Raw genomic sequence first — 115,343 nt, 5'->3', positions numbered from 1 at the left:
AATCTTCCGCTTCAGATAAATGATGCGAAGTATAGATTATAGTAGTTCCGTTTTGGTTGAGGTATTTTAGGTAATCAATAATAGCATTTTTAGATTGCACATCGACACCAACAGTTGGCTCATCCAGAAATATAATTTTAGGATTGTGTAATATCCCTGCAATTAAATTGATTCTTCTTTTCATTCCTCCCGAAAAGGTTTCGATACGTTTATCGGCAAATTTTAGTAAACCCAAAAGGTCTAAAGTTTCGATTACTTTGTCTTTTAAATCCTGACCTTTTAAGCCGTACATACTCCCGAAATAATGCAAATTTTCTCGTGCGGTTAGGGTAGGATATAAGGCATATTCCTGAGGAACAACGCCAATAAATTTTTTTATTTTGGTAGCATTAGTTCCATATGTCATTCCGTTAATTGTAAAAGAACCCGAAGTAGGCTTGACTAAACCACAGAGCATAGAAATTAATGTGGTTTTCCCAGCTCCATTTGGGCCTAATAAACCAAAAATCTGACCTTCGTTTATAGTAAGCGTTAAATCGTTCAAAGAATACATTTCTGCATTTTTGTACTTTTTAGAAAGGGATGTTATTTGAATAATGGGTTGCAAAATATATTAGCTAATTGCTTTTTTTAATTTCTTAAAGAACACTTCTTCTCTATTGGCAATGTCCAAAAGTTGGTCGGCAATAGTATTGTAAGCATCATTTTTGGCACTTCGGTTTTTGTAGATTCTTGAAGCTTCTACAGCAAAATCTCTCCATAAATCTCCAATTTGGGTCATTTCTTTCGAAAGGATTTTTAAATCTTCATTGTTTAAAATAACGGCAGCTTCTTGTAAAAAAGCAGCATATATAAAACGGAAACCTCCGCCGCCAGTTCCTATTTCTTCTTGCATTCGTACCATTTGAGCCAGATAATGATTGGCTTTTTTGGTTCCGTGTTTAAGAGGCCATTTGCGTATTTTTCCCGAAACTAGTTTTATTCCTTTAACACCAATAATAGGCATTGGCGCAAGCATATCGCGACAAGTATTTTTTATTCCTTTGATAATCGCACTTTTTAAATCAACGTTCTCAGGAATATGAATCGGATAATACATTTGACCTTTTGGAGCAAAAGCACCTTTGGCAAAACGGACTTTGTCTAAGTCGACATGTGTAAGCGTGGTAACGGTTTCCATTACAGGGTCGCTAATAAGATAATCGGTATCGGTTTTTCCGTAAACCACTAAGTTATGAGCATTGAAATGAAAGCGATATTCGTCTGGAAAATAAGTTAGGTTGTAAACACCGACTTGTAATCCTGTTGGGATATTATTTTTTAGATTTTCATCTAAAGCTTGGCTTGCTTTGGAAATGGATGAAAACTTTTGTCTTTTTATTTTTAAATGTAATCTATTGGCAACTCTCCTAAAAATTTGTCCTGGCAAGGTTCTGTAACTTATTGCAGGTGCATAATTAACTTTTATAAAAGGCAGGTACACAAAAAAAAGCCCTGAGCCAATACCAAAAACCATAGGTTCACTTAAATTTAAACCGCTGTTTTTTAGCAAATTTGAAGCTACTCCATTTTCGCAATGCGCCGATTGATGATGTGTAAAAGTAGTTTGCATTAATCTGTTTTAAAATTTTTTAATTCGGATACTGTGATTGAAAAAGCATCAGCATATTTTTGTAAAATGCGGTCATTTAGTTTTGCAAAGATAGCGGGTTTAAAATGCCTTTTTACGCGCCATTTCCACAGACCAACATAATTAGAAAGGATTAACAAATCCATTCGGTTCAATTCCATAAAATAGCAAATAGGACTTAGTTCTCCGTTTTTGACTTGCAATTTTGCATCGGCGATGCGTTCGTTTATTTCATCGATAGAATTAGAAAGTGCAATAGTTTTAGGTTCCCAACCTGTACTTAGAGCTGTAGTATAATTACCGTTTTCGTCGGTTGCATATACAAGCTCTTTCATATTGTTTTTGGTTAAATTCCCTTGGTCTTGTGGTACTTTTTCTTTTTCCATATTGTCTTTAAACTATGATATTCCGAACATAAAAGCAGCTGTTATAAAAGCAAGAATTGTTAAAATGCCCAAATTTGCAAAAGCTGGTTTTTTTCTTTTTTTGATAAATAAATAGATCATTTCAGCAAATAGACCAATACAATACATTTGGATAATTAGGAATCCAAAAATGAATAATCCTAAACCACCATCAACATGTCGGTGCATATCTCCGTCACAATGTTTATGAGGATCATATGTAAAACTCCAAATAAGGAAAAGACTTCCTAGCAATAATGCTAAAATTGCTATTCGTATTAAAACATGAAACAATATCTTTTTTAAATCCATGTTTAAATTATTGCATGATTGGATTTGTCTTTTGAATGAACAAATTAATTTCACATTCCAAAAGTTGTGTTTCTTCATGAAAGCTTTCGCAACTCATCGTACATAATGTATAATCGTCTCCAGCAAATTTAGAAACTAAAGTTGCTCGTGTAATTATGCTCGTGTTCACTTTTGGCAATTCGTATATTTTAAGATTTTTAAGCGTACTGATAAAACCAATAACGCTTACATTTTCTTCTTTGTCAGGATTAGCAAAATATTTTTGTGCTACAATAGAAGAGCAGGTTTGCGCCACATTCTCAATTAATCCGGCTTCGATAAAAATATTCTTGTCGACAAAAATATTATCTTCTTTAATTAAAAAAATGGTTTCTACACTTTGAGCATCTATCGTAAGAATCAAATCTACCATAAGCATTGGCTCACGGTGCGGGAGATAATTTCGGATGTCTACTAGAGTGTCCATTTGTTATATTATTTAGCCAAAACGGTTTTCATTTGTCCGTTGGCAATTTCTTCGTTGTTTAAGGTCGTAACAATATCTACCAATGTTATTCCGGCAAATTCTTGTATAATAGTAATCGTCGATTGTATCTCGTCGTTAACATTAGGCAATTTCTTTATATCAATTTGCTTTATAGAACCTATATATCCTGTCGGTGCTTTTTCTTGTTTTAAGAAAAAAACATATCCTGTATGTAAAGCCACAGATTGCGCCATATGTTCTATTAATCCAGCTTCTAAAAAAATTCCGTTTTCTGAGAAAATATTTTCACTTTGAATTTTTAAGCCAGCAACCAAAGAACTTTCATCAAATGAAAACATTTTGTCTACCATTACAAAAGGGAACTTTTGAGGTAATAAATTTTCGACTGCTTCTTTATCTAGAATAGGTTTTGTCATGATTTAGCAAACCGTTAAATACGCATACGCAAATGAGAATCGTCCGCTTTCGGGAACTGATAAAAGAATGCGGTCGCCTACTTTTAATTTTCCTGAGTTCATTAATTCTTCAACAGCAAGATAAATGGATGCCGAACCTACGTTTCCAACATTAGCAAGATTCATAAACCATTTTTCATCGGCTATTCCTACATTGTTTTCTTCTAGGTTTTTCTTTAAACCTTCAACAAAAAAATGAGAAGAAACGTGAGGGATAAAATAATCAATCTGGTCTGCAGTAACGGCATTTTTTGCCATTGCTTCACTCATGCTTTTTGCGCCCTTAGCCAAGATAAATTCATCTAATAATTTTACATCTTGTTTGATAGAAAATACAGATTCGTTTAACCATTCTTCTGGAGAGTAATCACTCCAGGGTTTTATCTCGCCAGATTCTAATTTGTCTCCTCCAGCATACATACAAGTCTCTAATTCATAAGCATACGAAAAAGCTTCCATCCATTCTATTTTTAAGGAAATAGGTCCTCTTGGTTTATTTTCTAATAAAAAAGCACCAGAACCATCGGATAACATCCATCTTAAAAAATCCTTTTTAAAAGCGATTATAGGAAGTTCTTCCAGATTCTTTAAATTAGAAACTTCTGGATTATATTTTTGAGATAAGAACCATGACGAAACTTTCTCGGATCCTGTACAAACGGCATTTTTTGAATTTCCTGATTTAATAGAAAGGAAACCATATTTTAGCGAATTCATTCCTGCGCAGCAAACTCCTGATGAAGAGTTTAACTCAACCGATTTGTTCTTTAGTAATCCATGAACCATAGCTGCATGGGATGGTAAAAAAAGATCTGGTGTTGAGGTTCCGCAAGAAAGGACTTCCATATCTTGTGGAGTAAAATCGTTATCAAATAATTTTACGATAGCATTATGCGTTAGCTCCGCATTATTATGCGTGCTTTTTCCTTCTTTGTCTATTGCATAATACCTACTTACAATCTTGTTATTGCGCAAAATAATACGTCTCGCTTTGGAAACGGCATCGTTGATAAGGCCCAAATAGCTTTCCATTTCATCATTTGTGACAGCTTCATTTGGCAAATATTTTGCGGCTTTTGTAATATATACTTCAAACATAATATGGGTGCTAAACTCCTTGGTAATATTGAGTTTCTTTTTTTATTTTGTTTATTTTAATAGGATATGTAATAACGTGCAATATATACACTATTGGGGATATTAACCAAATCGCGAGGAATAAATAAACATTAAATACCTTAAGGAGTACCTTTCTGTTTTTATCATTTCTGGAGATTAATCCTGACCATTTGGTAAAAATTTTATTAGCAGTTTTATCTACGGTTACCAAATAAGAACTAATACGAACGGCTGAATTTGCGATTAGTTTAGGTTGTAGGTCTTTTAAATTATTTTCTTTTAGATTTGAAGCAATAATATCTCCAAATTTTGAGGATTCCTGAATGTCTTTTTCAGATACTCCTGGTAAAGGGAAAATACCCAAATACTTTTTTTTAACTCCAGAAAACATCCATTCTACAATAGTAATCACACTTATTAAATTGCCAACGCGATCTACTAAAGCTACGTTTCCAACCAAATTTGCATTGGCTTCTTTTAGTAAAACTTTAATTTTTTCCTGCGCCATAATCCACATATTTCTTGAACCACTTATGGTTACAACAGGAGTATTATTTAAGATTTTATGTGCTTCGGGACTTTTTAAAAAGGAGTTAATAGGGATAGAAGGGGATAAATACCAAACTTGATAGTTTAATAAAACTAAGTCGAATTTTGTATTTAATATTTCTTCTGGAACTGGTTTTAACGCCGTTGGAATTTGCCTAAATGACTCAGGAAAAGCATCAAAAAAAGAATCTTTATCCCAAGGAAAAGGAAAAGGTTTTTCTAATTGTATCTCATGAAACGTTACTTTAAACTCGTCTGAATTCAAGAAAGGTTTCGCTATATTCCGAGCGATACTTTCGAGTTGTCCAGATTGAGAGTAATAAATAAAAAGAACATTTTTCATTTTGGTTGTGGCTTTTGGTTATGGCAAAAGTAATTAATTTTATGAAACGAATTTTCTGATTTTATCGGTTCGCTTTGTGTGAATCCAATCTGGCCAAGTCGATTCATCTTCGGCATCATAAATACGAATTTCTTGATTTTTATCTTCAATAAGTAATTCGTCGGATGTGCAATTAAGAATCAAAGCGGCGGCAGCAACTCCTGAATAGGTTGCCCCTGCAACACCATGTGATAGTGTACACGCTCCACATAAAAATAAATTTTCGATCTCGGTTTTGTTTTTATAGGAGAATGGACCAACTTGATTTAATGTTTTTTCGGTTCCATATACATTGCCTTTGGTCGAATTGATATAAAACTCATTTGTTTTTGGTGTTCCTAATTCGGCTTGAACAATATTTTGTTTTGCATTTGGAATGATTTTCTCGAGATTGTTCATCAGTTTATCAATCACTTTTTCTTTGAAAACTTTATATTTTTCATTGTGATAATCTTCTAATCCGTTAAAATCCTTTAAGTTGTCATAATTTACATAAGTAACGATTTCAAAATTGTGATATCTTCCGTTAAAACTTGCTGGATCTTTAAGAGTTGTGCAACTTATAAAAACGGCTGGAAATGAATCGCCAGAATCAATGTTGTTACTCATTAGGTTTTCAAAATTTTCATCGTCGTTTTCATCTTTCATCATCCATATATTTCCCGAATCAATATTAAATTGGGTAACATCCATATCTAATGTCAGGAATAAAATTAATGAGGTTACGGAGTATTTAGTTTTCTGTAGTTTCTTAATAAGTGATTTACTTAAATGTTCTTTACCTATTAAGTTTAAATAAGTAATAGATGGATCAGCATTAGAAATAATATTTTTAGCAAAAATGGTTTCTCCGTTTTCGAGTTCAACTCCTATTGCTTTTTTATTCTCAATAATTATTCTTTTGACATTTTGCTTTATGCGAACTTCTCCACCATGTTTTTTTACTCCATTTGTCATTGCTTTTACAATTCCTCCACCTCCGCCCATGGGATAAAAACCTCCATCAAAATAATGTCCCATCACGGAACAATGTACAGGGAAACAGGCTCTATTTGGCGAAAGCCCATGATCACCACATTGTATATTAAGGACAGCTTTGAGCATTGGGTCTTTTATATGCCAGCCAATTACTTTTTTTAAAGGGAATAAGGCAAACTTGCCAAAATGTTTGGTTCGGAAGGGAACTGTTATTTTCTGCCACAAACCTTTTAGTTTTGGCATTAGTTGCAATTCAAAATTTACTTTCTCGACTAAGGAAAGATATTCGGTTATGTTTTTTTCTTCTTTAGGAAAATGTGATGAAAGTGTTTTTTTGAGGTTGTCGATTCCTGCGGGTAAATCAAAAGTTTGGTTTCCGATCAGGCAATGTTCGTATGCTTTTTTATTCATTCGGAAAAACACCATATCATTGGCAATTCCTAAACCGCGGTAAAGTTCATTGGTAGATGCTCCTTTATCTATAAGACCTACATAATGTACGCCAGGACTAAAACGTTGTCCCTTTAATGTAAAGCTATGACTCCAGCCACCTGGAACATAATGTTGCTCAAGGATTAAGACTTTTTGCCCAGCTCTTGCTAAACAAATTCCTGTTGCTAAGCCGCCAACTCCTGAACCAATTATGATAGTATCAAGCTCTTTCATACTTTATTTTAAGATTTGCTAAAGTATAAAAGAATTCTTACTATATGTGCGGTGGCTTGTTTTATTTTGTGTTTTTTAATTGATTCCAAAAATCAAAATAATTGAACCATTGTAGGGGATACTTTTCAAGCATGGATTCAACGTTTTCTATGTAAGCACGTAATAACCCTTTTTCGTCACGATGTTTTACAGCAGCTTCACGAGCATATAAGTGATAATGCAAGTTTGGTTCTTTCATTACATACACAAAAACTACGGGAACTTTTAATCGGGAAGCAATTAAAAATGGTCCTGCCGGGAAATTAGCTTCTTGTCCTAATAGTTTGTCTGATAATGATTTTGTTCCTTCAAAATAACGATCTCCTGTAAAACAGATAAGTTCGTTTCTGCCCAGAGCAGCATTGATTTCGAAAATATGGGACAAATCGTCTTTTATGATAATAAACTTGACAGTTGGTTTTTGGGTAACACTTTCTAAATATTTTTTTATATCCGAATGTTCCAAGTCGGTAGTAACCAAATTGATTTGAAAATTGATATCGATTTCTCCGAAGAAATGTTCTGCAATTTCAAAATTTCCAATGTGAGCACTAATTAAAACACCACCTTTTTGTTCGGCAAGTAGTTTTTTTAGTGTTTCGATTCCATCAAATTCATAGGTAAACTGTTCTCTCATTCCAGCAGAAATGGAGACTTTATCTATTATGGTTTGTCCAAAAGTATAGTAACTTTTGAAAACCATTTTTTTGGATTTAAAATAGGAGTAGCCTAGTCTTTTATTAAAGTAATAAAAAATCGCACGATTGCTTTTTTTTAGAAAAAGGAAATAATAAGACGCAACAAAGTACAGGAGAAAGTAGGCAGATTTAACACCCGCTTTTTGTATTAAAAAAACGAATATTCTATATCCTAAAACAGTTCCTTTTGATTTGCCATCCCATTTGCTCATTAAGCAGTTTTGGCTTTTAGTTTGGTTTCGATAAGGTCATAAAAGTTTTGAAAAGTAGCAATGCCAACGAAATCAACTTCAACTAATTTTACGCCAAAATTTGATTCAATAGATACTACTAAGTCTACATAATCTAAACTATCTAGTCCTAAAGTATCTTTTAAATTAGCGTTCGGTTCAATGTCATCATTATCAACTTCAAATTCATCAACCAAAAAACCATTAATCTTTTCTATTATCTCTTGCTTATTCATTATTCTATTTAAACTTTTTAACTACGAGTGCAGAATTTGTTCCTCCAAATCCGAAGGAATTGGACAAAAATATATCAATTTTTCTATTTAACGTAGTTTTAACTAAATTTAATTTAGCTGCGGCTTCGTCTGGGTTTTCTAAATTGATGTTTGGAGCTATAAAATCATTTTGCATCATTAGTATAGAATAAATGACTTCGCTTGCACCTGCCATCCAGCATTCATGCCCTGTCATTGATTTTGTGGAACTTACATAAGGATTGCTTTTTCCAAAGATTTCAAAGATTGCTTTGGCCTCATTTTCATCTCCAACAGGAGTAGAAGTAGCATGTGCATTTATGTAGTCAATGTCCGACGCATTTAATTTTGCATCATCAAGTGCTCTTTGCATTGCTATGGCTGGACCTTCGACATTTGGAGTCGAAATATGTCCTCCATTTGATGAAAATCCGTAACCGCCAACTTCGGCAATTATAGTTGCACCACGTTTTATCGCAGATTCATAACTTTCTAAGATTAAAGTTGCTCCTCCGCCACTAGGCACTAAGCCATCACGACCAGAATCAAAAGGTCTTGATGCTTTGGTAGGATCATCATCTTCGGAAGCAAAAACACCTAAACCATCAAAACTGCTCATTGCATATTTGTTGATTTCTTGTGCTCCACCACAAATTACAATATCTTGAAATCCGCTTTTTATTAAAAAATAAGCCAAACCTATGGCGTGAGATCCACTTGCACAAGCGGCGCTTATGGTTAAATTAATACCTCTTAACTTAAAAATTGTCGAAAGGTTCATTGTAACAGTAGAGTTCATGGATTTAAAAATTGCTCCAGAACCAATTAAGGCTGTATCTTTTTTTTCTCGAACAATGTCGGTTGCATCTATAATAGCTTTAGATACGCTATCATTACCGTACATAATACCAACTTCGTTATTGTCGAAAAAAGAATCATCTATTCCAGCATTTTTCAATGCTTCGATGGTAGCCATATAAGCATATTCGGTTTCTTCACCAATGCTCATACGTTGTCTTCGGGTTAGTAGACTTTTTAAATCTGGTTTTGGAACCATACCAGTTAAGGCCGATTGAAAACCAAATTCTTTTCTCTCTGCATCAAATTGTATTCCTGATTTTCCATTGTACAAGGATTCTTTTACTTCGTTTAATGAAGTTCCGATACATGAGTAAATTCCCATTCCTGTAATTACAACTCTCCTATTCATCTTCTTTTTTATAGTAATTTTTTAAGAATATATTCCGCCGTTTATGTTTATAACTTCACCAGTTATATAACTTGATTTATTTGAAATCAAAAAGCTTACCAAATTTGCCACTTCTTCAGCTTCGCCAAAACGATTAATAGGAATTAATTTTAATAATTCTTTTTCGTCTAACTGGCTCGTCATATCAGTTTTTATAAATCCTGGTGCAACGGCATTTATGGTAATATTTCTTTTGGCTACTTCTTGAGCCAATGCTTTGGTAGCAGCTACAATTGCGCCTTTTGCAGCAGAATAATTGGTTTGACCAGGCGTACCTTTTACTCCCGAAACTGAAACCATATTTACAATGCGTCCGTATTTATTGCGGAGCATTTTTTGAATAAAAAATTGTGTGACATTAAAAAAACCACCTACACTTGTGTTCATAACTCCATTCCAGTCTTCTTGTGACATCCACATAAACAAACCATCTTTTGTAATTCCGGCGTTGTTTACAATTGCCTCAACGATGGCTTCAGGATTTGCATCCTGCCATTTGGTTAATACATTTTGAACTTCTTCAAAATTAGAAACATCAAATTGTATAATCTCAGCAGTTGCGCCTAATTTTTTTACTTCTTCAAGTGTTTGTTCGGCAGCAATTTTGTTTGAATGATAGTTAATCAGAATGTGGTACTCTGTATCTACAGCTAATTTTTTACAAATAGCACTCCCAATTCCTCGTGAACCACCAGTTACTAATGCACATTTCATATATGTAAATTTTGTTTTTTATAGGTCATATATGGTATCGCCTTTTTATTTATTGGTCTTGTTGACACAATTTTTATTAGTCGCAATTTCATATATGTAAATTTTGTTTTTTATAGTCGATTTATGTTATCGCTTTTTTTTACTTACTGGTTTTGTAACCGGTTTTGTTTTAGTTTCTGACTTTGTTTCCGTTTTTGGCTTATCAGAGGCGATTTCACTTATAGTATTTTTTTCTTTTGTTTGCGAAAATAGTTCAGCGTTTTCAAACCATTGGTTGCCTAATACAGTTCCGTCTGGTTTAAGAAATCCCCATTTTCCTTCATTTTTTACTCTTGCTAAGCCATCTATAAATCCTTTGTCTTGTTGTACAAATAGAGCAATGACAAATCCGTTTGCCGTTATGGTATATTGAGTTGGGATTACTAATTTTCCTGATTCATTAATAAATCCCCAGTTTTTTTCTTTTACAGGAGCTAATCCGTTTGTACTAAAAACTTCGGCATCACTATAAGTTGGCGGAATAACAAAATCTGCTTTAGGGTTAATATATCCCCATTTAGATCCAATACAAACCGGAGCTAGATTTTTAGAAAAGGCTTTTGCTTTATCATATATTGGCAGAATTGCCCAACTTCCTTTTAAGTCAATGAATCCGATTTTTCCATCTTTTCTGGCATAAGTCAAATCTTGAGATTCGAAATCCCAAATTTTATCAGCACCTTCTACCGGAATAAATTTCCCACCAGATACTAATCCAAAAATTTTGTCTTTTCTGGCCCAAGCCGTGTTTTTATTATAATTACCAATTTCGGCATAAGCAGGTTCTATAACCTCTTTTCCAGCAGTATTTATAATTCCCCAATTTTTATTGTTTTCTACTCTTGCAAAACCATTTTCAAAAGGTTTGATAACATCATATTTTGGTTCTAAAACAACTGCCATTTTTGAATTGATTAATCCAATTTTGTTTCCTTGTTTTATAAAAGCAACACCATCTCCAAAATCATATAATTTATCCGAAGGTGGTGCAATTTGTACCTCTCCTTTGGTATTGATGTAAACCCATTTTTTATCTTTAGATACGATACAAATACCACTATTAAAATCTTTGGCGTTATCAAAAGTAGCTGGAATTGCCCAAGCTCCTTTAGTATCGATAAACCCCCATTTTCCATTATCTTCTACAGCAGCTAAGCCTTCAGAAAAACTTCTTGCAGTTTTGTACTGAGGTTCAATACGAAATGTTCCATCTTTAGTAAGATATCCAATTTTTCCGTTTTTCTTAACTAATGCCAGTTCTTGACTATTAACAAATTGAATGCTGCACAGCAATAAAAAAATAAGTGTTTTTTTCATGATTTTAAGATTCAAGATTAATAATGTAAAATAAAATATTAATTATTTATCAGGTAGTCTTTTACTTTCTGAACAAAAGGATACATAACCTGATCTTCTTTAAATTTAGGTATAATTGTTCTAATATCGTCATATATTTTTTTGGTCACAGACGAGATTTGATCTTTTTGTTCTAAGTAATCAATTGCCTGAACAATAGTAATCAGTTCTATAGCCAAAACTTCAAATGAATTTTCTATCACTTTTGCAGTAATAACAGCAGCATTTGTTCCCATGCTTACAATGTCTTGATTGTCATTGTTGTTTGGTATACTGTGTACATACATTGGGTTAGACAACATTTGGTTTTCGGCAGTTGTTGAGGTTGCAGTAAACTGAACGCCTTGCATTCCGAAATTAAATCCTAATGTTCCAAGATTCACAAATGGAGGAAGGATTTCGTTTATTTTAGAATTTAATAAATAATTCAATTGACGTTCTGCAAGCATGGTAAGTTTGGTAATAACAATCTTTAACTTGTCCATTTCTAGTGAAATGTAATCGCCATGAAAATTACCTCCATGATATACATGTTTGTTTTTTACATCTATAATAGGATTATCATTTGCCGAGTTAAACTCATCTTCTAGAATAGAACCAACATTATTGATAGTTTCTAAGATTGGACCTAGAATTTGTGGTACACATCTTAAAGAATAATACTCCTGTACTTTCTCTTTAAAGATTTCTTCGGTATTTTCTCCAGTATATAAGTGATCTTCTCTTTTACGGATTAAGGTACTGTCCGAGAGATTTTCTCTCATTCTTGCAGCTACTTCTCGTTGTCCTTTATGACGTTTTGTTTGGTTTAATTCTTCCGAAAAATGGTCGTCATAAGCCTGTACAATTTCATTAATTGCGCATGAAAACTTTAATGACCAATCTAATAATTTATTGGCGTGATGTACATTTACTACACCTATTCCTGTCATTACAGAGGTTCCGTTTATAAGCGCAAGACCTTCTCTTATTTCTACCTGAATAGGAGTTAGGTTCTCAATTTCAAAAACCTCTTTTGTAGGTCTTCTTTCGCCTTTGTAAAAAACTTCGCCTTCACCTATTAATGTTAATGCCAAGTGAGATAACTGAACCAAATCTCCACTTGCTCCAACTCCTCCATGTTCAAAAATTAATGGAGTAATATCTTTATTTATAAATTCTTTCATTAAATGAATTACTGAAGGATGTACTCCGGAATTCCCTAAAGAAAGTGTGTTTAATCGAGCTAGAATTGCTGCTTTTACACAAGCTGCATTTAATGGTTTTCCTGTTCCTGAAGAATGGCTTCTTATTAAATTGTATTGTAATTGAATTCGGTCTTCGTCTTTGATACGGTATTGAGCCATTGGTCCAAAACCAGTATTTACACCATAGATGACCTTGTTGCCAGAGAATTTTTTTAAGAAATCAAAGCTTTCATTTACCCGGTCTAAGACAGTTTTACTAATGTCTATTTTACTATTTCCAAAGATTATGGATTCAAATTCTTTTAAACTTAAATATTCGCCAATTGTGTTCATTTAACCCTTTTTGATTATGCTAAATTAATTTTATTTATTAAAATAAATGTAGTTATTTTGATGATGGCAAATGTAAGGCAATAATTAATAACAATTCGTATATGTTAAAGGAGTTTGTAGATGTTTTAATAATAGGAGCGGGACCCTCTGGATGCGTATCAGCAGCTTATTTACGTAAGAATAATTGTAAGATAAAGGTTGTTGAGAAAACTAAATTTCCTAGAATTGTCGTTGGTGAGAGTTTAATACCACGTGTAATGGATCATTTTGCCGAAGCAGAATTATTTGATAGTCTCAATGCAATGAACTTTGAGAAAAAGTTAGGAGCGAGATTTATAAGAGGGAATGAAATTTGTGTTTTTGATTTTTCTAATAAATTTTCTGAAGGTTGGGATTGGACCTGGCAAGTTCCCAGAGCCGATTTTGACAATACGATGGCTCAGGAATTAATTCGAAAAGGAATTGATTTAGAATTTGAGTCGGAAGTTATAGAAGTTTCTTTTGAAGGAAGCAATTCAAAAACAATTGTGAAAGATGTAAATGGAAATTTAAAAGAGATTCACGCCAAATTTATTATTGATTCTAGTGGTTACGGTAGAGTTTTACCAAGACTTTTAGATTTGGACAAGCCATCGGCTTTAGATCCGCATTCTTCTATTTTTACGCATGTAAAAGATATTAACAGACCAGAAGGTGTAGAGGGAACAATGATTTCTTTTGATGTTCTTGAAACTGAAGTTTGGTTATGGGTAATTCCTTTCTCTAACGGAAATACAAGTTTAGGAGTGGTAGGCCCTACAGATTTTATTAATTCCCTTTCTGAGAATAAAGACAATGCCGAAGCATTAAAAAATGCTATTCAGCTTTCAGATTATTATATTAAAAGATTTCAGGGAACAGAGTTTTTATTTGAACCAATAAAGTTAGAAAACTATTCGCGTTCGGTAAAGAAAATGTATGGTGATGGATTTGCTTTGACAGGAAATAGTACTGAATTTTTAGATCCTGTATTTTCATCGGGAGTTGCTTTTGCTACCGAATCGGGTATGCTTGCTGCAAAACTTTATTTGAAACAATCTCAAGGTATCGCTGTAGATTGGGAAGTAGAATTTACCGAATATATGAAACGTGGAATTAATGTTTTTACCACTTACGTGAAAGAATGGTACACAGGAAATTTACAAACGTTATTCTTTCATCAGCCAGAGAACCCAGATGTAAAACGTAAAATCTGTGCTGTGCTTGCTGGATATGTTTGGGATGAAGAAAATCCATTTGTGAAGAAACACGATAATGTAATTAAAAATATGGCTTACCTCTTAAATATGGAAAGCAAGAAAAAACAAAACCCTAGTGAAAACTAGGGTTTTTGTTTTTTTTGAATCTTATTTGTATGCTTTTTTCAGAATCATTTTAGAAAGAGATTTTGCTGTTTTGGCATAACCTTCTCCAATTCTTGTTTCATTATTAAAATTATTTCCCCATTGATCTCCTGGGGCTTCTTCGCTTTTTATTTCTAACAATACATTTGATTTATTAGCTGTTTCTACAAATTTTAAATTAGTCGTAACTTTTGCAGGTTGTTTCATAATTCCTGCGTCCCAGCCCGGATAAATCCATACTGTTTGTACGATTAAAGTATATGGGGTATTTAAGCCTTCCTGAAAGTTTACGTCTTTACCAGCTTTAGATAATACAATGTTTCCTATTTCTAAAAATTTTGGAGTCCAGATTTGTTCTTTGGCAACGACCCATCTTTTGTACCAAAGATTTCCGTTCCCTTTTGCTTTTTTGTCTAAATCGACTTTGTGTTCTTCAACATATTGTGCTTCTGGTTTATTTTCTTTCATCATAGTAAAGTTGCTATAATCAAATTCGGTATTAATTTCTTTTTGGTCTTTCAAGAATTTAAAATCTCCAGATACAACTTTCATGTCTTGTGCAGACATTGCGAAAGAGAGAAATAAAAAGGCAACTATTAGTTTTTTCATTTTTTGTTTATGCTTAAACGGTTGGTTTATTAATTTTTTTAGTGCTCAAATGTAATTAAAGGTTATTTGTAAAGTGTTATTTGTCTTGTTAATTTTTAAAGTTCGCTTTTTAAAAGAACTTATTCTATTTAATAAAGAAAGGATACCATTTACAGTATCCTTTCTTTATTAATTAAGCTGTATCGTATTACCAGAACTTCACATATAGAGAGGCAATAATCAATAAAGTAATTACTATTAATACAGTTGTTTGTGGTTTTAATTTAAACATTGTAGTGTCTAGCTCAAATGCTTTCGGGTTTACTTTTGGACCTGCAAAACTTATAAGAATCATTGCAAGTGTAGTAAAGCAGAAAGATAATCCCATACAAATATGGAACGGAATCTCGTAAGCTCCTTTTCCGTTTGGATAAGCAGTATATAACAATGTATCGTTACCAAATAATATTGGAGCATATTCATTGAATAAAATAGATAATACAAATCCTAAAATCACACCTACAATAGCTGCAGCTCCAGTGGTTCTTTTCCAGAACATACCAAGAATAAACATGGCAAAAACTCCAGGGCTTATAAACCCAGTGTATTTTTGGATGTAGGTAAAACCTCCAACACCGCCAATTCCTAAAATATCATTCCAAGTAAATAAAACAGCCAAAAGCATTGCAGCAAAAACAGCAATTCGACCGATGTTTACTTGTTGTTTTTCACCAGCTTCTTTTTGGATATATTTTTTATGAATGTCTAGCGTATAAATAGTCGAAATACTATTTACCTTACCAGCCAATGAAGCTACAATTGCCGCGGTTAAAGCAGCTACCGAAAGTCCTTTTAATCCTGTTGGCAAGAAAGTTAATACCGCAGAGTACGCTCCATCTTTTCCGCCAACAAGTTGAGGTAAATGTCCGTTTTGATATAAAACATAAGCGGCGATACCAGGTAACATAACAATTAGAGGCATTAATAGTTTTAGGAAACCAGCAAATAATATACCCGTACGAGCAGTTTGCAAATCGGCACCCAAGGCTCTTTGAGTAATGTATTGGTTACAACCCCAATAGTTAAGGTTGATAATCCAGATACCAGCTACGTAAGACAATATACCAGGGAAAGTTAAGTACTTATCTATTTCTAGTTGAGAAGAAGTTGCAGTTGGTTTTGGGATAATCATTTTAAAATGTTCTGGAGCTTCTCGCATCAAAACTTTAAAACCGGCAATTGCATTTTGACCCACGCCAAAATATTGTCCCACAGTTGTTAAAGCAATATAAGAAGTTACTAATCCGCCTATGATTAATACGGCAACCTGAATAACATCTGTGTAAGCAACAACTTTCATCCCTCCTAATGAAATTATCAAAGCAAAAAGTGCCAATCCTATCATAATAACATGAAGGTATTCACCTCCAGCCAATCCGTTGATAGCTACAGCTCCTAAGTATAAAATAGAAGTAAGGTTTACAAAAACATACAGAAACAACCAAAAAACAGCCATAATCAAAGCTGTTGATTCATTATAACGTGTTTTTAAAAACTGAGGCATGGTATAAATCTTGTTTTTAAGATAAACAGGAATAAACCATACGGCCACAATTATTAAAGTAATAGCAGCAACCCATTCGTAAGCCGCAACTGCAATTCCTAAAAAGAAACCTTCGCCGCTCATTCCGATAAACTGTTCGGCCGAAATATTAGATGCGATTAACGAAGCCCCGATTGCCCACCAAGTCAGGTTTCCTTCGGCAAGGAAATAAGCTTTGGCGTCTTTTTCGTCTTTTTTACGTTTGCGATATATAGTATAACCGTAGGTAGATACTACAATAAAGTAGATTATAAAAACCGCATAATCTGCGATGGCAAGGTTTTGGTTCATGGTTAATTGTGTTTAAGGAGGTAATTAATATAAAGTATTTCGTGGTTATAGTTATTGGTTTTTTTAAATACACTGAAATTTATAGACAGTTTTATGATGGTATTTATCTTCTTTTCTTAGTATCGAATTAGGAAATCGGGATTGATTAGGCGCATCGGGATAGTTTTGAGTTTCAAAACAAATACCGCTTAAAGCATGATAAGTAACGTCTTCTTTTCCTTTTATTTCGGTGGAGCAATTACCACCTACAAAAACATGTACACTTGGTTGATCTGTATAAACCGTCATTCGCAATCTGCTTGTTGGGCTATAAAGTGCAGCGGCAATATCATTTTTAGTTTCTATTATAAATGAATCATCAATAATAGAAGGGCAGTTTGCAGGAGTTCTAAAATCGAAAGGATGGTTTAAAAGATTTAAGATATTTCCTGTTGGGATATTCTCAGAGGATGTTTCTAATATTTTATCCGAGTTTACAATCATTTCTTGGTCAGTAACGCTAGAACCATGTCCGTTAAGATTAAAATAACTGTGATTCGTTAAGTTTATAATGGTATCCTGTGTCGTAGTAGCATTATATTCTAATTGTAGCTCATTGTCATCAGTTAGCGTATAGGTTAGGCTTACAGACAAATCTCCGGGATAATTTTCTTCATTTGCAGAACTTAAAAGAGTCATTGTTATTGATGGGTTTTCCCCTTCGGTAATTGCTTCAACTTCCCACTTTTTTTGAGCAAAGCCTATATTTCCGCCATGTATAGCATGATTGTTATTGTTTTTGTTTAAAAGATAAGTCTTATCATTTAAGGTAAAAGTTCCGTTGTTTATTCTGCCGGCATAGCGTCCTATTGTAGCACCAAAATAGGGAGCGCCAGATAAAGAGTATGATTCTAAATATTTATCTAAGGTATCAAAGCCTAAAACCGCATCTATAAGTTCTCCATTTTCTAGCGGTACGATTAATGAAGTAATCGTTGCACCATAATCGATAATAGTGGCTTGCATGCCATTTTTATTGGTTAATTTATAGGAATGAATAGCTTCGTTGTCAGGTAATATACCAAAGAATTCTTTTGTGTTTATATCTGTAAAATGTGATTTGTGTTTTATTTTCATTATTTTTTTGTGAAAAATGAAATTCAAAAATATGTATATTATTAATGTAATCCATACCAGCACCTACCAGTTTTTTGTATATTGCATGAAAATATTATCTTTTATGAATATAATTTCTATCCAGAATAATCTAGGTATTCCTAAATACAAACAGATTATAGCTTCAATCGAGAGTAGTATTAATAAGAAAAACTTAAAGAAAGGCGATAGATTGCCATCAGTAAATAAAGTGTGTTTGGCTTTTTCTTTATCAAGAGATACTGTTTTGCAGGCTTATGATGAATTAAAAAAAAGAGGGATTATTTATGCCATACCAGGAAAGGGGTATTATATTAAAAGTGTCGAAATCACAATCAAAGAGCGCGTTTTTTTACTTTTTGATGAGCTTAATAATTTTAAAGAAGATATCTATATTTCCTTTTTAAGAAATATTGGAGAAGAAGTACAAGTTGATATCTTTTTTTATTATTTCAATACAAAGGTTTTTAAGAAACTAATAAATGATAATAACGGAGCATACACTAAATATATAATTATGCCAACCGATTTGGCAGATGCAGCTTCCTGTATAAATACCCTACCAGTAAATGAGGTTTATATTTTGGATCAGACGAGTGAAGCTTTAAAAGCATATCCTTCAGTTTGTCAGAATTTCCCAAAAGATATTTATGATGCATTAGTTAAGGGAAAACCTAAGCTGGATAAGTACAACAAATTAATTATGATTTTTCCAGGATTTAGAGAACCTTTAGGAATGAAAATTGGGTTTCTAAATTTTTGTAATGATTTTTTATTTGAGAATGAAGTGATTACTGAGTTTAGAGAAAGAGAAATTAAAGTAGGAGAAGTGTATATTATCCCTAATGACAGAGATTTGGTTCGGGTTATCGAAAAAGCAAAGCGTCAGGATCTAAAACTTGGTCACGATTTCGGAATTATCTCTTACAATGAAACACCATTAAAAAAAGTGGTAGAAAATGGGATAACAACTATTTCGACAAATTTTGAAGAAATGGGAAAAATTATGGCAAAGATGGTTTTGTCTGGAAAGAAGCAAAACATCGAAAATAAATCGTCACTTATAATGCGTAACTCATTATAATCGGAAACTCAGAAGTTGCATTTTTTAACTAATAAAAAAGTATGGGATTTAAACATTTATTTAAAGCAGAAGCCAAATGGTCATCAAATAAAAATGAGAAAGGTTTCGTTTCTAAAAATCATGAGATAATAATTGAAGGAAAGCCTGTTTTGAGTGTTTCTGCGGCAAAAGCTTTTAAAGGAGATGCAGAGTTATATAATCCTGAAGACATGTTGTTAAGTAGTCTGGTTTCGTGCCACATGATGTCATATCTTTATGTATGCGGTCAAAACGGAATTGAAGTTTTGAGTTATTCTGATAATGCTGAAGCAACTCTTGAAGTAGAATTTGATGGAAGCGGACGCTTTACTGAAGTTCGATTAAATCCAAAAGTTACTATCGCTAATCCTGATAAAATTCAATTAGCATTAGAACTGCACAAAAAAGCAAATCAGTTATGCTTTATAGCTAATTCTTGTAATTTCCCAATCTTGCATAATGCTAGTTGTGAAGTGGGATAATAAAAAAGAAAACTTAGTGATTCTTTGTGTTTTTTTCTTTGGAAAACTTTGGGAAATAATATCTAGGGGATATAAAATAAAAATCCGTCAAGTAGAAACTACAAGACGGATTTAATATTTTGAAAAGAAATAAGATTACTCTACTTCAGTAACTCTCATGGTGTTTACCATTCCTTTATCTTTAATAGGCATTGCTGCTAGGTTGATTAAGTAATCTCCTTTTACAACATATCCTTTATCTTTTACGATTTGATTTACATCAGTTACAGTATCATCAGTACTTACATCTTTGTCATAGTAGAATGATTTAACTCCCCATAAAAGACTTAATTGAGTTAAGATTCTTTTGTTAGAAGTAAATACTAAAATGTGAGCAGATGGTCTCCAAGCCGAAATTTGGAAAGCAGTATAACCACTATTTGTTAATGTGCAAATTGCTTTAGCTTTAATAACGTTAGCCATAAGTGCAGCTTGCTGACAAATTGTTTTAGTAATAAAACGTTTTGTTTTTATTTGTGGTGTGTTTTGTGGAACATGAATTAGCGGAGAGTCTTCAACAGCTTCGATAATTTGTGTCATTTTTTGGATAACCTGAACAGGATAGTTTCCTGCAGCAGTTTCTCCAGATAGCATTACAGCATCAGCACCATCCATAACAGAGTTTGCAACGTCGTTTACTTCCGCACGAGTTGGAGTTAAACTAGTAATCATAGTTTCCATCATTTGTGTTGCCACAATTACAGGAATACGAGCAGTTTTTGCTCTGCGGATTAATTCTTTTTGAACCAATGGTACTTCGTGAGCAGGAAGTTCAACTCCTAAATCTCCACGAGCAACCATTAAAGCGTCGCAATAAGCAACGATTTTATCCATATTCTCTAATGCCTCTGGCATTTCGATTTTAGCTACAATCGGAATTTTATAATCAGAATGTTTATCAATTAACTCTTGTAAGTCTTGTAAGTCACGTGGTGTTTTTACAAAAGAAAGAGCTAACCAGTCTACTTTTTGCTCAATAGCAAAAATTGCATCAGCAATATCTTTTTCTGTCAATGCAGGTAAAGATATTTTAGTATTAGGAAGGTTTACACCTTTTTTAGATTTTAATTCACCACCTTGAATAACTACAGCGGTAACTTCTGTTTTTTTATCAGTTGTAAGGATCTCAAAGATAAGTTTTCCATCATCTAATAAAATACGCTCTCCAGGATTTACATCATTTGGAAAGTTTTGGTACTTCATGAAAACTTTTTTTGCAGTACCTATAATATCTTCAGCAGTAGTAAAAGTGATTACATCACCATCGTTTACTACAACTCCTTCTTCCATTACTCCTACACGAAGTTTAGGTCCTTGTAAATCTCCGAGTATTGCCGTGGTATAACCAAACTCTTCGTTAAGTCCTCTAATAATGTTGATTTTCTCTTTTACTCCTTCGTAATCTGCATGCGAAAAATTAACTCTAAACACATTAACACCTGCTTCGATCATGTCCTTGATGATCTCTCTAGTTCCACATGCAGGCCCAAGTGTGGCTACAATTTTGGTTTTTTTGTTTGTAAGCATTTCTATTAAAAAATTAAATTGTTTTTTGATTTTATTTTATTTGTATCAACTATATAAACCGTTGAGATGGTATCAATGGTATTTAATATTTGTTGTATTTTTAATATATCGAAAGCTTCCTCACTCTTTTCAATTTTTAAAAAATAATCAACTTTTTTAAACTCAGGTAGTAGATATACTTTTGTGGCGACCTCCATCGAAGTATCTGAAAATAAATCCTGACTGTCATTTGGTGTATTCTGAATGACTTCATTCTTATTTTGAATTAAATCCCAATAAAGTTCTTTTTCTTCATCGTAATAATCAAATCGTGAAAAATGAGTCTCACCTTCTTTCACATTAATTTGGATTTCATTTTTACTTTTACTCAAAAGAACCGGGAAGTTTTGATTGATAAAATAAGCCAGTCGATAATCTTCCATAGAAGTATGTATGGCAATCAAATTATAATCAATTTCATCAAATTCGCCTAATTCTAATTTATGAATAGCCATTTCCTGAAAAAATAAGTTGTAAATATACTATTTCTATTGCTGGTTCAATAGTTAAGATTGGTATGTTTTTGTTAATTTATAAACGAAAACGATGTAGTTTTAAGAAAACTAGTTTTATTTCTTGTCCATTTTTTCTTGAAATGCAAAATACGCACGTTGTGATGCTTTTTCTTCTGCTTTCTTTTTGGAAGTTGCTCGCGCTCTTGCGACTACTTTATCGTCAATACTTAATTTAACGCCAAATAAACGTTCTCCACCAATGCCATTATCCTCAAAAATATCATAATGGAATATCTTTTTTTCTTTCTGACACCATTCAATAACTAAGCTTTTATAGCTTATAACTTTTCCCTCAAGTCGGGTAATATCTACGTACGGACCGATTACGCTGCTTTGGATAAATTTTTCACAAAAAGAATACCCTCTGTCAAGATAAATGGCTCCAATAAGCGATTCGAAAATGTTACCATGAATGTTTTCTCCAAAGTGTTGTAAAGGCACTTTGCTTTCTATAAAACGAGCCAGATTAAGATCTTTTCCAAGTTCGTTCAAATGTTCTCTACTTACGATTTTAGAACGCATCTTGGTAAGGTAGCCTTCGTCTCCAGCAGGAGCTTTATTAAAGAGATGTGCTGCAATTACAGCACTTAGCATTGCATCTCCAAGAAATTCTAAACGTTCGTAGTTAATAGGATTTCCGTTTTCGTCCAGTCGATTAGAAGAGCGATGAGTAAAGGCTTTCTTATAAAATTGAAGCGAAATAGGTGGAAATCCAAGGATTTTTTGAATAGAATCAAAAAAAATCCCGTCTTCTTGAGAACGGGATTTTGAAAATATTTTTTTGAAAATACTCATAAGAAAATTAGTCAACTAATTTTTTAAATAAAACACAAGCATTGTGACCTCCAAAACCAAAAGTGTTACTCATAGCAACATTTACTTCTCTTTTTTGAGGTTTGTTTAGTGTTAAATTTAATGAAGGATCTATTTTTTCATCAGCAACCGTATGATTGATTGTTGGAGGAACAATACCGTGTTGCATAGCAAGTATAGAAGCAATAGCTTCGATAGCACCAGCAGCACCAAGTAAGTGTCCAGTCATAGATTTTGTAGAGTTGATATTGATGTTTTTGGCATGATCACCAAAAACAGCACTAATCGCTTTTAATTCAGCAACATCTCCAAGTGGAGTAGATGTACCGTGCGTATTAATATGATCAACATCTTCAGGTTTCATACCAGCATCACGTAATGTGTTTTTCATTACAGCAATAACACCAAGTCCTTCCGGATGAGGTGCTGTTAAGTGGTACGCATCAGATGACATTCCGCCACCGCCAATTTCGCAATATATTTTTGCTCCACGTGCTTTAGCGTGTTCGTAATCTTCAAGTACTAATGCACCAGCTCCTTCACCTAAAACAAAACCATCACGAGTAGCATCAAAAGGTCTTGAAGCAGTCTCAGGACTATCATTTCTGGTTGATAAAGCATGCATAGAGTTAAAACCTCCCATTCCTGCAATTGTAATAGCAGCTTCAGATCCACCAGAGATGATGATATCACACATTCCTAAACGAATGTAGTTAAAAGCATCAATAAGTGCATTGGCAGAAGAAGCACAAGCAGAAACAGTTGTATAATTTGGTCCCATATAACCATTTCTCATAGAAATGTGTGCAGGGGCAATATCAGCAATCATTTTAGGAATAAAAAACGGATTGAATTTTGGTGTTCCGTCTCCTTTAGCGTAGTAAATAACTTCTTCTTGAAAAGTTTCTAAACCACCAATTCCAGCTCCCCAGATAACTCCAACTCTTTCTTTGTCGACGTTGTCATCAGTAAGACCAGCATCTTTTATAGCTTCGTCACTTGCGGCAACAGCATATTGAGCAAATTTATCTAGTCTACGAGATTCTTTACGATCCATAAAATCTTCGATGTTGAAGTTTTTTACTTCACAAGCAAATTTCGTTTTATGTTTCTCTGTATCGTAATACGTTATTGGGGCAGCACCGCTTACTCCATTAATAAGCGCGTTCCAATAATCCTGGATGTTATTCCCAATAGGGGTAAGTGCGCCTAATCCTGTTACAACAACTCGCCTTAATACCATAAATAATGTGTTTTATTAGCTTTAAACAAATAAAACCCACGCTTTCTTGATTGTATTATATTACAAAAGAGCCATGGGTATTACAATATAAATATATTTTTTTGATTGAAAATCAACCCAAAATTTAAATTTTTATAAAAAATAATAACACCCGATTTCTAAAAATTCCAATTTTTTGAAATTTCAAATTCCAATCTTGGAATTTGATTTTTGATTTTTGTAATTTTTAAGAGTCGGGTGGGAATTTATTATTTTTTAGCTTCTTCGATATAAGAAATAGCTTGACCTACAGTAGCAATGTTTTCTGCTTGATCGTCTGGAATTTGGATATCAAATTCTTTTTCGAATTCCATAATAAGCTCAACAGTGTCTAATGAGTCAGCTCCTAAATCATTAGTGAAGCTTGCTTCTGTTACAACTTCGTTTTCGTCAACACCTAATTTGTCTACGATAATCGCTTTTACTCTTGATGCAATGTCTGACATAATCTTTAATTTTAGAATTTAATTTGTTGGCAAAAATAAAAAACTTTATTTTAAAACCACGATTTAGTTAATAAATGTAACACTAATTTATAAAATTAATTTCAACAAAGGGGTTCGAATGTTATTTATTTTGGTTTTTTATTCCGTTTTTTGCAAAAAATAAATCAATTCGAGTATGAAAAAAATTATTGTTTTTGCTTCAGGTTCAGGGAGTAACGCCGAAAACATAATAAAATATTTCGCTGAAACACAAATTGCAAATGTGGTTTCTGTGTTTACCAATAACGCTAATGCGAAAGTAATTGAAAGAGCCAAAAACTACCAAGTTGAGGCCCAAATTTTCACCAAAACCGAATTAATTGACGGTAATGTACTACAAAAAGTAAAATTAATTGATCCAGATTTGATTGTTTTGGCTGGATTCTTACTTCAATTCCCAAAAAACATTATCGAGGCATATCCTAATAAAATAATTAACATTCATCCTGCATTATTACCTAATTATGGAGGGAAAGGAATGTATGGAATGCACATTCACAGAGCAATAGTCGAAAATAAGGAAAAAGAGACAGGAATAAGCATTCATTATGTAAATGAGAATTATGATGAAGGAGCGATTATCTTTCAGGAAAAAGTAGCTTTGACTGATACAGATACAGCAGAAGATGTGGCTGCTAAAATCCATGAATTAGAGCAAAAACACTTTCCAGAAGTTATTTATAGATTGTTAAATATTTAGATTTGCTTAGATTTTTAGACTTGCTTAGACTTCTTAGATTGTTGAGTTGTCGATTTTATTCTGGGTTTTAAAAGGAATAAAAGAATGAAATTGTTTATGTTTCGCTTGAGATAAAACGAACAAGTCTAAGAGCGAAGCGACTCTAAAAATCTAAGAAGTCTAAAAGCGAAGCAAGTCTAAAAATCTAATATCTAAGAAGTCTAAAAAAAATGAATCAACACGAAGTACATATATATACAGATGGCGCGGCTAAGGGGAATCCTGGTAATGGGGGATATGGAGTAGTTATGGAATTGGTTGGAACACCACATAAAAAGGAATATTATGAAGGATTCCGTCTTACTACAAATAACAGGATGGAACTTTTGGCAGTAATAGTAGGTTTAGAAAAGCTTAAAAAACCAAATATGAAAGTTCTTGTTATTTCAGATTCAAAATATGTGGTTGATTCTGTTTTAAAAAAATGGGTTTTTGGTTGGGAAAAGAAAAAATTTGTTGGAAGAAAAAATCCTGACTTATGGAAACGTTTTTTGGTTATTTATAGAAAACACCAAGTTGATTTTAAATGGATAAAAGGGCATAATAATCATCCTCAAAATGAGCGTTGCGATGAATTGGCAGTTATGGCTTCCATGCAAAAGCAACTTTCTATAGATGCTTATTATGAAAATATAGGATCAAAAGAAGCATAAAAAAAACGTGTCAGGGAAACATTTTCCTGACACGTTTTTTTTAAGTAATTGTATTGTTTTATTCTCTGTCTAAATCTTTAGATTTATTGAAACCTACAAGTAATCCAATTCCTGCCATGGTAAAAATTGTAGATGGATAAACTGCACCATCTTGCAAAGAAGTGTACGTTGTAATTAGCAAGGCAATGAAAATTCCAATTCCGCTTCCTATTAATAAAAAGGCAAAATTTAAAATAAGGACTTTCCATATTGGTGTACTATTGTTTTTTCCTTTCATGAAAATACTGGCATCGACACCTTTTTCTATGAGAGCTAATCGTTCTCTGTTTCTGGTTGAATAAATAAGATAGACAATTCCGAATATCATTAAGAAAAGGCTAATTGGCACTAAAATTTGTGGTCCCATAATTTTTATAATTTAATTGATTGATATTCCATATGACGAGATAAGTTTAACTGAGGTTACAGATTTTGTCAAAAAAAATATTTTAACTTAGTTGTAACCTTAATGAGTTTGTTGTCGTCATATGGAATATGGATAAAGTAAATGATCAGTATTATATCAATCAGGTTCTTTTAGGAGAAACTAATATGTTTGCAGTATTAGTTGATCGTTATAAAGACATGATCTTTACTATGGCTATAAAGATGGTAAAAAATAGAGAAATAGCCGAGGAAGTTTCTCAGGATACCTTTATTAAGATTTTTAATTCCTTGAATAAGTTTAAGGGGGATTCTAAGTTTTCGACCTGGATTTATAAAATAGCTTATAACACATGTTTAGATTATTTGAAAAAGAATAAGAAAGACGAAAACCACGTTGTTATTGATGAACTTAAAGGATATTTGATTAAAACTACTGATAATGCTTTAAGTATTTTGGAAAATCAAGAACGGAAGCAAGATATCCAGAATTGTTTAAATTTGTTACCAAGTGAAGAAAGTTTTCTATTGACACTTTTCTATTTTGACGATCAGAATTTAAATGAAATAGCTAAAATCATGGATATTAGTGTCAGTAATGTCAAAGTGAAGTTATTCCGGAGTAGAAAAAAATTAGCAGTTATTTTAAAAGAGCAATTAGAACCTGAAATATTAGATTATTATGAAAGAGAGCGATGAATATTACGAAAATTTAGTAGACAAAGTTATGGCAGAAAGTGCTTTGCAAAAGCCTTCAGCTGATTTTACTTCAAAGATCATGTCTCAAATTTTAATTGCAGAGAAAAGTAAAGCCATTGTGTATAAACCACTAATTTCAAAATCTGTTTGGTTTGTGATTCTGGTATGCTTAATTGCTTTTGTCGGGTATGTGATTTTTGGTGGGAACGAAACGAAACAAAATGATTTGGTTGTAAGTGATTTGCTTTATTCTAAAATTGATAATATGACTCCTTTGTTTCAGTTTTCAAAAAACACATCTTATGCAGTTTTAATTGTAGCTTTAATGGCCTTGATTCAGATACCAGTATTGAAGAATTATTACGATAAAAGATATAGATTCTAAATCGCGTTTTTTAAGTTTTTCTGATTTATTTATTCTTATAAATGTAAGAAATAATCCAGTATTTGTAAGGTGTAAGTGTTTGGTTTTTAGTGTATTTGGTTGATTTATTGGGTTTCGTTTTTTATGAAAATTTTGATACAATCAATCGTTGCAACTCTGAAACTTATAAAGTATCTTTGCACCTTAATTCGAAATTCATAAAATGAATAAATTACTGATTGTCGGAACAGTTGCTTTCGATGCTATTGAAACCCCTTTTGGGAAAACAGATAAAATATTAGGTGGTGCAGCGACATATATTGGTTTGTCGGCATCGTTTTTCAACCTACAATCGGCTATTGTTTCTGTAGTTGGAGATGATTTTCCTCAAGAACATTTAGATTTATTAACTTCAAGAAATATTGATATTTCTGGACTTGAAATCGTAAAAGGTGGGAAAACTTTCTTTTGGAGCGGACTTTACCATAACGATTTGAACTCAAGAGATACATTAGCAACAGAGCTTAATGTATTGGCAGATTTTCAGCCTAAAGTTCCGCAAAGCTTCAAAGATGCTGATGTTGTAATGTTAGGTAATTTACATCCTCTTGTACAAAGCAGTGTTTTAGATCAAATGGAATCAAAACCAAAATTAGTAGTTTTGGATACGATGAACTTTTGGATGGATTGCGCTTTACCAGAATTACTAGACGTTATAAAACGTGTTGATGTAATTACAATTAATGATGAAGAAGCAAGACAACTTTCTGGTGAATATTCATTAGTTAAAGCGGCGGCAAAGATTCATACTCTTGGACCAAAATATGTGGTAATCAAGAAAGGAGAACACGGAGCATTATTATTTCATGATAAAGAAGTGTTTTTTGCACCAGCATTACCTTTAGAAGATGTTTTCGATCCAACTGGAGCTGGAGATACTTTTGCAGGAGGTTTTGCAGGGTTTATTGCACAGAGTGAAAATGTTTCATTTAAGAACATGAAAAATGCAGTAATTTATGGATCAAATTTAGCTTCATTTTGTGTAGAGAAATTTGGGACAGAAAGAATGGTTGCCTTAGATAAAAACGAAGTAGTTGCGAGATTAAAACAATTTAAGTCGCTAACTCAGTTTGACATAGAACTATAAAGAATTAAAGCCTCGTTCACGGGGCTTTTTTGATTTTGTTATTACAAAGAATAGTACAAACTACAACAACAACACACAAACACAAATACAATGAGCGACGCTTTAAAACACGAATGTGGTATAGCTTTGGTTAGACTTCTTAAACCGCTTGAATATTACAAAGAAAAATACGGAACAGCTTTTTATGGGGTACAAAAAATGTACCTTATGATGGAGAAACAGCATAACCGTGGACAAGATGGTGCTGGTTTTTCAAGCATCAAATTAGATGTTGAACCAGGACAACGATACATAAGTAGAGTTCGTTCTAATCACGCACAACCAATACAAGATGTTTTTAAACAAATAAATGAGCGTATTAATGAAGAGATGACTTTGCATCCTGAATACGCAAATGATGTTGCAAAACAAAAAGAAAATATTCCATATATAGGAGAGTTATTTTTAGGACACGTTCGTTACGGAACTTTTGGTAAAAATAGTATCGAAAGTGTACATCCATTTTTACGTCAGAGTAACTGGATGCATCGTAATCTTATTTTGGCGGGTAACTTTAACATGACAAATGTTAAAGAACTTTTCGAAAATTTAGTAGAGCTTGGACAACATCCTAAAGAAATGGCGGATACAGTTACAGTGATGGAGAAAATTGGTCACTTTCTTGATAAAGAAGTAATGTCTTTATATCAGGATTGTAAACAAGAAGGATATTCTAAAAGAGAAGCTTCTCCAGTAATTGCAGACCGATTGGATATTGGAAAAATATTAATGCGTTCAGCTAAAAATTTAGATGGAGGATATGCAATGGCTGGTTTATTAGGTCATGGTGATGCTTTTGTTTTTAGAGATCCAGCTGGAATTCGTCCTGCTTATTTTTACCAAGATGATGAAGTAGTAGTTGTAGCTTCAGAAAGACCAGTTATTCAAACAGTTTTTAATGTTCCTTTTGAAAGCGTTCAGGAAATTGAACCAGGAAATGCATTAATCATTAAGAAAAGTGGTAAAGTTTCTATGGAAGAAATTTTAACACCAACAGTTAAAAAAGCATGTTCGTTTGAAAGAATCTACTTTTCAAGAGGTAGCGATGCTGAAATATATCAAGAACGTAAAAACTTAGGTAGATTAATTTTGCCTGCAGTTTTAAATGCAATTGATAGTGATACAGATAATACTGTTTTCTCTTATATCCCGAATACAGCTGAAACCTCTTTTTATGGTTTGGTTGAAGCAGCGCAGGATTTCTTAAATCAGAGAAAAAACAATTATATAATAGCTAATAGAAATACGCTTACTGCCGAAACGTTGCAAGAATTACTTGCTGTAAAAATACGTACAGAAAAAGTGGCTATTAAAGATGCTAAATTAAGAACCTTTATTACAGAAGATAGTAGCCGTGATGATCTTGTGGCTCACGTATATGATGTAACATATGGTGTAATAAAACCAACGGATAATTTAGTGATTATCGATGATAGTATTGTTCGTGGAACTACGCTTAAAATGAGTATCATAAAAATGATGGATCGTTTAAATCCTAAACGAATTGTTATAGTATCATCGGCTCCACAAATTCGTTTCCCTGATTGTTATGGAATCGACATGGCAAAACTAGAAGGATTGGTAGCTTTTAGAGCAGCATTAGAATTATTAAAAGAGCGTAATCTATATCATATTGTAGATGAAGTATATACTAAATGTAAAGCACAAGAAAATTATTTGGATAGTGATGTTGTAAATTATGTTACAGCAATTTACGATCCATTTGAACCACAAGAGGTTTCAGATAAAATTGCTGAAATGCTAAGTTCACCAGAAATAAAAGCCGAAGTAAAAATTATTTTCCAAACCGTAGAGGATTTGCATATTGCTTGTCCTAAAAATCTAGGAGACTGGTATTTTACAGGAGATTATCCTACTCCGGGAGGAAATAGAGTGGTAAACCGCGCTTTCATGAATTTTTACGAAGGAAAAGACGCCAGAGCGTATTAAAAAGCATAACAAAAGGTTAAAAAGTGCATTTCATCGGTTTTTTTTGCCGTTTATCTTGATTGTTTGGTAAAAATGCACTGCTAACATACTTTTGAAAGACCATAACATTAGTAGGTTAAGTTTATGGTAGATTTGGGGCAAAAAGGGTGGAAGCAATTCCACCTTTTTTATTGGAATCAAGTCAAGGAGAAGGACTTAAAAAAGTCTTCTAATGATGAAATAAGTCTAATCATCGATTTTATTTGTAGTTCAACAGGAATATTTGGTATAGCTACAATGTCGACATACATTTGAAGAACCATAACATTAGTAGGTTAAGTTTATGGTAGATTTGGGGCAAAAAAGGTGGAAGAGATTCCACCTTTTTTATTTTATATTAAGTAGAGAAAAGAATAAAGAACATAGAAAAAAGATTGCAGACAAAGAGAATTTAAAAAATTAAACATAAAAAAAGACGGACAACATTTAAGTCATCCGTCTTTTTTCTTTACTCTTTGCTCTATTTTCGACTATTTATCTAAAGCAAATCTTCTAGCAACTTCAGTCCAGTTAATTACACTGAAAAAAGCTTCGATATAATCAGGTCTTCTGTTTTGGTAATTTAAATAGTAAGCATGCTCCCAAACATCCATTCCTAAAATTGGAGTTCCTTCGCAACCTACTTCTGGCATTAATGGATTGTCTTGGTTTGGTGTTCCACAAACGTCTAACTTTCCTCCTTTAAGCACACATAACCAAGCCCATCCAGAACCGAATTGTGTTGCACCAGCTTTAGCAAACTTAGCTTTAAACTCTTCAAAAGTTCCAAAAGAAGCTTCGATAGCTGCTAATAAATCTCCTGTAGGTAATCCGCCTCCGTTTGGTGACATTACTGTCCAGAATAAATTGTGATTGTAGTATCCACCACCGTTGTTACGAACTGCAGCGTTTTTTTTATCTAAATTGATTAGGATGTTCTCGATTGTTTTTCCTTCTAAATCTGTTCCTGCAATTGCTGCATTAAGATTTGTTGTGTAAGCATTGTGATGTTTTGTATGGTGGATTTCCATTGTACGAGCATCAATATGTGGTTCTAATGCGTCATACGCATAAGGTAATTGTGGTAATTCGAAAGCCATAATATTATTGTTTTACGATTTATAATTAAATTTAATCCAAATTTATACATTTAAGTTTGGAATAGAAAATACTATTTGACTATAATCAAATTAAATTAATTGATAATCTGATTTTTTGGCACTTATGTTTTCGGGGTTTCTTACTTCCCGTTATAAGTTGTCATTGTATTTTCGAGTCCAGCAGTTCCGAAGGATTTGATTATTTCAGATGCTATTTCAAGACGTTCAGGTAGTTTTGCTTTTTCGGTTTCATCCCATTCACCTAATACATAATCTACTTGTTGACCTTTTTTAAACTCGTCGCTTATCCCAAATCTAAAACGGGTATATTGTTGCGTGTTTAAAACCAGGTTAATATTCTTGAGTCCGTTATGACCACCATCACTTCCTTTTGGTTTAATGCGAATTGTTCCGAATGAAAGGTTAAGGTCATCGGTAATTACCATAATATTTTCTAACGGAATATTTTCTTTATCCATCCAATACTTTACAGCTTTCCCGCTTAGGTTCATGTAAGTATTTGGTTTTAAAAGCAAAAATGTTCTTCCTTTAAATTTATATTCGGCAAGTGAACCTAGTTTTACTGTTTCGAAAGAGATGCTTTCTTTTCGTGCTAAAAAGTCGACTATTTTAAAGCCTATATTATGTCTTGTATTTACGTATTCTGCGCCAATGTTGCCTAATCCTACGATTAAAAATTTCTTCATATAATCTGATTTCTCTTCTGTTTTTGTTGATGAAAACAGGTTTGTTATCCATTTTATCATTTTACAAAAGTAAGCTTAATTAGATAATGGGGCAATTGGATAATTAGAAAATATGATAATTAGATAGCTTCCTTTTTTGTGGGTTTGTAGCACAAAGAGTGCTAAAGGGAAGGGGTGCAGATTTAAACGAATGATTTTAACCACAAAGTGTGTTAAAATTAACGCAGAGGTCGCAAGAGGAAAAAGGGAATGTAGATTTTGGTGTTTTTAGTCAGAACCTCAGGATCTTCGCGTTTTTTTAACATTTGAAAAATCAAGCGTAATTGTTAGCCCTGATAGTAGCGGCATCCTTTTATTTTCTTTTAAAATAAAAGATATAGCGAATAGCAGGAGGTCTAGGTTGTTTGAAATCGAGAAATTTCTGCTCCTGAAAAATAAAAAGCAAAAAAAAACACCAGTTTTGCAACTGATGTTTTTTTTGTAATAGTTTGAAAAAAAATTATTTTTTCTTTCCTTTTGCTGGAGCTTTTGCAGCTTTTGCAGCTTCTTGAGCAGCTTTCATAGCAGCACGAGAAATTCTTACTTGACAAACAACTGTGTTGTCTGGGTGCATAATTTTGTATTCTGGTGCACCAACTTTAGTAACGTATAATTTGTTACCCATTTCAAGTGGAGTAATGTCTGCTTCAACAAAATCCGGAAGGTTTTTAGGTAATGCTTTTACTTTAAGTTTACGAGTGTTTAAACGTAAAACACCTCCACCAAGAACACCTTTAGATGTACCAACAACTTTTACTGGAACTTCCATAGTGATTTCTTTGTCATCAAATAATTGAAAGAAGTCAATGTGTAAGATTTTGTCAGATACTGGGTGAACTTGAATGTCTTGTAAAATTGCATTGAATGATTTTCCTTTTCCAAGCTCAATCACAACTGTGTGTGCGTTTGGAGTGTAAACCAAGTTTTTAAATGCCATAACTTCTGCTGAGAAATGAACTGCCTGATTTCCTCCGTATAATACGCAAGGAACCAATCCAGCATTACGTAAGGCTTTAGTTGACACTTTACCCACGCTTTCTCTTTCTGATCCTTTAATTGTAATCGATTTCATTGTAAAAAAAATATAGTTATTAATAAATATTCAAATTGTTATAAGCTTTAGGCGCCAGGCTTTAAGCTTTTTTTTTGTAATCGTGAAACAGCTTACGGCTTAAAGCCTAAAGCATATTGCATTTTTACATTATAAATTTTCCACTAATGGAATTGTTGTGGTGCACCATGTGCATAACTTCGGCAAAAAGAGGTGCACAACTCAACACTCTTATTTTCTTTGATTCCTTTTTTAGCGGGATTGAATCTGTTACGATTAACTCGCTTAATTTAGAATTCTCTATTTTCTCATAGGCATCCCCAGAAAGAATAGCATGTGTACAAATAGCTCTAACGCTCAATGCTCCTTTTTCGATCATTAAATCGGCTGCTTTTGCTAATGTACCACCGGTATCGATCATGTCGTCTACCAATATTACGTTTCTGCCTTTTACTTCACCAATTAATTCCATGGTGTCGATAATATTGGCAACTTTTCTTTGTTTGTAACAAATCACTACATCTGATTCTAAAAATTTAGAATAAGCATAAGCTCTTTTTGAACCTCCCATATCTGGAGAAGCGATTGTTAAATTTTCCAAACCTAAACTTTCTACGTATGGTAAAAAGATTGTTGAAGCAAAAAGATGATCTACTGGTTTTTCGAAGAATCCTTGAATTTGATCTGCATGCAAATCCATCGTCATAATTCTTGTTGCTCCTGCAGCATCTAATAGATTGGCTACTAATTTAGCTCCAATCGGTACTCTTGGTTTGTCTTTTCTATCTTGTCTAGCCCAACCAAAATATGGTATTACAGCTGTAATATGTCTGGCTGATGCACGTTTTGCTGCATCAATCATAAGTAACAATTCCATCAAATTATCTGCAGTTGGAAATGTCGAACAAACAATAAATACACGTAACCCTCTGATAGACTCTTCATATGATGGCTGAAATTCACCATCGCTATAAGTTGACATTGTAACCTTACCTAACGGTATCCCGTATTGTTTTGCAATTTTTTCGGCAAGATAAACACTTTTTGAACACGCAAAAATTTTAGCTTCTGGTTCTAGGTGCGACATTATAATTTGTTGTTTTGTAGTTAGTTGTGTGTGCGTCGTTTTAACGAGGTGCAAATTTATAAAATTTATTGAACACTGAAAGGAAAATTTTAAGTATTTTGTTAGAAAATGTAAAATATTTTTATAAATTTGCACCGTGTTAAAGGAACAAGAGTTTATTATAACGATAAAAACTGTTCTATTGCGTTAAAATAATTGATTTATTAATTATTTTTTCGTCTGCTAAGCCCGGATGGCGGAATTGGTAGACGCGCTGGTCTCAAACACCTGTGGGAAACCGTGCCGGTTCGACTCCGGCTCCGGGTACAAAAACCTCTTCGAAAGAAGAGGTTTTTTTGGTCTTAGACAGTTTTTGTTAAAACTAATTTCATCTTTTTCGAGTTTTTTAAAGTCCATATTGTAGATTTAATTTGCCCTGTTTAAATACAATTTTATTTTAAATAAGTTCTTTGTCAGAGATATACAAAACTTTTTAACTTTGTATTTGCATAATATAACTAGTTATTAAAATGGAAAAAATCGAGCACATTAATTATATCAAATCACCCATTGAGGATGTTTATAAAGCATTAACAACACAAGCTGGTCTTGGTGCTGTCTGGACAGAAGAATTAATTGTTAAGCCAGAATTGGGTTTTATCAATGAGTTTGATTTTGGAGATAACGATAACACAAAAATGAAGGTGTTAGAATTGGTTCAAAACCAAAGAATACTATGGGAATGTGTAGCGTCAGATCCGGAGTGGGTCGGGACAAAGATTTCATTTGACATAACTGAAAAAAATGGAGTAACATCGGTTGTTCTTAAACATTTTGATTGGCGCGAACTGACCGAATTTTACCAATGGTGTAATTATAATTGGGCGATGTTTTTGTTAAGTCTAAAAAGTTATTGCGAAGATGGTGAAGGAACTCCTTATCAGAAAAGGAAGTTTTAGAATTTATATTATTACCGATTTTTATTTTCAGCAGTTTTAATGTCTTTATATATAGCTAATATTTCTGGATAACTCCAATAGAAAGAGGTATTGATAGAGTATCTGGCGTTGTCTTCATCGATGAATTCTAAATAATAGACATACGGTCTTCTGTTTGCTTGTTCTTTCAAACTAATATCGATATTCTTAATCACGAGTGTTTTCTCCCAAGTTGTATTATATCTTAAGCCTTTAAGGATTATGCTTTTGTTGTTTATTTGAATTTCATTTATAAAAATAATTGCTCTTTTATATGCTTTTATGAAGCTATACAATGCTAGAAAAAAGAATAAACATGAAATTAATAATGGTATAAGAATAGGGTAATATACTTTGTTATAATTAAACATTTCAGATCCGAAGATGCGGATAAATATTCCGGAAACAATTAATAAACCTAGACTTATTAGTGTGATAAAAAAATCTAGTCGTTCTATAAAATGTATATGTTTGTTTCTCATGAGGAATATTGAGTTAATTGTATCGGCTAATAATTATCTGGGGAAACGAAATTTGTTATAAAAAAAATGCCCTCGATTAAGAGAGCATTTTATATATCTATAAAATAGTGTTAAGCAACTTTTTTGATTAAATCAAACATCGGGCAACGACTACAACGCTTGTTTTCGCTTTTTTTGTATTTTTCGCAACAACTCGACTTGCAATTTTCAGCACGTTTAATTTTATCAAGGATATCTTTTTTCTTCTTTTTCTTTTTATCCTTTTTTTTGTCCTTGTCTTTAACCTTATCTTTCTTGCCCAATTTTCCTGTGAATTAAAAAACTGATGCAAATATAAGTTATTTTTATATATTCTAAATAAACTTTAACTATTTTGGATTAATTGTGATAGAACTTGTAACAGTTAGTTGCTTGATGTCACGGTCGAATAAGTATAAACCACCTTTATCATCGCCAATTAAGTTAATTTTATCTAAGATAGATTTTGCAGTAGCTTCTTCTTCAATTTGTTCAGAAACGTACCATTGTAAGAAGTTATGAGTAGCATAATCTTTCTCAGAGAAAGTAATATGCACTAATTCGTTGATAGATTCCGAAACAAATAATTCATGTTTGTATAATTCTTCAAACATTTCTTTAAAAGTAGCGTAACTAGTCTTAGGAGCTTTAAGATCTGTAATTGTTGTTGCTCCTCCACGCTCGTTAACATAACGAACTAGTTTTAGCATATGTGCACGCTCTTCGTCAGATTGTGTATACATGAATTCAGCAATTCCTTCCAGTCCGTGAGCTTCTGCCCAACAAGCCATAGATAAGTAAGTTTGAGAAGATTCTGCTTCTATGCGAATTTGCTTGTTTAGCGCTGTTTCTATATTTTTTGATAACATAATCGTGAGTTTTTTGTAAAGTTAAAAAAAATTAAGCAATCCAAGGAAACCTTAATCTTTATTAGAAACAATTCAGATTCAGACTAAATACAACATCGTTTCGTTATTGCTCATAATGAGTCTTATAGAACTATAGTAAGATAGAGAGTGGATCATGATTAAATAAAATTCTTGTGGCATAAAAAAAGCCCTAAAAGATTTGTCTTTTAGGGCTTGAGAGTTTATTAAAAAGAATTTATTTTACTTGGAAAGTAACTCTTCTTGCCAATCTTCTAGCTTCTTCTGAGTTTTTCTCAATAGATGTATCAGCACCTTTACCAACTACATTTAATCTTGAAGATGAAATACCAGCTTTTTCGAAAATAGTTTTTACGTTATTAGCTCTTAAGTTTGATAATTTATCGTTATAATCTGATTTACCAACTTGATCAGCATAACCAATAATATCAAGAGTAGTTGATGGGTTTTTTCTTAAATAAGTTAAAACAACATCAATAGCTGCAGTAGAATTCTCTATTGGAGTCGATTTGTTAAAATCAAAATAAACACTGTAGTATTTATCGTTGATCATTTCTTTAACAAGATCTTTTTCAGGTGCTATTGGAGCAATTACTGCTTTTTCTACAATTACTTGTTTCTCAGGAATTTTATTTACTTGAGTTTGAAGATCAGCTAATTTGCTTTCTAATGCAGAAACATCAGCATCTTGAGCAAGTACAACCCAGTCAGCATGTTTCTCGTTTTTACCTAAGTAAATGTTTAAACCTACTGTACCAGTAAAAAGAAGTCCTGAAAAACCTCTCATACTTCTGTTTTTTGTACCATCAAATGTAGCATCTTGCTCAGCCATAAGAAAAGTAGTGAAATCACCTGTTAAAGCAACTCTGTTAGATAATTTAATCTGACCAGTAATACCAGCCATAAAATTACCTACCCAGTCTTGATCAGTTAATTTGTCGTTTTCAAATCGACCTACGCCAGCACCTACGTGTCCTAATAAACCAATTGTATTAGTCCATGATTCAAAATTCATGATCCTACCTAAGTTTGCAACACCTTGTAAACCGAATCTGTAATATTTAGAACTAAAGTCTAGAGAGTGTTTACCATCTTCAAAACTGTTATATCCCAAATCAGCTTTTAAACCAAATTTGTTATTAAACATGTATCGAGCTCCTAAATCAACTGTAAACGGACTTATTGTAGAAGTTGAATAACCTGAAGTAAATGGACGTTGTGGTTTGTTAAAACCACCATCAAATTCTATAGACCATTTATTGTAATTATTTTCAGTTGTTTTTTCTGTTTTTGTCTGTGCATGTAAGTTCGATGCACCTATTGCAAAAGCCAGAATGATTGTAATTTTTTTCATTTTAATTTGGAATTTTAAATTTGTCCAAACAAACAAAATTATCAGAAAATTCCGTAGCCCAAAGAAGGTATAAAAGTAATAAGATAAGACAAAAACGAGAATCTGTAATTAAATAAAAAAGTCATCTATATAGCTGACTTTTAGATGTTATGGTGATTTTATTCGATTATGTGTTCATTGATTCTTGAAAATAATCTATAAACAGTCCTACATGTAAGGCATCCATTAAGCCATGATGTACATGAATAGACATAGAAATAGTTCTTTTTCCGGTTTCAGAAATCATCATTTTTCCAAAGGAAACTTTTGGGCAACTATCTGGAAAAGTATAACTTCTGGCATGAGATAGAGAAGTGAAATTGATCCAGGGAATAGCCGAAAAATGAATGAGATTATCCTCACTAAATGTTCGGGTAAAAAGCCCCGTTGTATTTTGTATACGCTCGATTTCAGTTAAGGCAATTTGCTCAAAGATTTTAAAATCAGGATTATACTCAATTAAAGAAAATCCAAAAGTACCATCTTCACGACCAATTGTGGCTGAACCATTAATGCTATCGTGTATATAAACCTGATCTTCAACAATACGATACTTAAAAGGTTCAATAGTATTTATAGCAACTAATGTTTTATGCAGATAATAAATAAAAAAAGAAGAATTTAATTTATTCGCATTCGTATAAGCAATCGTACAATCAATCTCGACTGTTACTCCAAAAAAGGGCTCATCCATTTGCTTGAAAAACAGAAAATGTTCTTTTCTGTTCCAAGTTTCCAGATCCAAAAGGGTTTTCATTATATTAATTTATTTACTACGTCGGTTATTTTTTCAAAAGCGAAGAAGTTTTCGTGTTCTACTTTATGACTAATCTTCTCGTGTTCCCAAGTTGTATGAAACGGAATATGTACGGCATATCCTCCAATTCCTAAAACAGGTAAAACATCTGATTTTAATGAATTTCCAATCATTAAGAATTCATCAGCTTTAATATCCAAACGCTTTAATAGTTTTTCATAATCAATTTCTTGCTTGTCCGACATTACTTCGATATGGTGAAAATAGTGACCCAAACCAGAACGATGTAATTTACTATGTTGATCTTTTAAGTCACCTTTTGTAGCAACAACAAGTTTGTACTTGCCATGAAGCGCTTTTAGAGTTTCTTCAACACCATCTAGCAAATCGATTGGTTTCTCGAGCAATTCTTTTCCGTACTCAATGATTTTTCCAATAACCTCGATAGAAATCGTATTATTCGAAATTTGTATCGCGGCTTCAATCATCGAAAGAATATATCCTTTAATTCCGTAACCATATAAAGATAAATTCTGAATTTCGGTTTTAAATAATTCCTGTGATAAACCTTGATGCGAAAGATAATCTTCCATCAACACACAAAATTTTTGTTCCGTTTCCTGAAAATAAGGTTCGTTTACAAATAAAGTATCATCGGCATCAAATGCGATTACTTTAAGTTTTGATATTTTGTCTTTATGTAACATTTAAAATTTTGTTTAAAGGTTGAAGTTTTCTTCGTTTAAATTCTTTTGCCACAGATTAAATGGATTAAAAAATAATCTGCTCAATCTGCCAAATCTGCGTGAAACTTTTCTGTTAAAAATTAAAAATCCGTTTTTATTCGTGTTTTCGCTTTAGCGAATCTGCGACATCCGCGTTCTATTTTTTTGCCACAGATTAAATGGATTTTAAAAAACTAAAAAATAATCTGCTCAATCTGCCAAATCTGCGAGAAACTTTATCGTTAAAAATTAAAAATCCGTTTTTTATTCGTGTTTTCGCTTTAGCGAATCTGTTTAATCCGCGTTCTACTTTCGCATCCCAATTCTAATTCTTAGAAAGCAGTTTCTTAATTGAAATAGTTTTATCGTAAAATGTAATCCGAATTCCGAATAACAAAATAATTCCACCGAAAATCATCTGTAAAGTTATTTTTTCTTCTAAGAATAACCAAGCCAATATCGAAGTTAGTACCGCCTGACTTAATAAACTTAGAGAAACTCTTGTAGCTCGCATATGTTGAGTAGCATAACTTATAGAAAGCCAAGCGCACAACTGACAAATTACAGCCTGAAGCACTAATACAAACCATCCGGTATTCGAGAATCCAGTAAAAGGTTCGTTTAAAGCATAACAAAGAATCCCCAAATAAAGACTTGAAGTCAATAAACTAATAGTCATAAACGATAAAACATCAACTTCTGTAAGGACATTTTTGCTCACCAAAAGATAAATCGAATATAAAATCCCTGATAAAACAGCTAACAGAAAAGCCTGATCAAAATTCAATTCCAGGAAAAAACTAAAACCAACTAAAGTAATCATTCCAAATAATGCTACAACAGTTCCAATCCAGAAATTAGTTGCAGGTCTTACTTTCAAAAAGAAAAAAGAACCAATCCCAACCCAAAGCGGGGACAAATTTGTTAGCAACGAAGCTTGTGTTGCACTTGAATCCTGAATGGCAATATTCCAAACAGCAACATCAGACGAGAATAATACGCCACAAAGTGCAGCTAAAAGCACGAATTTTGTTTTTGGAAGTTTAAAATTTTTTGTGAGAAGCACATAAGGTAAAAGCAATATTATAGCAAACGTCATGCGATAAAAAGCCGAAATTAATCCAGGTGCTAGTTTCAATTTAACCAATATAGGGAAAATAGATATGCAGAGTATTCCACAGATTAAGGCTAATTTTGGTTTTGTGATTTTCATTTTTAAAGTTTTTCAAGCTTAGTACAATATACTTAATTAAGCTTTTAAATTATGCCTTACGGGAAGTCTTTTTTTGGCAAAAATACAGCAAATTAAAATTATTTGCGATGTGTTTAAAAGTAAAAAACGCGTGAATCAATTAAGAAATTCACGCGGTTAGTATTCGAAATTAAAAAGTAAGAACAGAGATAGATTTTAGTCTACAAATTTTCTTATAATATATTCTTTAGTCTTATTATCATAATAGCCCAAATAATAAGAATCAGTTTTAAATAATGTTTGTGAGGATACATCATTATTGTCATCAAAAAAAGTTCGAATCTTATCAAATGCTAACGGTTGTAAATCTCCTTTTATGTGATTTCCTTCATTATCGAATAGACCTTCAACTTTAACTACTTTTTTGTTAGAATAGGAATTAAAGCTTTCCATTGTCGGGCTAAAAAACACAGCTCCAGCTATTGCACCAATAAGTCCAAATTGATTCATTACCGCTTGACCGCCAGATTGCTGTCCTGCAGAGACGCCTCCAAATGTTATCAAAGTGCTTTCTCCGATATGGTAACAAGAAATAGCAGTGTTTAAATTGTTTATTTTTCGTATAAATTGAGAGCTGTTATCCAGAGTTCTTTTTCCTCCAAAAGCTCCACCTTCCTGATAAATTTCAGAATTTTTAAAGTCGATCGGATTAGCTGCATTGGCGAAGTATTCTTTTATTATATTATCGTCTAAATCTTTTATTGTAAAATAAAACAATTCAGAAGAGGTTTTTACCTGATATAGTTTATTGTCAAAAAAGAATGAGTTAGAATTCAGAAAATAGCGCTCATTCACACCTATTGAATGTTTTTTCACCATTCTTTCAGTAGCAATAAAACGATCTAAATCAATACGAATAACTTGAGTATAGTCGATATTAGCATCAAGAGTTATTACGATTTGTTTATTATCAAAATAGCATTTTCTCTTTTTTGCAGCATCGGTTAAAGAAGTTGGATTTTTAACATTGATATTTTGCAATGTAAAAGGAATTTCAAAAGGAAGCAGGTTTTCTTCAAAAACGCCATATAAATCTGTTCTGGTATAACCATATCTAAAAAAACGAAAACCATCTAAATTGATTATTTGCTCTTTATGATTACCATCTTTGTCAAAAATATGAAGCTTGAAATTATTGCTTTTTTTGATAACGCTTAAAATATAGAAATTTTCATTTCCACTAAATTTTTGCAAAATCTTTTCATTTTTAAAAAGAAGGGTATATTGTTGCGTTATTATTTTTCGACTATTAAAGTCATACAATTGAGTAAAAATATCTTCATAATCGTTTGATGCCCAAAATAATCTTGTATTATCATTACTAATATTGTTACCAATCATATTAGAGTACATCTTAGTGTTTGGTCTTTCAGTAGAAATACTGTCTATAATTTGCATTTTTTCGTTAAGACGAATAGCTTTTACCTTTACTTTATCACTAACAAATAATGTAACTTCTTTTTTATCATCATTTATAGTCTGAAAAACATCACGGTTCTTTTTTAAATCAACAATTGTAGAGCTTACGATTTCTTGCGAGAAAGAAGCCAAACTATTTAAAAACAAATAGGTAAGGAGTAATTTTTTAAGCATTTTTAATTTATTGGAGGTTTGATTTTTGTCTGGCTAATATCTTGTTTTTCTCTTAAATATAATTAGGTAAGAAAAGTTTTTTTTAAGTAAAAAACGCGTGAATCAATTAAGAAATTCACGCGTTTTATTATTTTAATCTCAGACATTAACCATTTTATTACAAGCTTTTTCTATTTGTTTATCCGAAAAAGGCTCAAGTGATTTGGCGAGCATCCGACTAGTTTTTATGCAACCAATCATTTTAGTTCTGATATCGAGATTATTCCCAATTTCAGATTCTAGAATCATATCGAATATTTCAGTTAAATATTCGGGTTGCTTTCTAAATTCACCTTCAAGCCAAAGGGCCGAAAGGAAGTTTGCCACGGATGGCATTACATCATCATGTGATAGTTTTTGATTTTCTTTTGTCATAATCGAAAATATTAAACGCACGAAACCCTCGCTTTAGATGTGACAAAATACCCGTAAGGATAGATTTCCCATTGTTTCCACAGGGACATCATGGCGAGGGAATCGCTTATGTTAACTTTTAATAAAGTTTCAGGATTGCTCCTTAAGGTATTTTGTCAAGACAAACTTACAATTATAAATTCATAGAGCAGTAAAAAAATATAAGAATATACTTTCTTTTTTTACATTCTCACATCTGACATTTCCCAAAAAACTAATTTATCGTTTCTCCATTTGCAGCCTCGGCATCAGGATTTACAAAAACCAATTTTCCTTCAGCATTTGTAGTCATTAAGATCATACCTTGACTTTCAACGCCACGTAAAGCTCTTGGAGCTAAGTTTGCTAACACAGTTACACGTTTTCCAACTATTTCTTCTGGCGAAAAACTCTCAGCAATTCCCGAAACAATCGTACGAACATCAATTCCAGTATCAACTTTCAGAATCAAAAGTTTATTAGCTTTCGGCATCTTTTCAGCTTCAAGGATAGTTCCTACGCGTAAATCCATTTTGGCAAAATCCTCAAACTGAATCAAATCTTTCTGAGGCTCAGGTTGCTTGTTTTCAGCAAGATTAGCAGTTTTTGTAGCTTCTAGTTTATCTATTTGTTTCTGGATTTCTTCATCTTCAATTTTAGCAAAAAGTAATTCAGCTTCACCAATCTGGTGTCCAGCAGGAATTAAATCCGAAGTTTCAGCGATGTCACTCCATTTTAGTTTGCCTTCATTCTTTAATATTCTCGATAATTTAGTAGCAGTAAAAGGCAAGAACGGTTCAGATAAAATGCTCAAGGCAGCAGCAATTTGTAATGCTACATACATCTGAGTTTTTACACGTTCCGGATTGTCTTTCATAACTTTCCACGGCTCCTCATCGGCAAGATATTTATTTCCTAAACGAGCAACATTCATTAACTCACCCAATGCTTCACGGAATCTGTAACGTTCTACCGAGCTAGAAATAACAGCAGGATATGCTTTTAATTCAGTTAGAGTAGCTTCGTCAATCTCCGTTAATTCATTTGGAGTAGGAATAAAACCGTCGTAATATTTATTAGTTAAAACCACAACACGATTAATAAAGTTACCAAAAACGGCAACCAATTCGTTGTTGTTTCTAGCCTGAAAATCCTTCCAGGTAAAATCATTATCTTTAGTTTCCGGAGCATTAGCTGTCAGTGCATAACGCAAAACATCTTGCTTCTCAGGAAAATCTTCTAAATATTCATGTAACCAAACCGCCCAGTTCTTAGAAGTCGAAAGTTTATTTCCTTCCAAATTCAAAAACTCATTTGCAGGAACGTTGTCTGGCAAAATATAACTTCCTTCAGCTTTAAGCATCGCAGGGAAAATAATACAGTGAAAAACAATATTGTCTTTCCCGATAAAATGTACCAGTTTCGTATCTTCATCCTTCCAGTACGGTTCCCAATCTTTACCTTCGCGTGCAGCCCATTCTTTAGTAGATGAGATGTAACCGATAGGAGCATCAAACCAAACATATAATTTTTTTCCTTCGGCACCTTCCACAGGAACATCAATTCCCCAATCAAGGTCACGCGTTACAGCACGAGGCTCAAGTCCACCATCAACCCATGATTTTACCTGACCATAAACATTAGGTTTCCAGTCATTTTTATGTCCAACCAAAATCCATTCCGTCAGGAAATCAGTATATCTGTCTAGAGGTAAAAACCAGTGTTTAGTCGATTTTAAAATTGGAGTTTCACCAGTAATAGTCGATTTCGGATTGATCAAATCAGTAGCATTAAGCGTCGATCCACATTTTTCACATTGATCACCATAAGCTTCCTCATTGCCACATTTAGGACAAGTCCCAACAACAAAACGATCAGCAAGAAACTGATTCGCTTTAGCATCATATAATTGTTCCGTTACTTCTTCAATAAAATCACCTTTATCATACAACGTTCTAAAAAATTCCGAAGCCGTATCGTGATGAATTTTAGCCGAAGTTCTAGAATAATTATCAAAAGAAATTCCGAAATCGATAAAAGATTTACGGATAATTCCGTCATATTTGTTAATAACCTCTTGCGGAGTAATACCTTCCTTCTTAGCTTTCATAGAAATCGCCACACCGTGCTCATCGCTTCCGCAAATAAAAGCCACATCTTTCCCCTGCATACGTAAGTAGCGAGAATAAATGTCCGATGGCACGTAAACGCCCGCCAAATGGCCAATGTGTATCGGTCCGTTCGTATAAGGTAAAGCAGCAGTAATGGTATATCTCTTAGGATTTTGTAACATAAAATTGATTTTTATTTTTCTGATAAAGCCGTAATATAAGCCGACTTTAGGTTTTATTATGATAAATTCTGTGCAAAAATAAGCAATAGAATTGAGTCCCGACGCTTCGGGATATTCTTTTTTATCAGGAGCTATTTCGAGCTATCCACTTTATCTTTACTTGCCTAAAGAAGGCAAGCAAAGGATGCCGTTCCTATCTGGGCTAGAAAACACCAAGTTTTGTATATTATAAGGATAAAGACGAAGTGTAGCAGAGTCACAAAGTAACCAAAAAACAAAAGTACTAAGTCGCAAACTTGTCAGACTGAGCGGAGCCGAAGTCTCATAAAAACCTTTGCGAATCTCTGTGGAGCCTTTGCGCAACTTTGTGTAATAGCTTTTCCGCAAAGAACCTCACGAAGAATTATTTAAAAAATCTTTGTGAATCTTTGTGTAGCCTTTGTGTGACTTCGTGTAATAGCTTACCTCATAAAGTAGAATTAATTTAAACTAAGCCTTCAATCCATAAAAACCACAATCTAATGCAAATCGTTCGGAATATATTTTGCAATCTTTGATGCAAAAAAAAGAAAAGAACATTATGAGCAAGACTAAACTAATAATTAATAAAAACGGATCTATCAAGATAGAAGGTGATTTCGAAATATTGGATTCAGAAGGAACAGTTTACGGATTACAAGGAAGAGCTGCATTAGGGCTTTGTCGTTGTGGATTATCTGTCAACAAACCTTTTTGTGACGGTTCACACCGTAACAACTTCGAGCACGATTCTAAAGCATTCGATTTGCCACCAATGAAAACGAATTAAGAATTCTATTTCTCAAAAACCTAAGAAGAAGCCCTCTCATAATTATGAGAGGGCTTCTTCTTTTTATGTACCTATATATAAGGAGTGCTTTTACCTTATATATAGGAGAGGGTTTATGCTATAATATAGAAGTATGTTTTTCAGGAGCTATTTCCTGCTCCCGAAGCTTTGGGATGCTCCAGTGTTGTCCTTTTTAAAGGAAAAAGGCCAAGGATTTTCCCCGATGCTTCGTGGCTATCAGGAATAGGAAGCTCAAAATCTGCTAAATCAGCTAAATCTGCGAGAAACAAGAATGCGAGAAACCCCAAGAAATCCAGCAAAACCAAAGGGAAAACGAGTCAAATGCCCTAAAGTACCCAAAGCAGATAGAAAACAACAAAAAATAACAGCCCGTAAGGGGTGTGTTATCAGAGTATTAAGAAAAGAATAAAAAATAAACAAAAAATACTCCATAAAAAGTATTGATTATCTATATAAAGGTGGTAGTTTTGCACCCGCAACAACGACAAACGTTCCTTTAAATACTGGCAAGCAAGACGAATCGAATTAGAAATAAAATTCTAAAAAAAAGATTTCGAAAAGCTTGTGAGAATGGAAAACGGATGTTACATTTGCACCCCGCTAAATAACGGAAAGTTCCTTGAAAGATTGATAAGAAAGAAGAAAACGGAGATGAAAATTTTCCAAAAAAAACTTCACAAATTTCTTGCCAGTTAGAAAAGACTTTTCTACTTTTGCACCCGCTTTGAGAAATAAGCGACATTAAAAAGAAGAACACGTTCCTAGACATATTGAATTGACAGCCGTTTTAAGAGAGATCTTAAAACAACAAAATAAGAGTAATAGAATCGAGAGATTTGAATAAAACCGATAGAATCATTAGTCGAATATAATATTAAAATATACGATGAAGAGTTTGATCCTGGCTCAGGATGAACGCTAGCGGCAGGCTTAACACATGCAAGTCGAGGGGTATACTTCTTCGGAAGTAGAGACCGGCGCACGGGTGCGTAACGCGTATGCAATCTACCTTTTACAGAGGGATAGCCCAGAGAAATTTGGATTAATACCTCATAGTATAATAGCTCGGCATCGAGCAATTATTAAAGTCACAACGGTAAAAGATGAGCATGCGTCCCATTAGCTAGTTGGTAAGGTAACGGCTTACCAAGGCTACGATGGGTAGGGGTCCTGAGAGGGAGATCCCCCACACTGGTACTGAGACACGGACCAGACTCCTACGGGAGGCAGCAGTGAGGAATATTGGACAATGGGCGCAAGCCTGATCCAGCCATGCCGCGTGCAGGATGACGGTCCTATGGATTGTAAACTGCTTTTGTACAGGAAGAAACAGTTCTACGTGTAGAACCTTGACGGTACTGTAAGAATAAGGATCGGCTAACTCCGTGCCAGCAGCCGCGGTAATACGGAGGATCCAAGCGTTATCCGGAATCATTGGGTTTAAAGGGTCCGTAGGCGGTTTAATAAGTCAGTGGTGAAAGCCCATCGCTCAACGGTGGAACGGCCATTGATACTGTTAAACTTGAATTATTAGGAAGTAACTAGAATATGTAGTGTAGCGGTGAAATGCTTAGAGATTACATGGAATACCAATTGCGAAGGCAGGTTACTACTAATTGATTGACGCTGATGGACGAAAGCGTGGGTAGCGAACAGGATTAGATACCCTGGTAGTCCACGCCGTAAACGATGGATACTAGCTGTTGGGCGCAAGTTCAGTGGCTAAGCGAAAGTGATAAGTATCCCACCTGGGGAGTACGTTCGCAAGAATGAAACTCAAAGGAATTGACGGGGGCCCGCACAAGCGGTGGAGCATGTGGTTTAATTCGATGATACGCGAGGAACCTTACCAAGGCTTAAATGTAGATTGACCGATTTGGAAACAGATCTTTCGCAAGACAATTTACAAGGTGCTGCATGGTTGTCGTCAGCTCGTGCCGTGAGGTGTCAGGTTAAGTCCTATAACGAGCGCAACCCCTGTTGTTAGTTGCCAGCGAGTCATGTCGGGAACTCTAACAAGACTGCCAGTGCAAACTGTGAGGAAGGTGGGGATGACGTCAAATCATCACGGCCCTTACGCCTTGGGCTACACACGTGCTACAATGGCCGGTACAGAGAGCAGCCACTGGGCGACCAGGAGCGAATCTATAAAACCGGTCACAGTTCGGATCGGAGTCTGCAACTCGACTCCGTGAAGCTGGAATCGCTAGTAATCGGATATCAGCCATGATCCGGTGAATACGTTCCCGGGCCTTGTACACACCGCCCGTCAAGCCATGGAAGCTGGGGGTGCCTGAAGTCGGTGACCGCAAGGAGCTGCCTAGGGTAAAACTGGTAACTAGGGCTAAGTCGTAACAAGGTAGCCGTACCGGAAGGTGCGGCTGGAACACCTCCTTTCTAGAGCCCTATATGTTAGCACTTGTGCACGTTAGGGAAAGAAGACGAAATGACCTATAGGTTAAATTGAAGATTATATTACTCTGCTGTTAGTTCAAATAATACAATTAAGTAAAACAGAGTCTCGTAGCTCAGCTGGTTAGAGTACTACACTGATAATGTAGGGGTCGGCAGTTCGAGTCTGCCCGGGACTACTTTTTAAAAAGTAATTGACAATTAATAATTGACAATTTCTAATTAGAAAGACTGTAAACTTAAAAAAAAGGAAATTCTAGAAGTTGGAATTCACCAAAAGAAATTAGATAAGAATTAAGAAGTCTAAAATCTGAATTCTACAATCTAAGATTGAAAAATGGGGGATTAGCTCAGCTGGCTAGAGCGCCTGCCTTGCACGCAGGAGGTCAACGGTTCGACTCCGTTATTCTCCACAAAAAGCTATAAGCCGTAGGCTATAAGCTTAATGCCTAAAGCGTAAAGCCTAAAGCATAATAAAGTTCATTGACATATTGAGATAAGAAAATAATAAAAAGTAGAAAGCATTTTTTATTGAAAGTAGTGATACAGACGATAAAGAAAACGGTCTTGATTTATCAAGACTGGTACAATAAGCAAAATAAGGGCGTATGGGGGATGCCTTGGCTCTCAGAGGCGATGAAAGGCGTGATAAGCTGCGAAAAGTTACGGGGATCGGCACACACGAATTGATCCGTAAATACCTGAATGGGGCAACCCACTATGTTGAAGACATAGTACACCGATAGGTGGGCAAACCCGCTGAACTGAAACATCTAAGTAGGCGGAGGAGAAGAAAACAAAAGTGATTCCGTAAGTAGTGGCGAGCGAACGCGGATTAGCCCAAACCAATGTTGTTACGGCAATGTTGGGGTTGTAGGACCACGACATTTCTTGCACAAAGAATTAGAATCTACTGGAAAGTAGAACCATAGAGGGTGATAGTCCCGTATAGGTAATGAGTGTAAAGGATAGTGGTATCCTGAGTAGGGCGGGGCACGTGAAACCCTGTCTGAATTTGGCGGGACCATCCGCTAAGGCTAAATACTCCTGAGAGACCGATAGTGAACCAGTACCGTGAGGGAAAGGTGAAAAGAACCGTGAATAACGGAGTGAAATAGATCCTGAAACCATACGCTTACAAGCGGTCGGAGCCCTTTCGTGGGGTGACGGCGTGCCTTTTGCATAATGAGCCTACGAGTTAACGTTGCTGGCAAGGATAAGTGGTTAAGCCACGGATCCGTAGCGAAAGCGAGTCTGAATAGGGCGCTTTAGTCAGTAGTGTTAGACGCGAAACCGTGTGATCTACCCATGGGCAGGTTGAAGCTGTGGTAACACACAGTGGAGGACCGAACCGGTTGACGTTGAAAAGTCTTCGGATGACCTGTGGGTAGGGGTGAAAGGCCAATCAAACTCGGAAATAGCTCGTACTCCCCGAAATGCATTTAGGTGCAGCGTTGTGCATAAAGTTATATAGAGGTAGAGCTACTGATTGGATGCGGGGGCTTCACCGCCTACCAATTCCTGACAAACTCCGAATGCTATATAATGTTTCACAACAGTGAGGGCTTGGGTGCTAAGGTCCAAGTCCGAGAGGGAAAGAACCCAGACCATCAGCTAAGGTCCCCAAATATATGTTAAGTTGAAAGAACGAGGTTTGTCTGCCCAGACAGCTAGGATGTTGGCTTGGAAGCAGCCATTCATTTAAAGAGTGCGTAACAGCTCACTAGTCGAGCGGACGAGCATGGATAATAATCGGGCATAAACATATTACCGAAGCTATGGATTTTGACTTAGGTCAAAGTGGTAGGGGAGCATTCTAACAGGGTTGAAGGTGTGTCGTAAGGCATGCTGGACTGGTTAGAAAAGAAAATGTAGGCATAAGTAACGATAATGCGGGCGAGAAACCCGCACACCGAAAGACTAAGGTTTCCACAGCTATGCTAATCAGCTGTGGGTTAGTCGGGACCTAAGGCGAACCCGAAAGGGACAGTCGATGGACCACGGGTTAATATTCCCGTACTACTTATTACTGTGATGGGGTGACGGAGTGATGAAAGCGCCGCGAACTGACGGAATAGTTCGTTGAAGTACCTACCTATAAGCTGCGCAGGCAAATCCACGCGGCTTGGGGAAATACGATAGTACTCGGAGACTTCGGTCAAAGAGATAGTGCGCCTAAGGGCTTCCAAGAAAAACCTCTAAACTTCAGGTAATAAGTACCCGTACCGCAAACCGACACAGGTAGTCGAGGAGAGAATCCTAAGGTGCTCGAGAGATTCATGGCTAAGGAATTAGGCAAAATAGACCTGTAACTTCGGGAGAAAGGTCGCCAGCAGCAATGCTGGCCGCAGTGAAGAGGTCCAGGCGACTGTTTATCAAAAACACAGGGCTCTGCAAAATCGTAAGATGAAGTATAGGGCCTGACACCTGCCCGGTGCTGGAAGGTTAAGAGGAGATGTTATCTTCGGAGAAGCATTGAATTGAAGCCCCAGTAAACGGCGGCCGTAACTATAACGGTCCTAAGGTAGCGAAATTCCTTGTCGGGTAAGTTCCGACCTGCACGAATGGTGTAACGATCTGGACACTGTCTCAGCCATGAGCTCGGTGAAATTGTAGTAGCGGTGAAGATGCCGCTTACCCGCAGTGGGACGAAAAGACCCTGTGCACCTTTACTATAGCTTAGTATTGACCTTGGATAAATGATGTGTAGGATAGGTTGGAGACTGTGAAGTGGCGTCGCTAGGCGTTGTGGAGTCATTGTTGAAATACAACCCTTTGTTTATCTGAGGCCTAACCCCGCGATTGCGGGGGACATTGCTTGGTGGGTAGTTTGACTGGGGTGGTCGCCTCCAAAAGAGTAACGGAGGCTTCTAAAGGTTCCCTCAGTACGCTTGGTAACCGTGCGTAGAGTGCAATGGCATAAGGGAGCTTGACTGAGAGACATACAGGTCGATCAGGTACGAAAGTAGAGCATAGTGATCCGGTGGTTCCGCATGGAAGGGCCATCGCTCAAAGGATAAAAGGTACGCCGGGGATAACAGGCTGATCTCCCCCAAGAGCTCATATCGACGGGGGGGTTTGGCACCTCGATGTCGGCTCGTCACATCCTGGGGCTGGAGAAGGTCCCAAGGGTTGGGCTGTTCGCCCATTAAAGTGGCACGCGAGCTGGGTTCAGAACGTCGTGAGACAGTTCGGTCTCTATCTACTGTGGGCGCAAGAAATTTGAGTGGATCTGATTCTAGTACGAGAGGACCGAATTGGACAAACCTCTAGTGTATCTGTTGTTCCGCCAGGAGCACCGCAGAGTAGCTACGTTTGGAAGGGATAAGCGCTGAAAGCATATAAGCGCGAAACCCACCACAAGATGAGATTTCTTTTAAGGATCGTGGGAGATGACCACGTTGATAGGCTATAGATGTAAAGGCAGTAATGTCATAGTCGAGTAGTACTAATAATCCGTAAGCTTATGTACGCTTTTCCCCACGCCTCGGCGTGGGGGAGAAACTTTCTAAAAAATACTTTTTTCTTTATCTCAGTGTGTTAAGATATTGTTTTTAATTATGAATTATCAATTGTTAATTATTAATTAAAAAAGTTACCTCAAGTAACAACGACCTTAAGGTGGTTATTGCGGCGGGGCTCACCTCTTCCCATCCCGAACAGAGTAGTTAAGCCCGCCTGCGCAGATGGTACTGCAGTTATGTGGGAGAGTATGTCGTCGCCTTTCTTTAGAATCCTCATCAAGTAATTGATGAGGATTTTTTTTGTGCTTAACTTTTTGGGATTTGTAGAGCTGAGAGTGATTAGGTAAAAAAATACCGCAAAGAGCGCAAAGGATTACACAAAGGTTCGCAAAGTTTAATCAATAGCTTTGTGGACCTTTGTGTTTTTTCTATTTCCTTCCTCTGCGGTTAAAAAGGATCAATTAGTAGCTCGACAATCTAAAAAAGCTTTGTGTTAGTGTCTTGTGAAAACCCTTCGTTCCTCAGGGTGACAAGACTGTGGTTGTTTTAATAGCAAAATAAGCGCAAAGGCTTGCATAAAGGTTCGCAAAGTTTAATAAATAGCTTTGTGAACCTTTGCTTTTTTTCTATTTCCTTACTCTGCGGTTAAAATCTGATAAAAGAGCTTAGTGTCTGGCAATTTCTGATAAACTATTTTAAGTTTTACAAGTAAAAAATTTTTGCGAGACTCTGTGTAAACTTTGTGAAGCTTTGCGGTATAATTTTAGCGCGTTTATGGAGAATAAAATTTAAATCTTCCCCTTAATTTTATTAATCTAAGTGTTGTAGTAATGAAATTGGTTCTAATAGATATAAATTTAGAGTATACATGATTTATTTTGCTGCTAACTCGTGCTTGCTATTTTTTCTATAAAAATAAGTTGAGATGTATACAATTAATAGATATGGTGAGTAAATTAGAAAAAACATAAAAGCTTTAAGCGGCCAACCAATTCCTAGCGTATTTTTTTCTAGTTCTTTTACTTTATCTAAATTTTCAAGGGCTACGTTTTTAAATCTTTCAATATCGTTCATAGCATCAAAATCAAATCCATAATAAGAAAGCAGAATCTCATTTGAAAAGCTTCCCCACCATCCTACAATTAAAACGAGAATAAAAGTTGTTATGATGCTGGTGATTAAGTATATGATGAATATGTTTTTAGTATTTCGTTTATATATTTTATTTAATATAAGAATTGGTAAAACGATTAAAGTTATTATTGATATAAATGTTATTGTTTTTATTATAATCTCCATGAAGTGGCTATGTTGGTAGTTGTAGGAAAGAATTAAAAAGAAATCTAATCTGGTTTGATTTTATCTAAATATAAAGTTCGCCACGCATTGTTATAGCTGAAGATCCACCAACTAAAATATCACTTTGTCTACTCATTACTTCTATTATTGAGGATTGATTTAATTTTACGCCTTGTAGAATCTTATATTCTTTGTTTGGTTGTGTATACTTGTTTTTTGTCAAAAAACCGATTAGAGGGCCTGCAGCAGTTCCAGTAGCAGCATCTTCTTCTATTCCGATTATTGGATTGAAAAATCTGGCTTCAACAATATTATCTTGATCTTCACCAGTAATAGTAAAACAATAAAAACCTTCAAATTGATGTTCTTTTGAAATTTCGATTAAAAGTTTGTTGTCAGGAGTACAGCCGTTGAGTAATTGGCTATTTCTAATCGGAACCATTACGTGCGAAACTTCTGTTTGAACCACAGTTGGAACGAGCATATTAACTTCTAAATCTTCTATTTTTAAACCTAGTGCTATTGCTATTTTATAAGTAGGGACTTGGTGTTTTATAATAGCTTGTTTTTGATGCATTTGTACAATAGGATATTGTGTGACTGAATCAAAACTTGCTGTTACTCGTATCGGGGCATTTTTCATGATTACAAAACGATTGTTTTCATCTTGTTCATCAAATATTGGTATTTTTTTTAGTAATGCGCCACAAACTGCACCTAATAAATTGTGTCCAGCTCCGTCTATCTCAAAGCCTATTGGAGTAAAAGAACGAACATTAAGAGCCTTTTGTACTTTAGAATAATAAACAAATGAAGTCTCGGAATAACCAAATTCCTTTGCAATATTTTGATAAACTTCTAAATCTAAATTTCCATCAGTAAAAACGACAGACAAAGGGTTTCCTTTGTAACTTGTATTAGAGAATACATCTAAAACATAGTATTCTAATGCTATTCTTCCCATCATTATTTATATTTTTAAATGCTTATTTCTTTGATATGTTCGCTTGTTAAAAATACAATTATAATAATTTATATCTAGTAGATTTATTCGTCTAATTCTTTCCAGCAAATGTCTATTTCTCGTTGAACTTGTTTTTCGAGTTTAGGAAGTTCATTTGTAACCCAAAACTGGCTTTCTCTAGTCAAATAATATTTGTCTTCGTTAAGTTTAAATTTCATGGTTTCTGTAATCATCGAAATCATTTCATGGACTTCTGATGTTCCATTTGCAAAATTTGGACCGACTAAATATTTTAAAATATCCTTTTCATATTTCGGTTTGTAGTATAAAATATGAGTAACTATAGGAAAATAGAAGTAAAAATAACTATAAGTATTTGAGTGATATTGGATTTTATTAAATTCGGAGATTAAAACATCAGATTGTAAATCGGGAGTTTCAGAATTTAATTCTTTTAATAATTCAAAAGTTTTTTCAGCACTTGGAGTTAAATTCCCCATTTTTTTAAGATATGAGAATGCTTTTTCAAATTCTGAGTTTTGATTGTTTATCCAATTAAAAGCGTTCAATTTAGTATTTGATTTAATGTTATGTGGTTTGAAATATGTACTAATTTAAAACAGAATACTGTAAAGTTTATATGAGATTTTGACAGTCCAGATCTATTGTTTAATTCTTATTTTTAAATTACTGAAGTTGTTGATTTTTTCAAATTCAGTCATGAAAGAATTTACTTCTAGGATACTATCATTTTCTGCTTTCAATTTAAGTAAGTTAAATTCTTCTCCGCTTATTTCTCTAAAATAAGCTTGTGTTTCCATATTAGAAGCGTTTAATGGATAATTTTCGGGTATTTCTTGTGCTGTTAACTTTCTTAATATTTTAGTGTAGATTTTATTTGATAGTTCAGTTTTAGAGATAGAAATTTCAATTATTAGTTGACTGTTTCTATTTAGATAATTCTGAATTCTTTCGTAAAATTCACTTTCACAATTTTTATTGGAGTCGAATAGATTTAATTTACGAAGAAGTTGAATCTTAAAATCACCAACATTTTCATAGTCTACTAATTTGATTTTTCGAGTGTTCATTTAAATCAACATTATATAATTTTTTTAGAACAGATATAATTCTTGTATTCTGATTGAAAGTATTTAAGATGTTATCTTGTTTTGCTAGCTTACTTCTCGTAAAGTTTAAACTCTTTGATGTCATGATATCCAAAAACTGCTATTTCAGGATGCTCATTTATTAAATTTCTTATTTTATCTAAACTGTTTAATCTTAAATCATTGTTGTCTGCCCTCATTTTGGCTAACTGATTTACGGGATGCTCACTATCATTAAGTTCTAGTCTCATGTAATATGCGTCTGCAATGTAAAACATCCATTTGTTGTCTGTTTTTATTACTACACCACAATGTCCTGAAGTATGTCCGAAAAGTGGAACAAGAAAAATTTCTGTTTCGGTATTTGTAATGACTTTTCTAGCTTCAAATCCGAACCATTTGAAGTCGGATTTTCCATAAGTTTTAATCGTTGGATTATGTGCTAATGGTGTTTTTAAGTATCTTGGATTTCCTGAATTGAAGTTTTCATATTCTTCGATTCCTACGTGAACTGTTGCATTAGGAAAATCGGCAAGGCCTCCTATGTGGTCGTTATCGAGATGGGAAATAACGCAATCAGTAACTTTTTCAGGGTTAAGTCCTAATTTCTCGATTTGCCTTATGGCGGTTTGATTTTCGTTAAAGCTATAGCCAACAATATCTATAAGTTGTTGGCCGATTCTTTCTAATGGTTTTTGGATGTCTAAAAGCCCAATGCCAGTATCAATTAAAATGAGTTTATCATTCTCTTCAATCAATAGGCAATGTCCACAGACATTATCGTTAACTGGTGAAACAATTTTAACACAGTTTAAATGATGTATTTTTGGCATGCGGTTTTAATATGAAGCGTTAACTGTTTTTATAATTAAAACGCCTACTCCCTCAGTATCTCCATAAAGACTAATTGCTTTTTGTCTGTCAACAGTTGTAATCTTTAGAATTTGATTTTTTGAAAATGTAAGTTTCTTTTTTTCTAAGTCTTGATAAGTATATGTTACTCCATCTACAATAAGCATTGGCTCATTTGTAATAACTTTATTAGTAGCCATTTGTATAATAGTATCTGAAAGATAGAGTCTTTCTGTTCCTTTATCTTGTAGTTCATATCGACTTTGAGAATACATTGAGAAGGATAAAAGTGAAATAGCTGCAATAAAAATTTTTTTCATAGGTATAATATTTTAATAGAATTTGGGCGATGAATAATTTTAATTCAATGCTAAAATAGTGTTTTTTGTTACATAATAATATTGTGAATTTATATTTCTTATGAAAATGGGTTTGCGTTAGGGATAGCAGCGGATAGCCCACAGCCTGACGGAGGAAGTGCGAGGACTTGTAGTGAATAGCCCGACCCGGAGGGAAACGCCCAGTAAATTATTCCCATTCAGTTTCATATCTTTGTAAGCGGAATTAAATAAGCATAGAAATCATGGCAAAAGGACCTGAAAAAAATACAAAAAACAAGGCTTTGCATACCAAATTGCTAAACCGGAAAAAGACTAAACTTCAGGAGGAGAAAAAAGCAAAAGCATTACGTTTGAAAGCTTTGGTTACAAAAATGAATGAAAAAATGGGTAAGGACGGATTAGATGGGATATAAATCAGATTGTATTTCTTTTCTGGTTTAATTTAACTGAAATTTGCAAAACAAAATCTAAACATAAAACAAGATGGAATTCGGTAGAATAATAGTTTCTGAAACGGCAATGAATAGTGAGAATCTTCAAGATATAATTCACTCTAATATTTCGGTAATTAACTTAATGCGTGAGGAAGGTATTGATGATGACTTGATTCATGAGGATGCTTTGATGAGTTATTATTTAGATTATTACACTTCGCAATGTACGGAAGGTAATTTTGCTCAATTTGTATATAATTCGAGTTGGAACGCCGAGTTAAATGAGTTAATCGAAGAAGGTTTGGCTTTACTTGGTGCCGAAAAACACTTGGAATTATTCCAACAACAAAGCAAAAAAGTAAAATTAATGAGCAGCGTAAAACTTAATAAATTCCTTAAAGGAAAATTAGAAGGTGTAAACCCAATAAGAGATTTGCTGAACAATGATACTTTTTATGAAATAGAAGAAAACCTGGTTACGTTGAACGCTAATTTTTTAAAATCACATCCTGATTTAGAAGTTCTTTCGGTAGATGATATGTTTGCTACTTTGGAGGAATTTGTGGGTCATGAAATTAAAAGGGCTTAAAAGAAGGTTCTTAGGTTCAGAGTAGCAAAGGTTCAAAGGTTGGGTTTGTGTGAAATGGAGTTTGTGAGAAGAGAGACAGAAGATTTAAGATGCAAGAAGAAAGAGGGACTAGAGAACAATGATATTGTAAAGTTATCAGAATTATATTTGGTAACTATTTGATACTTAAACTCTACTCAGGAGGGCAAAGTATTGTATTTATTTCTATTTAATTAAACTTTTGGGAGTCTTTGTGTAGCCTTTGTGCAACTTTGTGATCCTTTGACTCCGCTCAGGAGGACAACAGTTTCTGGAAGAATATTTTTTTATAAGTAAGAAATTACCTTTCGCTATAAACTTTGTCCCATTCTTAGCAAACATTTCCTTAAATTTGCTTCCTTAATATATAAATATACAATAGTTACAAAATTTAAGCTATGTTACAAATCGCATTTATTAGAGAAAATCAGGAAAAAGTAATCACAGCTTTGGCAAAACGAAATATCGATGCCAAAAGCGCTGTAGAAGAAGTGGTGCAACTAGATGAAAAACGTCGTGCAACTCAAGTTGAGTTGGATAACATTTTGTCTGAATCTAATAAATTATCCAAAGATATTGGCGAATTGATGAAAGCGGGTGAAAAATCTAAAGCCGCAATCTTAAAAGAGAAAACAGTTGTATTAAAAGAAAAAAGTAAAGAGTTAGCAGACAAAGCTGATGTTTTGGCTCAGGATTTAACTCAAAAACTATACGCATTGCCAAACCTTCCAGCTGATATTGTACCAGCAGGGAAAACTCCAGAAGACAATTTGAATGTTTTTGAAGAGGGGGAAATTCCAGTTTTGCATGAAGGTGCACAACCACATTGGGATTTGGTAAAAAAATATGATATTATCGATTTTGAGCTTGGTGTAAAAATAGCTGGTGCTGGATTTCCTGTTTATAAAGGAAAAGGTGCTAGATTACAACGTGCTTTAATCAATTATTTTTTAGATAAAAATACTGCCGCAGGATATAATGAAGTGCAAGTTCCGCATTTAGTAAACGAAGCTTCAGGATATGGAACAGGACAGTTGCCAGACAAAGAGGGACAAATGTATCATTCGACTATTGACGATTTATACTTAATCCCAACTGCCGAAGTTCCTGTTACAAATTTATTCCGTGATGTTATTTTGAGCGAAAGCGAATTGCCTGTTTTACATACAGCATATACGCCTTGTTTCCGTCGTGAGGCAGGTTCTTATGGAGCTCACGTGCGAGGATTAAACCGTTTGCACCAATTTGACAAAGTAGAAATTGTACGTGTTGAGCATCCGGATAATTCATATAAGGCGCTTGACGGAATGGTGGAGCATGTGAAAACTATTTTGCAAGAATTAAAATTACCATACAGAATTTTACGTTTGTGTGGTGGTGATATGGGTTTTACAGCAGCATTGACATATGACTTTGAAGTTTTCTCTACAGCACAAGATCGTTGGTTAGAGATTAGTTCAGTTTCTAACTTCGAAACTTTTCAAGCGAACCGTTTGAAATTACGTTTTAAAGATAAAGACGGAAAAAATCAATTGGCTCATACATTAAACGGAAGCTCATTGGCTTTGCCAAGAGTACTTGCGGGAATTCTTGAAAATTACCAAACACCAGAGGGAATCGTAATTCCAGAAGTATTACGACCATACTGTGGGTTTGATATTATAGACTAATCTTTTTAGTAAACAGTATTCGGTTGCAGTTTTCAGTCCAGTTTGGAAACTGAAAACTGTTACTGAGACTGAATACTAAAACTGTAACTAAAAACCGAAGATGAAAAAGCTCTTTCTATTTATTACTTTATCATTCTCGCTATTTACATTTGCTCAAAATGAACAATTAGCGCAATATTATTACGATAAAGGTGATTTTGAAAAAGCAAAAATCAGCTATCAGGAATTGTTGGATACTAATCCTTCGAACACACAATATTTTTATCGAACTATTGATTGTTATCAACAACTACAACAGTTTGATGTAGCCGAAAAAATTATCCAAAATCGATTTAATAAGTACAAACAAGGTACTATTTTAATTGAACTGGGATATAATTTTCAATTACAAAAAAATGATGCTAAAGCCAAAAACTTCTACGATCAGGCTTTAGATAAAGTTTCTACAAATCCTAATGAGGTATTTGGGATTGCTAATTCTTTTGAGAAAAAAGTGTTATTGGAATATGCTTTAAAAGCGTATCAAATGGCATCCAAAATTCAGCCTAGCTTTAATTTTAATTTTCAGATTGGTTTACTCTACGGACAGATGGGTAAGACTGATATGATGATTGAAACTTTGTTGACAGAGTCTAATGAAAATCAACAAAACACTCCGTTAATTCAGAGTCAGTTATCAAGGTTTATGGCAGATGCTGCCGATACAAGTTTCAATGACGCATTACGAAAAGCACTTATTTTAAGAACTCAAAAAGACCAAGATGTTTTTTGGAATCATTATTTGAGTTGGTTTTATGTGCAACAAAAAGAGTTTGCGAAAGCATTTATTCAGGAAAAAGCCATTTACAAGCGTGATCCCGAATCACTTTCGAGTATTGTTAATTTGGCTCAGTTTGCGATTGATGATGAAGATCCCGAAGCTGCTCAGGAGATTTTAGCTTTTGTTCTGGAGAATACAAAAGATTTAAGTTTGCTTGTACAGGCAAATACCTATTTGTATAAAATAAAAATTGACAAAGCAACCGAAAAAGAATATCCGGCAATTAATACAGGACTCCAAGAATTGCTAACAACTTACGGCATAAGTCCTTTTACCTTATCTTTGCAATTAATTCAAGCACATTTTTTGGCTTTTGATTTAAAAAAATCGGAAGAAGCAAAAACGATTGTTAAGAATGCACTCGAATTACAACTGAATGATTATCAAAAAGCAGAGGCTAAAATGGAATTAGCAGATGTTTTGCTTTTTGAAGAAAAATTTAATCAGGCGTTATTGTATTATTCACAAATAGAATTGGATCTTAAAAACGATGTTATGGCACATGAAGCGAGTTTAAAAGCTGCCAAAACGAGTTATTTTAAAACTGATTTTGTATGGGCTTTAAAACAGTTTAAAGAGTTAAAATCGGCTAATACACAGTTGATTGCAAATGATGCTTTGGAGTATTTTTTATTGATAAATGATAATACAGTTGCCGATTCTACACAAACGGCTTTGAAGCAATTTGCAAAGGGAGACTATCTTATATATCAAAATAGAAATCAAGATGCGATAGCTCAATTTCAAAATATATTAAAAACTTTTAAAGGACAAGAAATAGAAGCCGTAACTTTGCTGCGATTAGGACAAATTTACGAAGACTTAGGCGATTATAATTCGGCTTTAAGTCAATACCAATTGATTATCGATCAACATAGTGACGGAATCTATATTGATGAAGCATTGTTCTTTTCGGCAGAAATTTACAATAAGAAATTACAGGATTTTGAAAAGGCAAAAGTCTTATATGAGAAAGTAATTTTTAACCATCAGGATAGTATTTATTTTGTAGATGCCAGAAAGAGATACAGGGAATTGCGAGGCGATACCAATTTATAGCTAGGTTTAATTGGTTATTCGTTTAACCGATTAACCGAAAAAACGATTAAACAGATAAAAATGATTATTTACAACATCACCACAAACATACATGAAAGTGTGCATAACCAATGGTTAAATTGGATGCAACAAAAACATATTCCTGAAATTTTAGCAACAGGAAAATTTTCATCTGCAAGAATTGTAAAAGTTTTAGTAGATGAAGAAATGGGCGGGATTACTTATTCTGTTCAATATGTTACTGATAGTAAGGAAACGTTAGAGAAATATTACCTTGAAGACGAACCAGCTTTCAGTCAGGAAGCATTACGATTATTTGCAGATAAAATGCTTTCTTTTAGAACAGAATTAGAGTTTATCTCGGAGCATTAAATAGATTATTTGATATTTTGGGGAGTCTAACAATCTGAAAATATAAAATGGAAATTAAATTTCAAACTAAGGAACAGAGCAATAAACAACAACAAGAGGATTTCTTGAAGTTGTCTAAAACGGAAAGGGTATATAGCTTTTTTCGTTTGATGGAACATGTGAGCAAGTTTCCTGTTAAGAATAAAGAAGATAAGAATAAGATAATTTTCTGATTGTTATAAAATCAAAGTAGGATGCTAAGATTGTGGGATCAAAACATTTTTAAGATGGAATGTTTTATCTTTAGAAGACTTGATTACAAGTAAAATTAAAGCGAATAGAGCTAAGGATTTACTAGATATTCAACAACTTCGGGAAATTAATAAAAAATAGATTATTTGATATTTGAGTGGATTGATATTTCAAAAAACTCAATAATCTAACAATCTGATAATCTAAAATAAATGGAAAAAGTAAAAGCCAAAAAACATCTCGGACAGCATTTCCTTAAGGATGAAAGCATCGCTAAGGCAATAGCAGATACGTTAAGTTTAAAAGGATATGACGAGGTTCTGGAAATTGGACCAGGAATGGGTGTGTTAACCAAATACTTGTTAGAAAAACCAATCAATACCTATGTTATCGAAATTGATACTGAATCGGTAACTTATCTAGATGAGAACTATCCAAAATTAAAAGATAAAATTATTTCAAAGGATTTTTTGAAGTATGATATAAATGAAGTTTTTGAGAAAAAACAATTTGCTATAATTGGGAATTTCCCATATAATATTTCTACTCAGATTGTTTTTAAAACATTAGAATATCGTGATCAGATTCCAGAATTTTCTGGAATGTTTCAAAGAGAAGTAGCACAACGTATTTGTGAAAAGAAAGGGTCTAAAGCTTATGGGATACTATCGGTTTTGGCACAGGCTTTTTATGATACCGAATACTTGTTTACGGTAGATGAGAATGTATTTATTCCGCCCCCCAAAGTAAAATCGGGAGTTATGAAAATGACCCGAAAAGAAGATTACAGTTTGCCTTGCAGCGAAAAGTTATTCTTTACAGTAGTGAAAACAGCTTTCCAGCAACGTAGGAAAACGTTACGTAACAGTTTGAAAACATTAAATTTATCAGACAAGTTAAGAGAAGACACTATCTTTGATTTACGCCCGGAACAACTAAACGTGGCAGAATTTATAGCATTAACTCAGAAAATAGAAGCCGATGGAGTTTAAAATCAGCAAAGGTCTAATACAAGAATTAGAAACACTCATTCAGAGTAAAAACGACAAGCAATTGGAAGTTTTATTGAATGATATTCACCATGCTGATATTGCCGAAATCCTGGATGAACTGGATTTTGATAAAGCAACTTACATATTTAAAGTATTAGATAGCGAAAAAACCGCTGAGATTCTTCTGGAATTGGAAGATGATTTGCGTGAGAATATATTAAGCAGGCTTTCGCCAAAAGAGATTGCCGAGGAGCTTGACGAATTAGAAACAAATGATGCTGCTGATATTATTGGTGAATTATCGAAAGATAGAAAAGCCGAAGTAATATCTGAACTTCAAGACGTAGAACACGCTAAAGGCATTGTTGATTTATTACGTTACGCCGAAAATACCGCAGGGGGAATCATGCACAAAGAGTTGGTAAAAGTCAATGAAAATTGGAACGTACTTACTTGTGTGAAAGAAATGCGAATTCAGGCAGAAAATATTTCAAGAGTACATTCTATTTATGTAGTCGATGATGAAGATAGATTAAAGGGGCGTTTGTCGCTTAAGGATTTATTAACCACTTCTACACGAACTCCTGTTAGTGAGGTTTACATTAAGAAATTACATTATGTAGATGTAGAAACTCCCGATGTTGAAGTAGGGCGTATCATGGAAAAATATGATCTGGAAGCAATTCCGGTTGTAGATGAACTGGGACGTTTGGTAGGTCGCATTACGATTGATGATGTTATCGATGTCATAAGAGATGAAATAGAAAAAAGAGATACCGAGGACATTCAGAAATTTGGGGGTTTGGAAGCTCTTGAATTACCGTATGTAGAAACTACCCTTTTTGAAATGGTTAAAAAAAGAGCTACCTGGTTGGTGGTTCTGTTTATTGGAGAAATGTTTACTGCATCTGCAATGGGCTTTTTTGAAGGAGAAATAGAAAAAGCTGTTGTCTTGGCTTTATTTGTTCCGCTTATTATTTCTAGTGGAGGTAATTCGGGATCACAAGCGGCAACACTAATTATTCGTGCAATGGCCTTAAAAGAGTTAACACTAAAAGACTGGTGGTATGTAATGAAAAAAGAAATTGCATCAGGTTTTTTATTGGGTTCTATATTAGGAATTGTTGGTTTTATAAGAATCATGATATGGCAAAAAACAGGATTGTATGAATATGGAATCCATTGGTTCTTTGTTGCACTAACGGTTTCTTTTTCTTTATTATTTATTGTATTGTGGGGAACACTATCGGGGTCTATGATACCATTTATGCTAAAGAAACTTAAGCTAGATCCAGCAACTTCATCTGCACCATTTGTAGCAACATTAGTTGATGTAACAGGATTAGTTATTTACTTTACAATTGCATCTATATTATTAAAAGGCAAGTTGTTATAAAAATATAAGCATGAATTTAAATATACTTAACCACTATATTTCATGCTCTTAGAGTCTTTTTAAGATTCAAATCTATTAAACCAAAACAACCAAAAAACTATAAATTACAACCAGAATGAAAGTACACATAATAGGAGGAGGAAACCTTGGGGTTTCTATAGCCTTAGGGATTGCAAAATTCTCAAAGAATAATCAAGTTACAATTACCAGAAGAAATACAGCTAGTATCTTGTATTTGCAAGAATTAGGAATTACAGTTTCATCAGATAATAAACATAATATACAAGAAGCAGATCTTGTTATCCTGACTATAAAACCATATCAGGTTGATACGGTTTTGACAGAAATCCTTCCTGTGATTTCTAATAAAACAATTGCTTCGGCAGTAAGTGGTCTTGCTATTGATGTGCTTCAAAACAAAACCAATCAGGAGCATCATGTAGTACGAATTATGCCTAATATTGCAGCGCAATTTGGAGAATCGGCTACGTGTATTTCATTTACCGAAAAAGATAGAGCACAAGCGTTACCAGTTGTAACTTTATTTGAAGATTTAGGTACAGCACCAATTATTGACGAAAAATTAATGGATGCGGCAACTGTTTTAGGTGCTTGCGGTACAGCGTATGCATTGCGATATATTCGTGCTTCGATGCAAGCAGGAATAGAAATAGGATTTGATTCTCAAACTGCATTAGCAATAGCGGCGCAAACTGTAAAGGGAGCGGCCAAAATGTTACTAGAGGAAAAAGTACATCCTGAACAATTAATCGATCGCGTAACAACACCACAAGGCTGTACAATTGTTGGATTGAATGAAATGGAACATAATGGTTTTAGTTCATCTCTAATTAAAGGAATCAAAACTTCTTTAAAGCAAATTAAAGGATAGTTTTAAAAATAGTGTTTTTATAAAAAAAGGACTTTCAGTTTTAACCGAAAGTCCTTTTTTGTTTTTAAGTATTCTTAATACGTTTCTTTAAAGTCAATTTTAGCCAGATGAATCCCAGTAATCCTGCAATAAATGAAGCAAGCAAAATTGCTATTTTGGAAAAATTAATGACTTCTGGATCTTTAAAAGCAAGTAGGGTTATAAATATGGACATTGTAAATCCAATTCCGCCCAGCATTCCTGCACCTATAACGTAAGACCATTTAAGTTCTTTAGGTAACGTACAAATTCCTAATGCAACACCTAAGAAAGCAAATAGAGTTATTCCTAAAGGTTTCCCAACAACTAATCCTAAAATAATTCCTAGTGTATTAGGATGACTTAAACCTTCGTGCCAGTCAGAGTTTATAGCAATGCACGTATTTGCCAATGCAAACAAAGGCAAGATAAAAAACGCAACTGGTTTATGTAAAAAGTGCTGTAGTTTATAAGAAGAAGTTTTCTTGCCGCCATCTCCAAACGGAATTACAAAAGCAAGTAAAACACCTGTTATTGTAGCGTGAACTCCAGAATTTAGCATAAAATACCACATGATAACTCCACCAATCAGATAAACATAGAGATTGTGAACTTTCATTCGATTAAAAATAAATAACACACCTAAAACAGCAAAAGCCAAAGCTAAATATAGGAACGATATAGTTGTAGTATAGAATAACGCAATAACCACAATAGCACCCAAATCATCGATTACGGCAAGAGCAGTAAGGAATACTTTTAGTGAAGATGGAACTTTGTTTCCTAAAAGAGATAGAATTCCAATTGCAAAAGCAATGTCGGTTGCCATCGGGATTCCAGCTCCGTTTTGTGTAGCAGTTCCAAAATTCAGTAATAAAAATATTCCCGCAGGAATAAGCATTCCGCCCAAAGCACCAAAAATTGGTAATGAAGCATTTTTTATACTAGTTAATTCTCCTTGATAAATTTCGCGTTCTAATTCTAATCCTATCAAAAGAAAGAAGATAGTCATCAAACCATCATTTATCCAATGTGTAATAGAATGATGTCCGATATTGGTTTCCCAAAAAGCAATATAATCGTTTTGGAAAATAGAGTTTGCTAAAAAAAGAGAAAGAATAGTTACGAAAAGTAAAATCAGACCTCCTGATTTTTCACTTTGAAAAAAGGCCTTAAATGTTTTTGTTAATTTCATTTTTATATTGTTATTTCAGTGCGAGTTCTACAGCTTTTTGCGCATGAATTGCTGCTGTATTAAATAATTTGGTTGCTGTGTATTCGTTGGTAATTAGTAGTTCAATTTCGGTACATCCTAATATAATTCCTTCGGCGCCTTGGCTTATTAAATCGGTTATTATATCTAAAAAAATAGTTCTTGAATCGGTATTTATTATTCCTTTTACCAATTCTTCATATATTATTCGATGAATTTCGACTCTTTGCTCTGGGTTAGGAATAATAGTTTCTATTTTATATTTGTCGAGTAAGCGACCTTTAAAAAAATCTTGCTCCATTGTAAATGAAGTTCCTAACAATCCTATTTTTCTAAAATTTTCTGCATTAATCTTCTCAGCAGTTGCGTCGACAATATGAATTAAAGGAATTGATACGCTTTTTTCTATTTCATCAGATAATTTATGCATTGTGTTTGTGCATAATATGATAAAATCAGCTCCTGCTTTTTCTAGTTGTTGAGCCGCGTCTGACATTAATATTCCTAATTTATTCCATTCACCATCTTTTTGCAAAGTTGCAATTTCATTAAAATCTACTGAGTACATTACGGATTTACAGGAATGAACACCACCAAGTTTTTCTTGAACACTCCTATTTATTATTTGATAATATAAAGAAGAACTTTCCCATGACATGCCACCAATCAATCCAATTGTTTTCATAAAATCGTTTTATGCGAATTTACACATTTCTTAGCGAATTCTTTTGGTTAAAACCAAAACCCGTATTTTTTTTGTTACTTTGTTTATCTAATTTAAGTCTTAATTTCATGCCAATTAAAGTTTTACATATCGATAGCAATCACCCAATTCTTTGGGAACAATTACAGGAAGCTGGATTTGAAAACCATGCCGATTTTACTTCTACCAAAGAAGAAATTGAAGCAAAAATTCAGGATTATCAGGGAATTGTAATCAGAAGTCGTTTTAAAATCGACAAACAATTTATAGATAAAGCAACAAATTTAAAATTTATAGCACGTGTTGGGGCGGGATTAGAAAGCATAGATTGTGATTATGCTCTCTCTAAAGATATCGAACTAATTGCTGCTCCCGAGGGAAACTGTAATGCAGTTGCAGAGCATACATTAGGAATGATTCTGTCTCTTTTTAATAAACTAAATCTTGCCGATAGCGAAATACGTTCGGGACAATGGAACCGAGAAAGTAATCGTGGTTATGAACTTGACGGAAAAACGGTAGGGATTATAGGTTATGGTAATATGGGTAAAGCATTTGCAAAAAAACTTAGAGGTTTTGAGGTAGAAGTTTTATGTTATGATATTCAGGATAATGTTGGAGATAAGAATGCTAAACAGGTTTCATTAAAAGAGCTTCAAGAAAAAACCGATGTATTGAGTTTACATATTCCGTGGACTCCAGAAACAGATAAAATGGTTGATACAGCATTTATTAATGCATTCAAAAAGCCATTATGGATAATTAACACCTCAAGAGGTAAGAACATTGTTACCGCCGATTTAGTTACTGCAATGCAATCAGGGAAAGTGCTTGGAGCTGGTTTGGATGTTTTAGAATATGAAAAATTATCTTTTGAAACACTTTTTCAGGACAAAGATACTCCCGAGGCTTTTCAGTATTTATTAGATGGTCGAAAAGTAATTTTAACACCGCATATTGCAGGTTGGACATTCGAAAGTCATGAGCGTTTAGCCCAAGTAATCGTTGATAAAATTAAAGCAGTTTGTTTGTAAGTAAAAAATTTTAAGACGGATTTGTGAATTTTCTCAATAAAATTTCTATTTTTATTCATTATAAATTATTTAACTAATAAAAATGGAAAATTCAAAATCTGAAGAGTGGAACAACCCACAAATTGTAAAACCAGAAAATAAAAAAGTACTTGCCGGAGTTCTAGCAATTTTGTTAGGAGGATTAGGTATTCATAAATTTATTTTAGGGTATACTCAAGAAGGTATTATTCAGTTAGTTATCGGAGTGGTAACTTGCGGAGTTGGAGGAATAATAGGTCTTGTAGAAGGAATTATTTACTTAACTAAAACTGACGAAGAGTTTTATCAAACCTACCAAGTAGGTAAGAAAGGCTGGTTTTAAGATATAAAATCTCGATTTTTCGAGATTTTTTTTTGGCTTTCATTTAATTAATTTTAAAAACAATAGTGTTAAAATTAATTAAAAGAAGTTATTTCTTATAATTTTTTATATTTGCAAAAAATGGAGTATCCGAAAATCCATAAATAGAGTAGGGACCAATCAAAACCAAAATTTAATAATGGATACACAAAAAGTTGATATGTTTATGATGATGAATGCAAAATATTTTGAAGGGCATCATTTAAACGCAATCAGAGAAAAACTTTTAAGTTTAGACGAAAGCCAATGGCAAAGATTACAATTAACTCAATTTAAAGATCCAACAACAGCTTTGTTGATTTCTATTTTTGCTGGTGCATACGGAATTGACCGTTTTTATATTGGCGATACAGGAATGGGAGTAGGTAAATTACTTACTTGTGGAGGTTTTATGATTTGGGCTATTGTAGATTGGTTTTTAATCCAAGGAGCTACCAAAGAAAAAAATGCAATGGCATTTAACAATACATTTTTGTAAAACATGACAAAAAACAAGCTTTATGCGTTAACTTTAATTGCTTGTTTTTTAGGGTATAGTTGGTTGTTCTTTTTTGATTTTGTATCACATTTAAATTCAGATCATGATCTTACGGTCTGTCTTTTTAAAAGAATAACCACTATTCCTTGTCCTTCTTGTGGAACTACACGAGCAGTCGACAGTTTTTTTAAAGGAAATATACTCACTTCTTTATACCTAAATCCATTCGGAATTATTGTAGCAGGAATAATGCTTATTGCTCCAGGCTGGATTGCGTTTGATTACTTCACAAAAAGACAATCTTTTTACGATTTCTACATTAAAACAGAAACAATAATTAGGACAAAAAAAGTTGCAATACTGTTGATTATTTTAGTAATTATCAATTGGATTTGGAATATAAACAAACAAATATGACCGCATTAAATAAGTTTAATTACAAACCTTATGATAGTGAGTTAGAAAGAGCATCAAATAGTTATTTGATGTCACTTGTTGCTGTGCTAGGAGGTTTGCCGTTGCCAATTATGAATTTATTGGCATCCGTTTTTTTTTATTTAGGAAACAGAAAAAGTACAGCTTTTGTTAAATGGCATTGTACACAAGCATTATTGGCACAACTAGGTATGTTTTTCTTTAATACCGTAGGTTTTTGGTGGACTATCTCGATTGTTTTCAAAGAAGGTCAGTTTACCAATACATATATAGCGTATATGTTAACGATAATAGGTTTTAATCTAGTGGAGTTCATATTTACCTTATATCTGGCAAGTCAGACAAGAAAAGGAAATCATATCGAAATATACTTTTTTGCCGATATTACTAATTTAATTTGCAAGACCAATGAAAACACTATTTAGAGGACTAACCATCGTAGGAGCTTTTTTTGGTATATGGTTTTTATTAGCACAAATAGATTATATCACTTTCTTTAAAATTGACAAAGCCAAAAGCGCTACCGAAAAAGGAGTTGGCGATATGATTTGGGATCAAATTAAAAAGACAGAAGATATAATCGTAAATGATTCTATTACTAAAACATTAGATAAATTGCTAGATCCATTATGTAAAGAAAATGGAATAGTGCGCGATAGTCTTAAAGTTCATATTATTCAAAAAGACGAGGTAAATGCATTTGCTTTGCCAGACGGACATTTGGTAATATATTCAGGTTTAATCGAAGCTTCAAAAAATGAACAAGCATTAATAGGTGTATTAGGACATGAAATTGCTCATATAGAGAATGACCATGTCATGAAAAAGCTATCCAAAGAAATTGGTTTTTCTGTTCTTATGTCTATTACAACAGGAAACAATGGGAGCGTAATAAAAGAAGTAATGCATACATTATCTTCTACAGCTTATGATCGTTCACTCGAGAAAGAGGCAGATATTACTAGTGTAGAATATATGCTTAAGGCAAAAGTTGACCCAGCACCATTTGCAGATTTCCTTTATGATATGTCATTTGATAAAAGTTTTGGAGGAGCTTTATCCTGGATAAGCACACATCCAGAATCTGAGGCTAGAGCCAAATATATTTTGGAATATATAAAAGGTAAAAAACTAGAGAAGAAAACGATATTGTCTCAAAAAGAATGGGATGGTTTCAAAAAAGCGGTAAACGATTATGAAAATTAATAGCTGCTATTAGTTTTATTTAATCAAACAAAAGTAGTTTACATAAAATAAAAAATCCCGTTTCATCGAAACGGGATTTTTGTTTTTATATGAGTAGAGAAATTAATCGTCTTTCTCTGCAAGTTTTCTTTCTAATTCTATCTGAAATTCTTCAATAACCGGTTTCATTGTACTTTCCGGAATGTCAGCGATACGAATGTACATTAAACCATCAATAGCATTATTAAATAAAGGATCAACATTAAAAGCTACAACACGTGCATTTTGCTTGATGTATTTTTTAATCAACACAGGCAAACGTAAATTTCCTGGTTCTAACTCGTCGATGATTTTATCAAACTTGTTTAAGTCAGATTCAGCTTCATCAAAAATAAAGTCCTTATCAGCATCTTTTAGTTTTACCTTGTATGCTTTTTTCGGGTGAATGTATTGCGCAATATAAGGATCGTAATAATTAGATTTCATAAACTCAATCATCAATGATTTAGAAAAATCAGAGAATTGATTACTAATACTTACACCACCAAGCAAATATTTATGCTCAGGATAACGCAACGTTGTATGAATGATTCCTTTCCATAATAAGAAAAGAGGCATTGGTTTTTGTTGGTATTCCTTAATAATAAATGCACGACCCATCTCGATAGATTTATGCATCATATCATGAAGTTCAGGCTCGAATCTAAAAAGGTCATTTAGGTAAAAACCGTCCATTCCGTATTTAGGATAAATCTCAGAACCTAATCCCATACGGTAAGCACCAGATATTTTTTTTGCATCATCATCCCATAAAAACATATGGTGATAATATTGGTCGTATTGATCAATATCGATAGGCTCATTTGTTCCTTCACCAACCTCACGGAAGGTAATTTCGCGTAAGCGGCCAATTTCATGTAATATATTCGGAATGTTTTTCGCTTCAGCAAAAAACACTTCGTAGTTTTTACTTTGTAATAATCTGCAATCTGTGTTTCTTAAAATTTCAACCTCTGCATTTATCTTGTTTCCATTTGCAGGAGTAACAATTTCCTTAGGACTTTTAGTAATCTTTAAGTTTGCAGTATCTAGCAATTTATGTTCCTTCTCAAAAGGATTTGCCAGCATATAAGTTTTCTTTCTTAAAAACTCCGAGTATTCTTCAAAAGATTCAAGTTCGTTTTGTTCGTTAACCGAAATAGGTTTTCCGATACGTACCTTAATAACACGATCCTTTTGAGTAAGTAATTCCGATGGTAATTTTGCTGTACGCAAAGTATCATCTATTTTAGAAAGCCAATAGAACAATTTACTGTTTTTGGCATGAAAATAAATAGGAACAACAGGCACTTTGGCTTTTCTGATTAATTTAATCGCGCCTTCTTCCCAAGGTTTATCCACCACTAATTTCCCGTCTTTATAAGTCGAAACCTCACCAGCAGGAAAAATCCCTAAAGGTTTTCCGTCACTTAAATGACGAAACGTTTCTTTTATTCCAACCACGCTTGATTTTGCATCCTTATGATTCTCAAAAGGATTTACAGGCATGATATATTTTTTTAACGGAACAATACGGTGTAACAGGAAGTTAGCAATAATCTTAAAATTAGGCTCTCTTTCAAGCATTAACTTTAACAATAAAATGCCATCAATACCACCAAGCGGATGGTTTGAAATAGTAATATAAGCACCGTCTTTAGGTAATCGTTTTAAATCTTCTTCCGGGATTTCGAATTTTATTTGTAAATCATCCAAAACTCCATTCAAAAAAGGGAGATCTTCTAAATGTTTATTCCTATCGTAAATCTTGTTCAAGGTCGATATTTTTAGTACCTTCATAAGGACCCAGCCAGAAAAAGTACCTAACACCCCGTACTTGTCAACATTTATTGCCTTGGCAACTTCTTTCGCGGTAACTAAACCCATGTACAATTTGTTTTTTAGAGCAGGAAACAAAGATAACAAAAAACTCTACTTTTCCTTAATTCTTATTCAAACTTTCCGCTTTTTTATTACATTTGAAATACATAAAACAAATTGTAATGAAAATTATTTCTTATAACGTAAACGGAATTCGTGCTGCAATTTCAAAAGGATTTATCGATTGGTTACAACATGCAAATCCGGATGTTATTTGTCTTCAGGAGATTAAAGCGACAGAAGATCAAATTCCGGTAGAAGATATTACCAAAGCAGGTTACCCATATCAGTATTATTATCCAGCTACAAAAAAAGGATATAGCGGTGTTGCTATCCTTTCAAAAACAAAACCAAATAACGTTGTGTACGGAACTGGAATTCAGCACATGGATTTTGAAGGAAGAAATCTTCGAGCAGATTTCGACACTTGCTCTGTAATGAGTTTATACCTTCCGTCAGGAACCAATATTCAGCGATTGGATCATAAATTCATGTTTATGGACGATTTTCAGACCTATATTAATGAGCTTAAAAAAACAACCCCAAATCTTATTATTTGCGGTGATTACAACATTTGCCACGAAGCGATAGATATCCATGATCCTGTTCGTAACAAAACAGTTTCAGGGTTTTTACCTGCCGAACGCGCTTGGTTAGATGGATTCATGAAAACAGGATTTATAGATAGCTTCCGTCACTTTAACAAAGAACCACACAATTATTCATGGTGGAGTTACCGCGCAGGAGCAAGAGGGAACAACAAAGGTTGGAGAATCGATTATAATTTAGTTAGCGATAGCTTACAACACAAACTAAAACGTGCCGTTATATTACCAGACGCAGTACATTCTGACCATTGCCCGGTTTTAGTCGAAATCGAAGATTAATGGTATCATTATTGTTAGATACACACAAGATTTAAGCAAACTCCAGCAAAGTATTTTTTTTAGGAGCTATTTATTTCGTCAGTTCGCTTCGCTCGTGTCCTGCTTTCCGCTATAAATGAAATTCACTGAACACATATGTGAAATATGAACTTAGTGAAGTAATCTTTATGTTTTTAAAGGAAAAACATAAAGGATTTTCGCTATAATCAGGGCTAGAATCGTGCTAATACCAATAATTAAAAAAGAATAAGAAAATCTCAAATAATAAACACCACAAAAAAAATGATTAAAAAAGCTTCAATCGGATTATTGATACTTGCGCTTACAACATCGTGTGTATCCAAAAAAATATACAACGATCTGGAAACGAAATTTGCCGATTTAAAAAAAGAAAATCGTTCAATCTCCGATGAAAATGCCGAATTGCTAAAAGCAAAAAATCAATTAGAGTTAGACCGTGACGGATTAAATAAAAATCTTGCTACAACTAAAGCTGAACTAGAAAAGCAAAAAGCTGATTATGCAGCTGCACAAAACAAATTAAAAGTTTTGCAAGACTCTTATGATGCATTAGAAAAAAACAGTAATGAAGCTTTAAAAAGTAACATGAATAAAAACCGTGAGTTACTAGAACAACTAGAAGCCAAAGGAAAAGCATTAGCAGCAGAACAAGCACGTTTAGACAAAACAGCAAAACGTTTAGACGAACTAGAATCTATGATAGCGGCTAAAGAAGCTGCTATGAAAAAGCTAAAGGAAACCCTATCAAAAGCACTAAACGGATTTGAAGGAAAAGGATTGACAGTAGAACAAAAGAACGGAAAAGTATATGTTTCTATGGAAAACAAATTACTTTTTAATTCAGGAAGTTGGTCAGTAGGAACAGAAGGTAAAAAAGCAGTTGTAGAACTAGGGAAAGTACTAGGAGACAATCCAGATCTTTCAGTATTGATCGAAGGACATACAGATGATGATCCATATGTAGGTTCAGGAGTAATTACAAACAACTGGGATTTATCGACCAAAAGAGCAACAGCAATTGTAGCAATCTTGAGCGAAAACAGTAAAATCAACAAACAAAAATTAACTGCTGCAGGTCGTGGAGAATTCTCTCCATTGGCAAGCAATGCAACTCCAGAAGGAAAAGCTAAAAACCGTAGAATCGAAATCATCCTAACACCAAGATTAGATGAAATCGCCGAAATGTTAAATAGCATTAATTAAGTTACTAAGGAACTGAGGTTCTAAGGCACAAAGAAACAAAGGTTCAGGGTTTATACTCTGGACCTTTTTTGTTTTCTGGTTATACTACAAGGTCTTTTTTTACCTTTTATAGCGTATTTACTCAATTTTATTTTCAATCAATGGCGAGGAAATTAACCGCAAAGAGCGGAAAGAGTTACGCAAGGTTCGCAAAGTTTTAGAATCCATTTAATCATTTTAATCTGTGGCAAGAAATAAAACGAACACTTTTATATTTTATCAAATAGATTAGAGCTTAGTCAATGACTTTTAGTTTTTTTGTAACTTTGTCATTCTAAATACAATAATCATGGGACTTCCGGAATTAAAAGATAAAATAAGACTTCAACTAGATTTAGCCGATGAACGAGTGCTTCGTATTGTCTCTTCTGTTTTTGATAATTATTTAAACGAAATCGTTTCTTATGATTCAAAAGGAAATCCATTAGAGTTATCCGAATATCATAATAAAGTTGAAGAAGGATTGGACGATGTAAAATATGGTCGAATAATTTCACAAGAAAACTTGAATAAAGAAATGATAAGTTTATGGTGATTTGCACGCGGTTTAAATCATTTAAATCTGTGGTAAAAACAAAAACAAGCTTTCTTCCGAATAAATCTATAACATAAAAAGGTTTAGAGTTTTTTAACTTTGAACCTTTTTCTTTTGAAATATTGCTTTGTACCTTTGAAGCTCATTAGTAATAAACGTAGTCCCAATCCCAAAATTTGGGGACAGTATAGCAACTCAATATCTTAGCACCTTAAAAAATGAAATACACAACAATTCCCAATACTGATATTAAAGTAAGTAAAATAAATCTTGGCACGATGACTTTTGGTCAACAAAACACTGAAGCCGAAGGACACGCTCAAATGGATTATGCGCTAGAACAAGGCGTTAATTTTTTTGATACTGCCGAGATGTATTCTATTCCAGCAAGTAAAGAAACTTACGGAAGTACAGAAAAGATTATAGGAACCTGGTTTAAAAAATCAGGAAAAAGAGAAGATGTGGTTTTGGCAACCAAAATCGCTGGACCAAATGATAATTTTGGCTATATGCGTGAGAAAATAGATTTCTCGCCAGCAAGTTTAAAATATGCATTAGACCAAAGTTTACAAAGATTACAAACCGATTACGTAGACATATACCAACTGCATTGGCCAGAGCGTAAAACAAATTGTTTTGGACAACGCGGACTTAAAATTCAGGACGACGCTTGGGAAGATAATATCCATGAAGTTCTACAAACTATGGAAGGTTTTATAAAAGAAGGAAAGATTAAACATGTAGGACTTTCTAATGAAAATCCTTGGGGAATTATGCGTTTTCTGGAAGAAAACAAATACAATAATTTACCAAGAGTTAAAACAATTCAAAATCCATATTCATTATTAAATCGTCTTTTCGAGAATGCTTCTGTTGAGGTTTGCATGCGAGAGAATGTAGGCTTATTAGCGTATTCGCCAATGGCTTTTGGAGTATTATCAGGTAAATTTTTATCTGGTGAGAAACATCCAAACTCAAGACTTAATTTGTTTCCACAATATACAAGATATAGCAGTGAGCAAAGTACCAAAGCAGCACGCATGTATCAGGAAATTGCTAATAAGCATGGTTTAAATTTTGCACAAATGTCATTGGCTTTTGTTAATCAGCAACCATTTGTAACAAGTACTATTATCGGAGCAACTACAATGGAGCAATTAAAAGAAAATATAGATTCTATTAACCTTACATTATCAGACGAAGTTATTGCCGAAATAAATGCGGTTCACGCTGTAATTCCTGATCCAGCACCGTAGTTTAGTTTTTAGTTTCAGTCTCAGTTTTCAGTTACTACAAACCTTTCTAGCATAGATTGTCTATAAAGGAACGCGGATAACACAGATTTACAAAAGTAAAGACGCGATCCCGAAGCGTCGGGACGGATTTTTTAAAAAGACTATAAATAAAATCTGTTTTTATCTGCGTTTTCGCCTTAGCGAATCCGTTTTATCAGCGTTCCATATTAAGCATTACTGGAGATATTAAAATAAAAATCCCGATACACGTTTAATTGTATCGGGATTTTATTTTGAAAGAGATTTATAAATTTAATACCTGATCTTTAGGATATCTTACTTTATAGCTAATTCGGAATTTCTTGATTTCATTAGGTTTCATTTGTAATTGCCAAGTCAAGATTCCAGTTTCGGAATTTACTTTTGCACCATCATTTTGTAATAATTCAACTTCGATTTCTTTATTCGTAGTCAAAGGATATTGGTCTTTTAATAAAAGTTCAATAGCTTCTTTCTTGTTGTTTCTTACAGTGATATCGTAAGTAAAAGTCTGTTCTTTTTTAGAAGATAAAAACTTAGTTCCCGATTTGTCGGCTACTTTTTCACGTTTTATAGATACCTTTTTGTCACGGCCCATACTTAAATTTAAAGTATCGCTGGTTTGGTTTGGTTCGATAAAAGTTTTACCTACATACATCCCTTCAAAAATGATATTGGCTTCACCTCTTAACAAATTGTATTTGCTATAATCGGCAATTTCAGCAAGAAGGAAAGCTTCGCTTTCTACTCTTGGTGCAGCGTAATATTTATATGATGAAGGTAATTTTATTTCTTTTAGAGATACGCTATGAACTTTTCCGTTAGATAAAATATCATAAGGAATATCAATATCAAAAGAAACATTAAGTTGATTCTCTTCGACAGTCGTGTAATCTGAAACAGATGATTTCTTCATTGCAACTGGTGCTACAACTACAGTTTCCATTAATGCATTGTCTTCTGCAACTCTTCCTTGCAGTTGATTCATTACACTTTTTTGTTGGTAAGCATATGGTTGACTAATATTATTATTTCTCAAAAACCAAGAACTTAGTATCGGTGCTTGATTATTCTGGTTAGGATAACCACTAGATAAAGTAAGTTTTACTTTTTTCCAATCGATACCTGTATTTTGGATTACCTGAGCTTTGTACATCATATTAATAGGCGATGTAACACTTTCGGCACGTAGGTCATAAAACGGAGTCCAGGTAGCATTATTTGTTAAGTACGAAATATCCAATGGCACAGCACCTGCAACTTCATTCATAACCTGAACGATTAGTTTTCCCGATGAGGTTTTCTCTTCTTTACTCGTATCAACTTCAAGTTTATTATTTAGTTTTTGAAGTGTTTCGTTAAGCTTTTGTTGCTTCTCAGTAAGTGTATTAATAGTATTGGCAATTTCGATTTGCTTGTTTTTATAATACTCAACCATTTTCATTAATTCAGTAACATTCAAACCAGAATTCACACCCGAAATTTGTTGATTTTTATCTAAAAGTTGAATCGTTTTTGTTTCAGAATTTATCGTGTTATTAACTTTCTGAAGCTCTTTCTGAACCAAAACAATACTATCTCTAACTCTTTTTAAAGCAGGGGATTTAGTATCTACTTCATATTCGGAGATATAATTATTAGTAAACTGAACCGAAAGTACCGTTACTGTCGAAGGAGTTCCTATTTGTATAGAATTTTCATTTAAGTCTACAGCTACATTTTTTATCACAATCTCGCTTGTTCCTAACGGAAGATTAGCGCTTGCAGTTTGCGAAATTTCGGCAGCATTAAAATATACTGTTGCGGCTTTTACTTTAGCCGTTGTAAAGATTGGCTTTTGGGCAAATGCAATTGCGCCAATCAATAATAAAGCTGATGTTACTATTTTTTTTATCATGAGTTTAATATTTAAATTGTTTGTTTAGGGGAATAAGGATTACAAATAACGAAAATTTGAATGGTTTTTTAATAGTAGATAACGAGAATGATTTTCTTTTTAGAGTTATCAATTATGTCTTCAACTACACCAAAAAATTTTTCATTTACCATCGGGCATCCATAACTGTTGCAAATAGGATTTATTTGTTCTTCAAAAGGGACATCCTTATATTTATGTAAAACCACATTTCTATCAAAAGCATTATCGTTGGTCTTGTCTAATCCGTATAACTTGTAGGCCTTCCCAAAAGTGCCTTCATACGAATACCCAATCGAGTATTTTCCTAACGAGGTAGAAAGCGAATTATTTACGTTGCTAAATTTTAACTTTCCAGGAATTCCGGTTTCCGAACCAGAACCATGACCAACCAAACCTTTGTTAATTAGTTTATCGTTTTTTAAATCATATATAAAAAAGCGTTTCTTGCCAGAAGCAATTCCCATATCGATAAAAAAGCCAACTTCGGTATTGTATTTCGAAGATGTGTTTACAAACTTTTTAATTTTGTTTATCTGGCTTTCTAGTTTTTCTTTTGAAGAAGATTTTGAGCTAGGTGTTATAAGATTTTCTTCTTTATGTATGCATTTAAAACTAACAGAAAAAATTCCTATAAAAATCAAAAAGAGGATACTCTTTTTCATGTTCTTAAATAATTTATTTTTCACACTTTATTTATTTCTCAACAGTATATCCTTTAACTTTTGCAAGAGCAACAATCGATGTGTTTATGGCATTACCCAAATCATCTTGTTTTTTTGTCTTTTTTGCTTCGGTATCTATATAGCCTTGACGTTTTTTAGCAAGTTCGCTAATTTCCTTTTGAATATTTTCTCTTTCTTTGGTTTTTTGCGCAACAATTACTTTTAATTCGGCAGTAGACTTATTCTGAAGTTCAGCAGGCAATTCTTCTTTTTTTATTTTCGAAATAGCTGTAGCGTCATCTTTTACTTTATCAACTAGATCCCAACTATCGTTTTTATAAACAGCTTTAGATTTACTCACTGCACGCTCGGCATAATTAGATGCAGAAACTCCCTGAGCATTTCTGTCTTGTTTTTCCTGATTCATTTTTTTCTCAGAGCCTTTTGAACCATAACCAATATAAGTTTTATTGATTTTTTCATTGCATTTAGTAATTTCCTCATCATAAGGAGTTACTATATAACGAACCGTTTGGTTGGAATCAATATTAAAGTATTTGCCTTTTCCATAATCAGCACCATCTTTCCATAATTCATTTATACCTTGGGTTTTATCGCCACAATAAATAGTATTTACATAAATATCATTCTTTAAAGCATTGCTTATGGCTTCTTTATAATTAATTCCACCCTGATTAAATTCTTCGTTTCCTGCAATATAAATTAGCTTCATATTGTTGTTGTCCTTTGCCCATTTTAATTGTTTGGTAGCATCCTGAATCACAGCTCCGCAGTATTCGTTACCACCATTTGTACTTAGAGAAAACAGTTTTTCCGAAATCAAATCCAAATCGGTCGAAAGTGGTGCTATTTGTCGGATATAATTAGATTGTTTAGATAAACCGTCATTGCCATATTCATACAGAGCAATTTCGATATCGGGATTTTGTCCATTGTATTTTAAAGTTGTCAAAGTGTTCACAATATTCCAAAGTCGGGATTTTGCTTGGTCAATTAATCCATCCATACTACTAGAAGTATCTAATAATAATGCAACTTGTATTTTGGTTTTTTCTGCAGTTATTGGTTTTTCAATTTTAGTATTCTTCTTGAAGTTTGCATTAGTATAATTGCTATTTGCAAAAGAGAATGTAGTTGCTAAAAGCGCTGAGATAAGGATTGATGTTTTCATGATTTCCTATGTTTTAGATTGTGATTATAGACCAAACTTATAAACTTAAAGAGTTCGTTTTTTGCAGAAATGGTGAAACGGTATTTTCACTTGGTGAAACGAGTTGTAAACGGAATATAAAATACTTTACTTTACAGTATTGTTTTTGAAGGTTCTGAGGTGCTAAGAAATTAAGGCACTAAGATTTAAAAGAAGATAAAATATATGAGCCGTTTAGTAGTTGTTTTTTCTTTATTTCTAATGTTGTTACTTCCGTTTGGAGTAGTGGCACAGGATTCTCTTGCCAAGAAAAAAGCAGTGCCAATTTCCAAAATGAGCAAAGTATCTAAAGAATTACAAAAATCATTGGATGTAAATGATGAAACGCAAATAGGTCAAAATTATGAACGCTTAGCTAATGAATTCCTTAATAAAGGGGATAATGCAAAAGCCGAAGAATATTATAAAAAAGCATTAGCAAGTTATACCAAACAAAATCTTGCAGAAGATAAAATACGAGTAACAAGAAGTATTGCCAAAGTACAAGAGAACCAGAAAAAGTTTGATTCGGCAATAAAAAATTATGAAGCGGCTGGGGCTATTTCAGAAGATAAAAGTGAGGAAAAAATAAACCAGAATGACGCTAACCGATTGCGCACACAAGCAAACCCGATTACGCAAGCAGGATATGTAAATTCTAATATTGAGTTACTTAAAAAAGAGAATAAAATCGATGAGGTATCTGCGGCATATGTTCAAAAAGCGGAGAATTCTCTACAACAGCAAAATAAAATAGTTGCAATCGAGAGTTACAATAAAGCGCTAGCTTACGCAAAAGATAAACCGGAAGAAGTCATTAAGATTAAAAATGAAATAGCCAAAGTATATGCTTCGGATAATCAGTTTGAGAAAGCGATTGGCATAAACGAAAGACTTTTGGCGGAAGCCAAAACCAAACAAGATTTCATCACACAAATCAAGCAATTGCAATCTTTGGCAAAACTTTATTTTAAAAAAGAAGAGCCTAAGAAAGCCATTCTGTCGCTTAAAGAAGCCTATGATTTAGCATCTAAAAATGGAAATTCTACCGAGGCAAAGAAAAGTTTGTCGGCTTTAATAGCGTATTACAAAACCAAAGGAAACGATAAAGAAAGTATTGCTTTATATGAGCAGTTCTTTAAGAATTTTGACGAACTAATCCAATCTGATACTACGCTAATTGATGCAAAAACGTTTCAGGTAACCGAAGATAAAATTCGTCAGTTAGAAAAAGAAAAAACCTTAAAAGATGAATTAATTACAAAGAAAAACACCTTCAATTATTTTCTTTTAGGTTCTATATTATTGCTCTTGCTTTTATTCTTGTTTATTGTAAAAGCCTTGTATTCGATAAAAACTAAAAATAAAGAAATCGCTTTGCAGTCGCTCAGACGAGAAATGAATCCGCATTTTATCTTTAATAGTTTGAATAGTGTGAATCAGTTTATTTCGGAAAATAAAGAATTAGAAGCCAATAAATACCTGACCTCTTATTCTAATCTAATGCGAAATATGATGGAAAACTCCAATAAAGATTTCATCACATTAGATAAAGAAATTGAACAATTAAAGAAATACCTGGACTTAGAACATTTGCGTTTTCAGGACAAATTCGATTTTAAAATTAGTGTTAGTGAAGCTTTGGATGCCGAAACTGTTTTGGTTCCCAATATGATTATTCAGCCACATCTGGAAAATGCAATTTGGCACGGATTGCGTTATCTTGATAAAAAGGGATTTTTGAATCTTAATTTTGATTTTGTAACCGAAAAAGTTGTGGTTACTATAGAAGATAACGGTATTGGTTTAACCAAAAGTCGTGAACTAAAAACCAGTAATCAAAAAGCACATGAATCCCGAGGATTAAGCAATACAAAAGAACGTATTGGTTTGCTGAACGAATTGTATAAAAAGAATATTTCTTTTGAAATTATCGAAAAAGAAATGCCAGAAACAGGAACAATTGTTAGAATTGTTTTTCCGTTAATAGATAAATTATGATGACTTTCCAGAAGATAAAAAGTGTAATTGTCGAAGACGAACTTGCAGCACGAGAAGTACTCAAAAATTATTTGAGTAAATATTGTCCGCAAGTTGAGGTTATTGGCGAAGCACAGAATATAAAAGAAGCTGTTCCGTTATTGCATGAACTACAACCACAATTGGTTTTTCTGGATGTAGAAATGCCTTTCGGGAATGCTTTTGATGTTCTCGAAGCTTGCAAGGATTTACACTTTGAAACGATTTTTGTTACGGCTTTTTCCGAATATTCATTAAAGGCTTTAAACCAAAGTGCTGCTTATTATTTGCTAAAACCCATTAGTATCGAAGAACTAATTGTTGCAGTAAACAAAGTGCATCATCAGGTTATGAACAATGAAATTTTTAATAGAAACAAAATTATCGTTGAGAATTTTCATGAAACCAAACCCGAAAAGCAACAAGTAATCTTACCAACATTAGAAGGTTTTGAAGTGGTTAAAATGGAAGAAATTGTCCGATTAAAAGGCAATGGAAACTTCACCGATTTATACCTAAATAACGGAAATAAGAAAATGGTTTGTCGATTCTTAAAGCACTTTTCCGAAATTTTACCCTTACCATTTATACGAGTTCATAAATCGCACATCATTAATATAAATTGCGTAAAAGCATATAACAAAGGCGGAATCATAACGCTAAATGACGGAGCCGAAATTGAAGTTTCCCCAACATATAAAGAAGATTTTCTGAAGAATTTTAAATAAGGATTTTAAAATATTTTTGACTTTTGCTGACGCGAGCGTCTCGCTCGTGAACACAATCAAAATCAAGTATAAATATGTAAACTTATTTAAGGACGAAATGACTTCATGCTCACGAGCGAGACGCTCGCGTTAGCAACCGATCATATATATCATGCTGCTAGGTTACCGAAACCTTGAAGTATCTACTAAAAAGATTTAAAGATCAAACTCATCATCTATAGACATAGAATCTACAGGAACTGCTGTAGAATCGGGTGCTTTTATTCGCAATAGCGAGCGAGCATTTCCCGAAATGTAAACGGGTAATCTGTTAATAGTATCTTCAGAAGTTAAAACACCACGACGTAACATAATATTGCTTAGGAATTTTTGATTTCTGATAGCGTAATCTTTCAAATTTCCCTGGTCATTAAATTGGTAAGTAAACTTTCTTGGACTTGGAATAATCGTAGCCAGAAATAAACATTCGTTAAGACTTAAATCTGACGGACTTTTCTGGAAATAAAAACGGCTTGCTTCGCCAATTCCATATACATTTGGTCCCCATTCGATGATATTAAAATATACTTCGAGCATACGTTGTTTACTTACTACACGATTATTTTCGAGTATATAAACCAGTAAAATCTCTTCGAGTTTGCGTGACAACGTTTTTTCTCGGGTAAGGAAAACATTCTTTATTAGCTGCATACTTATGGTACTTGCACCACGAGAAAACTTTTTGGTTCGGATGTTTTTTAATATCGATTGTTTAAAAGCTTCATTAATAAAACCACGATGAGAAAAGAACGAAGGATCTTCGGTAGTTAAAACACATTTTTGGAGATACGGAGAGATTTGTTCAATCGGGGTATAATTTGGATTTCCTGCACCTACTAAAATTGGTCTTTGCAATACATTTTTTATAATGGCACGATATACAAATTCACCATTTAATTTGGTAAGGTTTGCTTCACCATATTTGGTAATAACAAGGTTCTCTTTGTTTAATTTACTATCAAAAACTAAGCTGTTTGGCTTGTTTTTGTTGAATTTAAAATCAAGTTTATAATCGAAATTTCCTGTAGCTTCCATACCTTGAAAATGAGTAAACAAACCATCTGGTAATGAAACAATAAAATCTTGCGCTTTCATTTTAGGAATGGCAACTTTAAGAGTATAAATAGTATCCGATTGGGTATTATAGGATACATAAGGATGGAACTTTATCTTGTTTAACTGAACGGTCGATGTGCTATCTATCGAAATAAAATCTGAACCCAATAGGAAACGATAATCAAAACGGGCATTTTTTATAACAACATCTTTGCTGGCAATTCTGGCATGGTTAATTTTTAAATTTGTGATAGAGGAATAACCATCAATATGAAGTTCGCTTCCGTCTTTTTTAATGTTCTCAATATTCAATCGTATAGAGTCAAAACTAGCTAGCATATTAAAGCGGTCATCAATGTAAGGTACTCTTATTGCTCCTGTATCAAGATTAAAAAAGCGGATATCGGCTTTTTTATTCCTTGGGTCAGCAAATCCTTTTATGTTCCAGCGTTGATCGAATGTATTGGTTTGAACATGTAAATTGGTCTCGAGTTCTTTATCGACTAAAGCTAATTTATTTATTGCAATTTGTGCTTTCTTACCATTATCATCAATCTTAAAAATTAAATTTTCCAACTTCATATCGGTAGGAACAAGATTTAATAATTTTGATATTATTCTATAGGCATACGCAGCGTATTCTCTTTTTTCGTTTTTAGAAGTATTAGTACTGTCTTTTTTTAAGAATGCATCAAAGTTCTTGATATTTCCCTTTTTTACTAATTGTATAAAGCCTCTGTCGATTTTTAAAGTTCCAATCTGGATATCTCCCACCAATAAATGCGATAAACTAATACTGGTTTCTATATTGTGAATATTACAAAGCGTATCTGCATTTTTTGGTACCAAGATTACATTGGTTAGTTTTATCCCCGAAAGCCCATCAAAAGAAGCGGTTTTCACCGAAAACGTACTGTTGTATTCTTTGTTCATTTTATCGGAGACCTTCGCTATAGCTTTATGCAAAAGGGCATTTCTAAAAAAGTAAAATCCTAAAAAAAGTACCACCAAGACTAATGTAAGTATTAGGAATGCTTTGAATATTTTTTGTTTTGGAAACTTCATAAATTGAATTGCTATTTGAAATAATTCGGCTTCTATTATCTGAATTAGAATTATCAGTCTATAAAGAAAATAAAAATCCATTAAAGAATTGGAAAAGTTGACGCAAAAGTTTCCTTATTCAGTATGTATATTTTGATTCAATTTTGCAGCTTTTCAAATAATGTATTTTTCATAGTACAAATCTTATATATTTGCAGGATTATTAATAATTAAAATCAGTTTAAATGAAAACTTTAAAGAAATTTATGTTTATGGCTGTTGCCATCTTTTCACTAGTAGTATCATCTTCTTGCAGCAGTGACAATTCATCAGAAGATAATGTAGAGGAAAGCACTAGTGCAGAAGGGTATATTAAATTTAAATATAATGGGGTTGCTTATAATTTTAACCCTGCTATAATTACTTCAGGAAGCATAAATATAATGGGGTATGAGGGAATTGATGATACTTTTAAAAGTATTTCTATATGGCTGCCTTTGGATTTTACAACAGGAAGTCATCCAATTGTATATGATTTATCAAATCTTACAACTACCTACCAAGCAAATTTTAGTTTTAAACCTGAAATAAATAATATTAGTGCAACATCAGGAACTGTGAATATTACGGAGAAAAGTGATAAAAAAATCGCAGGGACATTTAGTTTTTCTGGATCAAGAGATGGAAAAACATTTACAATTACCGAGGGAAGTTTTAGTGCACCAAAATTTTAGTAATTGCTTTATAAAAAAATCTCGCTCAAAATCTTATTAAATTAAGGTTCTGAGCGAGATTTTTAAAATATAAATTGTTGGATTAACCAAAAAGAATACTGGCTACATCTTCGATTTTAGCAACAAGCTCAATTTTTATTCCTGTATTTTTTAATGCAATTTTATTGTATTTAGATACAAAAATAGTCGAAAATCCTAATTTTTCTGCTTCTTGTATGCGTTGGTCTACACGATTTACAGGACGAATTTCACCTGATAAACCAACTTCTCCCGCAAAACAAAAACCTTTAGTTACAGGAATATCTTCATTTGAGGATAAAATAGCTGCAACGACAGCAAGATCTATCGCAGGATCATCTACAGAAATACCTCCAGTTACATTCAGGAATACATCTTTTGCTCCCAGGCGAAATCCTGCTCTTTTTTCTAAAACAGCCAAAATCATGTTTAATCTTTTGGCATTATATCCTGTAGTACTTCGTTGAGGTGTTCCATAAACAGCGGTACTTACTAAGGATTGTATCTCGATCATTAGCGGACGCATTCCTTCGAGTGTCGAAGCAATTGCTGTTCCTGATAATTCTTCGTCTTTGTGCGAAATTAATATTTCGGACGGATTACTTACTTCTCTTAAACCACTTCCCAGCATTTCGTAAATTCCTAATTCGGCAGTAGATCCAAAACGGTTTTTAAGTGATCGTAAAATACGATATACATGATTTCTGTCTCCTTCAAATTGTAAAACCGTATCGACCATGTGTTCCAAAATCTTAGGACCTGCTATGTTTCCGTCTTTGGTAATATGCCCAATCAGGATAACAGGAATATTGGTTTCTTTGGCAAACTTGATTAACTCAGCAGTAGTTTCTCTAATTTGAGAGATACTTCCGGCTGTTGATTCGATATAATCCGTATGAAGCGTTTGGATAGAATCGATAATTACTATCTCGGGCTGAATAGCTTCAATTTGTTTGAAGATATTCTGGGTTTTGGTTTCGGTAAGAATGTAGCAATTGTCACCATTTGGCGTGATTCTTTCGGCACGCATTTTTATTTGTTTCTGGCTTTCTTCTCCCGAAACGTAAAGAGTTTTATAAGGTAGTTGTAATGAAACTTGAAGCAAAAGTGTACTTTTTCCAATTCCGGGTTCTCCTCCTAAAAGAGTCAATGAACCAGGAACAATACCACCACCAAGAACACGGTTTAATTCGCCGTCAGTTGTGTCCATACGAACTTCCTGAGTCGAATCTATTTCGTTTATTCGTAAAGGGCGAGGAGCCTTGCCACTAGGTGTAGGTTCGCTCTTCCAAGCAACTTTTTCTTGTTTTTGGATAATTTCCTCGGCTATGGTATTCCATTCTTTGCACGAATTACATTGCCCTTGCCATTTGGAATATTGGGCGCCACAATTCTGGCAAAAAAATGTTGTTTTAACTTTTGACATTATTTCTTTTTAATAAGACCGTTCATTTCATCTATTTTGTCATACATCAAGTCTTTGTTTAATTTACCAATAGGCTCCATTTGGGAAGCGTTTTGATATTTTTTTGAAGCTCTTTTTGCATCACCCATTTTTTCATACATCAATCCTAATTCATATTCGCCTAGCATTGCTTTAGGATAGCTTGTATTGGCGATTTCGGCTAATATACCCAATTCGTCGTAAGCATTGTTTTTTAAAATAGCGGTTTCTACTGCTATATAATCATTCATTCGAACAGGCATTTCTACACCTAATGTTTTTGTGATGATATCGTATTTGTTTCTTAGATAATCAACATAACCAGATTTAAGAATAACTATTTTGTCATTATACTCCGCTAAATTTATAGGTTTGTATGCATCAAAAATTTGATTTAAAGCATTTGGAATCGAGTATAAAACCACTGAATAATAAGTGGTATTTTTAAATAAATCGTATTTGTAATTTATTAAAGGATTGTTGGCTATTTTGATGTTTTGATCTAGTTTTTGAATAGGTTCTTTTGTCTTTTTAACATCTCCATCGGCAGCGGATAGATAATAAAATAAAGGTGTTTTTAATTTAGCAAATTTTTCAGGAACACGTACTTCCATTTGAGTTGCCAATTCTGGACTCATAGAGATAAAGGCATTAAACAAAGGAACTTCTTTATACAAGAAAAAATTCAAATAACCTGCAGTTACACCATGACCTGCAATAATTCGGAACGGGGCAGTACGGTATTTTCTTTCCACTAAAGGGATTACTTCTCCCGCGACAAATTCGAAAAATTTAGCTCCTTTTTCAAAAGGTAAACCATTGATTCCGTCGAAGGTAGAATCGTCTTCGCGTTCATCATTTTTATTTTGATGAATAGCTACAATAATAACTTCTGGTAAATCATCCCAATAGGTACCATATTTTAAAGCACCACTAAATGGATCAAGAAGATATTCTCCATCGAATAAATAAAGAACTGGGTAATTTCTGGTTTTATTATTTTCGTAAGAAGCAGGTAATTCTACAGTAATGGTTCTTGTTTCTTCTAATGATGTTGAATTAATTGTTTCTGTTTTTCTTTGAGAAAAAGCTGTAATTGAAATAAAAAGAAGTAGTAGGTAAACTTTTTTCATAATTTGGGATTTCTGAAATTTTAAGATTGTTAAAATAGAGTAGCAATATAGTACTTTATTTTTCTTATTTAATACTTGTTAATTGCAAATTGGCAAAGCAATGTTGATTAGTTGGCTTATAGATACGACAAAAATCCTTTTACAAATTTTAACTTTGAAAAAGGATGATTTTATTTGTTAAGAAATGGATTTATGTCAACGAATTGTCATTTTCATTTGGGAAAACGATCCATGGTTTGAAGGTTTTGGCTTCTTCAAACTCCAATGTTGCGTAAGAAATGATTATGATGATATCATCTTTTTGTACTTTTCTTGCTGCAGGACCATTTAGGGTTATTTCGCCCGAATTTCGTTCTCCTTTAATAGCATACGTTTCAAAACGTTCGCCATTATTGATGTTCACAATTGCTACTTTTTCACCTTCAATAATATTTGAGGCGTCTAGTAAGGCTTCGTCAATAGTAATGCTGCCAATATAATTAAGATCGGCTCCAGTTACTTTTACACGGTGTATTTTTGATTTTACTACTTGAATTTGCATGCTACAAAAGTAAATTAATTTAATGAAATAGTGTCAATCAACCTAATAGAATTAACAAATACTGCTATAAATGCGCGGTAATTTTTGTCTTTATTTTTGTGTTCTATAGGTAATAATGTAGATTCATCGGCAATTACGAAATATTCTAATTCAAACTTATCATTGTCTTTGAAGGAATTTTCTACAAATTCAATTGTTTCTTCGGGACTTTTAGTCTGAAATATTTCTTTTGCTTCGGTTAAGGTTTTGTAAATTATAGCTGCTTCCTGACGTTCATCGGGTGTTAAACGTTCGTTTCTGGAGCTCATTGCTAATTGGTTTGATTCTCTAAAAATAGGGCAACCAACTACATTTACTGGTAAATGGTTTTTTTCGACCATTTTCTTTACAATTTGTAATTGCTGGAAATCTTTTTCTCCAAAATAAGCGTTTGTAGGAGTGATAATCTCGAATAAACGTTTTACAATTGTACCTACGCCATTAAAATGCCCAGGCCTGAATTTTCCCTCCATTTGGTTTTCTAATCCGTCGAAATCAAAGGATTGAGAAACAGTATGACCTTCGTAAATATCTTCGACAGTTGGAGCGTATAAAATTATTTTATCGCTTAATGTGCGCATTTTTTTTACATCTTCGTCTAGAGTTCGGGGGTATTTTGCTAAATCTTCTTGGTTGTTAAACTGTGTTGGATTTACAAAAATACTTACAACTGTGTCATCATTTTCGTTCAATGATCGTTGCATTAATGCTAGGTGACCTTGGTGTAAAGCGCCCATGGTTGGTACGAAACCAACACTCGAATTTTCGGTTTTAATAGTTTTTAAATAAGCTATTAAAGCAACTTTACCGTAGAAAATATGCATGGTGGTATTATTAAAATTTAGTGCAAACATAATATATTAGTTAATAACTGCATAAAATTTTGTAATTTTGCATCGTTTTTATTACCAAAAATTAAGCAAATTACTATTATGAAAGATAAGAGGATATTGTATGTATCATCTGAAGTCGTGCCTTATTTGGCTGAAAATGAGGTTTCTTTAATGTCTTATGATGTGCCAAAAATGATTAATGATCAAGGCGGACAGATAAGAATTTTCATGCCAAGATATGGGAATATCAATGAAAGAAGACACCAGTTGCACGAAGTAATCAGGCTTTCAGGCATGAATTTGGTAGTGAACGACTTAGATATGCCATTGATTATTAAGGTAGCATCTATCCCAAAGGAGAGAATTCAGGTTTACTTTATAGATAACGATGAGTATTTTAAAAGGAAAGCAACCTTTGCCGATGAAGAAGGCGTGATGTATCCAGATAATGACGAACGAGCAATTTTCTTTGCAAAAGGAGTTGTTGAAACCGTTAAGAAATTAAACTGGGTTCCAGATATTATTCATGTACATGGATGGATGGCAGCAATGTTGCCTATTTATATGAAACATTATTATAAACATGAAGCGTTATTTTCTGAAACCAAGATTGTAACGTCTGTTTATACGCAATCGTTTGATGAAACATTAGACCCTGAAATGATTAAGAAGGTAAAGTTTGATGGTATTCCACATGAAGCCGTTTCAGACTTAGAGATTCCAAATTATGAAAATATTTTAAAGGCAAGTATTCTTCATTCTGATGGAGTAATTATAGCTTCAAATAACCTATCTTCAAGTTTAACAAAATTTATAGAATCTTCGGGAAAACCTTTTTTACCTTTCGCCGCAAAAGATGCATTCGCAGAAGCGTATACAAATTTTTATAAAAACGAGATTCTTTAAAATTTAACTTTTTTATTACACATGTATAATACTTCTTTTTTTAAGAAAATACTTTTAGTTGCAAGCGTTGTTCTTTTATATTCTTGCGATAAGGATTTCAATGTTATTGGTGATGATTTAATTGGTGATAATCACTTTGATTTAGCGATATATAATTCAAATGTTGTAGCTTATAATCAACAAATATTTCCAATACAATCTAATAATTTAAATATAAATCAATTAGGGATTTATGATAATCCAGCATTTGGTATTACAACGGCTAATTTTGCTACTCAGTTGACATTAGCAGCTGTGGCTCCGGTTATTGGCGCAAGCCCAGTTGCGGATAGTATTGTGTTAAGTGTTCCATATTTTAGTCATATGACGGCGCAAAATACAGATGGAAGTAGTGTTTATAAATTGGATTCAATATATGGTCCTGATTTGTCTAAAATAAAGCTAAGTATTTATGAGTCGGGTTATTATATGGCGGATTTAGATCCAAGTAATAATTTTCAGAATAAGCAGCTTTTTTATACGAATCAAAATTCTGATTTTTATAATGCTAAAGTTGCTAGTCGTTTGAATAATGCTTCAAATCCATTGAATAATGATGCATTTGTTTTTAGTCCAAATGAAATTAGAGAAAGTACAAGTGATGCTACTGGAAAGTTGACTGTTACAAGGAGTGCTCCAGCAATGAGATTAAAATTAGATAAAACTTATTTTGAAGATAGAATTTTAAAAGCTTCAGCATCTAATTTAGCTACAAATGATGTTTTTAAAAATTATTTCAGAGGATTATATTTTAATATTGATAAGTCTGGTAGTGATCCTGGAAATATGGCAATGATGGATTTTAAGAAAGGTAAAATAACAATTTATTATAAAGCAAAGACTGTTATAACAACAGATCCAGAGGGAACAATGGAGTCAAAAACGCTTGTTCTTAATTTAACTGGTAATACGGTAAATCTTTTAAATCAAAGTAATACAAGTGCTAATTATAATACTGCAATAACTACTCCTAAAGTTACAGGTGATGATAAACTGTATTTAAAAGGAGGAGAAGGATCAATGGCAGTGTTAGAGCTTTTTGCGCCAGGAGAGTTGGATGAAATTAGAAGTAAAGGGTGGTTGATTAATGAAGCGAATTTAGTTTTTAATATTGATTCGGATGCTATGAAGAATAGCTCAGAACCAAACAGAATTTATTTGTACGATTTTAATAATAATCGACCTATTGTTGATTATTATAATGATGGAACTTCAAGTGCTTCTACTGATGTGAAAAAAGCAAAACAGATTTTTAGTGGTATTATAAATGTTGATCCAACAAGTAAAAGAGGTACCAGTTATAAAATCAGAATTACTAATCATGTTAGAAATTTGATAAAATATAAGGATTCAACTAATGTAAAGATGGGGATTGTAGTTACAGAGGATATAAATACAATCACTTCTAATAAATTAAGAGATTCAGATAAAAAAATAACTGCTAGGCCTGAAATTCCTTTTACTGCAGCTCCGAGAGCATCTGTTTTGAATCCGTTAGGGACAATTCTTTATGGAGGAACTCCTGCGGCAGCTGATAAGAGATTGAAACTTCAGATTTACTACACGAAACCAAATTAATTTAAATAGATATGTGTGGAATTGTTGGATATATAGGATATAGAGAGGCGTATCCTATTGTAATTAAAGGACTAAAACGACTCGAATACAGAGGATACGATAGTGCTGGCGTTATGTTATATGACGGAGAAGCAGTTAAACTTTGTAAAACAAAAGGTAAAGTTTCGGATCTTGAAGCTAAGGCTAAAGATAATTTTACGACAAACGGAACTATAGGAATAGGACATACGCGTTGGGCAACACATGGTGTTCCTAATGATGTGAATTCGCATCCTCATTTGTCAAACTCAGGAGACTTGGCGATAATACATAATGGTATTATTGAAAACTATGCTCCGCTTAAAGAAGAGTTGAAAAAAAGAGGATACATTTTTCATTCAGATACAGATACTGAAGTATTGGTGAATTTGATTGAAGATGTTCAAAAGCAAGAAAATCTTAAACTAGGTAAAGCAGTTCAGGTTGCATTAAACCAAGTTGTAGGTGCTTATGCTATTGCAGTATTTGATAGAAAAAATCCAAATGAAATTGTTGCTGCCAGATTAGGTAGCCCGTTAGCAATTGGTGTTGGAGAAGGTGAATATTTTATTGCATCTGATGCTTCTCCTTTTATCGAATATACTACAAATGCAGTTTATCTGGAAGATGGTGAAATGGCTAATATCAGATTGCATAAGCCAATTAAAATCAGAAAAATTAAAGATGATTCTTTGGTTGATCCTTATATTCAAGAACTTCAAATGAATTTGGAGCAAATTGAAAAAGGAGGTTACGACCATTTCATGCTTAAAGAAATATACGAACAACCAAGCGTTATAAAAGACACTTATAGAGGAAGACTTCATGCAAATGAAGGAATTGTTCAGCTAGCAGGTGTTGAAGATAATTTGGAAAAATTTCTTAATGCTGACAGAATTATTATTGTTGCTTGTGGTACTTCATGGCATGCAGGTTTAGTTGCAGAATATATCTTTGAGGAATTTGCCCGAATTCCAGTAGAGGTTGAATATGCTTCGGAATTTAGATACCGTAATCCTATCATCAATAAAACAGATGTTGTTATTGCAATCTCTCAATCGGGAGAAACTGCAGATACAATGGCAGCTATTAAATTAGCAAAAGAACATGGGGCATTTGTATTTGGTGTTTGTAATGTTGTTGGTTCATCTATTTCTAGAGAAACTCATGCAGGTGCTTATACTCATGCAGGTCCAGAGATTGGAGTTGCATCTACAAAAGCATTTACAACTCAAATTACTGTGTTAACAATGATTGCTTTGCGTTTAGCAAAAGCAAAAGGAACATTGTCTAATCCAGATTTTCATAGATATTTACAAGAATTAGAGCTTATACCAGACAAGGTAAAAGAAGTTTTAGAAACTAATGATGTTGCTAAAGAAATTGCAGCTGTTTTTAAAGATTCTCCAAATTGTTTGTACTTAGGAAGAGGTTATAACTTTCCTGTGGCGCTAGAAGGAGCTTTAAAGCTAAAAGAAATCTCGTATATCCATGCTGAGGGTTATCCTGCGGCAGAAATGAAGCACGGACCAATTGCTTTAATAGATGAGCAAATGCCAGTAATTGTAATTGCGCCTAAGCAAGGACATTACGATAAAATTGTAAGTAATATTCAGGAAATAAAATCCAGAAGTGGAAAAATCATCGCTGTAGTTACTAAGGGAGATACACAAGTACGTGAATTAGCGGATTATGTGATTGAAATTCCTGAAACATCAGATGCTTTATCGCCATTAATTACTACAATTCCGTTGCAACTTTTATCTTATCACATAGCAGTTATGAGAGGTTGTAATGTTGATCAACCAAGAAACTTGGCTAAGTCAGTTACTGTAGAGTAAAACAAAAAATAAAACATAAGTGTTTGAAAAAGCGAGATTTATATCTCGCTTTTTTTTATGTCAAAAAAATAAGAATTCATTTTTGTAGAATATTCAATTTTTTGTTAAAAATAATATGTATGCATAGTATATTTCAATGAGTTAGGGCTTTATAGTTGTCAAAAGTTTAAAAAACAGCAATGTGAAAAATGTATTTTTGTTGCTAAAAAAATAAAGAAAATTAATTTTTTTTAACAAATTTTTAGTAATATCAAAAATATTTGTACTTTGGCAATATAAACCAACTAAATCTAACCAAATGAGAATGTATTTACTTATTCTATCATTGTTCTTCTGCGGCGTTTCTTTTGCGCAGAGTACAATTTCAGGTTCCGTTACCGATAATAAAAATCAATCGATTCCAGGGGCTAATATTAACGTTGTTGGAGAGTCCAGTAGTACCTCTACTGATTTTGACGGATCATTTACTTTAAAGTCCTCAAAAAATTTTCCTTTTACAATTAAGGTTACGGCAGTAGGCTATGAAACGAAAACGGTTAATGTTACTTCGGCTTCGCAAAAAGTTATTGTGTCGTTAGCGGAAGAAAGAACAATGTTAAACGAGATTGTAGTTTCGGCTTCGAGAACTCCAGAAAGAATTATTGAGTCGCCTGTTACAATTGAGAGAATGGGGCTTCAGGAAATAAGAAATACAACGGCTCCGTCTTTTTACGAAGGATTGGAGAATATGAAAGAGGTTATCTTTAATACTAGTAGTATCTCGTTTAAATCGGTAAATACGAGAGGTTTTGCAACTGTTGCTAATACTCGTTTTATGCAATTGGTTGATGGTATGGATAACTCTTCTCCTGCATTGAACTTTGTATTAGGAAACTTAATTGGTCTAAATGATTTAGATGTTGCAAGTGTGGAGCTTTTGCCTGGAGCATCGTCTGCACTTTATGGAGCTAATGCTTTTAATGGTATTTTGTTTATGAATAGTAAAAGTCCTTTTACAAATCAAGGAATTAGTACTTATTTTAAATATGGTCAAACATCTCAAGATGTTGCAGGAACAAATGATTATGTTGATTTTGGGTTTAGAGCGGCTACAGCATTTACCAAACATTTTGCACTGAAGGCAAACTTTAATTATATAAGCGCTACTGAGTGGATAGCTGATGATCAAAGAAGTATGACTGGGGGTTCTATTGGTCATGCAAATAATCAAAATTATGATGGATTAAATATTTATGGAGATGAAGTTACTACCTTTCTTTCTAATGTAGGGCAGGTAAGTAGAACGGGATATCATGAAAAAGATTTAAATGATAATAAATCTAAAAGTATAAAGGCAGATTTTGCTATGCATCTTAAACCATGGGAAAGTGAAACTGAGATTATACTTCAGTATAAGGTAGGTGTAGGAAGTACTATTTATCAAGGAGCAAATAGATATTCTTTGAAAAATTTCTTTATGGATCAAACCAAATTAGAAATTAAAGGAAAGAATTTCTTTGCGAGAGTTTATATGACTACAGAAGATGCTGGAGATTCGTATGATATGCGTTTTGCTGGTTGGAATGTAAATAGAGCAGCTAAATCAGATACAAACTGGTTTACAGATTATGCTAAATCATTTCAATTATCATCGGCAGTATTAGGTCTTAATGCAAATGATGCTGCAAATTATGCTAGAAATTTTGCAGATTATAACGTTTCGCCAGGTTTAGGGCTATCACCAAATATTGACCCTAATAATCCAAGTGCTCCAAGATCTGCAAGATTTGAACCAGGTTCTCCTCAGTTTAAAAGTGCATTTGCTAATGTGGTAAGTAATCCAGATTTAACACAAGGAGCTAAATTTATTGATCACTCTAAATTATATCATTCAGATGTGAATTATAATTTTAAAGACCTTGTCAAATTTGCTGAAATTCAAGTTGGGGGCTCTTGGAGAGAGTATTTAATGAATTCTGAAGGAACAATTTTTACAGATTATGACGGACCTTTAAATTATAAAGAATACGGTGCTTATACGCAATTGGCAAAAAAATGGATGGATGATAGATTGAAATTTACTGGATCTGTTCGTTATGACAAAAGTCAGAATTTTAAAGGGAATATATCTCCAAGGGTAGCATTTGTATATTCAGCAGGAGCAACAAGAGTTCATAATTTTAGAGTTTCTTATCAAACAGGTTTTAGAAATCCAACAACTCAAGATCAATATATTGGTTTGGATTTAGGGCCATTTGCATTAATTGGTTCTGCTGCAGAAAATCTTGATCGTTTTACAGAAATTAGAGATGTGAGTCCTGCTGGTCAAGCTGCAGGTAATCCTGCTCAGATAGAAATGAGTGGACAAAATGCTTATCATAATGCATATACTGTAGCTTCTGTACAAGCATTTGCAGCTTCGGGAAATCCAAAAGATTTACAAGTAGCTAATATTGGTTTGGTAAAACCAGAAGAAGTGCAAGCTTTTGAGGTTGGGTATCGCTCAGTAGTAAGAGATTTTTCAATTGATCTTAATGCATATTATAATATCTATGATAATTTCATGAATACAGCTCGAGTAATTAGTCCGTATTATGGAACGGTGGGAACGGATATGACTAATCCGGCGGTATTACAAAGTTACCAAGCGTTGGCATTTGGAGATAGAAGAGTTTATCAGGTTTATACAAATACAAGTGCGCAAATTACCTCTTTTGGTGTTGGTGTTGGTTTATCTAAAAAAGTATATAAAGACTTTGAGGTTGGTGTTAACTACAACTATTCACAATTTAATTTTGATCAGTCAAAAGATCCTGGATTTGTTGCAGGTTTTAATACTCCAAAACATAGAATTAAAGGTTCGTTAGGAAATTCAAAATTATTTAAAAATTTTGGGTTTAACATGAATATAAGATGGAATACAGAGTATTTATGGGAGGCATCTTTCGCAGATGGAATGGTTCCGGAGAATACGGTGTTTGATGCTCAGGTAAATTACGGAATTCCTAAGTTGAAATCGGTTGTCAAGGTTGGAGCAACAAATATTTTTGGAAAAGATTATATTCAGGTTGTAGGAGCAGGTTTAATAGGGCAACAATGGTTTGCTTCATGGACAATTAACCCATAAAAATTATAGATATATAATTAAGTACTTCTTGTTGAATTAAGAAGTTTTGGGAAAATGAATATTAATGTATTAAAATAACAAATCATGATAAAAAATTTTAAATGGCTACTATTGGTTTCATTAGCCTTTGTAGCATGTAATAACGATGATGAAGATACAACACCAGCAGAAGTTCCAGTAACACCAGGTTCGGCAGTTTTTACAAAGTATGTAGCTTTGGGGGATTCATTTGCAGCAGGATATAGTGATGGAGCCTTATTTGTAAAAGGACAGGGAGGCTCTTATGCTAATATATTATCACAGCAGTTTATTGCTGCTGGGGGTGGGGACTTTAAAACGCCGTTGACTTCGGATAATGTTGGAGGGTTGTTATTTGGGGGTGTTCCAAATCCAAAATTTCCACCAAGATTTGCAATATTAGGATTTAATCCAGATGGTACGCCAAAGATTGCGCCTGTGCCATTTGCTTCCACAACTGAAGTTATGGCGCACATAACGGGACCTTTTAATAATCTGGGTGTTCCTGGGGCAAAAAGCTTTCATTTAATAGCGCCAGGATATGGTAATCCTGCAGGGTTATCTTTAGGTGCTGCAAATCCATATTTTGTTCGGTTCGCTACTGTACCGGGAACTACTATTTTGAAGGATGCTACAGATCAAAAGCCTACTTTTTTCTCTTTATTTATAGGAGGAAACGATGTTTTAAGTTATGCAACATCAGGCGGAGTAGGAAAAGATCAAAAAGGGAATCCTAATCCAGCTACTTATGGTAGTGATGATATTACGGATCCTACTGTATTTGCAAATGTGTATACAGCTTTAGTTGGAGGTTTAACGGCAGGGGGAGCTAAAGGGGTAGTAGCAAATTTACCTTACGTAAATGCATTGCCTTATTTTACAACTGTTCCTTATAATCCAGCTGCGTTAACAGCTCCTTTGGTAGCACTATTAAATTCTGGATATGCTACTTATAATGCAGGTTTGTTAACTATGGTTAAAAATGGATTACTGACTGAAGCCGAAGCGGTTCGTCGTACGGTAAAATTTGCAGCTGGAAATGGTAATGCAGTTGTTATTGTAGATAGTTATTTAACAGATCTTAGCGCATACGGGCTTCCATCTTACAGGCAAGCTACGAAAGAAGATTTCATGGTCTTGACTTCCAGAGCATTTATAGGTACTACAGTTGGTGGAGATCCAACAAAAGTAAATGGTTTGTCGGTACCGTTGGCAGATAATTGGGTGTTGTCAAAAGATGAAGTAAAAGAAGTTAGTACAGCGACAGATGCTTATAATATAACAATTGAAGCAATCGCTAAGGAAAAAGGGTTAGCTTTTGTCGATACAAGAACTGTTATGGCAAAATTATCTAATGGAGGTCTTAATTTCGGAAATTTTAATATGACATCCGCTTATGTAACAGGAGGGGCGTTTTCGCTTGACGGAATTCATCCAAGTGCACGAGGGTACGGGTTAATTGCTAATATCTTTATAGATGCCATTAATGCAAAGTATGGTTCCACATTGCGACATGTTGATTTGTCTACTTATCCAATTCAATATCCAGCAATATTACAATAAAGCCAATTTTTTTTAGTAGGAAAGCCACCCATTTTAACAATGTGGTGGTTTTTTTATCTCCTTGTAAAGATGGACTTTTATGCAATCGATGTACTTATTTTTGTAAACTGATAAAAATATAGTATTTTTCTAAAAAAAAGTTATTGATTTTATATTTTAAAAATTATCTTTGCGCTCTGAAAAAAGAGGTATTTTCGTTAAACCTAAATAGCTATTTAATAAACACATACAGTAATGTCAAAAGTAATAGGAAAAGTTGCCCAAATCATTGGACCAGTAGTTGATGTTGTTTTCAACGGTAAAGATGTTGAACTTCCAAAAATTTATGATTCATTAGAAATCACTAAAAAAGACGGAACATTGTTAGTTCTTGAAGTACAATCTCACATCGGAGAAAATACAGTTCGTACAATATCAATGGACTCAACAGATGGTTTGAGTCGTGGATATGAAGTAGTTGGAACAGGAAACCCAATCCAAATGCCAATCGGTCCAGACGTATATGGTCGATTATTTAATGTAATCGGAGATGCAATTGATGGTTTAGGGGACTTGCCAAAAACAGGAGAAAATGGTTTGTCTATTCACAGACCAGCACCAAGATTCGAAGATTTATCAACTTCATCTGAAGTATTGTTCACAGGTATTAAAGTAATCGATTTGATTGAGCCTTACTCAAAAGGAGGAAAAATTGGATTGTTTGGTGGTGCAGGTGTTGGAAAAACAGTATTGATTCAGGAGTTGATTAACAATATCGCAAAAGGTCACGGTGGACTTTCTGTATTCGCAGGAGTAGGAGAAAGAACACGTGAAGGAAATGACTTACTTCGTGAGATGTTAGAGTCAGGTATTATTAAATACGGAGATGATTTCATGCACTCTATGGAAAATGGAGGATGGGATTTATCTAAAGTAGATATGCCAGGAATGAGAGAGTCTAAAGCTACTTTCGTTTTCGGACAAATGAATGAGCCACCTGGAGCTCGTGCACGTGTAGCACTTTCAGGATTATCTATCGCTGAGTATTTCCGTGATGGAGCAGGAACTGATCAAGGTAAAGACGTATTGTTTTTCGTTGATAACATCTTCCGTTTTACACAAGCAGGATCTGAGGTATCGGCACTTTTAGGTCGTATGCCATCTGCGGTAGGATACCAACCAACATTAGCAACAGAAATGGGTGCGATGCAGGAACGTATTACATCTACAAACAAAGGATCTATTACATCTGTACAAGCGGTTTACGTACCTGCGGATGATTTAACTGACCCGGCTCCAGCAACTACTTTTGCTCACTTAGATGCAACAACTGTATTGTCTCGTAAAATTGCTGAGTTAGGTATTTATCCAGCGGTAGATCCATTGGATTCTACTTCTAGAATCTTGACTCCACAAATTTTAGGTGATGAACACTATGATTGTGCACAAAGAGTAAAAGAAATTCTTCAAAAATACAAACAATTACAAGATATCATCGCGATTCTAGGTATGGAAGAGTTATCTGAAGAAGATAAATTATCTGTATCAAGAGCACGTCGTGTACAACGTTTCTTGTCTCAACCTTTCCACGTAGCGGAACAATTTACAGGTATTCCTGGAGTTTTGGTTGACATTAAAGATACTATCAAAGGATTTAATATGATTATTGATGGTGAGCTAGATCACCTTCCAGAAGCAGCATTTAACCTTAAAGGTTCTATTCAAGATGCTATCGAAGCTGGAGAGAAAATGTTGGCAGAAGCGTAATTCAATTGATAATTATCAATTGAGAATTATCAATTATCAATTATAACGAATTATGATTTTAGAAATAGTATCACCAGAAGCAAAATTATTTTCAGGAGAAGTTACTTCGGTTACACTACCAGGAGTAGATGGAAGTTTTCAAATCTTAAATAATCACGCGCCGATTGTTTCTTTGTTACAAAAAGGGACTGTGAAAATTGTAGGAACAAGTTTCAATTTCTCTAAAGAAGCAGCAGATAAATTCACGAAAGTAAATGATAAGACCTATACATTAGAAATCGTATCAGGAACAATCGAGATGAAAGACAATAAAATAATTGTTTTAGCAGACTAAGACAATTCAGAATAAAGTTGAAAAAGCCAGACATAATTGTCTGGCTTTTTTTGTTTTAGATTGATATTCATTTCTTATACGATTCCCCAAAAACCGCTAGAGATATAGGCGTTAACAGTAAATCCTGAAACAATTCCCCAAAAAATAATTCCTAAAGCACTTACAGTAAAAGCTTTTGCGAATTGAAGTTTTGTGTTTTTATTTAAAAACTTATAATAGAAAACAGTAAAATAGAGGAGCTGAAAAAGAAGAAAAAGTACTGTGGAGTAATTAGATGAAAGGTGGAATAATAAGGATATTGGTAGTATTAACAATGTGTTGATTAAAATACAAAAACCTAACATATACATTCCGGCGACTAGGTGTTCTGTGTAGTTGTAGTTTTCTTTTCTGTAAAAAAGCCAAAAGAAAAAGGCAGTAAGTGGTAAGGCCATCATCGCCATTAGATTAGAATATTTTTTTATGAAATGAAGCATTTTTTCTTTTCGTTCGTAAAGATGTATCATTTTTTCTTTCTGAGCAGGATTGGAGATGCTATTCAGTTCCTGATTTTCTTTCTGAATATCTATAGGAGGTACTTCTTTTGGGATATTAGAAATAAAAACAAATATTGCCGCAATCAGGAGGAAAAAATTAAGTGGAGGGAAATATTTTTTTCTTTTTCCGTTTATGTATTCCTTAGCTACAATTCCACTTTTTAGCGTCAAATCTCTAATTAGTTGAAAAATCCCTTTATCGGCATGTGTAAAATAATGAACGGCTTCATGAAAAACCTCATGAGGACTTATGCGATGTAAATTGACTTTTTGGCTACATTGAGGACAATAATTAAAACTAGAATAGTGTGGGGTTTCACAGTTTTTACAAATGATTTTCATTTTTTTTCTTTTTAATGTAATATACAGATTACAGATAGTCAGTTTGTCGTTTTAAAATTAGAGAAAAAATATTTTAATTAACAAGAATTATTTAAAATTCAAATTATAATCTGCGGGGTCTATACGGTTCGTAGTTTATTTAATAATGATAATCAATTTCATAACTTTGCTCTATGAAATTACCAGAAAATCTTATTCAAAAATTAGTTGTACGAAAGCAAAATAATGCACTTAGGCAATTGCCATATACGAGTGTATCAATTGATTTTACTTCCAATGACTATATTGGGTTTTCAAATTCTGTAGCAATTTTTAATAAAACGCATCAATATTTGCTTGATACGAATTGTGCTAAAAACGGAGCAACTGGTTCAAGATTAATTTCTGGGAATCATTCTCTCTATAAAATCACAGAAACGTTTATAGCTCAATTTCACGAGTCAGAATCGGCTCTAATCTTTAATTCGGGTTATGATGCCAATGTTGGTTTTTTTAGTGCTGTACCACAGCGTAATGATGTTATTTTGTATGATGAATTAAGTCATGCTTCTATTCGGGACGGGATTTTGATGTCGAATGCTAAATCTTATAAATTTAATCATAATGATTTTGAAGATTTAGAAAGGCTTATATTAAAACACCAAAACATTGCCATTCCGAGTGGAGACAAGGAAAAGAAGACAGTTTTAAATACGATTTATATTGTAACCGAAAGTGTTTTTTCTATGGATGGCGATTGTCCAAATCTAGAGGAATTAGTAGTATTGTCTGAAAAATATAATTGTTACCTCGTTATTGATGAAGCTCATGCTTTAGGAGTTTTTGGCGAAAAAGGCGAGGGATTAGTGCAATTTTTAGGATTGCATAATCGGGTTTTTGCCAGAGTAATGACTTTTGGTAAAGGTTTAGGCTGTCATGGAGCAGCAGTTCTTGGTTCAGAAGAACTAAAAGAATACCTCGTTAACTTTGCAAGAAGTTTTATTTATACCACAGGATTATCTCCACATTCCGTGGCAACTATTTTTATTGCCTATCAGCAATTGGAAATAGAAAAAGAAACCATTGAAAAACTACGCCAAAACATCGTTTACTTCAACCAACAAAAAAAACTTCTAGGATTACAACCGATGTTTGTTCGAAGCAAATCGGCTATTCAATCAGCAATTATTCCTGGTAACGAAAATGTAAAAGAAGTTGCTAAAAAAATGCTGGATAAAGGGTTTGATGTAAAAGCAATCGTATCGCCAACAGTTCCGGAAGGACAGGAAAGATTGCGTTTTTGTATTCATAGTTATAATACTTATGAAGAAATTTCGGAAGTGTTGCTTTTGCTAAGTAACGTCGTATATTAGCCCACGGATAATACAGATTCTACAGACTAACACGGATTGATTATGGCTGGCTTACTTCATAAAAAAATTACAGATTCAATTTTAAAAGCATATTATGCAGTTTACAATCAACTTGGTTATGGTTTTCTTGAGAAAGTGTATCAAAACGCAATGTACTTTGAACTAAAATCGTTGGGGTACAAAGTTGAAGCTCAAAAGCAAATTAGAGTTTATTTTAAGAGTCAATTAGTTGGAGAATATTATGCAGATTTATTAGTTGAGGACAAAGTTATAGTTGAACTCAAAGCTTGTGAGTTACTTATGAATGTACACATAGCACAGCTAATGAATTATTTGAAAGCAACCAAAATAGAAGTTGGATTACTCTTGAATTTTGGAGAAGACCCAGAATTCAAGCGAATTATATATACAAACGATAAAAAACAAACTAAAAAATCTGTGATAATCAGTTAAATCTGTGTTATCCGTGTGCCAATCTATGAAATTATTTATAACAGGAATATCCACCGATGTTGGTAAAACAATTGCTTCGGCTATAATTGTTGAAACATTAGAGGCAGATTATTGGAAACCGATTCAGGCAGGGGATTTAGAGAATTCGGATACGGCAAAAGTTCAATCAAGAATTTCAAATAATAAATCTCAGTTTCATAAAAATGCATATGCTTTAAATACGCCAGCAAGTCCGCACTTGGCAGCAAAAATTGATGGTGTTACTATTGATTTAAAAGAAATAGTTGAGCCAACAAGCAATAATCATTTGGTTGTAGAAGGTGCTGGAGGGCTTTTTGTTCCATTAAATGATAAAGAATTTGTTATTGATTTAATTCAACCAGATTATAAAGTAATTGTGGTTTCGAGACATTATTTAGGAAGTATCAATCATACATTGCTGACTATTGAAGCATTGAAGAATCGAAAATTAAATATTGCAGGAATCATCTTTAGCGGAAGCGAAAACAAATCTTCTGAAACAATTATTATTAATAGCACCGGAATAAAATGTATTGGTCGAATTGATGAAGAGCCTTATTTTGATCAAAACGTTATTAAGGAATATGCCGATTTATTTAGAGAAAATTTGCTTGGTTTATAGAAGGAGAAAATAGAGAAAAGAGAACAGAAGCAAGAGGATTGAGAAAAAATTGTAGATGAAAGCGGATGGAATGTAGAGGCGAGATTATGGAATAAAGAAAATAGACTTTCCTATCTTTGCTAAAATCTATAGATGTTTAGTCTTTTCTTTCTAAACTCTATTTTCTATATTCTAAATAAAATGACATTATCCGAAAAAGACAGCCAATACCTTTGGCATCCTTATACCCAACATAAAACCGCAGCAATTCCTATCGCCATTTCTAGAGGGGAAGGCGCATTACTTTGGGACGAAAACAATAAAGAATATATAGATGCGATTGCCTCTTGGTGGGTTAACCCCTTTGGGCATAGTAATCGTTTTATTGCCGATGCGATTTACAAACAATTAACTACTCTGGAACACGTTTTGTTTGGCGGTTTTACACATGAACCAGCAATTGTTCTTGCCGAAAGACTCATCGAAATTTTACCAAATAACCAACAGAAAATATTTTTTTCAGACAATGGTTCTACAGCAGTAGAAGTTGCGATAAAAGTAGCTTTGCAATATTTTTTTAATAAAGGAGAAAAACGTACCACTATTATCGCTTTTGAAAATGCTTTTCATGGAGATACCTTTGCTGCAATGGCCGCAAGCGGAATTTCATTTTATACACAAGCTTTTCAGGGGATGTTTATAGATGTGGTTAGAATTCCTGTTCCTGTAAAAGGACAAGAGCAAGTAAGTTTTGATGCTTTAAAAGAAGTAATAAAAGATAAGAATTGTGCAGGATTTATTTTTGAACCTTTGGTACAAGGAGCAGCTGGAATGGTTATGTATGAGCCAGATGCATTGGCAACTCTAATCCAGATTTGTGCAGCAAATAATGTTCTTACTATTGCCGATGAAGTTATGACGGGCTTTGGTAAAACAGGAAAAACATTTGCTATGGATTATCTGGATGAAAACCCAGATATGATATGTCTTTCGAAAGCATTAACAGGAGGAACTATCCCGATGGCTATTACGACTTTTACCCAAGAGGTTTTTGATGCGTTTTACGATGATGATATTAATAAAGCATTGTTTCATGGGCATACCTTTACGGCTAACCCTACAGGATGTGCTGCTGCTCTGGCAAGTATCGATTTGCTACAAACAGAGGAAATGCAAGCTAATATTGCACGTATAAATAAAAGCCATTTACATTTTCAGGATAAAATAAAAAATCACTCAAAAGTTATTACAACCAGAGTTTTAGGAGTTATTTTTGCATTGGAAATAAAATCTGATTCTGAAGAAAGTTATTACGGTTCGATGAGAACGAAGCTTTATAATTTCTTTATTGATAAAGGAGTTGTTCTAAGACCAGTGGGGAATATAGTTTACATTTTGCCGCCATACATTATTAGTGATGAGCAGCTTGAAAAAGTATATTCGATTATTGAAGAAGCTATAGAAATGGTTTGATAAATTTAGACTTCTTAGATTTTTAGACTATTAGATTAGTTAGACTTTTGGATTTAATTAATTATTAAAACCTAGAGAATTTTCGATTAAATAAATCAATTACATTGAATAAAAAAATTGCCATAACAGCCTTTTCTTCTATTTCACCTTTAGGAAATAATCCAAAAGATATTTGGGAGAATTACTTAAATAACAAGCATTGCTTTACTGTACAGCAACTAGATAAACAAGAAACTCCTGTTGCTGCACTTACTGCAGATTCTAAGCAAATTGTGGAACAAGTGCGTAATTCGGACATTAAATATAAATTTCTTGATAATAGTGTTTTGTTTGCTTTGGCAGCGTCTCGAGAAGCAATAAAAAATTCAGGTTGGGATTCTGATGCTGTTTTCGGGATTAATATAGGTTCTTCTCGTGGAGCTACCGATTTATTCGAAAAACATTTTCAGGAATATTTAGAAACTGGAAAAGCACAAACATTAGCTTCTCCAACAACTACATTAGGCAATATCTCTTCTTGGATAGCACACGATTTACAAAGTTCGGGTCCAGAAATTTCGCATTCAATAACTTGTTCAACAGCTTTACATGCTTTACTAAATGGTGTAGCATGGTTAAGAGCAGGAATGGTTGATAAATTTTTGGTTGGAGGAAGCGAAGCTCCACTGACAGATTTTACGATTGCACAAATGCGAGCTTTAAAAATTTATTCTCGGGCAGATTTGAATACCGATAAATGGCCAAATCTAGCATTCGATTTAAATAAAACTCAAAATACTATGGTTCTGGGAGAAGGGGCTGCAGTATGTTGTCTTGAAGCTAGAGAAAAAGAAAACGCTATTGCTTATGTTATAGGTGTGGGATATGCTACAGAAGTTTTAGAACACAATATATCGATCTCTGCTGAAGCTACTTGTTTTCAAAAATCAATGAAAATGGCTCTGGAAGGAATTAATCCAGAAGATGTAGATGTGATTGTTATGCATGCTCCAGGAACTATAAAAGGAGATTTAACAGAATATAAAGCAATCCAAAAGATATTTGCCGAGACTAAACTTCCTCTGCTTACCACTAATAAATGGAAGATTGGACATACTTTTGGAGCTTCGGGAATATTGAGTGTAGAAATGGCAATCTTAATGATGCAACACAATACATTTATAGGAGTTCCTTTTGCGGAAGCACAACAACAAATGAAACCTATAAAAAAGGTATTGATAAATGCGGTTGGTTTTGGAGGAAATGCAGTGAGTATTTTACTCGAAAAAGCCTAATAAATATTTAGACTCTGTTTGAACGGAGTCGAAGATTTATCTATACTTAAATATAAAAACTACTTGACATTGGTTTCAAGTTCCTTTACTTTTTCATAAACCATATTGCTTTCAAAACCTCGACGCAATACATAATCACAAAATTTTTTACGCTTTTTGAGTTGATTGTTTTCGTGTAAATTATCCCAACATTTTTGCGTTAATTTTTCAAATGTTTCTAGATATTCATCATTACTAATTCCTGCAAGTGCAAGGTTGATATTGGTTGATGTAATATGACGTGCCTTAAGTTCGTTTACAATTCTTATTTTCCCCCATTGCTTTATGCGGTGCTTTCCTTGTGCAAAACTACAAGCAAAACGAGTTTCATTTAGGAAGTTATCTGTAATAAGTTGTACCACAATAGAGTCTATTTCGTCTGGTGTCATTTTTAGACTATATAGCTTAGATACCACCTCGTCATGACAACGTTCCTGATAAGCACAAAAATGTTCTAGTTTTTGTAATGCTTCTTTGGGAGTACAATCCGTTTTCATATAGTCTATTGTAGTTTTAGTATTGAATAAAGAACAAATGTAAAGCTTTAATTTTTTTTCAAAAACTTGTTTTGCCTCGAAAGTCTATTTCGAAATAATCTTACTTAAAAAGACTTATGTAAATCATCTAGTAGAGATAGAGATTTTTATATCAAATTGTGATAATTGAGAGGTATTGCCTTGTAATTTGTTAAATATATGATAAAACCTCAATCTTAAACGTTGTAATACATGATAATATGAACAATATATGAACTTCTTTTAGGAATTTTTAGTTAAATTTAAGAATGTATTGCATAAGTATCTTTGCCCTAATAAGTTACGTTGTATGATTTTTTTTTGAGAAAAGAATATGATTCTGATAAATCTTCAATCAGTATCGACATCTTTTCAATACCACTCATAAATATTACAAAGAGTTAATCGATTTTTTTTATCATTAAAACCTACTATTATGAGACTAAAATTATCTTTGTTTTTCGTTTTTATTATTACTTATTCGTGGTCTCAGACTACAAACACATTTTCAACTCCTGGTAGTGGTACTTTTGTTGTACCTGCTGGGGTCACTTCATTAACAACAGAGTGTTGGGGTGCCGGAGGTGCCGGAGGTGGAGTTAGTGCGGTTCTTTCTATTTTTAGCGGAGGTGGAGGTGGAGGCGGAGCTTATGGTAAGGTTGTGCTTGCAACAAGTCCAAGCACGGTATTAAATTATACAGTTGGAGCTGGAGGGACATCGGCAAGTGGAGGTATTGATGGAGGTGCGGGTAGTGCAACAAGTTTTTCTACAGTAATAGCCAATGGTGGAGTAGGGGGAAAAAATGGGAATTCAGGTTATGGAGCAGGAGGAGCAGCAGGAGTAGCTTCAGGAATAGGAACAAGTTTTTCTGGAGGTAGTGGTGCAACAGGAGTACTTCTTTTGGGAACATTATATTCTGGAGGTGGAGGTGGTAGTGCAGGAACTGGTTCAAATGGGAATAATGCAGTAAATGGGACGGCTGGTGCTGCAGTAGCAGGAGGAAGTGCAGGAGGAGCTGGGGTACTTTTAGGAGGAGCAGGTAATCCAGGTGGAGCACCAGGTTCAGGAGGTAGTGGAGCGTTAGGAATATTATTGAGTAATTTTAAAGGAGGAAATGGAGGAAATGGACAAATAAAAGTTACTTATATATGTCCTACATATGATGTAACAGGTACAGCAGCAACAGATGTGTGTTTATCAGTAGGGACAACATCTACAGTAACATTAACCTCGAGTGCTGTATTGTTGCCCGTTGGTAATTATGTAGTTACCTATAATAGGAGTAGTCCAAGTGCTGGTGGTACGGGATTAACTGCAAACATGACCGTTAGTACAGCAGGAACTGGAGTTTTTACAGCAACAGGATTAACTACAGCAGGATCTAGTACTATAACAGTTACTGCGCTTACATCAGGGTCTTGTTCGTCTAGCCCGACCTCTAATAATGCAGCTACAATAACAGTAAGCGCTTTGCCAACGATAACATTGGCGGCCTCAGCAGCCACAGTCTGTTCCAGTGCAAGTGCACAAAATACAACATTAAGTTATAGCGCAACAACAAATACTCCAACAACCTATAGTATTGTTTGGAATGCATCGCCAACAAATACTTTTGCAGCTGTTACTAATGCTACATTACCTGCAAGTCCAATTACAATTGTTGTTCCCGGGGGTACAGTTGCTGGTACTTATACAGGAACACTAACTGTAAAAAATGCAGGGGGTTGTGTTAGTAGTTCAGGCTCATCTTTTACAGTGACAGTAAATACGACGCCAACAATAACATTAGCAGCAGCTACAACAAGTGTATGTCCTAGTGCAAGTGCTCAGAATACTACATTAAGTTATAGCGCTACATCAGGCACTCCCACAACATATAGCATTACTTGGAATGCATCGCCTACAAATACTTTTGCAGCAGTGACAGATGCTTCATTACCAGCAAGTCCAATTACGATAGTTGTTCCAGCGGGTACAATTGCGGGTACTTACACAGGCACATTGACGGTAAAAAATGCAATTGGATGTGTTAGTAGTCCTGCTTCAACTTTTACAGTAACGGTAAATCCGACTCCAACAATAACCTTAGCAGCAGCTGCGGCAACAGTTTGTCCTAGTGCAAGTGCTCAGAATACTACATTAAGTTATAGTGCTACATCAGGCACTCCCACAACATATAGCATTACTTGGAATGCATCGCCTACAAATACTTTTGCAGCAGTGACAGATGCTTCATTACCAGCAAGTCCAATTACGATAGTTGTTCCAGCGGGTACAATTGCAGGTACTTATACAGGCACACTAACCGTAAAAACTGCAGCGGGTTGTGTTAGTAGCCCTGCCTCAACTTTTACAGTAACAGTAAATCCGACTCCAACAATAACATTAGCGGGATCGGCAGTAACAGTTTGTTCAAGCGCTAGTGCTCAAAATAGCACATTGAGTTATAGCGCAACAACAAACACTCCCGCAACATATAGTATTGTTTGGAATGGATCTCCCGCAAATACTTTTGCAGCAGTTACAGATGCTACATTACCAGCAAGTCCAATTACGATAGTTGTTCCAGCGGGTACAATTGCAGGTATTTATACAGGAACATTAACGGTGAAAACTGCAGCGGGTTGTGTTAGTAGTCCTGCCTCAACTTTTACAGTAACGGTAAATCCGACTCCAACAATAACATTAGCATCATCAGCAGCTAGCGTTTGCTCAAGTGTAAGCGCCCAAAATACTACATTAAGTTATAGCGCTACATCGGATACTCCCACAACATATAGTATTGTTTGGAATGAATCTCCCACAAATACTTTTGCAGCAGTTACAGATGCTTCTTTACCAGCGAGTCCAATTACGATAGTTGTTCCAGCGGGTACAATTGCAGGTATTTATACAGGAACATTAACGGTGAAAACTGCAGCGGGTTGTGTTAGTAGCCCTGCCTCAACTTTTACAGTAACGGTAAATCCGACTCCAACAATAACATTAGCGGGATCGGCAGCAACAGTTTGTTCAAGCGCTAGTGCTCAAAATACCACATTAAGTTATAGTGCTACATCGGGTACTCCAACAACATATAGTATTGTTTGGAATGGATCTCCCACAAATACTTTTGCGGCAGTTACAGATGCTTCATTACCAGCAAGTCCTATTACGATTGTTGTTCCAGCTGGTACACTTGCGGGTATTTATACAGGAACATTAACCGTAAAAACAGCAGCAGGTTGTGTTAGTAGCCCCGCTTCAACTTTTACGGTAACGGTAAATGCAACACCAACAGCTCCAGTTATAGGAGTTATTACACCTCCAACATGTGCGGTTTCTACAGGAAGTGTTGCTTTAAGCGGATTACCATCTGGTAATTGGTCAATAGTAACAAATCCAGCCACTATTACTACCACAGGTTCAGGAACAAGTACTGTTATTAGTAATCTTGCACCAAATACATATACTTTTATAGTAAGTAACTTAACAACAAGTTGTACTTCTGCAGCATCTCTTCCCGCTATAGTTCCTACTTTGGTTACTAATAGTTGGAGCGGTTCCGGATGGTCTAGTGGTACACCAACGGCAAATCAAAATATTATTTTCTCAGCAGATTATACTTCGGCAACAGGACCAGCAGGTGATTTAACTGCTTGTTCTTGTCAGGTGAATTTGACAGCTAAAGTTACAATTAAGACGGGAGCAACTTTAGCTGTTACTAATTCGGTTACAGTAGCTTCTACGGCTAGTTTAAAATTTGAGGATAAAGCGAGTTTATTTCAGGTAAATGATAATGCAACTAATAGTGGTAGAATTACTTACGAACGTATTTCTCCACAGATGAAAGATCAGGATTACGTCTATTGGTCATCTCCTGTATTTGGTCAAAAATTTAGTACGCTGTCATTAGGGACTAATTCTTATTTTGCTTTTAATATTGCGACAAATAGTTGGATATATGCAGCTGATAATATGGAAGTAGGCAGAGGATATATTATAAAAGCACGTAATGCTGGCCCATTTCCTTATGATCAAAAAGTAGCTTTTGAAGGGGAACCTAATAATGGCGCACTTACTCTTGGCACACCAACTAAATTAGATGAGTATGTTTTGGTAGGAAATCCATATCCTTCGGCTTTATTTGCAGATGATTTTTTAAGAGGAAATTCTACTACTCTAGACGGAACTCTTTATTTCTGGACCCATATTACTCCACTCGCATATAATGGTAGTAAATGGGATTATGCATCTGAAGATTATGCAACATATAATTTTACTGGTGGAGTTACTCCAGGCCAAGGAACTGGTTCTGATTCAGGAAGTGCTCCACCATTAGGATATATTGCAGCAGGACAGTCCTTTTTTGTTAATGCAAAAATAGGAGATGCACATGTCGCTTTCAATAATAGTATGCGTGCTTCTGGGCAAAATGGACAGTTTTACAGACCAGGAAAAACAAAAAAAGTAACAGCAATAGAAAAAAATCGAGTATGGTTAAATCTTACCAATAAGGGAGGTGCATTCAAACAAATATTGGTAGGTTATATCGAAGGAGCAACGGATGATTATGAGAGTCTGTTTGACGGAATTTCTCTAAACGGAAATACTTTTATTAATTTTTACAGTGTTCTTAAAGATAAAAAGCTCAGTATCCAGGGTCGTGCCATACCATTTAAAGAAACCGATTTGGTGTACTTAGGATATAGTTCAGAAATAGCAGGAGATTTTACCATTGAGATAGATGATGCAGATGGTTTATTAGCAGATCATGCTATTTACCTGGAAGATAAAGTAACTGGTGTTATACAGGATTTACGCCAAAAAGGTTATACGTTTAGCACAGCAAAAACTGATGGTGTCGATAATCGATTTGTATTGCGATATACTAATAAAACTCTAGGTACAGGAGAGTTTGAAGCAACAGAAGATATGGTCAGAATAGCCGTTGAAAATAAAGGGATCCAAATCAATACACTTAATCAAACTATAGATGCCGTATATGTTTACGATACATCGGGCAAACTACTTTATCAGAAAGATAAAATAGGAAATCCTAAATGGAGAATAGAAAACTTAAAATTAAGTAATCAGGTTTTAATCGTAAAAGTTATTCTGGATAATAAACATACCGAAACCAAGAAAGTGATTTACTAATAAAATTTAGATTAAATTTTAAAAACCATTCCGCAAAACGGAATGGTTTTTTGTTTTTTAACAAATTTATCTATACTGTGAAAAAAATTAAGTGTATTTGATTGCTAGTTTAATTCTTAAATATCATCAAGTTAATAAAAAGTAAGTATTTACGTCGTTAATATGCATTTTGTCTTAAAAAAGATGCAGTTCAACGGGTATTTAAGTAAAATAGCGAAAACGTATTTTCCAAAAAAAAAAATCTTGTGAGAGGTTTTTTTTTGTGCTTTATTTGGTGCGCATTAACAAAAAACAAACATTTTTTATTTTTAAATATTTAAAAATAAGTCAATTATGATTATTTCGAAATGCGTAAAAAAGTATAAAAGCATTTAATCAAAATCAGTTTATACATAAAAACTTACAATGTGTTAAAATTATTTTTTAAAACAACATAAAGTTGAAAATGAAAAAATAATAAATGCTGATTTTCTGCATGTTATTGAAAAAGTATTAAGTAATGAATTGTTAAAATTAAGATTTCAAAAACGCAGAATATCAAATTAATTTACTAATAAATAATATACCCAAAAAATCAATTTATAATTCTAAATCCTACTTATGAATAAAAAATTACTATTAAATGTTGATTTCTTTTTTTCCCAACATTCTTCTAAAATAATAAATAAATCAAACAATCTGGCTAAATGGTTGTGTTTGGTTCTGTTGTTTGTTGTTAGTTTTGGATATGGGCAAAAAACGTGGACTGGTTCTTCAAGTACAAACTGGCATACTAATGGAAACTGGAGCCCAAATGGAGTTCCTCAGGCTACGGATAATGTGATAATACCAGTTACAACAAGAAGTCCAGTAATTAGTAGTACTGCATTTTGTAATAATCTTATAATTATGTCAGGTGCAATTTTAACAGTTAATCAAGCTTTAACTGTTAACGGAGTAACAACTGTAGATGGTACATTAGCTCATGCAGTTAATAATGTGGCTAAAAGATATACAGGGTTAGTAACGATAAATTCAGGAGGAACTTGGAATAATTCCATAAATTCTGCTATAAATTTTAGAGGAGGAATTACTAATAATGGTACTTTTAATTCTGGTACTGGAGTTCAAACATTTGAAACAAATAATCAAACTATTACTGGGATATTAGAGATGTCATCAGTTATAGTTTCAGTGATTCTTACAAACACAAATAGTTTTACAGTTTCAAATTCATTGGGAGGGGCAGTTAAGTTAATTAATACAGGAATTTTAAATTTTGGAGGAGCTTCTATTGGTAGTAATCTTACTCTTACAGCTACAGCTGATAGCAATACAGTAAATTATATAGGAGTTAATCAGACGGTAAAAGCAACAGCATATTCTAATCTTCTTCTTTCGGGTTCAGGAACTAAAACTTTCGGCTCATACACTTCTTCAGATAATTTAACAATTGATTCTGGGGTGATGGCCAATTTAGGGGATTATACATTGCATTCAGCTAAAGTGATGAAGTTGGGTGGTTTAATAGCTTCTTCGGGTATTTGGGGAAGTACGAATTCAACTGCTGCCTATAAAAATAATACTTTTTTTACTACTACTAATATTAATGGGAAAATAGAGGTAGGTAGTAATAATTGTGTATTACCGTTACCATATGATATTACAGGTAGTAGCGGGGCAATTTGTAGTAATGTTACTGGTTCTAATATAGGATTAACAGGGTCTCAAATAGGTGTTAATTATCAGTTGTTTAGAGGTGGTGTGTCAGTAGGTTCAGTAGTTGCAGGAACAGGAAATATTATAAGTTTTGGGGCTTTTAACCCAACAGGTACTTACACGATTGTTGGTATCAATCCGACTACCCTATGTGCTAGAGCGATGACAGGAAGTGTAACTATCCTTAGTTATAGCTCTCCGCCTCAACCTTCTGTAATGGTAACCCATACAACTTGCCCTACGAGCACTACTGGAGCAATTAAAGTTACAAATCTAGTAGCACCTTCCTCTCTAGCTTTTACTGGGCCTAATAGACAGTATGTTGATTTTGGAGCTCCTATGCTTTCTAATAAAAGTAGTTTTACCGTAGAGGGTTGGATAAAATTTGACCCGACTAAATATACTGATAGAATGTCATTATTTGGACAAAATGATGTTATTGAATTTGGCTTTGAGGGTGATAATTTAAGATGTTGGACTCGAAATGGAGGAACCATCGATTTTCCTATAAGTGGCTATCCAAAAGATAAGGAGTGGCATCATATCGCCCTAGTAGGTAATGGAACTAATTTGATACTTTATTTTAATGGTGTCGAAAAGTATAGAGGAGGTTCATCCACATCTAATTATGGTTCAAGTAGCTTCTCGGCTAAAATTGGTTATGGTGTAATGGATGATATTGGCGCTGGTACTGCTTTTACAGGGGAGGTTTTTAAATTAGGCTTTTGGGGTAGAGCTTTGGATGCAACAGAAATTTCAAATATGGCAAAAGGGTTTGTGGTATATGATGCTTCTCAAGATGGTTTATTGGCGGGGTATAGTTTTAGTGAAGGTACAGGAGCTACTAGTGTCTCTGGTGTTGGTAGTGTTGCTACTCAAGGAATATTAAAGGGGAGTTCCCTTCCTGTTTGGACGGATCCTTACACCTATTATTGGACATCTGCATCTGGTTATACTTCTAGTTTAAAAGATATTTCTAATTTATCACCAGGAATTTATAATTTAACTACTTCGTTAAAAACCTGTACAAGTATAGGTTCTTGGGAGGTAAAAGCAAACTCTGCACCTATTACTACA

General features: G+C 33.8%; 102 protein-coding genes, 3 tRNA genes and 3 rRNA genes (2 of these 108 only partly in view). 52 read left to right on the top strand and 56 right to left on the bottom strand.

Annotation, left to right across the window (positions count from 1 at the left end; translation table 11 throughout):
* The 15 genes from ACJ6WR_RS09925 to hutH all read right to left on the bottom strand — a co-directional run.
* Nucleotides 1-553 carry the 5' portion of an ABC transporter ATP-binding protein gene (locus tag ACJ6WR_RS09925; RefSeq protein ID WP_039113377.1) on the bottom strand. 146 nt of this gene lie to the left of the window's left edge, so the window shows 553 of its 699 coding nt (coding positions 1-553); its start codon is at nt 551-553; its stop codon lies beyond the left edge, outside the window.
* A gap of 60 nt (nt 554-613) precedes the next feature.
* Complete coding sequence (locus ACJ6WR_RS09920; RefSeq protein ID WP_039113379.1) at nt 614-1,612, bottom strand: BtrH N-terminal domain-containing protein; 999 nt, start codon at nt 1,610-1,612, stop codon at nt 614-616.
* Entirely contained in the window at nt 1,612-2,016 is a 405-nt protein-coding gene (locus ACJ6WR_RS09915; RefSeq protein WP_039113380.1) for a hypothetical protein, read from the bottom strand. The genes ACJ6WR_RS09920 and ACJ6WR_RS09915 overlap by 1 nt, the downstream gene beginning before the upstream one ends.
* Before the next feature lie 12 nt (nt 2,017-2,028).
* Nucleotides 2,029-2,346 (bottom strand): hypothetical protein, encoded by a 318-nt coding sequence (locus tag ACJ6WR_RS09910; RefSeq protein WP_039113381.1) that lies wholly within the window; start codon nt 2,344-2,346, stop codon nt 2,029-2,031.
* Between the two features lie 7 nt (nt 2,347-2,353).
* A complete protein-coding gene (locus ACJ6WR_RS09905) occupies nt 2,354-2,812 on the bottom strand; it encodes an ABC transporter permease (RefSeq protein ID WP_039113383.1) in 459 nt (152 codons plus the stop codon).
* Between the two features lie 8 nt (nt 2,813-2,820).
* On the bottom strand, nt 2,821-3,249 hold the full coding sequence (locus tag ACJ6WR_RS09900) for a hypothetical protein (protein WP_039113384.1): 429 nt from the start codon (nt 3,247-3,249) through the stop codon (nt 2,821-2,823).
* Between the two features lie 3 nt (nt 3,250-3,252).
* Nucleotides 3,253-4,386 (bottom strand): beta-ketoacyl-ACP synthase III, encoded by a 1,134-nt coding sequence (locus ACJ6WR_RS09895; RefSeq protein ID WP_039113385.1) that lies wholly within the window; start codon nt 4,384-4,386, stop codon nt 3,253-3,255.
* Nucleotides 4,387-4,396: 10 nt separating this feature from the next.
* Nucleotides 4,397-5,299: a hypothetical protein gene (locus tag ACJ6WR_RS09890; RefSeq protein WP_035620065.1), complete on the bottom strand. Its 903-nt coding sequence runs from the start codon at nt 5,297-5,299 to the stop codon at nt 4,397-4,399.
* A gap of 39 nt (nt 5,300-5,338) precedes the next feature.
* Nucleotides 5,339-6,982, bottom strand: coding sequence for an NAD(P)/FAD-dependent oxidoreductase (locus ACJ6WR_RS09885; RefSeq protein WP_039117451.1), 1,644 nt, complete (start codon nt 6,980-6,982; stop codon nt 5,339-5,341).
* 61 nt (nt 6,983-7,043) lie between these two features.
* A complete protein-coding gene (locus ACJ6WR_RS09880; RefSeq protein ID WP_409417709.1) occupies nt 7,044-7,931 on the bottom strand; it encodes a lipid A biosynthesis acyltransferase in 888 nt (295 codons plus the stop codon).
* A complete protein-coding gene (locus ACJ6WR_RS09875) occupies nt 7,931-8,185 on the bottom strand; it encodes an acyl carrier protein (protein ID WP_035620058.1) in 255 nt (84 codons plus the stop codon). The genes ACJ6WR_RS09880 and ACJ6WR_RS09875 overlap by 1 nt, the downstream gene beginning before the upstream one ends.
* 4 nt (nt 8,186-8,189) lie before the next feature.
* Nucleotides 8,190-9,413: a beta-ketoacyl synthase gene (locus ACJ6WR_RS09870; RefSeq protein ID WP_039117453.1), complete on the bottom strand. Its 1,224-nt coding sequence runs from the start codon at nt 9,411-9,413 to the stop codon at nt 8,190-8,192.
* A gap of 21 nt (nt 9,414-9,434) precedes the next feature.
* The gene (gene fabG, locus ACJ6WR_RS09865; protein WP_409417708.1) at nt 9,435-10,166 is read right to left on the bottom strand and encodes a 3-oxoacyl-ACP reductase FabG; all 732 of its coding nucleotides are present in this window, start codon (nt 10,164-10,166) and stop codon (nt 9,435-9,437) included.
* A gap of 126 nt (nt 10,167-10,292) precedes the next feature.
* A complete protein-coding gene (locus ACJ6WR_RS09860) occupies nt 10,293-11,522 on the bottom strand; it encodes a WG repeat-containing protein (RefSeq protein WP_039113392.1) in 1,230 nt (409 codons plus the stop codon).
* Nucleotides 11,523-11,560: 38 nt separating this feature from the next.
* Nucleotides 11,561-13,081: a histidine ammonia-lyase gene (gene hutH / locus ACJ6WR_RS09855; protein ID WP_409417707.1), complete on the bottom strand. Its 1,521-nt coding sequence runs from the start codon at nt 13,079-13,081 to the stop codon at nt 11,561-11,563.
* A 101-nt stretch (nt 13,082-13,182) separates the two neighbouring features.
* Here hutH and ACJ6WR_RS09850 point away from each other — a divergent pair, with 101 nt between their 5' ends.
* Nucleotides 13,183-14,445, top strand: coding sequence for an NAD(P)/FAD-dependent oxidoreductase (locus ACJ6WR_RS09850; protein WP_409417706.1), 1,263 nt, complete (start codon nt 13,183-13,185; stop codon nt 14,443-14,445).
* 21 nt (nt 14,446-14,466) lie between these two features.
* On the opposite strand, the gene ACJ6WR_RS09845 is transcribed toward ACJ6WR_RS09850, so the two are convergent.
* The 3 genes from ACJ6WR_RS09845 to ACJ6WR_RS09835 form a co-directional block, all read right to left on the bottom strand.
* Nucleotides 14,467-15,072, bottom strand: coding sequence for a hypothetical protein (locus tag ACJ6WR_RS09845; RefSeq protein WP_039113397.1), 606 nt, complete (start codon nt 15,070-15,072; stop codon nt 14,467-14,469).
* 187 nt (nt 15,073-15,259) lie between these two features.
* Nucleotides 15,260-16,945, bottom strand: a complete 1,686-nt coding sequence (locus tag ACJ6WR_RS09840) for a sodium/sugar symporter (protein ID WP_039117457.1) — start codon at nt 16,943-16,945, stop codon at nt 15,260-15,262.
* Between the two features lie 63 nt (nt 16,946-17,008).
* Entirely contained in the window at nt 17,009-18,061 is a 1,053-nt protein-coding gene (locus tag ACJ6WR_RS09835; RefSeq protein WP_409417705.1) for an aldose epimerase family protein, read from the bottom strand.
* A 103-nt stretch (nt 18,062-18,164) separates the two neighbouring features.
* Here ACJ6WR_RS09835 and ACJ6WR_RS09830 point away from each other — a divergent pair, with 103 nt between their 5' ends.
* Both ACJ6WR_RS09830 and ACJ6WR_RS09825 read left to right on the top strand, forming a co-directional pair.
* Entirely contained in the window at nt 18,165-19,163 is a 999-nt protein-coding gene (locus ACJ6WR_RS09830) for a GntR family transcriptional regulator (RefSeq protein ID WP_039113400.1), read from the top strand.
* Nucleotides 19,164-19,204: 41 nt separating this feature from the next.
* Entirely contained in the window at nt 19,205-19,663 is a 459-nt protein-coding gene (locus ACJ6WR_RS09825; RefSeq protein ID WP_039113401.1) for an OsmC family protein, read from the top strand.
* 135 nt (nt 19,664-19,798) lie between these two features.
* Here the strand turns inward: ACJ6WR_RS09825 and pyk are convergent, their stop codons facing one another.
* The 5 genes from pyk to ACJ6WR_RS09800 form a co-directional block, all read right to left on the bottom strand.
* Nucleotides 19,799-21,229: a pyruvate kinase gene (gene pyk / locus ACJ6WR_RS09820; RefSeq protein ID WP_039113404.1), complete on the bottom strand. Its 1,431-nt coding sequence runs from the start codon at nt 21,227-21,229 to the stop codon at nt 19,799-19,801.
* A gap of 5 nt (nt 21,230-21,234) precedes the next feature.
* Nucleotides 21,235-21,723 (bottom strand): IPExxxVDY family protein, encoded by a 489-nt coding sequence (locus ACJ6WR_RS09815; RefSeq protein WP_035620033.1) that lies wholly within the window; start codon nt 21,721-21,723, stop codon nt 21,235-21,237.
* A gap of 114 nt (nt 21,724-21,837) precedes the next feature.
* Nucleotides 21,838-22,578, bottom strand: coding sequence for a ribonuclease III family protein (locus ACJ6WR_RS09810; RefSeq protein ID WP_039113406.1), 741 nt, complete (start codon nt 22,576-22,578; stop codon nt 21,838-21,840).
* A gap of 7 nt (nt 22,579-22,585) precedes the next feature.
* The gene (gene fabF / locus ACJ6WR_RS09805) at nt 22,586-23,839 is read right to left on the bottom strand and encodes a beta-ketoacyl-ACP synthase II (protein WP_039113407.1); all 1,254 of its coding nucleotides are present in this window, start codon (nt 23,837-23,839) and stop codon (nt 22,586-22,588) included.
* A gap of 248 nt (nt 23,840-24,087) precedes the next feature.
* On the bottom strand, nt 24,088-24,324 hold the full coding sequence (locus ACJ6WR_RS09800) for an acyl carrier protein (protein WP_007137004.1): 237 nt from the start codon (nt 24,322-24,324) through the stop codon (nt 24,088-24,090).
* Between the two features lie 175 nt (nt 24,325-24,499).
* Between ACJ6WR_RS09800 and purN the strand changes: the two genes are divergently transcribed.
* Complete coding sequence (gene purN / locus ACJ6WR_RS09795) at nt 24,500-25,063, top strand: phosphoribosylglycinamide formyltransferase (protein WP_409417704.1); 564 nt, start codon at nt 24,500-24,502, stop codon at nt 25,061-25,063.
* Nucleotides 25,064-25,272: 209 nt separating this feature from the next.
* Nucleotides 25,273-25,755, top strand: a complete 483-nt coding sequence (gene rnhA / locus ACJ6WR_RS09790; protein ID WP_035620021.1) for a ribonuclease HI — start codon at nt 25,273-25,275, stop codon at nt 25,753-25,755.
* A gap of 58 nt (nt 25,756-25,813) precedes the next feature.
* On the opposite strand, the gene ACJ6WR_RS09785 is transcribed toward rnhA, so the two are convergent.
* Nucleotides 25,814-26,161, bottom strand: coding sequence for a DUF6249 domain-containing protein (locus ACJ6WR_RS09785; protein WP_409417703.1), 348 nt, complete (start codon nt 26,159-26,161; stop codon nt 25,814-25,816).
* A gap of 128 nt (nt 26,162-26,289) precedes the next feature.
* Here ACJ6WR_RS09785 and ACJ6WR_RS09780 point away from each other — a divergent pair, with 128 nt between their 5' ends.
* The 4 genes from ACJ6WR_RS09780 (at nt 26,290) to ACJ6WR_RS09765 (ending at nt 30,377) form a co-directional block, all read left to right on the top strand.
* On the top strand, nt 26,290-26,877 hold the full coding sequence (locus tag ACJ6WR_RS09780; protein ID WP_086896222.1) for an RNA polymerase sigma factor: 588 nt from the start codon (nt 26,290-26,292) through the stop codon (nt 26,875-26,877).
* Complete coding sequence (locus ACJ6WR_RS09775) at nt 26,861-27,262, top strand: hypothetical protein (protein ID WP_039113412.1); 402 nt, start codon at nt 26,861-26,863, stop codon at nt 27,260-27,262. Before ACJ6WR_RS09780 ends, ACJ6WR_RS09775 begins: the two co-directional genes overlap by 17 nt.
* A gap of 202 nt (nt 27,263-27,464) precedes the next feature.
* On the top strand, nt 27,465-28,388 hold the full coding sequence (locus ACJ6WR_RS09770; protein ID WP_039113413.1) for a PfkB family carbohydrate kinase: 924 nt from the start codon (nt 27,465-27,467) through the stop codon (nt 28,386-28,388).
* Between the two features lie 90 nt (nt 28,389-28,478).
* Entirely contained in the window at nt 28,479-30,377 is a 1,899-nt protein-coding gene (locus tag ACJ6WR_RS09765) for an amidophosphoribosyltransferase (protein WP_409417702.1), read from the top strand.
* A 509-nt stretch (nt 30,378-30,886) separates the two neighbouring features.
* Here the strand turns inward: ACJ6WR_RS09765 and ACJ6WR_RS09760 are convergent.
* From ACJ6WR_RS09760 to ACJ6WR_RS09745, 4 genes are all read right to left on the bottom strand, one after another.
* Complete coding sequence (locus ACJ6WR_RS09760) at nt 30,887-31,495, bottom strand: superoxide dismutase (RefSeq protein WP_039113419.1); 609 nt, start codon at nt 31,493-31,495, stop codon at nt 30,887-30,889.
* 140 nt (nt 31,496-31,635) lie between these two features.
* Nucleotides 31,636-32,262, bottom strand: coding sequence for an aminoacyl-tRNA hydrolase (gene pth, locus ACJ6WR_RS09755; protein WP_039117465.1), 627 nt, complete (start codon nt 32,260-32,262; stop codon nt 31,636-31,638).
* A 439-nt stretch (nt 32,263-32,701) separates the two neighbouring features.
* Nucleotides 32,702-33,313 carry a 50S ribosomal protein L25/general stress protein Ctc gene (locus ACJ6WR_RS09750; RefSeq protein WP_039113422.1) on the bottom strand — a complete coding sequence of 204 codons (612 nt, stop codon included), beginning with the start codon at nt 33,311-33,313 and terminating at the stop codon, nt 32,702-32,704.
* Nucleotides 33,314-33,437: 124 nt separating this feature from the next.
* The gene (locus tag ACJ6WR_RS09745; protein ID WP_039116638.1) at nt 33,438-34,379 is read right to left on the bottom strand and encodes a ribose-phosphate pyrophosphokinase; all 942 of its coding nucleotides are present in this window, start codon (nt 34,377-34,379) and stop codon (nt 33,438-33,440) included.
* Between the two features lie 226 nt (nt 34,380-34,605).
* Here ACJ6WR_RS09745 and ACJ6WR_RS09740 point away from each other — a divergent pair.
* A tRNA-Leu gene (locus ACJ6WR_RS09740) sits at nt 34,606-34,685 on the top strand.
* 203 nt (nt 34,686-34,888) lie between these two features.
* Entirely contained in the window at nt 34,889-35,317 is a 429-nt protein-coding gene (locus tag ACJ6WR_RS09735; protein ID WP_409417701.1) for an SRPBCC family protein, read from the top strand.
* An 11-nt stretch (nt 35,318-35,328) separates the two neighbouring features.
* Here the strand turns inward: ACJ6WR_RS09735 and ACJ6WR_RS09730 are convergent, their stop codons facing one another.
* The 9 genes from ACJ6WR_RS09730 to metG all read right to left on the bottom strand — a co-directional run bounded on the left by ACJ6WR_RS09730 (nt 35,329) and on the right by metG (nt 45,167).
* Nucleotides 35,329-35,817: a hypothetical protein gene (locus ACJ6WR_RS09730; protein WP_409417700.1), complete on the bottom strand. Its 489-nt coding sequence runs from the start codon at nt 35,815-35,817 to the stop codon at nt 35,329-35,331.
* A gap of 368 nt (nt 35,818-36,185) precedes the next feature.
* Complete coding sequence (locus tag ACJ6WR_RS09725; RefSeq protein ID WP_409417699.1) at nt 36,186-36,704, bottom strand: ferritin; 519 nt, start codon at nt 36,702-36,704, stop codon at nt 36,186-36,188.
* 235 nt (nt 36,705-36,939) lie between these two features.
* A complete protein-coding gene (locus ACJ6WR_RS09720) occupies nt 36,940-38,076 on the bottom strand; it encodes an OmpA family protein (protein ID WP_039116602.1) in 1,137 nt (378 codons plus the stop codon).
* Between the two features lie 166 nt (nt 38,077-38,242).
* Nucleotides 38,243-38,872, bottom strand: a complete 630-nt coding sequence (locus ACJ6WR_RS09715) for a CatA-like O-acetyltransferase (RefSeq protein WP_409417698.1) — start codon at nt 38,870-38,872, stop codon at nt 38,243-38,245.
* Nucleotides 38,872-39,579, bottom strand: coding sequence for an HAD family hydrolase (locus tag ACJ6WR_RS09710; RefSeq protein ID WP_039116599.1), 708 nt, complete (start codon nt 39,577-39,579; stop codon nt 38,872-38,874). Before ACJ6WR_RS09710 ends, ACJ6WR_RS09715 begins: the two co-directional genes overlap by 1 nt.
* Before the next feature lie 343 nt (nt 39,580-39,922).
* Nucleotides 39,923-40,810 (bottom strand): DMT family transporter, encoded by an 888-nt coding sequence (locus ACJ6WR_RS09705; protein WP_409417697.1) that lies wholly within the window; start codon nt 40,808-40,810, stop codon nt 39,923-39,925.
* A gap of 195 nt (nt 40,811-41,005) precedes the next feature.
* Nucleotides 41,006-42,442 carry a hypothetical protein gene (locus ACJ6WR_RS09700; RefSeq protein WP_409417696.1) on the bottom strand — a complete coding sequence of 479 codons (1,437 nt, stop codon included), beginning with the start codon at nt 42,440-42,442 and terminating at the stop codon, nt 41,006-41,008.
* A 138-nt stretch (nt 42,443-42,580) separates the two neighbouring features.
* Nucleotides 42,581-42,856 (bottom strand): hypothetical protein, encoded by a 276-nt coding sequence (locus tag ACJ6WR_RS09695; RefSeq protein WP_409417695.1) that lies wholly within the window; start codon nt 42,854-42,856, stop codon nt 42,581-42,583.
* Between the two features lie 253 nt (nt 42,857-43,109).
* Nucleotides 43,110-45,167, bottom strand: a complete 2,058-nt coding sequence (gene metG, locus ACJ6WR_RS09690; protein ID WP_039117475.1) for a methionine--tRNA ligase — start codon at nt 45,165-45,167, stop codon at nt 43,110-43,112.
* 580 nt (nt 45,168-45,747) lie between these two features.
* Here metG and ACJ6WR_RS09685 point away from each other — a divergent pair.
* From ACJ6WR_RS09685 to rrf, 6 genes are all read left to right on the top strand, one after another.
* Complete coding sequence (locus ACJ6WR_RS09685; RefSeq protein WP_039116640.1) at nt 45,748-45,975, top strand: CDGSH iron-sulfur domain-containing protein; 228 nt, start codon at nt 45,748-45,750, stop codon at nt 45,973-45,975.
* Nucleotides 45,976-46,879: 904 nt separating this feature from the next.
* Nucleotides 46,880-48,393 (top strand): 16S ribosomal RNA (locus ACJ6WR_RS09680).
* A 120-nt stretch (nt 48,394-48,513) separates the two neighbouring features.
* A tRNA-Ile gene (locus tag ACJ6WR_RS09675) sits at nt 48,514-48,587 on the top strand.
* Between the two features lie 160 nt (nt 48,588-48,747).
* Nucleotides 48,748-48,821: transfer RNA gene (locus ACJ6WR_RS09670), tRNA-Ala, on the top strand.
* A gap of 174 nt (nt 48,822-48,995) precedes the next feature.
* Nucleotides 48,996-51,880 (top strand): 23S ribosomal RNA (locus tag ACJ6WR_RS09665).
* A gap of 145 nt (nt 51,881-52,025) precedes the next feature.
* Nucleotides 52,026-52,135 (top strand): 5S ribosomal RNA (gene rrf / locus ACJ6WR_RS09660).
* The 16S, 23S and 5S rRNA genes sit together here with 2 tRNA genes alongside, the layout of an rRNA operon.
* A 610-nt stretch (nt 52,136-52,745) precedes the next feature.
* Here rrf and ACJ6WR_RS09655 read toward each other — a convergent pair.
* The 6 genes from ACJ6WR_RS09655 to ACJ6WR_RS09630 all read right to left on the bottom strand — a co-directional run bounded on the left by ACJ6WR_RS09655 (nt 52,746) and on the right by ACJ6WR_RS09630 (nt 56,416).
* The gene (locus ACJ6WR_RS09655) at nt 52,746-53,171 is read right to left on the bottom strand and encodes a hypothetical protein (RefSeq protein WP_039118116.1); all 426 of its coding nucleotides are present in this window, start codon (nt 53,169-53,171) and stop codon (nt 52,746-52,748) included.
* Nucleotides 53,172-53,235: 64 nt separating this feature from the next.
* Entirely contained in the window at nt 53,236-54,138 is a 903-nt protein-coding gene (locus ACJ6WR_RS09650) for a PhzF family phenazine biosynthesis protein (protein WP_039118117.1), read from the bottom strand.
* Between the two features lie 80 nt (nt 54,139-54,218).
* Entirely contained in the window at nt 54,219-54,635 is a 417-nt protein-coding gene (locus ACJ6WR_RS09645; protein WP_409417694.1) for a hypothetical protein, read from the bottom strand.
* A gap of 162 nt (nt 54,636-54,797) precedes the next feature.
* Entirely contained in the window at nt 54,798-55,226 is a 429-nt protein-coding gene (locus ACJ6WR_RS09640) for a hypothetical protein (protein WP_039118119.1), read from the bottom strand.
* An 89-nt stretch (nt 55,227-55,315) separates the two neighbouring features.
* On the bottom strand, nt 55,316-56,077 hold the full coding sequence (locus tag ACJ6WR_RS09635; RefSeq protein WP_409417693.1) for an MBL fold metallo-hydrolase: 762 nt from the start codon (nt 56,075-56,077) through the stop codon (nt 55,316-55,318).
* 6 nt (nt 56,078-56,083) lie between these two features.
* A complete protein-coding gene (locus tag ACJ6WR_RS09630; protein ID WP_039118121.1) occupies nt 56,084-56,416 on the bottom strand; it encodes a hypothetical protein in 333 nt (110 codons plus the stop codon).
* Nucleotides 56,417-56,679: 263 nt separating this feature from the next.
* Here ACJ6WR_RS09630 and ACJ6WR_RS09625 point away from each other — a divergent pair, with 263 nt between their 5' ends.
* From ACJ6WR_RS09625 to proC, 8 genes are all read left to right on the top strand, one after another.
* Nucleotides 56,680-56,850 (top strand): hypothetical protein, encoded by a 171-nt coding sequence (locus tag ACJ6WR_RS09625; RefSeq protein WP_165572136.1) that lies wholly within the window; start codon nt 56,680-56,682, stop codon nt 56,848-56,850.
* A 70-nt stretch (nt 56,851-56,920) separates the two neighbouring features.
* Nucleotides 56,921-57,460, top strand: a complete 540-nt coding sequence (locus tag ACJ6WR_RS09620; RefSeq protein ID WP_039118122.1) for a DUF4375 domain-containing protein — start codon at nt 56,921-56,923, stop codon at nt 57,458-57,460.
* 416 nt (nt 57,461-57,876) lie between these two features.
* Entirely contained in the window at nt 57,877-59,148 is a 1,272-nt protein-coding gene (gene serS / locus ACJ6WR_RS09615) for a serine--tRNA ligase (RefSeq protein ID WP_039118123.1), read from the top strand.
* Between the two features lie 100 nt (nt 59,149-59,248).
* A complete protein-coding gene (locus ACJ6WR_RS09610; RefSeq protein ID WP_409417692.1) occupies nt 59,249-61,027 on the top strand; it encodes a tetratricopeptide repeat protein in 1,779 nt (592 codons plus the stop codon).
* A gap of 60 nt (nt 61,028-61,087) precedes the next feature.
* Nucleotides 61,088-61,399 carry a DUF4286 family protein gene (locus tag ACJ6WR_RS09605; RefSeq protein WP_039116568.1) on the top strand — a complete coding sequence of 104 codons (312 nt, stop codon included), beginning with the start codon at nt 61,088-61,090 and terminating at the stop codon, nt 61,397-61,399.
* Nucleotides 61,400-61,842: 443 nt separating this feature from the next.
* Entirely contained in the window at nt 61,843-62,622 is a 780-nt protein-coding gene (gene rsmA, locus ACJ6WR_RS09600; protein ID WP_409417691.1) for a 16S rRNA (adenine(1518)-N(6)/adenine(1519)-N(6))-dimethyltransferase RsmA, read from the top strand.
* Nucleotides 62,612-64,018 (top strand): magnesium transporter, encoded by a 1,407-nt coding sequence (mgtE, locus tag ACJ6WR_RS09595; RefSeq protein WP_039118128.1) that lies wholly within the window; start codon nt 62,612-62,614, stop codon nt 64,016-64,018. Before rsmA ends, mgtE begins: the two co-directional genes overlap by 11 nt.
* Nucleotides 64,019-64,133: 115 nt before the next feature.
* Nucleotides 64,134-64,910 (top strand): pyrroline-5-carboxylate reductase, encoded by a 777-nt coding sequence (gene proC, locus ACJ6WR_RS09590; protein ID WP_039118129.1) that lies wholly within the window; start codon nt 64,134-64,136, stop codon nt 64,908-64,910.
* Nucleotides 64,911-64,974: 64 nt separating this feature from the next.
* On the opposite strand, the gene nhaA is transcribed toward proC, so the two are convergent.
* Complete coding sequence (gene nhaA, locus ACJ6WR_RS09585; protein ID WP_039118130.1) at nt 64,975-66,123, bottom strand: Na+/H+ antiporter NhaA; 1,149 nt, start codon at nt 66,121-66,123, stop codon at nt 64,975-64,977.
* 10 nt (nt 66,124-66,133) lie between these two features.
* Nucleotides 66,134-66,826: an aspartate/glutamate racemase family protein gene (locus ACJ6WR_RS09580; RefSeq protein WP_409417690.1), complete on the bottom strand. Its 693-nt coding sequence runs from the start codon at nt 66,824-66,826 to the stop codon at nt 66,134-66,136.
* A gap of 107 nt (nt 66,827-66,933) precedes the next feature.
* Here ACJ6WR_RS09580 and ACJ6WR_RS09575 point away from each other — a divergent pair, with 107 nt between their 5' ends.
* The 6 genes from ACJ6WR_RS09575 (at nt 66,934) to ACJ6WR_RS09550 (ending at nt 70,397) form a co-directional block, all read left to right on the top strand.
* The gene (locus tag ACJ6WR_RS09575) at nt 66,934-67,878 is read left to right on the top strand and encodes a 2-hydroxyacid dehydrogenase (protein WP_039118132.1); all 945 of its coding nucleotides are present in this window, start codon (nt 66,934-66,936) and stop codon (nt 67,876-67,878) included.
* An 82-nt stretch (nt 67,879-67,960) separates the two neighbouring features.
* A complete protein-coding gene (locus ACJ6WR_RS09570) occupies nt 67,961-68,239 on the top strand; it encodes a TM2 domain-containing protein (RefSeq protein ID WP_039116557.1) in 279 nt (92 codons plus the stop codon).
* 178 nt (nt 68,240-68,417) lie between these two features.
* A complete protein-coding gene (locus ACJ6WR_RS09565; protein ID WP_039116556.1) occupies nt 68,418-68,756 on the top strand; it encodes a TM2 domain-containing protein in 339 nt (112 codons plus the stop codon).
* A 3-nt stretch (nt 68,757-68,759) separates the two neighbouring features.
* Nucleotides 68,760-69,173 carry a DUF2752 domain-containing protein gene (locus ACJ6WR_RS09560; RefSeq protein ID WP_039116555.1) on the top strand — a complete coding sequence of 138 codons (414 nt, stop codon included), beginning with the start codon at nt 68,760-68,762 and terminating at the stop codon, nt 69,171-69,173.
* Nucleotides 69,170-69,616, top strand: a complete 447-nt coding sequence (locus ACJ6WR_RS09555; protein ID WP_039116553.1) for a DUF4870 domain-containing protein — start codon at nt 69,170-69,172, stop codon at nt 69,614-69,616. The genes ACJ6WR_RS09560 and ACJ6WR_RS09555 overlap by 4 nt, the downstream gene beginning before the upstream one ends.
* Nucleotides 69,600-70,397, top strand: coding sequence for a M48 family metallopeptidase (locus ACJ6WR_RS09550; protein WP_409417689.1), 798 nt, complete (start codon nt 69,600-69,602; stop codon nt 70,395-70,397). Before ACJ6WR_RS09555 ends, ACJ6WR_RS09550 begins: the two co-directional genes overlap by 17 nt.
* A gap of 102 nt (nt 70,398-70,499) precedes the next feature.
* Here ACJ6WR_RS09550 and ACJ6WR_RS09545 read toward each other — a convergent pair whose 3' ends face one another.
* Nucleotides 70,500-72,302 (bottom strand): GNAT family N-acyltransferase, encoded by a 1,803-nt coding sequence (locus ACJ6WR_RS09545; protein ID WP_039116549.1) that lies wholly within the window; start codon nt 72,300-72,302, stop codon nt 70,500-70,502.
* Between the two features lie 116 nt (nt 72,303-72,418).
* On the opposite strand from ACJ6WR_RS09545, the gene ACJ6WR_RS09540 reads away from it, so the two are divergent.
* The 4 genes from ACJ6WR_RS09540 (at nt 72,419) to ACJ6WR_RS09525 (ending at nt 76,237) form a co-directional block, all read left to right on the top strand.
* The gene (locus tag ACJ6WR_RS09540) at nt 72,419-73,183 is read left to right on the top strand and encodes an exodeoxyribonuclease III (RefSeq protein ID WP_323491196.1); all 765 of its coding nucleotides are present in this window, start codon (nt 72,419-72,421) and stop codon (nt 73,181-73,183) included.
* Between the two features lie 282 nt (nt 73,184-73,465).
* Nucleotides 73,466-74,407 (top strand): flagellar motor protein MotB, encoded by a 942-nt coding sequence (locus ACJ6WR_RS09535; protein ID WP_039116547.1) that lies wholly within the window; start codon nt 73,466-73,468, stop codon nt 74,405-74,407.
* Between the two features lie 328 nt (nt 74,408-74,735).
* Complete coding sequence (locus ACJ6WR_RS09530; RefSeq protein WP_039118135.1) at nt 74,736-74,981, top strand: hypothetical protein; 246 nt, start codon at nt 74,736-74,738, stop codon at nt 74,979-74,981.
* A 218-nt stretch (nt 74,982-75,199) separates the two neighbouring features.
* Nucleotides 75,200-76,237, top strand: a complete 1,038-nt coding sequence (locus ACJ6WR_RS09525; protein WP_409417688.1) for an NADP(H)-dependent aldo-keto reductase — start codon at nt 75,200-75,202, stop codon at nt 76,235-76,237.
* A gap of 283 nt (nt 76,238-76,520) precedes the next feature.
* Here ACJ6WR_RS09525 and ACJ6WR_RS09520 read toward each other — a convergent pair whose 3' ends face one another.
* From ACJ6WR_RS09520 to ACJ6WR_RS09510, 3 genes are all read right to left on the bottom strand, one after another.
* Nucleotides 76,521-78,152, bottom strand: coding sequence for a DUF4139 domain-containing protein (locus ACJ6WR_RS09520; RefSeq protein WP_409417687.1), 1,632 nt, complete (start codon nt 78,150-78,152; stop codon nt 76,521-76,523).
* A gap of 68 nt (nt 78,153-78,220) precedes the next feature.
* A complete protein-coding gene (locus ACJ6WR_RS09515) occupies nt 78,221-78,835 on the bottom strand; it encodes a murein L,D-transpeptidase catalytic domain-containing protein (RefSeq protein WP_409417686.1) in 615 nt (204 codons plus the stop codon).
* Nucleotides 78,836-78,866: 31 nt separating this feature from the next.
* Nucleotides 78,867-80,027 (bottom strand): vWA domain-containing protein, encoded by a 1,161-nt coding sequence (locus tag ACJ6WR_RS09510; RefSeq protein ID WP_409417685.1) that lies wholly within the window; start codon nt 80,025-80,027, stop codon nt 78,867-78,869.
* Nucleotides 80,028-80,231: 204 nt separating this feature from the next.
* On the opposite strand from ACJ6WR_RS09510, the gene ACJ6WR_RS09505 reads away from it, so the two are divergent.
* Together ACJ6WR_RS09505 and ACJ6WR_RS09500 are read left to right on the top strand one after the other, a co-directional pair.
* Entirely contained in the window at nt 80,232-82,046 is a 1,815-nt protein-coding gene (locus tag ACJ6WR_RS09505; protein WP_409417684.1) for a histidine kinase, read from the top strand.
* Entirely contained in the window at nt 82,043-82,792 is a 750-nt protein-coding gene (locus ACJ6WR_RS09500; RefSeq protein ID WP_409417683.1) for a LytR/AlgR family response regulator transcription factor, read from the top strand. Before ACJ6WR_RS09505 ends, ACJ6WR_RS09500 begins: the two co-directional genes overlap by 4 nt.
* Nucleotides 82,793-82,987: 195 nt before the next feature.
* On the opposite strand, the gene ACJ6WR_RS09495 is transcribed toward ACJ6WR_RS09500, so the two are convergent.
* Nucleotides 82,988-84,952: a biosynthetic peptidoglycan transglycosylase gene (locus ACJ6WR_RS09495; RefSeq protein WP_409417682.1), complete on the bottom strand. Its 1,965-nt coding sequence runs from the start codon at nt 84,950-84,952 to the stop codon at nt 82,988-82,990.
* A 224-nt stretch (nt 84,953-85,176) separates the two neighbouring features.
* On the opposite strand from ACJ6WR_RS09495, the gene ACJ6WR_RS09490 reads away from it, so the two are divergent.
* A complete protein-coding gene (locus ACJ6WR_RS09490) occupies nt 85,177-85,665 on the top strand; it encodes a DUF6252 family protein (RefSeq protein WP_039118142.1) in 489 nt (162 codons plus the stop codon).
* Between the two features lie 82 nt (nt 85,666-85,747).
* Here ACJ6WR_RS09490 and radA read toward each other — a convergent pair whose 3' ends face one another.
* The 4 genes from radA to panC form a co-directional block, all read right to left on the bottom strand.
* A complete protein-coding gene (gene radA, locus ACJ6WR_RS09485) occupies nt 85,748-87,109 on the bottom strand; it encodes a DNA repair protein RadA (protein WP_039113245.1) in 1,362 nt (453 codons plus the stop codon).
* Nucleotides 87,109-88,260, bottom strand: a complete 1,152-nt coding sequence (locus ACJ6WR_RS09480) for an alpha/beta hydrolase (protein WP_409417681.1) — start codon at nt 88,258-88,260, stop codon at nt 87,109-87,111. The genes radA and ACJ6WR_RS09480 overlap by 1 nt, the downstream gene beginning before the upstream one ends.
* A 190-nt stretch (nt 88,261-88,450) precedes the next feature.
* Nucleotides 88,451-88,801, bottom strand: coding sequence for an aspartate 1-decarboxylase (gene panD / locus ACJ6WR_RS09475; protein ID WP_035623468.1), 351 nt, complete (start codon nt 88,799-88,801; stop codon nt 88,451-88,453).
* A 14-nt stretch (nt 88,802-88,815) separates the two neighbouring features.
* Nucleotides 88,816-89,694 carry a pantoate--beta-alanine ligase gene (gene panC, locus ACJ6WR_RS09470; RefSeq protein ID WP_086894966.1) on the bottom strand — a complete coding sequence of 293 codons (879 nt, stop codon included), beginning with the start codon at nt 89,692-89,694 and terminating at the stop codon, nt 88,816-88,818.
* A gap of 78 nt (nt 89,695-89,772) precedes the next feature.
* Here panC and ACJ6WR_RS09465 point away from each other — a divergent pair, with 78 nt between their 5' ends.
* From ACJ6WR_RS09465 to ACJ6WR_RS09435, 7 genes are all read left to right on the top strand, one after another.
* Nucleotides 89,773-90,579 (top strand): glycogen/starch synthase, encoded by an 807-nt coding sequence (locus tag ACJ6WR_RS09465; RefSeq protein ID WP_039113242.1) that lies wholly within the window; start codon nt 89,773-89,775, stop codon nt 90,577-90,579.
* A gap of 21 nt (nt 90,580-90,600) precedes the next feature.
* Nucleotides 90,601-92,196 (top strand): DUF4270 domain-containing protein, encoded by a 1,596-nt coding sequence (locus ACJ6WR_RS09460; RefSeq protein ID WP_409417680.1) that lies wholly within the window; start codon nt 90,601-90,603, stop codon nt 92,194-92,196.
* 11 nt (nt 92,197-92,207) lie between these two features.
* Nucleotides 92,208-94,055 carry a glutamine--fructose-6-phosphate transaminase (isomerizing) gene (gene glmS, locus ACJ6WR_RS09455; RefSeq protein ID WP_039113239.1) on the top strand — a complete coding sequence of 616 codons (1,848 nt, stop codon included), beginning with the start codon at nt 92,208-92,210 and terminating at the stop codon, nt 94,053-94,055.
* 298 nt (nt 94,056-94,353) lie between these two features.
* Nucleotides 94,354-97,161: a TonB-dependent receptor domain-containing protein gene (locus ACJ6WR_RS09450; protein WP_409417679.1), complete on the top strand. Its 2,808-nt coding sequence runs from the start codon at nt 94,354-94,356 to the stop codon at nt 97,159-97,161.
* Between the two features lie 84 nt (nt 97,162-97,245).
* Nucleotides 97,246-98,742, top strand: coding sequence for a G-D-S-L family lipolytic protein (locus ACJ6WR_RS09445; protein ID WP_409417678.1), 1,497 nt, complete (start codon nt 97,246-97,248; stop codon nt 98,740-98,742).
* A 234-nt stretch (nt 98,743-98,976) separates the two neighbouring features.
* Entirely contained in the window at nt 98,977-100,488 is a 1,512-nt protein-coding gene (gene atpD / locus ACJ6WR_RS09440; protein WP_039113236.1) for a F0F1 ATP synthase subunit beta, read from the top strand.
* Between the two features lie 52 nt (nt 100,489-100,540).
* On the top strand, nt 100,541-100,822 hold the full coding sequence (locus tag ACJ6WR_RS09435) for a F0F1 ATP synthase subunit epsilon (protein WP_039113235.1): 282 nt from the start codon (nt 100,541-100,543) through the stop codon (nt 100,820-100,822).
* A gap of 74 nt (nt 100,823-100,896) precedes the next feature.
* Here ACJ6WR_RS09435 and ACJ6WR_RS09430 read toward each other — a convergent pair whose 3' ends face one another.
* Nucleotides 100,897-101,700: a DUF3667 domain-containing protein gene (locus ACJ6WR_RS09430; RefSeq protein ID WP_409417677.1), complete on the bottom strand. Its 804-nt coding sequence runs from the start codon at nt 101,698-101,700 to the stop codon at nt 100,897-100,899.
* A gap of 173 nt (nt 101,701-101,873) precedes the next feature.
* Between ACJ6WR_RS09430 and ACJ6WR_RS09425 the strand changes: the two genes are divergently transcribed.
* The 5 genes from ACJ6WR_RS09425 (at nt 101,874) to ACJ6WR_RS09405 (ending at nt 106,874) form a co-directional block, all read left to right on the top strand.
* On the top strand, nt 101,874-103,052 hold the full coding sequence (locus tag ACJ6WR_RS09425) for an aminotransferase class I/II-fold pyridoxal phosphate-dependent enzyme (RefSeq protein ID WP_409417676.1): 1,179 nt from the start codon (nt 101,874-101,876) through the stop codon (nt 103,050-103,052).
* A 42-nt stretch (nt 103,053-103,094) separates the two neighbouring features.
* Nucleotides 103,095-103,505, top strand: coding sequence for a GxxExxY protein (locus ACJ6WR_RS09420; protein WP_409417675.1), 411 nt, complete (start codon nt 103,095-103,097; stop codon nt 103,503-103,505).
* Nucleotides 103,506-103,530: 25 nt separating this feature from the next.
* A complete protein-coding gene (gene bioD / locus ACJ6WR_RS09415; protein WP_409417674.1) occupies nt 103,531-104,148 on the top strand; it encodes a dethiobiotin synthase in 618 nt (205 codons plus the stop codon).
* A 180-nt stretch (nt 104,149-104,328) separates the two neighbouring features.
* Nucleotides 104,329-105,600: an adenosylmethionine--8-amino-7-oxononanoate transaminase gene (gene bioA, locus ACJ6WR_RS09410; RefSeq protein WP_409417673.1), complete on the top strand. Its 1,272-nt coding sequence runs from the start codon at nt 104,329-104,331 to the stop codon at nt 105,598-105,600.
* A gap of 104 nt (nt 105,601-105,704) precedes the next feature.
* Nucleotides 105,705-106,874, top strand: a complete 1,170-nt coding sequence (locus tag ACJ6WR_RS09405; protein ID WP_409417672.1) for a beta-ketoacyl synthase N-terminal-like domain-containing protein — start codon at nt 105,705-105,707, stop codon at nt 106,872-106,874.
* A 59-nt stretch (nt 106,875-106,933) separates the two neighbouring features.
* On the opposite strand, the gene ACJ6WR_RS09400 is transcribed toward ACJ6WR_RS09405, so the two are convergent.
* Nucleotides 106,934-107,410, bottom strand: a complete 477-nt coding sequence (locus ACJ6WR_RS09400) for a regulatory protein RecX (protein ID WP_039118152.1) — start codon at nt 107,408-107,410, stop codon at nt 106,934-106,936.
* A gap of 454 nt (nt 107,411-107,864) precedes the next feature.
* Here ACJ6WR_RS09400 and ACJ6WR_RS09395 point away from each other — a divergent pair, with 454 nt between their 5' ends.
* Together ACJ6WR_RS09395 and ACJ6WR_RS09390 are read left to right on the top strand one after the other, a co-directional pair.
* Nucleotides 107,865-112,568 (top strand): T9SS sorting signal type C domain-containing protein, encoded by a 4,704-nt coding sequence (locus tag ACJ6WR_RS09395; RefSeq protein ID WP_409417671.1) that lies wholly within the window; start codon nt 107,865-107,867, stop codon nt 112,566-112,568.
* A gap of 600 nt (nt 112,569-113,168) precedes the next feature.
* Nucleotides 113,169-115,343, top strand: partial view of a LamG-like jellyroll fold domain-containing protein gene (locus ACJ6WR_RS09390; RefSeq protein WP_409417670.1) — the 5' portion only. The gene runs 2,169 nt beyond the window's last position; only the first 2,175 of its 4,344 coding nucleotides appear in the window; its start codon is at nt 113,169-113,171; its stop codon lies off the right edge, out of view.

Source organism: Flavobacterium sp. PS2 (assembly GCF_046250155.1).
Classification (GTDB): domain Bacteria; phylum Bacteroidota; class Bacteroidia; order Flavobacteriales; family Flavobacteriaceae; genus Flavobacterium.
Note: the sequence above shows the minus strand (reverse complement) of the source record. Positions and strands in the feature narration are given on the sequence as shown.

Bases quoted from the DNA above. Each gene is read 5' to 3' on its own strand.
- ACJ6WR_RS09875 (WP_035620058.1), bottom strand. From the start codon at position 8,185: ATGAATAAGCAAGAGATAATAGAAAAGATTAATGGTTTTTTGGTTGAT.
- ACJ6WR_RS09835 (WP_409417705.1), bottom strand. From the start codon at position 18,061: ATGAAAATAAAACACAAATCACATTTTACAGATATAAACACAAAAGAA.
- pyk (WP_039113404.1), bottom strand. From the start codon at position 21,229: ATGCTTACAAACAAAAAAACCAAAATTGTAGCCACACTTGGGCCTGCA.
- ACJ6WR_RS09605 (WP_039116568.1), top strand. From the start codon at position 61,088: ATGATTATTTACAACATCACCACAAACATACATGAAAGTGTGCATAAC.
- ACJ6WR_RS09510 (WP_409417685.1), bottom strand. From the start codon at position 80,027: ATGAAAACATCAATCCTTATCTCAGCGCTTTTAGCAACTACATTCTCT.
- ACJ6WR_RS09850 (WP_409417706.1), top strand. From the start codon at position 13,183: ATGTTAAAGGAGTTTGTAGATGTTTTAATAATAGGAGCGGGACCCTCT.
- ACJ6WR_RS09860 (WP_039113392.1), bottom strand. From the start codon at position 11,522: ATGAAAAAAACACTTATTTTTTTATTGCTGTGCAGCATTCAATTTGTT.
- ACJ6WR_RS09885 (WP_039117451.1), bottom strand. From the start codon at position 6,982: ATGAAAGAGCTTGATACTATCATAATTGGTTCAGGAGTTGGCGGCTTA.
- panD (WP_035623468.1), bottom strand. From the start codon at position 88,801: ATGCAAATTCAAGTAGTAAAATCAAAAATACACCGTGTAAAAGTAACT.
- ACJ6WR_RS09695 (WP_409417695.1), bottom strand. From the start codon at position 42,856: ATGACAAAAGAAAATCAAAAACTATCACATGATGATGTAATGCCATCC.
- ACJ6WR_RS09825 (WP_039113401.1), top strand. From the start codon at position 19,205: ATGGGATTTAAACATTTATTTAAAGCAGAAGCCAAATGGTCATCAAAT.
- ACJ6WR_RS09645 (WP_409417694.1), bottom strand. From the start codon at position 54,635: ATGGGGAATTTAACTCCAAGTGCTGAAAAAACTTTTGAATTATTAAAA.
- ACJ6WR_RS09895 (WP_039113385.1), bottom strand. From the start codon at position 4,386: ATGTTTGAAGTATATATTACAAAAGCCGCAAAATATTTGCCAAATGAA.
- panC (WP_086894966.1), bottom strand. From the start codon at position 89,694: ATGTTTGCACTAAATTTTAATAATACCACCATGCATATTTTCTACGGT.
- ACJ6WR_RS09445 (WP_409417678.1), top strand. From the start codon at position 97,246: ATGATAAAAAATTTTAAATGGCTACTATTGGTTTCATTAGCCTTTGTA.
- ACJ6WR_RS09635 (WP_409417693.1), bottom strand. From the start codon at position 56,077: ATGCCAAAAATACATCATTTAAACTGTGTTAAAATTGTTTCACCAGTT.
- ACJ6WR_RS09735 (WP_409417701.1), top strand. From the start codon at position 34,889: ATGGAAAAAATCGAGCACATTAATTATATCAAATCACCCATTGAGGAT.
- ACJ6WR_RS09770 (WP_039113413.1), top strand. From the start codon at position 27,465: ATGAATAAATTACTGATTGTCGGAACAGTTGCTTTCGATGCTATTGAA.
- ACJ6WR_RS09570 (WP_039116557.1), top strand. From the start codon at position 67,961: ATGGAAAATTCAAAATCTGAAGAGTGGAACAACCCACAAATTGTAAAA.
- ACJ6WR_RS09430 (WP_409417677.1), bottom strand. From the start codon at position 101,700: ATGAAAATCATTTGTAAAAACTGTGAAACCCCACACTATTCTAGTTTT.
- pth (WP_039117465.1), bottom strand. From the start codon at position 32,262: ATGATAAAATGGATAACAAACCTGTTTTCATCAACAAAAACAGAAGAG.
- ACJ6WR_RS09545 (WP_039116549.1), bottom strand. From the start codon at position 72,302: ATGGGTTTAGTTACCGCGAAAGAAGTTGCCAAGGCAATAAATGTTGAC.
- ACJ6WR_RS09425 (WP_409417676.1), top strand. From the start codon at position 101,874: ATGAAATTACCAGAAAATCTTATTCAAAAATTAGTTGTACGAAAGCAA.
- ACJ6WR_RS09920 (WP_039113379.1), bottom strand. From the start codon at position 1,612: ATGCAAACTACTTTTACACATCATCAATCGGCGCATTGCGAAAATGGA.
- proC (WP_039118129.1), top strand. From the start codon at position 64,134: ATGAAAGTACACATAATAGGAGGAGGAAACCTTGGGGTTTCTATAGCC.
- ACJ6WR_RS09815 (WP_035620033.1), bottom strand. From the start codon at position 21,723: ATGGCTATTCATAAATTAGAATTAGGCGAATTTGATGAAATTGATTAT.
- ACJ6WR_RS09395 (WP_409417671.1), top strand. From the start codon at position 107,865: ATGAGACTAAAATTATCTTTGTTTTTCGTTTTTATTATTACTTATTCG.
- ACJ6WR_RS09450 (WP_409417679.1), top strand. From the start codon at position 94,354: ATGAGAATGTATTTACTTATTCTATCATTGTTCTTCTGCGGCGTTTCT.
- ACJ6WR_RS09620 (WP_039118122.1), top strand. From the start codon at position 56,921: ATGGAATTCGGTAGAATAATAGTTTCTGAAACGGCAATGAATAGTGAG.
- ACJ6WR_RS09525 (WP_409417688.1), top strand. From the start codon at position 75,200: ATGAAATACACAACAATTCCCAATACTGATATTAAAGTAAGTAAAATA.
- ACJ6WR_RS09655 (WP_039118116.1), bottom strand. From the start codon at position 53,171: ATGGAGATTATAATAAAAACAATAACATTTATATCAATAATAACTTTA.
- ACJ6WR_RS09800 (WP_007137004.1), bottom strand. From the start codon at position 24,324: ATGTCAGACATTGCATCAAGAGTAAAAGCGATTATCGTAGACAAATTA.
- ACJ6WR_RS09490 (WP_039118142.1), top strand. From the start codon at position 85,177: ATGAAAACTTTAAAGAAATTTATGTTTATGGCTGTTGCCATCTTTTCA.
- rnhA (WP_035620021.1), top strand. From the start codon at position 25,273: ATGAATCAACACGAAGTACATATATATACAGATGGCGCGGCTAAGGGG.
- ACJ6WR_RS09465 (WP_039113242.1), top strand. From the start codon at position 89,773: ATGAAAGATAAGAGGATATTGTATGTATCATCTGAAGTCGTGCCTTAT.
- ACJ6WR_RS09650 (WP_039118117.1), bottom strand. From the start codon at position 54,138: ATGATGGGAAGAATAGCATTAGAATACTATGTTTTAGATGTATTCTCT.
- ACJ6WR_RS09780 (WP_086896222.1), top strand. From the start codon at position 26,290: ATGGATAAAGTAAATGATCAGTATTATATCAATCAGGTTCTTTTAGGA.
- ACJ6WR_RS09435 (WP_039113235.1), top strand. From the start codon at position 100,541: ATGATTTTAGAAATAGTATCACCAGAAGCAAAATTATTTTCAGGAGAA.
- ACJ6WR_RS09760 (WP_039113419.1), bottom strand. From the start codon at position 31,495: ATGGCTTTCGAATTACCACAATTACCTTATGCGTATGACGCATTAGAA.
- ACJ6WR_RS09420 (WP_409417675.1), top strand. From the start codon at position 103,095: ATGGCTGGCTTACTTCATAAAAAAATTACAGATTCAATTTTAAAAGCA.
- ACJ6WR_RS09550 (WP_409417689.1), top strand. From the start codon at position 69,600: ATGAAAACACTATTTAGAGGACTAACCATCGTAGGAGCTTTTTTTGGT.
- ACJ6WR_RS09845 (WP_039113397.1), bottom strand. From the start codon at position 15,072: ATGAAAAAACTAATAGTTGCCTTTTTATTTCTCTCTTTCGCAATGTCT.
- ACJ6WR_RS09700 (WP_409417696.1), bottom strand. From the start codon at position 42,442: ATGCTTAAAAAATTACTCCTTACCTATTTGTTTTTAAATAGTTTGGCT.
- ACJ6WR_RS09890 (WP_035620065.1), bottom strand. From the start codon at position 5,299: ATGAAAAATGTTCTTTTTATTTATTACTCTCAATCTGGACAACTCGAA.
- serS (WP_039118123.1), top strand. From the start codon at position 57,877: ATGTTACAAATCGCATTTATTAGAGAAAATCAGGAAAAAGTAATCACA.
- ACJ6WR_RS09915 (WP_039113380.1), bottom strand. From the start codon at position 2,016: ATGGAAAAAGAAAAAGTACCACAAGACCAAGGGAATTTAACCAAAAAC.
- ACJ6WR_RS09715 (WP_409417698.1), bottom strand. From the start codon at position 38,872: ATGAAAACCCTTTTGGATCTGGAAACTTGGAACAGAAAAGAACATTTT.
- ACJ6WR_RS09840 (WP_039117457.1), bottom strand. From the start codon at position 16,945: ATGAACCAAAACCTTGCCATCGCAGATTATGCGGTTTTTATAATCTAC.
- ACJ6WR_RS09775 (WP_039113412.1), top strand. From the start codon at position 26,861: ATGAAAGAGAGCGATGAATATTACGAAAATTTAGTAGACAAAGTTATG.
- hutH (WP_409417707.1), bottom strand. From the start codon at position 13,081: ATGAACACAATTGGCGAATATTTAAGTTTAAAAGAATTTGAATCCATA.
- ACJ6WR_RS09530 (WP_039118135.1), top strand. From the start codon at position 74,736: ATGGGACTTCCGGAATTAAAAGATAAAATAAGACTTCAACTAGATTTA.
- ACJ6WR_RS09880 (WP_409417709.1), bottom strand. From the start codon at position 7,931: ATGAGCAAATGGGATGGCAAATCAAAAGGAACTGTTTTAGGATATAGA.
- ACJ6WR_RS09905 (WP_039113383.1), bottom strand. From the start codon at position 2,812: ATGGACACTCTAGTAGACATCCGAAATTATCTCCCGCACCGTGAGCCA.
- ACJ6WR_RS09910 (WP_039113381.1), bottom strand. From the start codon at position 2,346: ATGGATTTAAAAAAGATATTGTTTCATGTTTTAATACGAATAGCAATT.
- bioD (WP_409417674.1), top strand. From the start codon at position 103,531: ATGAAATTATTTATAACAGGAATATCCACCGATGTTGGTAAAACAATT.
- ACJ6WR_RS09505 (WP_409417684.1), top strand. From the start codon at position 80,232: ATGAGCCGTTTAGTAGTTGTTTTTTCTTTATTTCTAATGTTGTTACTT.
- ACJ6WR_RS09580 (WP_409417690.1), bottom strand. From the start codon at position 66,826: ATGAAAACAATTGGATTGATTGGTGGCATGTCATGGGAAAGTTCTTCT.
- glmS (WP_039113239.1), top strand. From the start codon at position 92,208: ATGTGTGGAATTGTTGGATATATAGGATATAGAGAGGCGTATCCTATT.
- ACJ6WR_RS09460 (WP_409417680.1), top strand. From the start codon at position 90,601: ATGTATAATACTTCTTTTTTTAAGAAAATACTTTTAGTTGCAAGCGTT.
- ACJ6WR_RS09705 (WP_409417697.1), bottom strand. From the start codon at position 40,810: ATGAAAATCACAAAACCAAAATTAGCCTTAATCTGTGGAATACTCTGC.
- ACJ6WR_RS09555 (WP_039116553.1), top strand. From the start codon at position 69,170: ATGACCGCATTAAATAAGTTTAATTACAAACCTTATGATAGTGAGTTA.
- ACJ6WR_RS09785 (WP_409417703.1), bottom strand. From the start codon at position 26,161: ATGGGACCACAAATTTTAGTGCCAATTAGCCTTTTCTTAATGATATTC.
- radA (WP_039113245.1), bottom strand. From the start codon at position 87,109: ATGTCAAAAGTTAAAACAACATTTTTTTGCCAGAATTGTGGCGCCCAA.
- ACJ6WR_RS09710 (WP_039116599.1), bottom strand. From the start codon at position 39,579: ATGTTACATAAAGACAAAATATCAAAACTTAAAGTAATCGCATTTGAT.
- purN (WP_409417704.1), top strand. From the start codon at position 24,500: ATGAAAAAAATTATTGTTTTTGCTTCAGGTTCAGGGAGTAACGCCGAA.
- ACJ6WR_RS09720 (WP_039116602.1), bottom strand. From the start codon at position 38,076: ATGAAAAAAATTACAATCATTCTGGCTTTTGCAATAGGTGCATCGAAC.
- ACJ6WR_RS09830 (WP_039113400.1), top strand. From the start codon at position 18,165: ATGAATATAATTTCTATCCAGAATAATCTAGGTATTCCTAAATACAAA.
- atpD (WP_039113236.1), top strand. From the start codon at position 98,977: ATGTCAAAAGTAATAGGAAAAGTTGCCCAAATCATTGGACCAGTAGTT.
- ACJ6WR_RS09575 (WP_039118132.1), top strand. From the start codon at position 66,934: ATGCCAATTAAAGTTTTACATATCGATAGCAATCACCCAATTCTTTGG.
- ACJ6WR_RS09765 (WP_409417702.1), top strand. From the start codon at position 28,479: ATGAGCGACGCTTTAAAACACGAATGTGGTATAGCTTTGGTTAGACTT.
- ACJ6WR_RS09565 (WP_039116556.1), top strand. From the start codon at position 68,418: ATGGATACACAAAAAGTTGATATGTTTATGATGATGAATGCAAAATAT.
- ACJ6WR_RS09745 (WP_039116638.1), bottom strand. From the start codon at position 34,379: ATGTCGCACCTAGAACCAGAAGCTAAAATTTTTGCGTGTTCAAAAAGT.
- metG (WP_039117475.1), bottom strand. From the start codon at position 45,167: ATGTTACAAAATCCTAAGAGATATACCATTACTGCTGCTTTACCTTAT.
- ACJ6WR_RS09750 (WP_039113422.1), bottom strand. From the start codon at position 33,313: ATGAAATCGATTACAATTAAAGGATCAGAAAGAGAAAGCGTGGGTAAA.
- fabG (WP_409417708.1), bottom strand. From the start codon at position 10,166: ATGAAATGTGCATTAGTAACTGGTGGTTCACGAGGAATTGGGAGTGCT.
- ACJ6WR_RS09500 (WP_409417683.1), top strand. From the start codon at position 82,043: ATGATGACTTTCCAGAAGATAAAAAGTGTAATTGTCGAAGACGAACTT.
- ACJ6WR_RS09610 (WP_409417692.1), top strand. From the start codon at position 59,249: ATGAAAAAGCTCTTTCTATTTATTACTTTATCATTCTCGCTATTTACA.
- ACJ6WR_RS09515 (WP_409417686.1), bottom strand. From the start codon at position 78,835: ATGAAAAAGAGTATCCTCTTTTTGATTTTTATAGGAATTTTTTCTGTT.
- ACJ6WR_RS09900 (WP_039113384.1), bottom strand. From the start codon at position 3,249: ATGACAAAACCTATTCTAGATAAAGAAGCAGTCGAAAATTTATTACCT.
- ACJ6WR_RS09535 (WP_039116547.1), top strand. From the start codon at position 73,466: ATGATTAAAAAAGCTTCAATCGGATTATTGATACTTGCGCTTACAACA.
- ACJ6WR_RS09685 (WP_039116640.1), top strand. From the start codon at position 45,748: ATGAGCAAGACTAAACTAATAATTAATAAAAACGGATCTATCAAGATA.
- ACJ6WR_RS09400 (WP_039118152.1), bottom strand. From the start codon at position 107,410: ATGAAAACGGATTGTACTCCCAAAGAAGCATTACAAAAACTAGAACAT.
- rsmA (WP_409417691.1), top strand. From the start codon at position 61,843: ATGGAAAAAGTAAAAGCCAAAAAACATCTCGGACAGCATTTCCTTAAG.
- nhaA (WP_039118130.1), bottom strand. From the start codon at position 66,123: ATGAAATTAACAAAAACATTTAAGGCCTTTTTTCAAAGTGAAAAATCA.
- ACJ6WR_RS09480 (WP_409417681.1), bottom strand. From the start codon at position 88,260: ATGAAAAAAGTTTACCTACTACTTCTTTTTATTTCAATTACAGCTTTT.
- ACJ6WR_RS09495 (WP_409417682.1), bottom strand. From the start codon at position 84,952: ATGAAGTTTCCAAAACAAAAAATATTCAAAGCATTCCTAATACTTACA.
- ACJ6WR_RS09630 (WP_039118121.1), bottom strand. From the start codon at position 56,416: ATGAAAAAAATTTTTATTGCAGCTATTTCACTTTTATCCTTCTCAATG.
- ACJ6WR_RS09560 (WP_039116555.1), top strand. From the start codon at position 68,760: ATGACAAAAAACAAGCTTTATGCGTTAACTTTAATTGCTTGTTTTTTA.
- mgtE (WP_039118128.1), top strand. From the start codon at position 62,612: ATGGAGTTTAAAATCAGCAAAGGTCTAATACAAGAATTAGAAACACTC.
- ACJ6WR_RS09870 (WP_039117453.1), bottom strand. From the start codon at position 9,413: ATGAATAGGAGAGTTGTAATTACAGGAATGGGAATTTACTCATGTATC.
- ACJ6WR_RS09810 (WP_039113406.1), bottom strand. From the start codon at position 22,578: ATGAGTATTTTCAAAAAAATATTTTCAAAATCCCGTTCTCAAGAAGAC.
- fabF (WP_039113407.1), bottom strand. From the start codon at position 23,839: ATGGTATTAAGGCGAGTTGTTGTAACAGGATTAGGCGCACTTACCCCT.
- bioA (WP_409417673.1), top strand. From the start codon at position 104,329: ATGACATTATCCGAAAAAGACAGCCAATACCTTTGGCATCCTTATACC.
- ACJ6WR_RS09520 (WP_409417687.1), bottom strand. From the start codon at position 78,152: ATGATAAAAAAAATAGTAACATCAGCTTTATTATTGATTGGCGCAATT.
- ACJ6WR_RS09730 (WP_409417700.1), bottom strand. From the start codon at position 35,817: ATGAGAAACAAACATATACATTTTATAGAACGACTAGATTTTTTTATC.
- ACJ6WR_RS09540 (WP_323491196.1), top strand. From the start codon at position 72,419: ATGAAAATTATTTCTTATAACGTAAACGGAATTCGTGCTGCAATTTCA.
- ACJ6WR_RS09725 (WP_409417699.1), bottom strand. From the start codon at position 36,704: ATGTTATCAAAAAATATAGAAACAGCGCTAAACAAGCAAATTCGCATA.
- ACJ6WR_RS09625 (WP_165572136.1), top strand. From the start codon at position 56,680: ATGGCAAAAGGACCTGAAAAAAATACAAAAAACAAGGCTTTGCATACC.
- ACJ6WR_RS09640 (WP_039118119.1), bottom strand. From the start codon at position 55,226: ATGAACACTCGAAAAATCAAATTAGTAGACTATGAAAATGTTGGTGAT.